Raw genomic sequence first — 82,392 nt, forward strand, 5'->3', positions numbered from 1 at the left:
CGGGCGATCTCACAAAACGCAAATTAATACCTGCGCTCTACTCGCTTTATTTACAGAACCTCTTGCCAGATAAATATATAATACTCGGTGCAGCTCGTAGTCGTCTTACTGACGACGATTTCAGAAATATTATGAGGGAATCGATCCAGAACTCAGAAGAAATAGAGGACAAATCATTAATCGATGATTTCCTAGTACATTTATTTTATATTAATTTAGATTACAATAACTATCAGGATTATATACGACTAAAAAGATACATAGAAGAACTACGTACAAGATACGAGATACCGGGGAATTCTATTTTCTATTTATCAACTCCACCATCGTTATACAGAATTATTCCAGTCAATTTGGCTGCCGCAGGACTAAATACTACAGATGACGGCTGGAAAAGATTGATCATAGAAAAACCATTTGGTTTCGACCTGGCATCTTCAATAGAATTAAAAGATATCTTGCTTAAGGATTGGAAAGAAGAACAAATATTCCGCATTGATCACTACCTTGGGAAAGAAACCGTTCAAAATGTACTTGTTACTCGCTTTTCTAATGGAATATTCGAACCTCTCTGGAACAGAAACTACATCCACCATATTGAAGTTACTGCTGCAGAAAATATCGGAATTGAAAATAGAGGCGGTTATTACGATACAATTGGTGCATTGAGAGACATGATTCAAAATCATTTACTACAGTTAGTCGGTTTAATTGCTATGGAACCCCCCTCCTCACTTGAACCGCTTTCTATAAGAAATGAAATCCTGAAAGTGTTCCAATCTTTGCGGCCAATAAGGAAAGAAGATATAACAAAATTTACTGTTAGAGGACAATATGTAACTTCCGTTATTAATAATGAGGTTGTTAAAGGTTACAGGGAAGAAAATAATATAAAACCTGATTCAAAAACAGAGACATTTGCAGCAATAAAGTTTTTTATTGATAACTGGCGCTGGGGTGGCGTTCCTTTTTATATCAGAACAGGGAAAAGGCTTCCTACGCGCGTAACAGAGGTGGTAATTCATTTCAAGCCGACACCACATTTTCTGTTCAAACGAAATAATATCCAGGAAGCTTGCAATAAATTAATATTGAGAATCCAGCCGGATGAAGGTATGCTACTCGAAATTGGGATCAAAACTTCCGGGGCCGGTTTCGAAGTACAAAATATCGATCTCGACTTCAGGTACTCTGAGCTGGCGCATCAGCGAATTCCGACTGCCTACGAAAGACTACTTTATGATACGATCAGAGGTGATAATACACTCTTTGCACGTACTGAAGAAGTAATTGAAGCGTGGAAATTTCTCACTCCTATACTGGAAGAATGGTCAAATAATCCAGACGTACCGCTCTACGGTTACCCCGCCGGTACATGGGGACCAAAGGAAGCTGATAATCTATTCGAAGACGAAAATCAAACGTGGCATTTCCCGTGCCGCAATTTAACAAACAGCAATCTCTATTGTGAATTATAATGAAAAATGAAAAACTGATCATTTTCACTGACATTGATGAAATAGCCCGATTGGCCGTTGATTATATTAATAGTCAAACAAAGAATTTTCAGCCTCAAGCTTATTTTACCATTGCACTTGCGGGTGGAAATACTCCAAAAAGGTTGTTCAAAAAAATTGCTGAAGACTATAGTAAAAATATTGCATGGGAAAGGATAAAATTATTCTGGGGTGACGAAAGATGCGTACCGCCTGATAACGACGAAAGCAATTTTAAAATGACTTACGATAATTTATTAAAATATATCGATATCCCTCATGAAAATATTTTTAGAATAAAAGGCGAAAATGATCCAGCCAAAGAAGCTGCAAATTATTCACAATTATTAAAACAAAACTTACGCTTTAATAACGGACTTCCCTCTTTCGATTTAATGATGTTAGGTCTGGGCGAAGACGGACATACAGCTTCAATTTTTCCCGATCAGTTAAATTTGCTTAATGCCGAAGATTTCTGTGCTGTAGCCGTTCATCCTGTAAGCGGTCAAAAAAGAATTACGGTCACAGGTAAAATTATAAATAATGCATCAAAAATTATTATTCTCGCAACCGGCATAAAAAAGGCAAAAGTGCTTGGTGAACTACTTCATCATAAACCTGGAGCTGAAAAATATCCTGCATACTTTATAAATCCCACAAACGGAAAATTAAGATGGATTGTGGACAAAGAAGCTGCTAGTGAATTATAATCAACTAATCCTACGATTTAAATCACTAGTAATATAAAATTGCTCCTGAATTTATATTCATTCTGTTGAATTAGATTTTAATGCAGATATTTGTGTTGTAGATATATTTAACTGCCACACACTATAAAATTTCATTCATTTATAAATTGAGTAATAACCTGAAATAATGTTTCCTGCATTATTATATTTGTAAGAAATAATATTTGAGAAAATGATATTTCCGGAATTTGTATATAAGAATATGTTTTCTGCGCTACAGGAAGCAGAAAAAGCATTTGAGGAAAATGAAGTACCTATTGGGGCGGTTGTTGTTTATCAAAACAAAATTATTGGGCGGGGCTACAATCAGACCGAGCGTCTCAAAGATCCTACCGCCCATGCAGAAATGATTGCAATTACTTCTGCCGCCAACTATTTAGGCGATTGGCGTTTGAATGAATGCGACATTTATATCACTGCCGAACCGTGTATAATGTGTACAGGGGCTTTACTCCTCTCGAGAATTAAAACAATCTATTTTGGTACATACGAACCTAAATTTGGTGCTTGCGGTTCCCTCCACAATTTAATCGAAACAGGAAATTATAACCACAAACCGAAAGTTTACTCAGGAATTTACGAGAATGAATCGAGGGCACTTCTGGAAGAATTTTTTAGAAGGAAACGAAGTCTGAAAAACTGAGATGTAATTTGTTAATTAGGACATTTATAACTAATTTTCGCAATCAAATTTTTTTATTCACAAATAAATATAGTTGCCATGCAGATAATAATATTCGGAGCCCCTGGCGTGGGGAAAGGAACTCAAGCTAAAATACTCGCTTCAAAACTCAACTTGGCTCATATTTCTACGGGCGACATCTTACGAGATGCAATCAAAAATGAAACCGAACTCGGCCTTAAAGCCAAGGAAATTGTTCAAAGCGGCGGACTGGTTCCCGACGAAATTGTAGGTGGTATTGTAAAAGAAACCCTTCAACAGGAAAAATGCAAAAACGGTTTTATTCTTGATGGATTTCCAAGAACACTCCCTCAGGCTGAGATACTCACCCGCATTCTATCTGAATTAAATAACGAAAAATTGTATCTCATCAAACTCGAAGCCGACGATAATGTAATTATCAGTCGACTATCGAATAGACTCGTTTGCAACAAGTGCGGCTTTATAATCAATAAGGACGCACTGAATGAAAACACTAAATGTCCTTCTTGTGGTGCCGAAGACAGCTTTGTTAAAAGAAAAGACGACGAAGAAGAGGTAATAAAAAACCGGCTTAAAGTCTACCACGAAACTACAGAACCTGTTTTCAAATACTACCATGACAAAGCGGAAATTATTGAAGTTGATGGAACAAAATCGATTGAAGAGGTAAGTAAGGCAATTCTCGAAAAATTAGGCCGCAACTAACATACCTGGCAGTCTCGTCTATAGATAAAATATTTAGTAAACAGGATTGAGACTGCCTTTTTAATTTTCTTTTTTCTTTAAAACAACTTTAACAGCTTTACCATTATCCAATTTCAATATTTTTGCATTGTAAGCGCGAATCAACTCGTAGTTATGTGTAGCAAAAATAACGGAAGTGCCGCGTGAATTGATTTTTTTTAATATGGAGAGTATTTCATCGGCAGTTTCAGGGTCGAGATTTCCGGTCGGCTCATCAGCCAATATTAAGAAAGGATCGTTTATAATGGCTCGAGCAATTGCAACTCTTTGTTTTTCACCTCCTGACAATTCATCAGGCATATTCTTCTGCTTATGAGTTAAGCCAACCTCAGAAAGAGCGTTCATTATTCGCCTTTTTATTTCCTTCCTATGAGTACCTGTAACCTCAAGCACAAAAGCAAGGTTATCGTAAACGTTCCGGTCGCTTAATAACTGAAAATCCTGAAAAATTACTCCAATTTTTCTTCGAAGATATGGAATATCCTTTGTTTTAATTGAATCGGACGAGTATTCACCAACCTGCACATAACCGGAATCCGGAAAACAATCCATATAAATTAATTTCAAAAGGGTTGATTTACCTATTCCGCTTTTTCCAATTAAAAAGACGAATTCGCCTTGTTCAACCTGTAAGTTTAGATCCTGAAATACAGGCTGATTCGAATATGAAAAATCTACATGGTTAAATATCAACATGACTTTTTCTTTAATATAAATTGTGCTCTTTCTGAATCCTTCTTTACATCGTTGAAGGTAAACGCATCAAAACAATTTACAACATATAGTCCGGTAGAGTCGATCAGTTCCAGATATTCTTCAATACTGTAAATCCTCTGCCGATGCTCTTCATAATATTTAGTTCCATCTTCCATTATTATTTCAAAATTGTTGTAATGAATTCTCTCTTTTTTATCGTAATAACTTTTTTGAGTATACTTTATCTTTCCGTATTTACCACTCCTGTTAAGATATTTTGCATTCTTAATACTGTTGAACTCCAAACTAACATCAAAAGTAAAAATGCCAGTGGTTTCCAGACACCTCTCAACTTCGGCAAAGAGCATTTTAAGCTTTTCTTTTTCTGTAAGATAATTAATGCTATCAAATGTTGAAAAAATAAGATTGAATTTATTTTTAAATGGTAATAATGTCATATCACAACAAACTAATTTAACCTGAGCATTGGCAATACTAAGCATGTCGTATGAACTATCGATTGCTACATAATCAGTGAATTTATTAGATAAAAGACGTGCTAGTTCACCTGTACCGGCAGCCAATTCGAGAACTTTACAATTTTGTGTATCGAGCCCTGCAGCAATATCCAATAAATATTTGGCCCAATCATTATAATCGATTGAACGCATCAGATGCCCATAAATTTTTGCCAGTGCAGAATATTGAGGCACCTTTCTACTCTTCATTCTTTTTTCTGTTTCGAATAATTTTTTCGGCCCATAAAATAGCTTCAACCATGCTCCTTTCCATTGCCACTCCTTTCCCGGCTATATCAAAAGCTGTACCGTGGTCGGGCGACGTTCTTACAATCGGTAAATTTGCCGTATAATTCACTCCAGTATTGAAGTATAGCATTTTGAATGGAATCAATACCTGGTCGTGATACATCCCAACTATTCCGTCATATTTCTTATATAACGCAGCACCAAAAAAAGCATCTGCGGGGAATGGACCATCAACAAAATTAAATAAATCCACCACGGGTTTAATAATCAATTTTTCTTCTTTACCAATGAGTGCATTTTCACCTGCATGAGGATTTAAACCAAGCACTGCAATCCTTGGATTTTTTAGACCAATATCATTTGAAAGAACTCGATAGAGTATTTCGATATTTTTTTTCAATACTCTTTTATTAATCATCTTCGGTACATTTTTAACGGGGACATGGATAGTCAACAAAGAGCAAATCATTTTTTCAGACAGGAAGACCATCGAATAATCTTTGGTAGCGGTTAGATGCGCTAACAGCTCCGTATGGCCGGGGAAATTGATTCCCGCCATCGAAAGTGCTTCTTTGGAAATGGGAGCAGTTACAATTCCGTCGCACAAATTATCTTCGACTGCCTTAACAGCTCTGAGAATCGCGTAGTATGAAATTTCACCGGATTCTTTAGAAGGCTTGCCTGCAGTCAAACGAGCTTTACCTAAATTACAAATATGAATATTAAATTTTCCATTCGCGTGTTCTTCGTTTTCTATTACGTCATACGCAATGTCGACATTCAATTTTTTTCTGTAATGCTCAAAAATATTGTGAGGAATGTAAATAAAAAAATTACGACGACGGGATGCTAATCGAAAAATCGCTTTCAATATTATTTCAGGACCAACTCCGTTAACATCGCCACATGTTATTGCAAATTTTGGCATTTATTTCTCTAATCTGTAATTACCCAATCCTTTTTCGTCGACAAATATAAATTGCTTGTCAATATTTTCATAATACCAGTATTCTTTCACTATGCTGTCGGAATAATCCCTTTCGATCCGATCAGGTTTACCAAATTTTATATAGACTATTCCACGGTCGGAAAGCGCTCCTTTCTTTTCTGTCATTGTGGAAAAGTTATTCTCGGCATAATCCGCTCGTCGGTAAAACTCATTCATCAGACCGTTATAAACTGATTCTCCTGAAGGATAATGTTTATTCCAATATTCGACAAGACTGTTGAACAGCGTTCCTAAAGAATTCTTCTTTATTTCAACTGCTGCATCTTTACCAAATACAGCTTCCATAATATCGACAGCGTAGCGGACGTCGTGCAATACAGTAGGTTTATCGATCCAGCATATTTCAAGAAATGTTTTGTACAACAACGAATCATTTTTATATATGCTTAATTTTGCTTTGCCTTCATAGAGGTGACTGCTTTTACTATTGATCAATACATAAGAACCGTTGCCACTTTTAGTCAGCAAATATAGATCGTTATTACATTTATTGATCGATAGAAATCCGTTATGAATTTTATCGATTAGAGTATCAGAAATGACTTTTTGATTTTGCTCAATTTTAATCCTTAAATTTTCTGAAGCAATATCATTACTCAAGGGTATTATCAAGCCGTAATTCCTTGATGAAAAAGGAATTTGATTTCCGTAATTAGCAATTAAATAACCCTCGCGTCCATCACAATCATACTCCCTTAAATCAATTATTACGGGATCAAAATATTTTTCATCAGTACGTATAAATATCGTATCAAGAATCTCGGTTTTATTACTGTTCAGATACGATACTGTAGGTATTAAATAATAGTCACCATTTTTTATCAAGAAATGTGTAAAAGCCTGCGAATAATCTGTATTGCTTTCCGTTTGTTCGTAAGATTTTGCAATTACTTCTTCGGTTATCGTTTTCCTCTCAACGAAGGGGTCTTTTTGAAACAGTTCGAGTGATAACGAATAACCTGACACATAGTTATTTTGCTTTTTTATAAAGACGAGTCTTTCGTAAGGAATTCTGATGGATATGTAAAGATAATTTGAGTCAGCAACACGCAGCAAATTTTTCTCGATAAATAGACCTGCGTGACACTGAGCTGAGGATTCACTCTTAATTAAAAACAAGAATATAATCGACAGTAGAAGTGTTAACCTGGTCATCTGGTTAACTATTCATGCTGGCTAAGAATTCTTTATTATTTCGTGTGCCTTTCATTTTATCCAGCAGAAATTCCATAGCTTCTGTAGGATCTAAGTCGGATAGAAGTTTACGAAGGATCCAGACTTTATTTAGTTCTTCTTCTGTCATGAGCAATTCCTCTTTACGCGTACCGGATTTATTAATATCGATAGCCGGGAATATTCTTTTATCGGATAATGTTCTGTCGAGAACTAATTCCATATTACCTGTGCCTTTGAATTCCTCAAAAATTACTTCGTCCATTCTGCTGCCGGTATCGATTAATGCAGTTGCAATAATTGTAAGGCTACCGCCGTCTTCTGTATTTCGAGCCGAGCCGAAAAATCTTTTTGGTTTATGGAGTGCATTTGCGTCGACGCCACCGGATAGGATTCTACCGCTATGTGGAATTACTGTATTGTGAGCGCGTGCCAGTCGCGTAATACTATCGAGCAAAATAACCACATCGTCTCCGGCTTCGACCATTCTTTTAGCTTTTTCGATTACCATATTGGCAACCTGAACGTGTCTTTCAGCTGGTTCGTCGAAAGTGGAACTTATAACTTCAGCCTGCACCGAACGTTGCATATCAGTAACTTCTTCGGGGCGTTCGTCAATTAAAAGCATTATTATCTTTACGTCAGGATGATTTCTGGTAATAGAATTTGCAATTTTTTGCAGCAGGATAGTTTTGCCAGCTTTGGGTGGCGACACAATCAATCCCCTCTGCCCTTTGCCAATAGGTGCAATCAGGTCGACAATTCTCATCGAGTATTCGCCTGGAGCAGATTCGAGTTTCAATCTCTTTGTTGGATAAATTGGAGTAAGATTATCGAACAGTGTGCGCTCTCTAATAGCTTCAGGATTCTTACCGTTTACAGCTTCAACCCTCAAAAGGGCAAAGAAACGTTCACCTTCTTTGGGTGGCCTTACCTGACCACTTACAAAATCTCCTGTTCTTAAACTAAATCTTTTTATTTGGGAAGGTGATACATAAATATCGTCGGGCGAGGGCAAATAATTGTAATCCGCAGAACGCAAGAAACCGTAACCGTCGGGCAACACTTCGAGTACACCCTTTGAAAAAGTTAATCCGTCCTTTTGAGATTGTGCTTCGAGAATTTTGAAAATTAATTCCTGTTTTCTCAAATCGCTGTATCCAGTAAGACCGAATTCTTTTGCTATTTTATAAAGGTCAACGATTTTTTTTGATTGCAATTCTGATATGTCCATTGGCATTTCTATTTTCCTGCAGATTGTGATTAATTTAAATGGTATTTTTTATGGGGTTTTCAGAGTCAATTCTTATATGGTTTAGTTGTAAATAACGCTGAAGTCGTCTGAGGTTCATTGGAAAATTAACTTAGTATTATTTCATAGTCAAGTAAATAGATTAATTTCCGATTTTAATTTGCCAAGTAAATAGATGCTTCCAAGAACCGCCAGACACTCGTTTTTTTTATTTAATATAAAATTTCTTACCAGTTCGGCTGGTTCATAAAGAGGAATAGCATTTATTCCTGCTTCTTCAGCAGCATTCCTTAAATCATCAATTGTTGCTGATCTATCAAGTCCAACTGTAGTTACATATAAAGTATCGAATTTCTTTCCTAATTTTTTAATCATTCCCTTTATTTCTTTATCCTTCATGGCTGCAAAGACAACGCTTCTTTTTTCATAGTTGTCAGATTCTTTTTCGAACTCTTGTAAAAACGTTTCTATCCCTTCGGGATTATGAGCTGCATCGAAGATAACCTTCGGATTTTTGTTGATAATTTCGTAGCGTCCCTGAATGTTTGTATTTTCAATAACTCTTTCAATACCGGAATCGATTACCAGACCATCATTAATATTGAGAGTTTCGTTCAAGGTTTTTAATGCAAGAGCACAATTAATTAGTTGATGGTAGCCGATTAACGGTGTTTTGTAAATATGAAATTGTTGGTTTTTCAATGACAAATTTACAAAATCTTTTTCTTTTTCTGCAAAATTATTTAATGAAAATAGTGGGGAATTTTTTTCCTGGGCAATTCTGCTCAATACTCCTGCTGCAGCTTCACTAACATTCCCTATAAAAACTGGTTTCCCCATTTTAATAATGCCCCCTTTTTCGAAAGCAATTTTTTCAATTGTTTCACCAAGTATGTGTGTATGCTCAAGACTGATCGATGTGATAACAGATGCTATCGGATCGACTAAATTTGTGGCATCGAGTCGCCCGCCCAGTCCGGTTTCAATTACCGCATAGTCCACATTCATCTTTGCAAAGTAATCGAACGCCATTGCAGTGGTAACTTCAAAAAAAGTAATCTCATTTTCCTTAATATAATTTTCGTGCTTGTGATAAAAATCTGCAATAGATTCATCATCTATAAAATTCCCGTTTATCTGAATACGTTCGTTAAAACGCACTAAGTGAGGAGAAGTATAGAGACCCGTTTTAAAACCCGCAGCCATTAAAATACTTGCAATGAACGAAGCAGTACTTCCTTTACCGTTACTGCCTGCGATGTGAAAGACTTTCAGTTTTTTGTGAGGGTTACCGAGAGCTTCAAGAAATTTTTCGATGCGTTCCAATCCCAGTTTAATATGAAATTGGCGCATTGAGTAGAGTTTTGTCAGTATTGAATCGATATCGTTTTCAGATTTCATACGAAGCAGTTAAATCGGATACTCGATTAATCGACATTTTTTTACAATATTCAATTAAACCATCTATAATTTCTTCGCCTGCTTTCGGATTGATAAAATTAACAGTCCCTATTTGAAATGCAGAAGCGCCTACAATCATGAATTCAACGGCATCTTTCCAATTCATAATTCCTCCAATTCCGATTATCGGAATTTCCACATTGCGACTGATCTCGAGTACTTTGGCTAATGCTACAGGCTTTATTGCTGGCCCTGATAATCCACCTGTTACGTTCTTAATCTTTGGTTTCCTCGTCCAGATGTCGAATGCGGTTCCGACTAATGTATTTATTGCCGATACGGCATCACCACCGTTATCCTTAACAATTTTTGCAAATTCAGAAATTCTCGAGACGTTTGGCGATAATTTAATTATTACTGGTTTATCGGTAACAGCTTTCACCTTTTCTGTAATTTTTGCTACTGCTTGCAGGTTGTTTCCAAATTCGAGTCCGCCTTCTTTAACATTGGGGCACGAAACGTTAATTTCAAAAGCTGCAATTGCGTCTTCTTCAGTTAATATCCGAGTGCATTCTACATATTCTTCGATTGAACTGGCAGCGATATTACAAATTATCGTTGTGTTTAATTTTTTAAGAAATGGAATCTTTTCTTTTATAAATACTTCAACGCCAACATTTGCAAGTCCAATAGCGTTCAACATACCAGAGGCAGTTTCACATATTCTCTGCGGGGGATTTCCAATTCTTGGTTTTAACGATAAGGATTTTGTTACAATCCCTCCTAATTTACTCAGGTCAGTAAACTCAGCAATTTCATTTCCATAACCAACAGTTCCTGAAGCCAGCAATACCGGATTTTTTAATTTGAGTCTGCCTATTTGTACGGATAAATCAATCATATTATTCAATAACTATTTGATCGGAATTAAACACAGGGCCGTCTTTACAGACAAGGTAATATCCTTCGCCTTCAGATTTTTTAACTGGGCATCCCTGACAAATGCCAAATCCGCACGCCATTGCAGATTCGATCGAAAGCTGACAATCGTATTTTTTTTCGGCAACTTTTTGTAATGCTCTTAGCATTGGGTTGGGTCCACATCCGAAAATTCTGATTTTTTTATTTTCTAATTTTTTTACTTCCGATTGAAAACAAGCAATTACATTTCCGTTGAAGCCTTCGGAACCGTCATCTGTTGCAACCAGAAGATTTCTCATTCCCCATTTTATCAATTGTTCAGAATTTCTCGCTCCTACAAAAGTTAGAATTTCTTTGTCTTCAAGATGTTTTATCAATAACGGGAAAGGAGCAACACCAATACCTCCACCAATTAATACTGCAACTTCGTAATCACCTGCGGTATTAAATCCATTGCCCAATGGCCCAAGAATATCAAGTTGATCGCCTGATTTTTTTTCAGCGAGCATTCTTGTACCTTCGCCGTGAATATCGAACATAAAATAAACTATATCCCCATCGGTATAGCAAACACTGAAAGGTCTGCGGAGTAAGGGATAATCTGTGTCTGAAACTTTGATATTACAAAATTGACCTGGCTTTATTGCAGTTGCTAGCTGTGGAGCTTTTACTTTTAACAGAAAGGTATTTTTATTTAATCTTTCCAGCGATTCTACAGTTGATAATACGGTAAACAAATTGAGGCTCTTTTTTTAGTGAGCAAATTTAACTATGTTAATTCGAAAAACAAAGAGCATTTACTTTTTCAGAATCGAATTTTCAATGGCGGTAATTTTATCCAGTCGCCTTTGATGCCGTTCTCCTAAGAATTCAGTTTCAAGCCAAACATTAATAATCGATTTTATTGTTTCTTCGCCGAGCGAGCTGGCACCTACTGCAATTATATTGGCGTTGTTATGTTCTCTGGAACTGCGCGCTGAAAATTCATTGTAACAAGTTGCAGCTCTTATGCCGGGAATTTTATTTGCAGTAATTGCAGAAGGGATACCAGTTGCATCAATTAAAATTCCGCAATCGGCTTCGCCAGATTTAACCTTATTGGCAACTTTCAAAGCTATATCAGGGTAATCGACAGCCTCATCACTAAATGTACCGACATCTTCAATTGAGTATTTATTTTTCAAATACTCCACAAGTAGCTTTTTTACCTTTACTCCCGTATGATCAGAACCGATGGCAATTTTTTCGAAGGATTTTTTGTCGGATGTAGTGTGATTTTGTGATGAGATAATTTCTATTTTTTTCTGCAGTATCAAATCTCTGGCTGCCGGAGTAATAAGAGAACTTTCGTGAACATATAAACTGTTTTTACCAGATTTTATTAAATCCAGAATTACTTTTTCGGTAATCAGTTGTTTCATAAAAGTTCTAACCTTTTATTCATTTTAAGGTAATCGACTACATCCCGTACATTCTGGGCTTTGTCCCTGCTGCATACGAGCAAAGCATCTTGTGTATTGATGACAATTAGATTTTCTGCGCCGATTATGGCGGTAAATTTTTTTGGAGAGAAAACATAAGAGTTGTAAGAAAATTCTGAAAAAACATCACCTATCAGAACATTGCCGTAATCATCTTTATCCGAAATTTCATAAACTGCTTCCCAGCTTCCAACGTCGTTCCAGTAAAATTCAGCTCTGGTAAGATAAACATTCCTCGATTTTTCCATTACGCCATAATCGATGGAAATGCTCTTCAGTTGACCATAGACATGGGTTAATTGTTTCTCGAAGTCGTCTGATCCGATTGCTTTTTCAATTTCGAGTAGACCCTCGTATAGATCCGGCAAATATAATTTTATTTCTTCGAGGATAGTATCAACGCGCCAGACAAATATTCCTGCATTCCATAAAAAGTCGCCACTCTCGATAAACCGTCTGGCAGTAGATAAATTGGGCTTTTCTGCGAAAGTCAATACCTTATAAATATTAGTACTTATTTCTTTTTCATCGAATTGAATATAACCGTAGCCGGTTTCCGGGCGTGTTGGTTTGATACCGATGGTTACAAGTCCTTTATTTTTGTATGCAAAATCTGCAGCATTCGAAAGGCAATTTCTGAAGGCCTGATCATCTTTAATAATATGGTCGGAGGGAAGAATTAATGTTACAGCCTCGGGATCTCTATGTTTAATCAGGATAGATGCCAGCCCGATACAGGCAGCGGTGTTTTTGCCGAATGGTTCATCGATAATATTTTCTTGAGGAATTTGCGGGAGTTGTTCAACAACTCTCATCTTCTGAATTTTGTTAGTAATGACATAGATATTTTCGTTTTGCACCAATCCATTTAGTCGACTTACGGTATCTTGAATCATTGTGTTATCACCAAAAATTCTCAACAATTGTTTTGGTTTTCTTTCTTTACTACGCGGCCAGAAACGTGAACCGACCCCGCCGGCCATAATAACAGCATATAAATTCATCAGAGCACCCTTTTTGTTTGTGAAATCAATTTACCAAAATTTTCTGCACGATTTAAATAATTTGTTATATCAACCTCCTTGCCTCTTACAACGGCAACAATAACTATAAGACAAGCTCTCAAAGCTTCGATTGCAGAACTACTTGGTGCAATTTTTTTATTATGGATTGCTTCGAGTCCCTGTACAAATATTGAATGCATATTGGAGATTATTTCAAATCCAATTTCTTGCGACAAGTTTCCATTTTCTTTCATTATACGAATATAACTATTGATTTCGTTTTCTGTATAATCATATCGAGAAACACGATTCAAAAAAGCATCAATCTCTTTAATCGGTCTTAATATCCTGGCTTCATATTTTTCAAAATTAAATTCCGCCTCGGCGTCGAGATCGTCGAATATAATTTCTTTCTTCAGATCATCGGTAGACGTACGCACTGGCATTTCCGATTCAATTTTAATCTTGGGTAATTCGGCTTGGCCGACAGATTTCCTTTTTGTTAAGTCGATCTCGAGGTTCTTATCGTTATCGCTACTTGCTTTTTGCAAAATTTCTTTCATTTGTTGGGGTGTAACGATATCGAGTAGATTACTTACATCGCCAATTAGATTGCTGCTCTGTTCTTTGAATCGATCCGATAATTTAAGAAAATCGATCTTCCCATTTATCGTAAAATTATAAATTTCCGTAAGTTTAATTCCAAGTTTAGACAACTGTGTAATCTTTTTAAATCGCTCGATTTCATCAGATATACTTTCGACTTTCGACAGATGCTCGCGGAGAATTGCAAGTGCTTCAATCTTTTCTGAACTTAGTCTGAGCTGATTGGCTGCCGTCATTATGCACTGGATAATATAATTTCTTGTAAAATCGAATTTCATCCTGCCCTACAACTCAATTTCCTGCATTAATATATGACAAATGTAATCAATTTTAATAATTCAGACACATAAATAATCGAATGAAGTTAGCAGTTGTTCTGTTAAATGATTATATTTATTCGTCAGTTAAGGAGTGAAAAAATGTTAATAACAACCACAAATACTATCGAAGGGAAAAAAATAGTTAAATACCTCGGCATAGTAAGCGGCGAAGCAATAATGGGTGCTAATATAATCAAAGATATTTTTGCAGGAATACGAGATATTGTGGGAGGTAGGTCTGCTACTTACGAAAAAGAATTGAGAAATGCGAAGGAACTCGCGCTAAATGAGATGACACAGGAAGCCGCAATGAGAGGTGCAAATGCGGTAATTGCAGTTGATCTCGACTATGAAACAGTAGGACAGGCTGGTAGCATGTTGATGGTTTCTGCGAGTGGCACAGCTGTTGTCATAGAAGACTAAAATATTAATGTAAACCAGATAATTCCAATTGCTACCGTTATAGTTGTTACTATAACTCCTGATTTCAAATACTCAAAGAAAGTAATTGTTATATTGTCTTTCTTTGCAGTCTCAGCGACAATGAGATTGGCCACAGAACCAATCAAAGTTAAATTACCCGCAAATGTTGATGCCATACCGAGTATTAGCCAGGACTGTTCCGCATTTGGCATAACCGAGATTACGGGTTTTAACAACAGCACAGCCGGTACATTTGAAATAAGATTGCTCAGGATTACAGTAGCAATCGAAAACGAAAAAACACTCCCTGTCAGGTATGGATTTACAGTCCTCGACAAATAATGGCTTAAGCCGGAAGTTTCTATTGATTTGGTTACAACAAAAAGCGCGGAGAAAAATACAAGTAATGACCAGTCAATTTCATTAAATACTCTTGCAGGCTTCAAACGCCTTGTAACCAGCAGAAGGGATGCGCAAGCAAAAGCCGCAATTGGTATTTCCATTCCCGTAAAAAGGAGTAAAATCATTAATAATGTAGCAATTGTACTTTTTATTAACAATGGTTTGTACGGCTTAACTTCTTCTGTCTTTATTCCTTCGAAAGAAGTTTTGTGAAATTCTTTTTTATATATCAATCTCATTAAAATCAGCGTGACAAATAAACCCGAAATTGAGGGGAAAATTTGATAAACTAAATAATCGACAAAAGAAATACCCGAAGCAATCCCAATTATCATATTTTGTGGATTTCCTATTATAGTCATAGCCGAGCCAATATTTGCAGATAATGCTACAGCTATTAAATATGGGACAGGATTTCTGTTAAGCGATTTTACAACTTCAATTATCAAAGGTGTATATACAATTACAACAGTGTCATTCAAGAAAAAAGCCGACAGTATCCCGGAGGAAAAAATAATTAAAGTTAGAAGCTGAAAAGGTGTTCGTGCAAAATTAACTATCTTCGAAGATAATACTTTAAAAAAACCGCTAAGTCTCAGATTCCCGTTAATAATCATCATTGAAAAGAGCAAGACAATCGTATCCATGTCGATTGCTCGATAAGCATCGGCGGAATCGATTGCACCTGAAAGAAGCAATGTAGCTGCTCCAACAAGCGCAATCGATGCTCTGTTCATTCTGAATTTAGGAATCCTCCCTACTGCAATTCCGTATAGTGTAATCAGAATTATAATTAGACTGAGGGTCTGAACACTACTCAAATTAGTCTATCCTTCATGCTTAACTTTAAAACCTTTCATCATCCATTTTTTAGCCAGAAAAAGTCCCAGAGGACTTATAATTGCAATCAGGCCATATATCAACCACATTGTTTCGGTGTTCATTTGAGAAGGTGGAGTATCGGCCGGACAATACTTCATAAGAAACCAGCCTGAATAGAGACTCGTTATAATCTTTGTAAGAAACCATGGGAATTGACCAATTCCCATATAGATGCCTGTCATATTCTTTGGGGCTATTTCTGCTACCCATTGTAGAAATCGAGGCTGCCACATAGCTTCGCCTATTGTCATAATAATTAAATAAGCCATCAGAGTGTTGATATTTGGACCTAGCGAAAGAATAAAAGTAGGTGTGGCCATTACAAAAGTACCAATAATCATCATGTTATAAGTATTCCTTTTTGTAGTCAACGCGGCAACCATCGGTGTAAGGATGAATATCAATATCGGATTTAGATTTACAAAAAATTCAAAATTGTCCTGTACGAATCCTTCGAATGCTCTGCTCGTATAAAGAGGTAATGTAAGCCAGTTATGTGCAAATAAGGTTTGAACGGGAATCAAAATGAAAATAAAATAGAGGAAGCGAAAATCTCGTAACGGAAAATTTTTAATATAAAATTGTACTTTTTCTTTGAAAGTCATGTTCTTCAATTCATCGTCGTCTTCTGCAACTTCGTTTTTATTTTTTGAAGCTTCTGCTACAGCTTTTTCGTACGCACTTTTCGTTATTATGAAATAAACAACAAATATTCCAACAACTGTAAGAAACACATAAACCCAGAACACACCGAGGATTCCGTAAGCTTTTCGAACTGGCGGCGAAATTAAACCGGGCAGGAAACCTCCCAGATTCATCAGGGCATAGAGCATTGCATAACCCATAGCAGCAGTTTTTTCATCAGTCAACTTTTTTACACCGGCATAACAAGCAGGTTGGTAAATTCCATAACCAATAATAATTCCAAGTATTCCAATCATAGACAAAATATGTGCGGAACCCCATAAGCCAGGCACCCCAACTGTAGGAGCTATAGTTAAAACTACTCTGCCAATTAACATTGCAGAAAGAGCAATCAATAGGGATTTTCTCAAACCGATCCAATCGACAGTTGCACCAAGAAATAACATACTCAGTGTAATGCCAGCAGTTAAAAATCCGACCATGTTCCCAGCTCTAATATCATCTAAATGGATATACTCATTAAAATAGATTGCCAGCAATCCTACTATTCCGAAATAAGTCAGTCCTTCTAACATATAAGACAAGTTCAAACCAAACAAAGCTCTTGATGTATGCAGAAGGTCTTTGAAAGGCTGAGTTATTTCTTTCAATATTCCGTTCAGTAAATTATTTTTCTGAGACATAGTTACCTCTTGATTTGTCTATATAATATTGACTTCGTATTCTAATTGAATTCCGAATTTTTCATTTACCCTGTTCCTTACCATTTCAGCAAAATCGATTATCTCTTTACCCGTAGCACCCCCATAATTTACGATTACAAGAGCTTGATTTTTATGTACGCCCACCTTACCGATGCGTTTTCCCTTAAGACCGGCTTTTTCGATAAGCCATGCCGCCGGCACTTTATAAATTGCTTCGCCTATTTTATGATACGGAATGTCTCTGTATAAGGATTGAAAAGAGAAGAGTGCATCTTCATCAATAACAGGATTTTTAAAGAAACTACCTGCGTTACCCAATTCTGACGGATTAGGGAGCTTCGACTGCCTGATTTCTATTATACCCTTGCGGACGTCGTTGATATCAACCTCTTCGATATTTCTACTCTGGAAATATTCTCTTAAGGCACGATAATCGAGATTTAATTTCTTCGCTTTGCTCAGTTTAATTACTATAGCTGTTATTAAAAATTGGTTTTTCAGCTTTTCCTTAAATATGCTTGTACGATAACCAAATTTACATTTTACAGCCGGAAGGATCTCTTTTTTTAGATCTAATAAACTCACACCTTCTACTTCAATTAAACAATCCTTTATCTCTACCCCATAAGCGCCAATATTTTGAACCGGAGCGGCGCCCACGGTACCTGGAATAAGAGATAAATTTTCAATTCCGTACCAATTATTTTGCACCGTAAATTCTACCAGCGCATCCCAATCTTCACCTGCATGAGCACGGAGAATTATTTCATGATTGTCTTCCGACAGTACTTCGATTCCCTTTCTATTGTAATGTATTATAGTTCCCTCAAAATCTTTTGTAAAGAGGATATTGCTGCCCCCACCTAATATTAATTTGTTTTCTGGAATGTTATTTCGAAAAAAATTTAACAATTCTTCTTCTTCATCGAACTCAATTAATTCTCGGGCTGCTGATTCTACTCCGAAGGTATTGTAATTCTTGAGCGAGAAATTAAAATGGCGTTTCATCCAATGATGTTTCCGTATTTAGAGGTTAACAAAATACTGTAATTTACATTCAAAATATAAGCCCACTTTCCAGTTTTTTCCAATCGATAACTTCAATATTTTCTCCATCACTCCTTATAAGGACGGCTCCTCGCAAATCCGTTCTAAGCACCTCTACATTCATTTTTTTTAATAGAGCAATCACCTGAGGTGAGGGGTGATTAAAATAATTACCTATTCCCGCTGAAATGAGCGCATAGGAGGGATTGACGAGTTTTAGAAATTTTTCGGATGTGCTCGTATTACTGCCATGATGTGCAACTTTTAAAACATCCGATTGGAGAAATTTACCATAACTTTTGATAAGATCGCTTTCGATTTTTTGGGATGCATCTCCTGTAAAAAGAAACGAAGTGTTTCCATAAACAATCTTTATTATTCCACTTCTATCGTTTGAATCCAAGATTGTATCATCGTTATTTTCATTCAAAATGTATAGGCGTACATTTGAAAACTTTATTATTTTCTTTTTATAATACTCAAAAGGAATCCCCTTTTGCCTCAATAGTTTTTCTAATTCGACATCCAATCTGTCACTTGAATCGACTGCAGGTTTGAAAATATAATTCACCCTTCCCACTTTAATGAGAGAAATAAATCCGCCGTAGTGGTCGTTGTCGATATGTGAAATCAAACCGTATTTTATTGAGTCAATACCCAGAAAATCCATTAGTGGGATGATGATTCGTTTTCCATTATCGAAATAATTAGTTGAGCTACCTGCGTCAATCAGCATATAATCGCCGTCAGGTAATCTAATGAGGAAGGCATCGCCCTGTCCCACGTCGATCGCCATTATGCTCAGTTTATTATCCGTAAAATACTTGTAGTTATCTAATTTCATAAATAATATCATTGTCGCAATAGAAAGAATTACAACTGCAGCACGGAAATATTTATTTTTATAATAGTTGAATAAGACGCCGACAAATATCATAGTAACATAAAACAAGGATAGATCATACCAGGAGAACTGGTTAATTCTCAAATAAGCAATTTCTATTGACCCGAAAAAGTTCGTTACATAAAACATCAGATGGGAAAATAAAATTGTAGCCGAAGCGTAGAACATACCAAGCGAAGGAAGGATAACAGAAAAAATTAATGTAACTATTCCTAAAGAAACCACAATACCCAGAAGTGGAATCACAATTAGATTAGCGAACAATGCAATAAGCGATATTTTGTGAAAATAAATAATCGTAAACGGTAGAGTACCAATTTGTGCAGTTAGGGATACAATCATAAACAACAATAGATTTCCCAGCCATTTTCTCTTTTTGAAAAATTCATGCTTAGCTATTGCGTTACTAATTGGTGGGGTTAACACTACGATTGAAAGCACAGCTGCAAAAGATAATTGAAAACCAGGTTCGAATAATTCAGCGGGTTTGAATACCAAAATAATAAAAGCAGCAATTGCGAGTGTATTTAATGGCGAAGTATCTCTGCCAAAATATTTAGCCATTATATATACAGACGCCATAATAACTGCCCGGGTAACTGACGGTGGCGCATAGGTAATTATAAGGTAAGCGATCAATCCGAAAATTGTCAGGATATACTTTAACGTAATATGAAATCTTTGAAACAATACAAAAAATATAAACGCAATAAATCCAACATGTAAACCTGATACAGCCAATATGTGAATAACTCCCGCATTTATAAATTTTTCTTTGATTTCATAGTCTATCATATTCCTATCGGCAAGAAGCAAGCCCCGCAGTAAAGATGCCGTAGTAAAATCGTGCCCCTTAAAGAGCAGATCGTCAATTGAACGGCGAATCTTAAATACCATATCCGGGAATAGGATTCTTTCTTCATTAGTCAAAATAATATTATCTGACTTATAAACATAAAACAGGGCGCTGATTCCCCTTCTAAAAAGATATGCCTGATAATCAAATTCACCGGGGTTTCTTTTGTCCCTGGCTTTCATTAAAGTACCTTTCAAACATACTCCATTACCAACTGCGATTTTATCATAAATATTACGCAAGTCGTTCATCGTCAAAAGTATAGCACAACTTACCTTTATATTCTTTTTCGAAACATTTTCGTTCCATCTAATGCTATCGACTTGCACTGTAAAATTCAATCTATCATTTTTAATCAAATCAATGCCGCAGATTTTACCGTACAATATTGCATTCCTGTATTTAGGTAGAGCAAAGGGGTAATCAACTTTTTCAGATGAAGAGAAAGCAAAATGCAGAGCGCCAACAAAAATGATTAATAGCACAACAAAAAAATTGCCGTAAATTGACCTCCGTTTAATATTCTGAATTAACACAACGATAAAAAGAAGTGAAATTGGTGGTATGATTATATTGATTGGAAGATTAATGATGGATTCGAGTATAATTCCGCAAATAAAAAATAGGGTAAATTTTATTAGCGGATATTTATTCACTCATATAACTCCATGATAGAATCTTTTATATCATACAACGATTTTATACGCGAAGCAAGCCTTTCTGCATATTTACCGAATGTTAATCCCAGAGCGGGATTAAGAGTGTGATTACGAGTTGTAAGGTCTTCAAAGTTTCCGTGGTCTGAACAGATAAGAAGTGTAATTTCATCAGGAAGTATCTTAACAACAAAGTGCAAGAATCTATCGAGCGTTTTAACAGTATGGTCGAACAATTCAAGGTTTCTACCGTGTCCGAGGTGGTCTGTATGAAAATATTCAAATAATGTAAAATGGTTGCGGGAAGCTACACGGATCAGTCTACGGGCGGCTAATTCTGGAGATATAACTTTTAATTTGTAATTCATTTTATGCACAAATCTGTAATTATCGATATCGGCACTCAATGCTCTCCCTTCGTGCAGATCTTTTATTTTATTCAATCTTACATCACTCAACAGGCAGGATAGTGTAGTGACACTCAGCATTCGTCTACCCTTCCTTACGTAATCAAAAAACTGTTTCGGATAGGCATTGACAAAAGCAACTTTTTTCTTTTTCCGTTTCAGTTCAATAAAAATGTTTTTTTCTTTTATAATCGGCACCAGAGTAGAATAAGGATATGGTCCGAAATGTTTTCCAATAATTTCAGGTGCATTGACCCCGCAAAAAATAGACGTTTGACCTGTGCCACTAAGTGGAATATCAGGTACACCCATAGTTGCATCAATTGGAAAAACAAAAGAGTTTTTCCCTTCCAGAAATGGATTATCGAGATGAGGGATTGTGCCGAAAAGCTCTCTGAAAATTTTAAAGTCGTATTTGAAGAAAGGATTATTTACGTAGTCTTTTTTGCCTATACCCACCCCATCGATAAATATCATCAGTAGAGATTTCACATAGTGCCTTTTTCTTTTGATTCTACAATCAGAGTAACAGGGCCGTCATTATAAATTTTAACGAGCATCATGGCTGCAAAAATACCGCTTTTAACTTTTGATTCGCCAAGATTGAATTTCATCCTTTCGATAAACTTTTTGTATAGATCATTTGCCGTTTCCGGTTTAGCAGCATCCGTAAAGCTTGGACGATTGCCCCGCCTGGTATCGCCGTATAATGTAAATTGAGAAATTATCAGTACTTCACCATCGATATCTTTGAGGGACAAATTCATTTTGCCATGTTCGTCTTCGAATATACGCAAATTGGAACATTTGTCGGCAACAAAATTTACATCTTCAATCGTGTCGCCTTCTTTAACACCGAGCAGAATAACCATCCCTTTACCAATTGAAGCATAATGCTCTGGCTCTTTAATTGTCACCGAACCTTCCGAAACTCTTTGTACCAAAGCTCTCATGATTTTTGCCCGAATATAATTCTATCGATTTTTTGGTAATCCTGGATTATCTCGATATTGATAAAGTCGTAATTCTTCATAATTGAAGCAACCTCAGCTGCATGTCCCTGTCCTAATTCAAAAAATAATCTGCCGCCAGTCGACAAATATTGGGTTGCCATCTCTGTAATTCTTCTATAAAAACTTAATCCATCTTTGAAATCTGTAACTGCCATATCGGGTTCATAGCGTGCAACTTCTTCCTGAAGTTTATTATATTCATTATAACTTACATACGGAGGATTGGAAACAATAATGTCAAATTGAAGTTCGTGGAAAAGGTATTCATCAAAAATATCTTTCCTTATAAATTCGATAGAACCGATAATGCCGTGCATCTCGGCATTATGCCGTGCCAGTTGAAGAGCTTCGTTCGATTTATCGATGGCTACAATTCTAACATCATTTAGATTCAAACCAAGAGTAACTGCAATGTTCCCGCTTCCAGTACCGACATCTAATATTTTAAGTGATTTCGAATCCTTATATAAATCGATGATTTTTTCCACGAGCAACTCGGTTTCTGGTCGGGGAATAAGCACGTATTGATTAATGTCGAATTTCAGACCATAAAATTCTGTATATCCTAATATGTACTGTAATGGTTCTCTTGCGCCTCTTCGTCGGATTAATTCTCGATACCGTTCGATTTCAACTTCTTTGAGAGGCTGGTCGAATTGCAAATAAAGGTCCATTCTTTTGCATTTAAGAACATCAGCCAGCAGCAATTCTGCATTCAAGCGTGGCGATTCGACGCCTTTTTTTTCGAGATATTCTGCGGATAATGTAATAGCTTTGAGAATGTTCAACATAGTATTATTCAACTTCTATAAAGTCGCGTATGTCGACGATCATCATGCCGGCTTTTTTAGCAGCTTCCACTCCAAAATCGCCATCTTCATATACAACGCAATATTCTGGTTCTGTTTTTAATTTCTCCGCTGCATAGAGGAACATATCCGGTGCGGGCTTGTGTTTGAGATTGTCGTCTGCAGTTACTATCAAATCGAAATATTTATCGAGTCCTGTAACTGCCAAAGATTGCATTACATTTTCTTTCGATCCGCCGGAAACGACTGCCATCGGAAGTTTATTGTAATATTCATACACAATCGATGCAACCGGTGCTATTGGTTTTATTGAGTCGGCATACCGTTTAAAGAATTCATTCTTCACGTTAACAATTTTTTCTGGATCGATGTCCGTTCCAAAATAATTGTTATATAACTTAATGATTTCCTCAGAAGGCATACCTCTTTTAGAGAAGAAAAAATTGTAGTCGAATTCATAGCCGAATAAATTTATTGCGTACTCCCACGCTTTCAAATGCAAAGGCATTGAATCCACCAGAGTCCCGTCGCAATCGAACAACAACGCTTTAGCTTTAGGATCGGGGTGCATATCTGTACTCCTTCCAGAAATTTTAAAATTTGGAAGTACAAATATACTTATTTCCCCGAATAATAGATTTCATTCCACTTCAATTGATTTTTGAATTGAATGATATCAGTGTTGTTGTCAATGAGCAAAAATTCAATACCAGCTATTTCAGCAAAGTCGTATAAATACTCTGATGTTATTGATTGACTGAAACAGGTGTGATGAGCACCACCTGCATAGATCCATGCTGTAGCCGCTGTATGGAGATTGGGTTCGGGTTTCCAAAGTGCTCTTGCAACAGGAAGTTTTGGAAGCGCATGTTCCGTTTTTACGACGTTGACATTATTGACAATTAATCTAAAGCGATTACCCATGTCGATCAGCGAAGCATTGAGAGCATTGCCTGGAGCAACATCGAAAACCAGACGTGGCGGATCGTCTTTCCCTCCAATAGATAAAGGATGTATTTCGAGTGTCGGTTTATCGGCAGCTATCGATTCACAGACTTCGAGCATATGAGCACCAAGCACCATCGGATTAAGCGGATCGAAATGATAAGTATAATCTTCCATAAACGACGTGCCTCCTTTCAATCCGACCGACATCACTTTAACCGCTCTTACCAAAGCTGCAGTTTTCCAATCGCCTTCTGCCCCGAAGCCGTATCCTTCTGCCATTAAACGTTGAACTGCAATTCCCGGAAGCTGGCTCAATCCGTGCAAGTCCTCAAATGTTGTAGTAAATCCGACAAAGTTTACTTCTTCTAAAAAACTTCTCAAACCAATTTCTATTTTTGCTGCTTCAAAGAGCCTTCGATAGTTATTATCACCTTCGCTTAGAGGTGCATTTATATTGTATGACCTTTTATAAACTTCGATTAATTCTTTAACAGCTTTTTCGTTAGTTTTATTGACATATTCAACCAGATCGCCGACACCAAAGCCGTAGACAGAATATCCAAGTTTTATTTGAGCTTCGACTTTATCGCCTTCGGTAACAGCCACATCTCTCATATTGTCACCAAAACGAGCAATTCGTGCTCCTTGAGAATCTGCCCATGCAATTGCAGCCCTTATCCAGATGGAAATTTTATCAATGACATTAGGATCCTGCCAGTGTCCCGTTACAACTTTTCTGTTCAATCCCATTCTCGTACAGATGAATCCAAACTCGCGGTCGCCGTGAGCAGCCTGATTAAGATTCATAAAATCCATGTCGATACTGTCCCACGGAATATCACGATTAAATTGCGTATGAAGGTGTAAAAATGGTTTATTCAGTAAATTCAAACCTCTAATCCACATCTTCGCCGGCGAGAATGTGTGCATCCAGAAAATAAGTCCAGCGCATCTGACGTTGCTATTCGCTTCAATTGTTAGGTTAGCAATTGCATCGGGAGTAGTTAAAACATCTTTAAAAACAATTTTGATCGGAATTTTTTTATCAGCATTTAATTCATTTACAATTTTTGTCGAATTCTCTTTTACCTTTGCAAGTGTTTCTTGACCATACAAATGTTGACTGCCAGTGGCAAACCATATTTCGTATTTATTAATATCAACCATAAATCCCCCCTTTTATTTCTTTTGTCCGTAGTAAGCCTTAGGACCATGTTTTCTTAAAAAATGTTTATCTAATATGTAATCGGGCAAATTTTTTATGTCTTTGTTCAATGAAAGAGTTTTAAAGGCAATTTCGGCAATTTTTTCGAGAATCAAATTTTTTTCTACAGAATCGGCAGCGGATTTTCCCCAGCAGAAAGGTCCATGCCCGGCAACCAAAATACCCGGTACCGATTCTATTTTCATATCTGCCAGTCTTTCGATTATTACCAGTCCTGTATTCTTTTCATAATTGTCTTTTACCTCATCTTCTGTTAAAAATCTCGTGAGTGGAACGGGACCATAAAAATTATCTGCGTGAGTAGTTCCCAGGCACGGTATTTCCATTAACGCCTGAGCGAATACAGTGGCATAAGTACTGTGCGAATGAGTTACGCCTTTAATTTCCGGGAAAGCCTTATAGAGCTCAAGGTGAGTGGGAGTATCGGAAGATGGTTTTAATTCGCCTTCAACAACATTACCATCCAGATCGACTACCACCATATCGTCCGCAGATAATTCATCGTAGTCGACGCCGCTTGGTTTTATAACGATCAGGTTATTATTTCTATCGATACCGCTTACATTTCCCCATGTTGAAATTACCAGATTATAATCGACCAGACGAAGATTGGCATCGAATACTTCTCTTTTTAGATTTTCGAGCATTATTCACCACTCCTCACTTTATCTCTAATTTTTAATAAATCTTTCATTACGTTATAAAGATTTTCTCTATAATCTTTAGTTCCGAAACTATCATGCAGCTGTGAATAAAGCCGATAGAGCTCTTTATATATTTCGTGATTTTCAGGATTCGGATTGTAAACCTTACTAATTCCTGTCATTGCATTTTGTGCATCGATAATGTAATCGTAACCGCCAGCTGACTTTCCTGCCGCCACGGCAGCAAAGATAGCGGCTCCGAGTGCGGGAGTCTGTTCGCTTCTCGAAACTTTCATTGTTCGATTGGTAATGTCGGCATATATTTGCATTAATAATTTATTTTTGACAGCGAGTCCTCCGCAATTAACAACCTCTTCAACGTGAACGCCATATTCTTCTAACCTGTCGATAATTTTCAAAGCGCCGAAGCCGGTAGCTTCTATTAATGCTCTATAAATTTCCGGCGCTGTTGTATGAAGCGTCTGACCGATTAAAAGTCCGGTTAACCGAACATCAACAAGAATTGTTCTATTGCCGTTATTCCAATCGAGAGCCAGTAAACCACTTTCACCTGGTTTTAATTTTTCAGCTTCTTCACCTAATATTTTAAATTTTTCGTCGAGTGTTTTGCCGAATTTATCGGGTACGAGGTTATTGACAAACCAGAGGAAAATATCACCCACGCCCGATTGACCAGCTTCGATTCCAAAATAGTCCTCCATAACCGAGCCATCAACAATTCCGCACACACCTTCAATATCGTTCAATTTTTCTTTACAAGGATGTATCATGATGTCGCAGGTACTCGTACCAATTATTTTCACCAACGTACCTTTTTTAATTCCTGCTCCGACAGCTCCCATGTGGGCGTCGAATGCACCTACGGCAATTGCAGTATTCCTGCTCAAGCCCAACTTCTCTGCCCATTCGGAAGAAAGACTTCCTATTTTCACGTTAGAAGGGTATGCCGTGTCGTAGAGTCTATCCCTTAAATTTTCCAGACCGGGTGACAACCTTTTCAAAAACTCTTTGTCGGGTAGACCTCCCCATAGTTTGCTGAACATTGCTTTATGACCTGCTGCACAAACGCTTCTTTTAATTTGTAACGGATTTGTATTTCCTGCAAGAGCAGCCGGAATCCAATCACAAATTTCCACCCAGCTGAAAGCTGCTTCGTAAACTTCGGGATCAATATTTTTACAATGAAGTATTTTACTCCAGAACCATTCCGAAGAATAAACTCCTCCAATTTTGGATAGATATTGAGGACGTATTTCCTGAGCAACTTTTGTGATGTAAGCTGCTTCTTCATAACTTGTGTGATCTTTCCAGAGCCAGACATATGCGTTAGGATTGTCCTTGAATTTTTCGTAGGTGCTCAATGGTCGTCCATTTTCATCTACGGGCATTGGACTGCTACCTGTGGTATCAACTCCAATTCCGATTACATCTTCATTTCTAAATTCAGGATTTTTTTCTTTTGCGATACGTAGAGCTTCTTTTATTGTAACTTCAATGCCCGTTAAATAATCGGCTGCGTTTTGTCTTGCCAGTTCGGGATTTTTGTGGTCTACAATCACTCCGTTTTCCCCTGTGGGGTACGGGAACACATAACTGGCTAATTCCGTACCGTTCCCTAATTCAACAATAAGGGAACGGCAGGAATTAGTACCAAAATCTAATCCTATTGTATATTTGGCCATAATTTTATCCGCTGAAATAGATATAGGCTCCCAGAATCATCAGTATAACAATAAGGGAAGCAATAACATCCATTGCGTTCCAGCTTGCACGCGATTCCTGTCTCTGTTCATCTGTAATAGTACCAAAAGTCAATCCTTTTATTCTTTCATATTCCGGTTCTTCTGTAGCATAACTTACCACATACATAACTACGAGACTAACCAGGAAGATCAAGAGGCTATAATATTGGAAGAAAATATTATTAACAATCCACAAGAATGAGCCCTGCTCGTAATGGAATCCGGAGACAAGTTTAACAGGAGTATCAATAGCAAGTCTGAATATACCGAGCGCAAAACCGCTGAATAATGCAGCCAGTGCACCTTTAGCATTAAGGCGTTTATTAAATATGCCTGCGAAGAATACAACAAATATCGGAGGTGCAAGATAAGCCTGAACACCCTGCAGATAGTCATACAAACCTTTGCCTCCACGAATTACAGGCAGCCATAACAATCCAATAATTACCATTACAGTCGTAGCAACTCTACCTACCCAGACAAGTTTTTCCTGAGTAACGTGAGGTTTTAATCTTGAGTAAAAGTCGATTGTAAAAAGAGTTGAACAAGCATTAAAAACGCCGGCCAAAGAACTCATTAATGCAGCCAGAAGACCTGCCACTACCAATCCTCTGACACCGATCGGTAAAATATTAGCAACCATCAGTGGGAATGCCTGTTGCGCATTGTCGCGAATAATCTTTCCGTCCGGACCGATTAATTGTTCTTGAAAAACAGGTACCTTCCCACTTACAGCCAGAGCATAAAAAATTATACCCGGGATAATGAAAATGAAAACAGGCAATAATTTAAAGAAAGCTGCAGCAATCGACCCTCTTCTGGCTTCTCGTTCGTTAGGTGCCGATAAAACGCGTTGAACGATGTATTGATCGGTCGTCCAGTACCAGAGCCCGATTATAGGAGCACAAAAGAGCATTCCAATCCAGGGATAATTATCGTTAAAATACCAGGCCATTTTGCCTGCTTCTTTTACAGGCGCCCATGTAGCTTCTACGCCAGCGGGTACAAGGGGTTTCCACAAGTTGAACATTTCCGAGCCAGCAATAGCTTTAAGCTCGCTCCAGCCACCCAGATAATGCAATCCAAATGCAGTAACAAGCAACGATCCGATGATAAGAATAATCGTTTGTAAAGCTTCTGTATAAGCTACCGCAGCCATTCCTCCCAAAACCGTATAGATACCAGTAATTACAATTACGAGTATCGAACCGATCCAGAAACTATCGAGTCCAAGAAAATTTATATCCGGAAGGAGTACAGAAAAAACAATGCCTCCTGCAAATACACCAACAGCAATTTTAGTTAAAACATAGGCTACCAATGAGATTCCTGAAAGGACTGTACGTGCAGTTGGAGAGAATCTACGTTCAAGAAACTCAGGCATTGTATAAACTCTGGAACGAAGATAGAAAGGCACCATTACCCAACCTAAAACAAGTAAACACCATGCGTGGAGTTCATAGTGAGCCATTGCAACTCCGTCGGTTGCACCTGAACCAGCCAACCCAACAATATGCTCCGACCCAATATTCGATGCAAAAATCGAAGCTCCTACAATAAACCATCCCAAATGCCTGCCCGCCAAAAAATAATCGTCGGTGGTCTTTTTCTGTTTCTTGATTACCCACCAGGCAAGGCCCAGTATGATAGCAAAATAAAGAAATATTATTATCCAGTCGAGTGTGTATAGTGCGCTCATAGCTGTACCATCCATTTTTTTTGTGAAATATTGGTTATTTCATAATATCGAAGTGATATACAGTTTTTTGGCGATAGATATCACCAGGTTTTAAAATAGGCGAAGCAAAGTTTTCTTTATTTGGAGAATCAGGGAAAAATTGTGGTTCTAAGCATAGAGCCGTACGGTATTTATATTTTATGCCGCCTTTACCAGCAATTGTGCCGTTCAAAAAATTACCTGAATAAAACTGTATACCAGGCTGGTCGGTATAAATTTCGAGTACTCTTCCACTTTGCGGATCGGTCAGCGTAACTGCTTTTCTCACTTTCCCATTATAATTATTTAAAGCCCAGTTGTGGTCATATCCTTTTCCATATTTCAGCTGAAGATAATCGTCGTTAATTTTCGAACCAATGGGTATTGGTTTTCTAAAATCCATCGGTGTATTTTCAACCGGTGCAATTTCGCCTGTTGGAATCAACTCCGAATCGATCGGCGTAAAATTATCAGCATTAATACTTAGAACATGATTTAATATTGTGTTTTCGAAATTACCCGATAAATTATAATAGGCATGATTGGTAAGGTTTAATATGGTAGGTTTATCTGTTGTACCTGTGTATTCAATAATCAAATCGTTATTATCTGTCAAAGAAAATTTTACTTCGACATTTACGTTACCAGGAAAACCTTCGTAACCGTCTGGACTTTGCAGTTTCATAACCACACACGAAAGGGTGTCGTTGGAGACAATTTCAGAATCCCATACCAATTTATGAAATCCTTTCATACCTCCGTGGAGATGGTTTTTGCCATCGTTAATTGTCAATTGGTATTCTCGATCATCGATTTTAAATTTTCCCCTGCCAATACGATTTGCATACCGTCCTACTGTAACACCGATAAAGGCATTATCATTAATATAGCCGCTCAATGAATCGAATCCAGCTATAACGTCGGCAAATTTTCCCTCTTTATCGGGCGTTACAATCGATACCAATGAAGCGCCGTAATTTGTAAGTTTGACCGTCATTCCATTCGAATTTTTCATTGTGTAGAGATAGACGGGAGAACCGTCAGGTGCAGAACCAAAATTTTCTTTGGTTATTTTGCTTTCATTTGCAGAAGTGCAAGCAACTACCATTGCAGCCAGCAGAATAATCATTATTTCCCCCATAATAATTCCTCATTAATTTAATAAAACAATTAAAGATTACTTAAAGAGTTAAAATAAATCGAAAATTTTGATATGAATAATAAAATTATAATTACTTTTTTCAAAATTATTTTTAGAAGCCAGGAATGATATGGGAGAACAAAAAGGTACTCTCGAATTATAAGAGTACCTAAGAAAATTTACTTTTTGTATGTACTCAACAAAAAGTCGGCTACAGCTTCTGCTTCCGCAGGCTTAAGTCCCTGATTTGGCATTGCGGGATAGTCGGGATTGATTTTTACTGGGTTCAAAATAAATTTTACCAACTCTTCTTTTTTGCCTTCGTATTTAGGAAGAGTTTCATTGTAAGGCGGTCCAACCAATTTTTTGTCGAACTGATGACATGCAATACATTTTCCATTGTAAATATCTGCACCGTTTATTACAACTTTCTTCAATCCATACTCCTCTTCCAATGAAGATTTATATTCTTCATAATTTGCGGCTAAAATTGCAAATTGTTTTTTTGTAGCCGTGTCCAGAGAAGAATATTCCTGCAGTACAATAAAGAATAGAGCGAGAACAAATAAATAGATCAAAGACGATGCGTATTTAATTTGTGCGTCACGAATCATTAAATAAAACATCAGACTGATAAACATTACAACAAAGAGCGCTAACAATGTATAAGCAAACAGATTGTATGACAATGCATAACTTGATTTAGCCAGAATCGAAAGAATAATAAATAACGGCAGAATAACAGAAATAACCAGACCGGTCTTCAATCCAATATTCTTAATAAAATTGTAATAACTTTCATCTGTCTTGAAGTTGTCGGAAGAATACAATTTATAAATGATAAAAGCGGCAGTTAATCCGAATGAGAACAAGACAATCTCAATGAATCCAATTATAGTCTGCAATGAAAAAATAATTTTAATAAAATGAGTTTCAGTATTCCAGTATTCCGGACTTGACGCCAGATGCAAAGAGGAAACAAACAGGTATACTGAAAAAAGCAGCAATGCTAATCCAACCACACCCGACTTTTTCAAAAGTTTATTTGCACGTACTAAATAAAAAGAAGATTCTTTTTTAATTTCTTCGTCAATATTGTTGCCTTGCGAAACTGCCCCAAGTATATCTTTAATATGGAAACTATATTTGTATGTATAGATAAATAAAAGCGCCAAAACATAAATTAATGAAGCAATCAGCAGGTAGCCGGCCGCAGGAACATTTGATAGATGCAAAAGCTGTGCTAAACTGAATGTTATACTCAAAAGAGGTATAAGTCCCAGACCGAAAGCAGAAACCTTATTGAAGGTTACCATATCAATCAGGAACTTTGAAAATTTATAATAAGTTTTACTATCGTTCTTAACACTTTTATTCTTAAAGAAAAGAGATAAAGTCATCGACCCAATCAGCAAACTGATGTATGGAATAAAAATCAGCAATGTTAGAACAAAAAGATATTTCAGTAGAACCAGATGGTGTGCAGACTGGGGTAAAACATATTTGTCTAAGAATTCCATATACGAACCATTATATTTCTGTTAGGAATAATTTACTTATAGAAATTATTACGGAGACCACAAGAACGAACAGGTTAATTTTTATAAACGCTTCTTTGAATAATACTTTTTTTGTGCCAATAGTTTTATTGTATAAGAAGGATTTAAGCATACATCTTGTATCGAAAATAAGCCAGCCACTGAGTAATAGAAAAGCTATAAAAGTGTAAATTCTGAAATTGACAGAATAGAAAGGAATAAATAAGCTGCTAACAGCAAGTGCTACAATCCAGACATAAGTTATTCTGCCTAACTGAGACTCGGAAAAGTTTGTCGTAAGTACAGGGAAACCTGCTTTTTCGTAATCTTTGCTATAAAGCAGTAATAGAAGCCAGAAATGTGGAATTTGCCAGATAAAGAAAAACAGAGCAAGCGACAAAATTTGCAAATCGATGGGGCTACCACCTGCGGCAGTATAACCAATAACAGGAGGGATTGCTCCTATAAGCGAACCTGGAATTATTGCCAGAGCATTTACCCGTTTCAAAGGTGTGTATATAATGTTATACCAAATCAACGCAATGAATGAAAAAATCAATGCGGTTAAGTTTGCGCTGTAAAAAATTATTATTCCAGCTGCGATTATCAAGAGGATTGCAATAGTACTGGCAGCTTGAACCGAAATTCTTCCTGAGGGCAGAGGTCTTCCTTTTGTCCTGTCCATCAATTTATCTTTTTCCCTCTCCTGAATTTCGTTAATAATCGATGAACCGCAAGCCATTAAAAATACACCGAATGTAACTATTAACATTTGCCAGCTAATTGTTTCAGCATAAAGGATATACCCGACTGAAGTGGACATCGCGACAAAAGCAGTTATCCTGACCTTTGCCAGTTCAAAAAATACTTCCCACATATTTTTCAAACTGGCAATTACTAATGTTTTCATATCAGTCAATCCGTAAGATAATCCTGCCATATACTACTTACTTTCTTCCGATGATTGATTATTGTACCACTTTTCAAAATTGGATTTTTCCATTGCAACAACTTTAGTATACATCATCGAATGGTTTAATCCGCAATACTCAGCGCATGCGACGTCGTAATTCCCTGGTTTTATTGCCGTAAAAGAGAGGTAGTTAATTTTATTTGGTATCGCATCTTCCTTGATTCGGAAAGCTGGAATATAAAATGAATGATTTACATCCATCGATTTTAATTTCAGAACAATTGGCTCGTTAACAGGTACATAGAGTGTATCTGACCGTAGTCCATTCTTATAATTAAATTCCCACGCCCACATTCTTGCCGTGACATCAACCTCAAAAGCATTTTCAGGTATTTTTCTAATTTCACTGAATCCAGTATATCCGTAATAGAACATCGACAGAACAATAATAGTAGGAATGGCAATCCAAACAATTTCAAGCCAGATGTTCCCGTGAATATCAACCGGCTTACTTCCTTTTTTTCTGTTATACTTGATAACAAAATAAATCATTGTAATTGTAATGCCGAGAAGAAGAACAACTGAAATCCCGACAATATATAACATTACAAAATCAACAGTTTCCGTATGTACTGACGGTACAGGCGACATGTTTTAACCTCAACGATAAATGAAATCGAAAAATGTTAACACAAAAATTACCAGTAATGTAAATCCACTAAGACCCAGAAATACCTTAAATATTGGTTCGTCGAATTTTATGTGCATAAAAATATTAATTACTAATGTCGATTTAATTGCAGCGATGAACATTGCAATCAGTAATGTATAATCACCTAAATGGATACCGGCAATTGATACAGTAATAGTAGTCAGAGCCAGCAGGGAAATCCATACTAAAATATAAGTGTTGTAACCAATTATATGTTTTTTGTTTTCCATTTCGATGCCTCACTGTATGAGATAAAAAAGCGGAAAAAGAAAAATCCAGATTAAGTCAACCAGATGCCAGTAAAGACCTGCATTTTCAAGTTTGTTATAATTTTCGTGGGTTATGTTATTTCTTATAAGAAAATAGAGCATAAACATCAAAACTACAACACCAATTATAACATGAAGCCCATGTAACCCAGTCATAACATAATAAAGACCGAAGAAGAGAATTTGACCGTTAGGTCTTCCCAACAATTCTTCGGAACCGGGGAAAATACCATGGTCTATTTTTGCCATCCACTCAAAATATTTATTTACCATAAACATTAATGCAAAGACAATTGTCATAGTTAACATCAGTATCGATAAGAATTTATTTTTTTTCTGAATAGCAGCAATTGAAAGCGCAACAGTAAGACTGCTGGTAAGTAGAATTACAGTATTGAGTGTACCTATACCAGTGTTAAGTTCCATAGCCGCCAAACGAAACTGTTCAGAATATTGATATCGATAGACTGCATAAGCTAGGAACATACCTCCAAATAAAAGTACCTCTGTAAAGAGAAAGAGCCACATGCCCATTTTAGCACCCACATCGTCACGGTGGACGTGCTCTACTGAATGGTTATATTCGTTGCCTACAATGGTGTTATGATTCATTCTTCATCTCCTTGAGCTGGCTGAAATCGTAAGGTTCATGTGTAATGGTTGGGATTTCCTTAAAATTTTCCAGTGGCGGAGGAGAAGGAATATGCCATTCAAGAGTAACACCGCCCCATGGATTTGCCGTAGCTTTTGGACCTTTTCGTAAAGAGTAGATTAAATTTCCAGCCATTAAAAAGATTGCAAGTGCAAGAATCCATGAACCGACAGTTGAGATTTCCTGTAAAGTAGCAAATTGCGGCAGATAATCGTAATATCTTCTTGGCATTCCCATATATCCCATAATAAATTTTGTAAAATAGAGCATGTTGAATCCAATAAAGAAAAGCAAGACAGCTATATTTGCGACTTTTTTGAAATACATTTTACCAAACATTTTTGGGAACCAGTAATGAAGGGCAGCAAAAAAGATTGTACCCGTTCCTCCGAACATTACATAGTGAAAATGAGCTACCACAAAATAAGTATCGTGTAAATGAACATCTGTTGCCAGAGAACCAAGAACCAAGCCAGTCAATCCTCCTATCGAGAAAAGAAAGATGAACGCCATGACCCACAGGAATGGAGTCTGAGGATCGATTGAACCTTTATACATTGTTGCAACCCAGTTAAAAACTTTTACACCGCTTGGAAGTGCTACAATAAAAGTAAGAAGAGAGAAGACCCAACGAGCCGTGTCGCTCATACCGCTTGTAAACATGTGGTGTGCCCAAACGAGATAACCGACAAATGCAATTGCCAGCGACGATATCGCTATTGCCTTGTAGCCAAAAATGGTACGCCGTGAAAATGTTGGAATTATTTCGGAAACCACACCCATTGCAGGCAGTATCATAATATAAACAGCCGGATGCGAATAAATCCAGAATAGATGCTGATATAATATCGGGTCACCACCCCGTGCCGGGTCGAATATTCCCACTCCAAATGTGCGTTCTATAATTACTAATAGTATTGTAATTCCGATGACTGGAGTTGCAATAATCTGTATCCACGCAGTTGCATATGTAGCCCATACAAAAAGTGGCATTTTGAAAAAAGTCATTCCAGGAGCTCTCAGACGATGAACAGTTGTAATAAAATTAATTCCTGTTAATATTGAAGAAAATCCCAGTACAAACGCAGCTAATATTGCCATCGAAACATTAGTTGAACTTCTGACACTATATGGAATGTAAAATGTCCACCCCGTATCAATCGGTCCTCCAGGTAAGAACAAAGAAATAAAGACAAGAATTGCGCCAACAACGTAGACATAATATGAAAGTAAATTCAATCGAGGGAATGCCACATCGCGTGCACCTATCTGGATAGGCAGGAAGAAGTTTCCAAATATGGCTGGTAAACCTGGAACAATAAAAAGAAAAATCATTATTACGCCGTGAAGAGTAAAGAGTGTATTATAAGTTTGTGCATCCACTATAGTCTTGCCAGGTGCAATCAGCTCCAGCCTCATCAATATTCCAATTATCACACCTACGAGAAAGAAAAACGAAATGGTGTATAAATACATCAAACCGATTCTTTTATGATCGGTTGTCAACAGCCAGGACAAAATTCCAGAATATCTATTTGTGCTCTGCTGATAAAAATTCTTCTCTTCTATTGCAATTACTCCGTTTGCCATGTTACTTTACTCCGTTGTCTTACTTCTTTTTTTAAATAATAGTATAACCGCAAATAGTCCTACTCCCAGCAGCATAACTGTACCGACAATTCTCGTTATGTTTAATGTATACGAGCGTCCTTCAGGGTCATAGCTATAACAGAACTGAAGTACTTTAGTTATAGTCGGATTGGCTTTGCCTGCTTTTGCTTCTAACATTGCCATTTTAACATCGAAAGGATTGAACGTAACTCCGAATAAATAACGTGTAATCTTCCCTTCAGGTGAAAGAGCAATAACAGTTGCAGGGTGAACATATTGATTATCTTTTGTAGGCTTATAGTAAAAACCTGCAGCATCTGTAACTTTTTTGATGTTAATGCTATCCCCCGTTAAAAAAATCCAATCTTCTGGTGCAATTTTCTTTTTAATCGAATTCAGGTAATTTACTTTCCACTTTGCTGCAACTGTAGGATTTTCTCGGTGGTCAAAACTGAGCGAAATTATTTTGTAATCTCTGCCAGGAATTAAGTCCATTTTATCGATTGTCCATGCTAATTCGTTAAGCATTGGACTACATATACCGGGACATTCATAATAGACTAATGCCAGAAGTACAGGTTTGTCAATCAGACTTTTTAGGTTGACACTATCTCCTTTCGATGTAACAAACCAGGTATCTTCTGGTATATATTTGCCGAGCTGTTCGTCAACTCCAATTTCCACATGCTTTTGTGCAGAAGCAGAACCGGCAACTAATACAATTGTGAAGAATATATTTAAAAGCAACTTTACCATTTTATCAACTCATCGATTTTAAGTAATCATAAATCTTTTTCAAGTCGTCTTCACCTACTTTCCCAATTCCGGGTTTTAATCCAATCGAGAGCGGGTAGTTATTTATAATTGTCTTGAATTTTTCATATGAAATATTCCTGTCCGATAAAAATAGATAAACCAGTTTATTCAGGTCAGATGCTTGTTCAACGATCATTTCAGCAATATAATTATTCGTTTTTGAGTCTTTTATTCTTTTTGCTAATTGCGTAGTTCTATCGACGAATGTTTGATTCTCTTTAGAGAGAATATCAATAGCTTTGCTTACAGGAATTTTATTCGGGATTTCGATGCCAGCTGTTACCTTATAAATGTTATCGATATTATTTAATTCTTCGTCTGTTACGGGTGGAAATTCTGAAAAAGTTCGGATATAATGGATAATTGCAAATCTATCTTCAGGCGGAAGGTATTCGTATGCTGCCATTCCGTTTTTAATTATCCCCTCCTGCAATGTCTTATACATCATATCGATTGTTCGGCCGTTTGTCCAGCCATCTTTCTGATGGAAATTACGAGGTTTCGGATTAAGGGCTACACCTGCTGGACCGTCACCACGACCTTCGGATCCGTGGCACGATTGACAATTAGCGTCATAAAGTTCTTTGCCACGCGCTATCAATTCATCCGAAGGCGATTTGACTTTGTTCAGATCGACTGCCGGCATTATTCCACCCTTTGTCTCAACAATCTCTTTTTTTACAATAGTGCTGTCTTTAAGTCCAGCTGGCATTTCGTTAAACGAAATATTTATTAGATTCTGACCGAAATAAATCCCACCGATTAAAAGAATCAATAAGAAATAAGGGAAGAACCAACCGAACAAACGCACAGGATTTTTCAGAAGTTCTCTGAATTTAAGTTCGTCTTCAAATTTTATCTTTTTTTCCATAACTATAATCTGAAATCTATTCCACGTTTTAATTTCGGGTCGCCTATTGCGACCATGTTGTGCTTATTTGCCATGAAACTGAAAATTGAAATTAACAGACCAGCTGCAAGTATTATAAATCCAATCTCTATCCAGCCAAAAACAAAACCGTGTTTTGAATATGTTGGCATAACCATCCAGTATAGATCGTAATAGTGTGCAAACAATATAATAAACGACATAATTACTAATCGTTTCGGATCTTTTTTAGAAGGCTGCGAAAGAAGACCAAAATAAGGTATTACAAACTTTATAAAAATCAGTCCTATACTAATAAACTTCCAGCTACCCTCCCATCTTGCCAGGAACCAAAAAGTTTCTTCAGGCAAATTTGCATACCAGATCAACAGGTACTGTGAAAAAGCAATATATGCCCAGAAGTTTGTAAAGGCAAATAGTAAAGCTCCCAAACTGTAATAATTATCCTTCGAAATGCCTTTTACCAGATAGCCTTTTTCAGATAATAATATTATTGCAATTGTAGCGGTTGCTAATCCTGCAAGGACAGAACCTGAGAAATAATAGACGCCGAAGATAGTCGAAAACCAGTGCGGTTCTAAGCTCATCAGCCAGTCAATTGCAGTAAACGTAATTGTAATTGCGAAGAATGGCATAAATGCAGCTGATAATCGTGTATTTGCTTTTGTTAATTTTTGATCTTTTGTCTGGTCCTGCTTTAAAGAATTTCGAGTAAAAAGAAAATAGAACAGCCACCAGATTGCAATAAAAGCAGCCACTCTTATAATAAAAAATTCAACATTGAGATATGGGGCTTTACTTTTCAAAAGTTCGTCCATTTTCACAACTTCTGGATGCATCCAGTGAAACAACTGTTCCATATTTGCAAGTACGGGCAAAGCAATAAATGGAACGAGCAGGATTGAAGCAGCCACAAACTCAACAATTCTTCTAAATGGTACGCTCCAAACTGCACCTGAAAGGTATTCTGTTCCAATAAAAAACAGAGCTCCCATACCTACACTTATAATGAATGTCAACAAGATAATATTATTAAATGCGCTTCTTTGCAGGTCAGTTAAATATCCGAAAAGAGAGAGTAGAATTCCTGCCACCAGCAGAATATATCCCGTTCTGGTAATCTTAGACGGTACATATTTTTTCTGATAAACTATATCCATAATTTTTCCGAATTTTTTACTCAATTTAGATCAGCATCTCTGGCATTCAAAGCTTTTTGCAACGCTCTGATATAATTTATAACCGCCCATCTTTCTTCTTCGTTCAATTGTGTTGAATAGGACGGCATAGCGTTTTGACCTTCTGTAATAACATGGAAAATTCTACCGTCACTCCAGTTCCTTACTTTTTCTGAATGAAGCGAAGGTGGATTAGGAAATTGACCTCGTAATCTGCTGTCTCCCTCTGCATGATAACCATGACAGGGACTACAATAAATGTCATACTTCTTTTCGCCGAGTTTAAGAACTTTCATCGACATAGGGAGAGGATTTATTAATTTTTCAGCTGCCTCTTCAGGCATATTTTTATAAGGATAAAATGCCTCGCCTCTTGCGACCACCCCTTCGACAGGGGTTCTCATTCCAAACCCGTCGGCGAAAATTGCACTCGTCGATTGAGGCGTTAATTTTTCCTGCTCCATCATCCAGTTAAATGGTACCATATACAATAATTTATTGAGCGTAAAATATGTTGCGCCCGATGTAATTATAGCGGTAGCAAACAAAAACATGATAAATTTGGGCTCAAACAATCTCGGTTTGTATGCAACTTCATTTTCGTCATAAAATATTGGAATGATTTCTTTTGCACCTATCGAAAGGAGGAAACTATTTACTTCCTCTTCATTAAATTTTTCATCCTCTGCTTGAATAAACAAACCATATTTATCGGATGAAACTTGCTTCATGTAGCTGGTGCCATGCAGTGGATGAGCATTGTTCGGAAGTTTGAAAAAGATAAAGAGCATTGTAAGCACTGTTGCAATTGAAGCCGAAAGGACAGTCACCTCGAAAATTACCGGCACGTATGCGGGAAAAGAAAAGAGCGGTTTCCCACCAATCATAATCGGATAGTCGACGGCGGAAATCCAGTACATCAATAGTAATGCTGTCAATGCTCCTGAAAGTCCAACGACAAGAGCAACATATCCAAGCTTCGACGGCGGCAATTTCATGGCTTCTGGCATTCCGTGAATTGGATACGGAGAATGAACGTCGTATTTTTTATAGCCTGTTTCGGCTGCCTTTTCTGCTGCATTAATTATATCATCAGGATTATCAAACAGTGCTGCATATCCGTATAAAATTTTATCTTTCATCTATCAATGCTCCTTATGAGAAGGTTGAGAACCATCGACAACCGCTTTTACTTCTGCGATTGAAACGACTGGCAGGGCTTTCGTAAAGAGTAATATCCAGGTAAAAAAGAATCCAAAGCTTCCAATTAAGATCATAAAGTCAACCAAACTCGGTGTAAAATACTGCCAGCTCGAAGGCAAATAATCTCTCGACAAAGATGTAACAACAATTACAAATCGCTCAAACCACATGCCGATATTTACAAAAACAGCTATAACAAACATCACTGGAATAGTTCTTCTTATTTTTTTGAACCAGAATAATTGAGGTGCCAGAACATTACATGATACCATAATCCAGTAAGCCCATGCGTAAGGTCCAAAAGCTCTATTTATAAACGTGAACTGTTCAGGCTGAACTCCGCTGTACCATGCAATAAAAAACTCCATCGAATATGCATACCCGACCATCGAACCTGTAAGCAAAATTATTTTATTCATTCTTTCGAGTGTATCAATTGTAATAATATGCTCGTAATTGAAAATTTTTCTGACGAAGATCAGAACGTTCTGAACCATAGCAAAACCAGAGAAAACCGCACCGGCTACGAAATATGGCGGGAATATTGTAGTATGCCAGCCGGGTAAAATCGATACCGCAAAGTCGAAACTTACGATCGTGTGAACAGAGAGGACAAGTGGCGTAGCAAATCCGGCTAAAATTAAATAAACCATTTCGTAATGCTGCCAATGCCGGTTTGAAAATCTCCAACCAAGACTAAATATTGAATAAACTATTTTTTTTATTTTATTCGAAGTCTTTTCTCTTAAAGTGGCAAAATCCGGGATTAAGCCTACGTACCAGAAAATTAAAGAGACAGTGAAATAAGTTGAGACTGCAAAGACATCCCAGAGGAGTGGTGAAGTAAAATTAACCCAGATTGAGTGTTGATTTGGATAAGGGAAGAGATACCCAGCCAGCCAGGGTCTTCCTGTATGGATAAGAGGAAAGATTCCTGCAGTCATTACGGCAAATATGGTCATCCCTTCTGCAAAGCGAGCAATTCCTGTACGCCATTTCTGCCTGAGCAAAAAAAGAATTGCCGAAATTAATGTGCCTGCATGACCAATACCAACCCAAAAAACGAAATTCACAATTCCAAATCCCCACGCTACTGGAATTTGATTGCCCCAGGTTCCAATACCGTAATAAAAAGTCATAAAGAGACCAATAACAAACAGTCCAAGCATCGACAGCGTAATTGAAAGAGCAATATAAAACTTTTTATCTGGTCTGGTCTCCAGCGGTTTTGAAATTAAGTCGTCAAGGGACCTGAGCGGCGGTCTTCCTTCTATAACCGAAACTTCATGCGTATAGTCGACTGAACTCACTGAATTTCCTCCGTATGGATATTCCTTATTTTTGCTAAATATGAAATATTCGGTTTGACATTCAATATTTCCAGCACATGGTATGCAAGTTCGTGCTTTCTTAATTTTGCGATTTCAGAATTCGGATCATTTACATTACCAAATACGATTGCCTCGGAAGGACATGCTTGTTGACAAGCTGTTTGAATATCCTTTCCGTAGAATTCCTCGCCTCTGGCTATTGCATCGGAACGCGCTTCCATTATTCTTTGAATACAGAAAGTACATTTTTCCATTACACCTCTGGAACGCACTGTTACTTCAGGATTATTGACCAGAGAAGTTAATTCGTTTTCGTAATATGAATCGGCGAAATGATCTCTGTAGTTATAAAAATTAAATCTTCTTACTTTATAAGGACAGTTATTTGAGCAATACCTTGTACCAACGCAACGATTGTATACCATCTGATTCAAGCCATCAGGGCTATGATTTGTTGCATTAACAGGACATACATTTTCGCACGGCGCATTGTCGCAATGTTGACATAACATAGGCTGATTACTTACAATTGGCTCATCTGGTGTTCCGGAATAGTACCTGTCAATTCGAATCCATTGCATTTCTCTCCCTTTTGCAACCTGATCTTTTCCAACAACAGGCACATTGTTCTCGACACTACACGATGCTACACATACATTACAACCTGTACATTTATTAAGATCGATTGCCATAGCCCATTTTACACCGTCGTATTTATACTCTTCGGTAATGTTAAAGAGTTCGTGTTTTTCTTCATGCAAGAAATGATGATTTTTTTGGTACTGAGGTAGCGTCCCTTCCTGAATAATTTTTCTGATACGATGAAAATCTTTTACAAATGTATCGTCAAGTGAATGATGTTCCTGAGTTGAAGCTAAAGTGTATTTACCTTCAGCTTTCTTAATACTCACCCCCGTCAGTATGAAAGGTGAATTGTTTGAATTTTTTGTAAGGAATACCAATGGATTAAACCCAATTCCTTCACCTACAACTCCCACACTTTTTCTGCCATAACCTGCTTCGATGTGAAAAGTATCGTCACTCATGCCAGGTTGAATAAATATTGGCAGCTTAAGGCTCGTACCATTGTACGCAACTTCTGCCATATCGTTCATATCAAGATTCATTTTCTTAGCTGTTGCAGGAGATATCGATAAATAATTGTCCCAGGTTACTTTTGTTACCGGATGAGGTAACTCCTGCAACCAGCCGTTGTTGGCATATCTTCCATCGCCTACGAAATAACTTTCGGTAATAATTAATGTGTATTCCCCCTCCAGAATTTTAGCCTTCATGAGCTCATCGAGAGAACGAGTGTTATATTCAGGTTTATCAAAAATTTCATTAAATTCGACAAATCCATCGTGGAGAGCTGCATACCAGAATGCTTTGAAATCTGATGCAGGTTTAATTTTGTTATAAATTTCTTCTCTGCACGTTTCAGCAATAAAATCGCGGTACCTGCTGTCATTAAATTTATCTTTTATTCCTTCCGTCCATCTTAAAAGGATAGCCTCCTTCTGGCGTGTATCAAATATTGGTGCAATAACTGGTTGTTGTAATCCATAAACACCCTTACGCACATAGAAATCGCCCCAGCTTTCGAATTGAGTACTTTCAGGTAGCACATAATTACTCAGATCTGCAGTTTCACTTTTTGTACTTGTAATTGTAATTACTGTCGGAACAGATTTCAGAGCTTCATAGTAACCATAATCTAAGGGCAGATGAAAAACAGGATTTGTATCTAAATGAATAACCACACCGACATTCCCTGCCTTCATTTTGTCACATAATTCCTGTATGTCATTCATTCCCGATAGAGGCAGTAAATTTACAAACGAATATTTAGAGTCATATAAATCTGTATTATCCAAAATTTCATTCAATAAATTCACAGCCAGATGGATTTCGACAGCTAAATTACTTCCTGCATAGACGATAGATTTACCTCTATTGCTGTCCAGATCATCGATCAGTAGTTTTACCTTCTCATTATTCTTAAACTCTGCGAGGTCAAATTTATTGAGATACGATTCGAAGTAGGGAGGTAATTTAATTTTACTCCCCTTTTTATAGAGATTATTTACCAATCCCATTAAAAATTTGAATTGTTTAGTTGGGCTCAATCTCAATCTGTAATCGGCCATCATTCCGGTTACACTCATTCTGCTTTCAGCTACATACAACCTGTTAAGTTTACCGGTATTAACGATATTTCTACCCTGCGAAAATTTTCTTGTATTCTCGATGTAATTACCTTCATTGCCCAAAAAGTCGCCTTCGATACTTAAAATCACATCTGCCTTTTCCCAGAGAATTGCTGGATATTCATTCGTGCCGTAAGTAATTTCCCATGCCTTTTGGCGTGTCGTTTCATTGAAAAGTTGATAAGAATAAATTTTAGTAACAGGATATCTATTTTTAAAATTTTCCAGAACTCTTAAAGTGGAAGGGGATTTAATACTTCCAACAAAAAGAGCAATTTCTTTATTTTCATCCGAAGCTTTTTTCAAAGCATCAACTATTTCCGAATCGACTCTATTCCAGCTCGATTTTTTTCTATTAATCAGTGGATACTGAAGTCTTTCGGGATCGTATAAATTGTAAATCGAAGCCTGACCTTTAGCACAAACTTTACCGCGATTAATTGGATGTTCTGGATTTCCGTCCACTTTTATTGGTCTTCCTTCTCTTGTCTTAATCAACAAGCCGCATGCATTTGAGCAGCCTGCGCAGGAAGACGCATAGTAGTTTGCCTTTCCGAGAAGAAGATATTCTGGCTTTTTGTTATAGGGAACAATTTCCCCTTTATCGCGATAATCCGTACACGCAGTTGTGCCTATAGCAGCCGTTGCAGAAACGAGTGCAAGAAATTTTCTGCGTGATAGTTTCGTTAATTTACTAAGTTCAAAATCGTCCGTAACTCCTTCCATAAATTCGTTCTCTTTAATCTTACGTATATCGTCACTATCGTTATAGTCTTTTAAGCTTTTCCAGAAATCTTTTTTGTTCATGATTGAAAACCTTATTTTACTCTTTTAACAGCGTCTTTATGAATACTTACTTCTATTTTATTTTTACGCATAAACTTTAATAACTTTTTAGGTAGCAGACCGGCAACTAATCCTGCCAACGACAAAATGCCGAACGTTTCAAAAAATTTTCTTCTTTTATAAATTTTTTCCATTTGCTCTCCATTTATCTATGACATGCATAGCAATTTTCCGGACCGTTGTTCACCACTTTAAGATATGGTAAATTTTCATGTGGATTTCGATGGCAATCAAGACAGGCCGCCATGGTAAACTGCCTTACCTGGGAAATTTTTTCCATCTGAGTAACATCTCCGTGACAGCTTTCGCATTGAATTCCTTTGTTAACATGTACGCTATGGTTGAAATAAGCGTAATCGGGTACTTTATGAATTCTTTTCCACGGAATTGGTTTGTTTTCTTCGTAGTATTTTGTGAGTTTAATTATTTCGGGACTATCCTTGCGGGCATAAGTGTGGCAATTCATACAAATATTGACCGAAGGAATAGAAGCATATCTTGATTTCTCGACGCTAATATGACAATACTGACAATCGATTGCCATATCGCCTGCGTGTAGTTTGTGCGAAAAGTTGATCGGTTGTTCGGGTTTGTACCCAAGTCCGTCCCGTTCAGGACGAGAAACGTAATAGGTAATGATAAATGTTGAAATAATTACAAATAATGTCAGAGGCAACCGAACTTTTAGAAGATAATCCAAATATTTTTTTTTCATCAATGTCTCTGAAAGTAATAAGATATTGAGTATATTTATCTGAATTCAAGATTCAAATATACACAACAACAAGATTCCAACAAAAATTCATTTAAAATTATTTTTTTCGTTCAACTACAAAATGAACGAGCCCTGAGAGAGAATGCTTGGCGTTTGAGTCCTCGAAAATATCGAGACAGCTCAATGCCTTACGCGCGTATTCATTAGCTTTTTCTTCTGCGTAATTAATACCGTCGTATTTTTTTACAAATTCTATTACAGTATCGACGTCTAAATTTTTGCCTCCGTTTTTAATTAAGTTCAAAACGGATTTAGATTCATCTTTGTCGGCTTTACTTAATGCATATATCAAAGGCAAAGTAAGCTTTCTTTCTCGAATGTCGCCTGCAAGTGGCTTCCCAAGTATACTCGATTTGCCGATAAAGTCGAGAATGTCGTCGCGTATTTGAAAAGCAATGCCGAGGTATTCACCAAATTCATGCATGGCTTTTATTTTATTTTCGTCCTTCGTAGCAGCCATAGCCCCTATTTCACAACACGTCGACAATAGAGAGGCCGTTTTATCAGATATAATCCTGAAATAAGTAGCCTCGTCGTTATTGAGTTTTCTTGTCTTCCTGATCTGGAGCAATTCACCTTCCGACATTCTTTTTACAGTATTGGTAATTACTTTTAGAAAATCGTGGTCTTCATACTCAACTGCTAACATTAGTCCCTTTGCCAGCAGATAGTCTCCCATTAAAACTGCAATTTTATTTTTCCATATAGCATTGATCGACGGGAAATTTCGTCTCGTATCGGCGTTATCCACAACATCATCGTGCACCAATGTAGCCGTATGCAGTAATTCAACAAGTCCGGCACCTCTGTAGCTTCGTTCTGTAATACCTCCAGATATTTTGCTGGAAAGTAATACCAGAAGGGGTCGAATTTTTTTGCCCTTTTGTTTAAGGATATATTTTGTTACAAGGTCTACAATGCCAACATTCGATTTTAATGACTTTTTAAATACGGCATTGAATTCTTTTAGTTCTTTATCGACGCTGTGTATTATATCGGAAAGCGTATTTATGCTCAATTTTTCTTTTGGAATATTTTTGAGACTAAAATACTTATTTCATATAAGAAAACCAATGGAACTGCCAGAATAATCTGAGATACGGGATCGGTACCAGGAGTTAAAACTGCTGCGAGTATTAAAATTGCTACTATTGAATGTCGACGATAACGTCTCATTATGCCTGGATTTAGTATGCCAATTTTGGTCAGGAAAAATGAAAGCATTGGAAGTTCGAAAACCAATCCGGCACCTATAATTACGCTCAGGATAATCGAGAAGTACTCGTCAATTGCAAAATTATTTTCAATCGCCTCGGAGCCAAATTCCGCTGCAAATTTCAGCGTCAATGGCAGCATTACAAAATATGCAAATACGACGCCCGCAAGAAAACAAAATGTGGTAAAGAGAACTATCGATGTAATATATCTTTTTTCATTTTCCTTTAATGCCGGAGCAATGAATTTCCAGAATTGGTAAACAACGTTCGGAAAACTGATTATCAAGCCAACGATTATCGCTACCTGAAAATATAAAAATAATTGTCCGAACGGTTTTAAATTCTGGAGTTTTATATTTGACTGACGCGCGGGCAACAAAAGAATGCCGTCAATAATAAAATCAATAAATACCCACGCGATTATTGTTCCAATTAATATTCCAATCAAAGAGTAAATTATTCTCCACCTCAATTCTTCGAGGTGTTCCAGAAAAGTCATTTCGACTTCGCCAGACGCGTATTCATCATTCCGGAGTTTTGTATCTTCTGCCACTTAACTAACCGTTTATTAATTCCGGATAGAGCGGAAATTTCGAGCAAAGTTCTTTAACTTCTGAGTTAATGCGATTTAATTCATCTTCGTTATCCGCATTTTTAATTGCCCTGTCGATAAACGAAGCAATCATCTTCATTTCATTTTCTTTCATACCTCGCGTAGTAACAGCTGGTGTGCCAATTCTAATTCCGCTGGTCACAAATGGACTTTTCGTATCGAAAGGAATCATATTTTTATTGACCGTCATGCCAGCTATTCCAAGGGCATTCTCAGCTTTTTTGCCGCTGATATTTTTACTGGATAGATCGATAAGCATCAGATGATTATCCGTTCCGCCCGATACAACTTCGTATCCTAAACTCTTTAATTCTGCGGCAAGAGTTTTTGCATTCGAGATTACCTGTCGAGCATAGATTCCAAACGAATCCTGAAGAGCCTCGCCAAATGCAACCGCTTTTGCCATAATAACGTGCATTAGAGGTCCGCCTTGAATGCCTGGCATCACCATACCGTCGAATATTTCGGACATCATTTTTAGCCGATCGCCTTTGAGAGTTTTAATACCCATTGGATTTTCTCTGTCTTTTCCGATCAGTATGACGCCACCGCGAGGCCCTCTTAAAGTCTTATGAGTAGTCGAAGTAACAACGTCGCAGTAAGGAAGTGGATTGTTGAGCAAACCCTTTGCAATAAGACCTGCCGGATGCGCCATGTCGCACATTAAAAATGCACCCACTTTATCTGCAATTTCCCGGAATTTTTTGTAGTCCCAATCCCGCGAGTAAGCACTTGCACCTGCAACAATCAATTTTGGTTTCTCTTTTTTTGCAATATCTTCAATAATGTTATAGTCGAGAAGTTTAGTTTCCTTACTTAAAGTATATGAAACAGCATTATAAATTTGTCCGGAAAAATTGACCGGGGATCCGTGCGTAAGATGCCCGCCCTGGTCGAGGCTTAAACCAAGAATTTTATCTCCAGGCTTAAGAAGAGCCATAAATACCGCCATATTTGCCTGAGAACCGCTATGAGGTTGAATGTTAACATATTCAGCACTGAACAACTTTTTCAACCTTTCACGCGCTAAGTCTTCTGCCATATCGACATATTCACAGCCACCGTAATATCTTTTACCGGGATAACCTTCTGCATATTTATTAGTCAGAACAGATCCCGTAGCTGCTAAAACTGCCAGACTGACAAAGTTTTCAGAGGCAATTAATTCGAGATTATTTACCTGTCTTCCAATTTCTAGATTTAATATTTTTGAAATCTCTGGGTCATTAGTAAGATAATTAAGCATAAATTTTTCCTAACTTTTTTTTAACACACAAATATAAAGCTTTCCTTTCGGTTAAACTAACATTAATTTGAACTGCGTTAGAAACAGTAGAATTGCTTAAGAATAAAAAAAATGCCGCCCCATTTTACGAGGCGGCAATTAATTTTTTAGTTTGTGAATATTTTACGGAACCTGAATTGACCTATCGATCCAAGCATAGCAGGGACCTTCAATTTTGATAACGTCGCCAGATTTAAGTTTTCTGAAGAAATAGTCCTCTTTTGTGGGGACTGAATTTTGTAAAGCTTTAATACGATCTACTGCTATGGTAGCGTATTGCCCGCCTAAAGAAGCTGCTTTTCTATAAGTATCGACTGCTAATTGATAAACACACTTAGCCATAAAATCGTAGTCGCATGAACGAGCAGCTTGTTCATACAATTGAGCTTCGATAAGATAAGGATAGTCCCATTGAGGATCGATTTTCAACGCTCTCTGCAGATAAGTTCTGGCTACAGAAAGCTGGTCCAATCTTTTATAAATCAAAGCAAGATTAACATAATTTTCTTTTCCGTCGGGTTGAAGTTCAATTACCTTTTTATAAGCGTTAATTGCTTTGTCGGTCTTATCGAGTTTATCATAAACGCTTGCAAGTTGTTTCCAGTAATTAATTACATCAGGAGATTTTTGTGTTAAAAATTCAAGCGGCTCAACAGCTTTTTCGTAATTCTGTGCTCTCATGCAGGTTGAAGCATATTTCCAGGCTTTTTCAAGATTTTCCTTGTCGAGTTCCCACGACTTTTTAGTAATTTCAACCAGTTCATCAATATTTTCAGCAATCGATTCTAATTTCTGTATCCAGACAGGATTATCAGGCTCAGCTTCAGAAAGTTTGGAATAAAGGTCTAATGCTTTCAACTTATATCCATTTTCATCAGTTGCATTTTTGATATAAAGTACTCCGAGTCGATCTTTATAAAACGCAGGTAATTCAGGGTCTTTAGCAATCGCTTCTTCGTAGATTGGGATAATCTTGTCGCTGGATTCGTTTGCCCATACTTCCATAACGTAAGCTTTACGGGCTAAATAATACCCTGCAAGATCCGTTTCATATTGAATAGCTTTATCGTAGAAGTAATAGATTGTGTCTGTAAGCGCTCTCTTTTCTTCATCGGTAGCATTTGTACTATCGTGCAAGTACCAGAGTGTTTCTTCCATTTTGGGAAATATTTTGTATTTAAGAAATTGCGTTGGGTCTTCATTGATCACCTTCCACCCGAAAGGTGCAGCGCTGACATAATCTTTATTCTTGTGGTATTCGTAGAATAAGGAAAAATTAGCCATCAATTGATTCTGGGCATATAATGAAGAAACGCCTAAAAGATAGGTCATTATCAGCAAATATTTTAAGTGTTTCAATTTGTAAATCCCCTAATTTGTTTTCTATTATCTATCTTGTCTAATAAACCAGATTTCTCCGATACTTAAACTTACTGAAAATTTATAAATATTTTCGAGTAATAAATTATTATCTTTAGTACCCCGTCGACCATACTGGAACGCAAAGTCAAGTCTGTTTGCTACATCCAGAGGGATCGAAAATCCAGTATAAATTGAAATCTGATTGATTCCTTCTCCGTTAATTTTATATTGAGATTGTTCGTAGCTTAAACCAAGACGGAGCATTACCAGTTCCCAGAAGCGGCTTGATCGAACGTCGGATTTTCTGTATTCAAATCCGAGACTGTATTTATTTATGTCCTGCATCACATCGGATCTGAGATTGTTATGCGTAAAATCGCTAAATGATTGATGAAAATAATCGACAAGTATACGGTAATCGTTTTTCAGTAAAAAAGAAATACCTGCGCCGTAACGGACGGGAAATTTTTCCGATATTGTTCCTTCAGAAGAAGTTACTGTCCCGATTACGGTAGTGGCACTATTGACACTATCAACTTTAACATTGACTGGACTGGAGTAAAAAGCTCCCAATCGCAGGTCGCTGAAAATATTCATTCCCAAAACTTTCGATAAATTTTGCGAAATTGCACCTATTGTTAATCCAGCTGCAATATAACTATACTCGTCCGAAAAAGAACCATTTATTAAGTCTTCGTTTGATGTAAAATCAATTGAAGTTGTTCTTGAGATCTTTCCATTATAATAATCGAGCGAAAAACCTAAGGCAGTTCCAGATGGAAGCTGATAAGTTCCGCCTATCATTACTTTCGAAATTCCGCCTTTGCCTTCATAATCGGTCGTATATCCGCCTACAATTGAAGAGTCGGTTACCACTCTAAGCTTGTAATCGACGTTCGAATACGGAACAATTCCAGCAACGAGGCTCATTCCATATTTCTGATAAACCGGGAATCCAAGCATGAATCCCGGAATGATTAAATCAGAGTGATAAACTGATGAACTATTCGAAGCAATATTGTTGCCGTGATAAACAACACCGGTTTCGAAGCGCGTAAATTTGAGGGCAGACCATCCTGCTGGATTTATAGAGCTGAGATAATCAATATCTTTCAGGGCTATTCCGAGTTCACCAATTGACATTCTACGTGCATCATAGCTAAAAAATAAATCACCTATTCCAAACCGTGAATAAACCGAACCACCTGATGCATGTGAAATAAACGGCAAAATTAATATTATAAAAAAGCCAATGAATATTCTTTTCATAAACTATCTACTCTTTAAATAAGTAATTTTTAGTTTCGGACGGGTGTCGGCATTCACTGAGTGGGTGCCATGAATCCAGATTGTTGCAAGCGATTCTTTTTCGTCCGCAAGATATAATTCGAGTCCCTGATTTGTGTAAGAAGTATCGGAAATCCATTTCTGAACAATCCAGGCAATATCTCCCGAGAATTTATTGCCACTCCTCGATAGAATTGTCGTGATTGTACTGTCGGATGTATAAGTTTTTTTAGTACTGTCCCCCAGCACTTTAACTATAATTGAATCGGAAGCCGGTTCGCCATCAAAAGTTTTTAATTCATCTACATATAACTCAAGTTCTGCTTTGTTAATAATTATATTCTTAGGCAATACAGCAAGGTCAAAATAGAGGAAGCCTCTATTGAACAAACCGCCCTGTAATACGATGTCGTTGTCCGACGTTTCCGGTTCGCCCTTAATGGCATGTAGATCCATAGATGGAAGCGTCGATAGAGTATCCGTTACTTCATTTCTACCATACATAATTGTCAAAGATGGCAGGTCGGAATCCGTAAAAAGTTGATATGCATTAAAACCTACAATCCTCTGAGTATCATGAGTGGGCTTTATCAGAATTCCATAATTAGGTTCGGCAGAGTTTGAATCCACACTGAACTTAATCCATTCGAGAACTACGGAAGGGTCAATTTTAAAGGCAATCGATGTATCGTCGATTGCTTTTTCGTATGCAATATCCCGGGATTCATACTGTAACAAGTTGAGACTGTCGGTATTAAAACTTGCAGTACTCCAGCTGCTGGTTATACGGTGAACAGTAAAGTTGAATGGCAGGGATTTACCGCCGAGATAATACTTCAACTTTACGTAAATTGAAGCTTCGGCGATGTTCAGATTATTCTCCTTTACCAAAGTAATAACGGAGTCGGGCAGTGAAAATTCATATCTCAGCAGTGCCTGAGCTTCATATTTATCGTTCTTACCCAAAAGTAATTTGCTGGCTACACCCAGCGACAAATTGCGCTGAAATGTATATGAATTCAGTCTCACATTAACGGAATCGGTGTCAAACTGGTGAAATGAAAGAGTGGCATCATCTTTTATTAAATCGTATCCCACGGAGGTCGGATCCTGATTACATGAAACCAACAAAAATCCGAAGATAACTGGAATAATCAGTTTAATTTTACTTAGCAATTATTATCCTCCTCAAAACTTTGGGTAATAAATTTGTTGATTTCATAAAAATCAGTGGCTACAAAATTGGGTTTTTTACCGTCATTAATCAAGTTTTCAATCTCCGTCTTACAGTTTTCATTTGCAATCAATATTGTTTTAATTTTGGCATTGATACCGGCTTCAATATCGCTTGCTCTGTCGCCAATCATAAAAGATTTCGAAAGATCAATATTATGATCTTTAGCAGCTTGTAAAATCATAAACGGAGAAGGTTTCCGACAATTTGATTTTTCTGGTGGGTCAAAATCGGGATGATAAGGACAATAGTAGATGGCATCAATAACCACACCGCATTGTTCGAGTAAATCTTTCACTCTTTTGTTAACCGCTTCGACCTCTTCAATGGTCATCAGTCCCTTTGCCACACCAGCTTGATTTGAAATTATAATCAGTTTGAAACCAAATCTCTCTTTGAGATTTTTCAGGTTCTCGGCAACACCTTCAATCAAACGGACTACATCCGGGTCGCGTATGTAACCCGGATCATGATTTATTGTTCCATCTCGATCCAGAAATAAAGCAGGTCGCATTAATCAATTAACTTTTTATAAAGTTCAACATATTTTTTAGCCGAACTCAGCCAGCTGTAATCCCCTCTCATCCCAATCTTCATCAATTCCGTCCACAATTCTTTGTTTTCATTATAAAGTTTAAGAGCTCTCTTTACGGCTCCGAGTAAATCGGTTACAGTATATTTTTCAAATACAAACCCGTTTCCGGTTTTTGTCTTTTCATCAAATTGAATAATTGTATCTGCCAGACCACCGGTTTTGTGCACAATCGGAACTGTGCCATACTTAAGACTATAAAGTTGATTGAGTCCACATGGCTCGATTTTCGACGGCATTAGGAACATATCGGCGCCAGCTTCGATTAAATGAGCAAGGTCTTCGTCGAATCCGACGAAACACGAAAATTTACCTCGGTATTTTGTCGCAACATCACTGAAAAATTTTGTATATTTTTTATCGCCTGTTCCCAGTAATACCATCTTAATATTTAGTTTCATCAATTGAGGAAGAGCTTTCTGAAGTAGATCCATTCCTTTTTCATCCGTCAGACGCGAGATTACTCCAATGATTGGAACGCTTTCTTCATATTCAAAGCCGAAATTTTCCGACAATATTCTTTTATTTTCTTTCTTATTGTCGAGTTTTTTGATAGAGTACTTCTGGGGTATTTTTGTGTCTTTTTCCGGGTCCCAGATCAATCTGTCGATACCATTTACGATTCCCAATAAATCTTTACTTCTTTTTTTAAGATAGTGATTCAAACCTGCACTGTTGATCTTTGACGTTGTCAATTCCCTGGCATAAGTTTCACTTACTGTATTTATTTTGTCTGCAAATAAGATACCGCCTTTTAGAAAATTAACTTTGTTATTGTGGAACAATCCCTCTTCGGAAGCCAATTTTTCAGGTAATCCTGTTTTTTCGAATGAGGAGAGAGGAAATTCCCCCTGCTGAAATATATTGTGGATTGTAAGTAAAGTTTTAGTAGATGAAAATTGCGGCTCGTCTTTATAAATTGTTTTCATATAAACAGGCACCAGACCACTCTGCCAGTCGTTACAATGGATCACGTCAGGAGTCCATCCGAGCTTGAGCATCAGTTCGAATACAGCTTTTGCAAATAATATAAAACGCTCGTCATTGTCAGGAAATTCTTCGCCGGTAATCGGATCGGCATAAAGACTGTGACGATTCCCGAAATATTCGGGATTATCAAGAAAATAAATTTGTACGCGTGCCTTTGGTCCCACTAAAAATGAAGATCTCAGCGAAAAAACGACATCTTTATCGGCAATCTTAACCGTAATATCCTTTAATCTAACCACCTCGTGAATCTTAAATTTTCGTTCGTCAATTGCACCGTATTTGGGCAATATAATACGAACGTCGTGACCCATTTCCTGTAAACGCTGGGGGAGCGCAGAAGATACATCGGCCACACCACCAGTTTTAACAAATGGGACTGCCTCAGGGGTTACAAAAAGGATTTTAAACGTTGAAGGCATTTTGGTAAGATCCTTTTTTTTATTTTCGAAAAATACGAAATATTATGCCCTTTAACAAAAATTAGAAATAGACGACTTTATTCTATATATTAATTCAAACAAAAATTAAGGTATTTTTTGGTGAATCTTTTAATCAAAAATCCAGATCAGATTGTTACTGTTAATACATCTGGACAAAACTCAAAATCGGGCAAGCGAATGAATGATCTGGATATTTTGACAGGACATTCGATTTATATTGAAGACGGATGGATAAAAGATATACTGCCGAACTCATCGCTCTCTCGAATTAATGCAGACGAAATAATCGACGCCGAAGGTTTATTGGTTTTGCCCGGTTTTGTTGAATGCCATACGCACAGCGCTTTTGCCGGAAATCGTTCAAAAGAATTCTTGATGCGATTATTGGGCAAATCCTATGAAATAATTGCCGAAGAAGGTGGAGGTATTATTTCAACTGTAAATTCAGTAAGACGGGCTTCGCACGATGAATTAATTCGACTCCTTTCTCCCCGAATAAAAAAATTTATTTCTCAGGGAATTACAACCCTCGAAATAAAAAGCGGATACGGCTTGAGCTATTACGACGAAATTAAACTTTTGCAGGTAATAAATTACTTCAAAAAAAATTCACAGATTGATATTATTCCCACATTTCTCGGAGCTCATACTTATCCACCTGAATACAAAAACGATCATTCGGCGTACTTGAAATTAATCACCGATGAACTTTTACCTTATATCAGCAAAAATGCTCTGGCGGATTTTACAGATGTATTTTGCGAAAAAACAGCTTTCAGTCCAGAAGAAACTGATTTAATTTTTAAAAAGGCAAAAGAGCTGGGATTTAAACTGAGACTTCATACCAATCAATTTCACAGCATAGGTGGAATCGAAGTGGCTCTTAAACATTCGGCCTATTCGGTTGATCATCTCGAAATAGTTGATGATAATGAGATCGATAAAATTGCAAATTCAGAATTAACGGCTGTTTTGCTGCCTGGAGTATCTTTTTTTCTTGACTATAATTACGCTCCCGCCAGGAAATTAATCGATCGTAACGCTACGGTTGCATTATCAACGGATTTTAATCCAGGCAGTTCGCATATTGCCGATTTTCATTTTATTATGAGTCTGGCGGCATTAAAAATGAAAATGTCAGTCGAAGAGATAATTTCTGCCACTACAATTAATGCAGCAAAAGCAATTGGAATGAACAACCTTCTCGGTAGTATTGAAATTGGAAAACAGGCTGACTTTGCCTTATTGAAAGCAAAAGAAATTTCTGAAATAATTTATAGTATCGGCAATAATCTAAACGTAATGACCATTAAGAAAGGGAAAATAATATATAAACGCGAAATGGAGTAATCATGAAAATTATTGAATGCGTTCCCAATTTCAGCGAAGGGAAAAACCAGATAACTTTTGAAGCAATAAAATCGGCAATCGATTCGACAAAAGGAGTAAAGTTATTGAATCTCGAGCCGGATGAAGATTATAATCGGGTAGTTGTAACCATGGCAGGCACAGACGAGGGAATTCTCGAAGGAGCAGTCAATGCGAGTATAGCTGCAGCAGAACATATTGATATGAGATATCACAAAGGCGAACATCCAAGAATCGGAGCTATCGATGTCGTGCCGTTTATTCCCATTTCCGACAGTACTATGGAAGAATGTGTAAAAATATCTGAAAAGTATGCTGAAATTATTTCAGAAAAACTAAACGTCCCGGTCTATCTCTACGAATATTCAGCACGCAAACCTGAAAGACAAAATCTTGCTAACATTCGAAAAGGTGAATATGAAGGACTCGAAGAAAAATTAAAAGACCCTGAATGGCAGCCTGACTACGGACCAGCAGTCTTTAATCCAAAATTGGGAGCAATTGTAACGGGTGCTCGCTTTTTCCTTATTGCTTATAATGTAAACATCGATTCCACTGATTTATCTTATGCAAAAGAAATAGCCGAAGTATTGAGAGAAAGCGGCTATCCAAAACGCGACAAAAATGGCAACATACTCAAAAAAGATGGCAAAACCATTAAAGTTCCTGGCAGATTAAAATCAGTTAAAGGGATGGGTGTTGCACTCGAAAAATTTAATTTGACTCAGGTTTCTATGAATCTTACTAATTACAAGGTTACCCCTCTCCATGTAGCTTTTGAAGAAGTTAAAAAGGAAGCAAACCGCTTAGGAGTCAAAGTAAAAGGGAGTGAAATTGTCGGTCTTGTTCCTAAAGAAGCTCTCTTAATGGCAGGAAAATTTTATACAAAGGACAAAACCAATAACGAAAGAGATCTAATCAATGCGGCAATTGAAAATCTCGGTCTGAATTATTTAGCCCCCTTCAAGCCCGAAGAAAAAATTATCGAATACATGATATAAAAAAAGGAAATTTTAATATGGATATTAAAAAAACAATTGAACAATACCTTGATGAAATTGCATCTTCATCTCCAACTCCTGGTGGAGGAAACGTAGCTGCATTTTGTGGAGCCCTCGCTTCGAGTCTCGGCATTATGGTTTGCAATTTAACAATCGGGAAGAAAAAATATGCCGACGTAGAGAAAGAAATCGAAGAGACAAAAGATAAGCTCAGCACTTACCAGAAAAACTTTTTAATTCTGGCTGAGAAGGACAACGAAGCATTTAACAAAGTTATGGAATCTTATAAACTTCCCAAAGAAAATGAAGAACAGGCTGAGACAAGAAAAAAAGAAATTCAGAATGCAACACTCGAAGCAGCTGCTATTCCGATGGAAGTTTTAAAAAACTGCTCAGCTGTTTTTATTCATATTAAGACCGTGGCCGAGAAAGGGAACCGGAATTCAATATCGGATGCGGGCGTTGCAGCTACACTTATAGGCGCAGCAGCCAATGGAGCTTATTTAAATATTTTGATCAATTTAGGCTCGCTCGATAATAAGACAATTGCACACGAAATTCTTAAAAGTGCCAATGCTTTACTCGACGATGTTAATCATAACGTAAGATTAATAACCAACATTATTAAAGACTCACTCACTCTATGAGAAAAATTTCTGTTTTACTCATAATACTATTTATAAACTATGGGTATACAGCTCAAACGGTTTTACCGGGAATCGATGTGTTGGTCAGAGACAATTTTCGCGAGCTATCGGGAAAACGCATCGGCCTGATTACTAATTCCACAGGAGTCAATAAAGACTTAATCTCTACTGTAGATATTTTTCTCAATACAGAAAAGATTAATCTAAAGGCAATTTTTACACCCGAACACGGACTACGTGGCAGTAAAAGTGCAGGGGAATATATCAGCTCGGAGGAGTATAAAAATATAAAAGTATTCTCGCTCTACGGCGAGACCAAAAAACCGACCAAAGAAATGATGGAAGAAATTGATATCCTTGTTTATGACATTCAGGATGTAGGTCTGCGTTCTTACACTTACATTACTACACTTGGAATGGCGATGGAAGCAGCGGCAGAAAATAATATCGAATTTGTAATTCTCGACCGCCCAAATCCGATTAATGGTCATAAAGTCGAAGGCCCACCGCTCGATACACTCTTCCAATCATTTGTTGGATATTTCCCGATACCCTATGTATACGGACTGACACCAGGTGAACTTGGGAGTTTTATAAACGAGGAAATCCTTAAACCGAAAGGTAAAAAATGCAATCTGAAAATAATTCCAATGGAAGGCTGGAAGCGAACAATGAATTATAACGAAACAGGATTATTATGGGTCCCCACTTCAAATCACGTCCCCGATTCCGATACCCCATTTTATATGGCTGCTTCAGGCATACTGGGAGAACTCAACGTAGTTTCGATCGGAGTTGGCTATACGCTCCCTTTCAGGACATTTGCAGCTGAATGGATTGATCCAGATCTACTCGCCGATAAGATGAATGCCCTCAACTTAAAGGGAGTTAAATTTCGGCCTATTTCTTACAAACCCTATTATGGTAAATGGAAAGATGTGGTACTCAACGGTGTACAATTTTATATTACTAATAAAGACGCAGCGAATTTATTGTTAGTCCAGTTCTATTTTATGCAAGTTCATAACGAACTGTATCCCGATAAAAATCTTTTCGCTCTCGCCGATTCTTCACGAATTAAAATGTTCGACCTGGTTATGGGTACCGACAAAATAAGAAAAGCATTTATAAAAAATTATAAGGTGGAAGACATTAAAGAGTTATTAACTGAAGGATTGGATAGATATAAGAGTGTAATTAAGAAATACTGGATTTATAAATAATTATTTACAATATAAATTAATACCTCCAACAGGCCAACGTGCTCTCAGATTTAATGTATCCGGATAATAACTGAATTTCTCAGCATATCTATACGGCTTAATACTTCCATAAGAATAGCTACCGTTACCGTCTGAATCGACAAAGTTCCACATTACGTATTTACCAGGTATTACTTTGTTTATTTCGAATTTATTAGCTACAGCTTTTTTAATATAATTTTTTCCCGTGTCGACACTTTTTAACACGATATAAATATTCGAACTGTCTCTATTAGATATGACGTTTCCAGATACAGCAGAAAATTCAAGTTCATTTGCCGTTGTAAAATTTACCGAGAGAACTGAATCGGCTTTATTTCCTTGCAGATCGGTTATTTTACTCAGATTGATTTTCAATTCATATTCGGATGCCTGACGAAGTCTCGATTTGAGGATTATATTGAAAGCCGCATCGTCTATTTTTTCGAGTCGATATGAGAAACTATTACCTTTTTTATCGGAGACAACAATAAAACTATCGGGGAAAGCAAAACCTTCGTCGAAAGTGCATCTAATTACAGGATTTTCATAATCGATTTTATTTTCCGGATAAACGCCTTCGATACCGATAAATGCGGGGGCTGAGGTATCTTCCTTAGAAATTGGCGTTATTGGAATAATATCACGTGTATTCAAATTGCCATTTAAATCGGGAATATTTTCCGCTACGAGAAAAGTTTTACCACTTTTAGGCAATGTGTCCTGCAAGGAAATATAAAATTGATTTTTCTTCCCTTTCCCTTTATAAAAGAAGCGCGGATCAAATCTCTTTTCTGTCAGCGAATCGACTAAATAAAAATTAGTGGAGTTTATCTTAGTGCTATCAACTGATTCGTTAAATTCTATTAAATACCGATAACTATCTATAGCTCTGGCATCGGATAATTTGGGAGGGATTGTGTCGCCCAAAGTTAACATAAAATCGAGATCGTTAATTTCCTTATTCCCCTCGTCGATTATAACTCTTTTAAATTGTACGCCGTAATAATCATCATTAATTTGATATTTCAGGTCGTTCAGTTTATCTTTAATCGCTATTACATCATATTCACCATTACTCAGTCCGAGTAGCATGTAACGCCCATTCTTGCCAACTTGAGAAATATAATCGGGTTCTTTCATAGAAAGATCTTCCGTCCCTGCGTTGTGTTTAAATGCTAAAATCATAACGCCGGAGGGATTGTCATCGTAGACTTTCCCGGCAACTTTTCCAACATCAATTGTATTGCCAGTTGAGAAAGCAAACGTATAAGGCTCGAGCATTTTATTTCGGCTATTATAGTCCTCAACTTCAGCTCCAATTGTAATCGTATAGGTCGTATTCCTCCTAAGTGTATCCCTCAATTCGAGTCGTAATGTTGTACCACTCCACCTGTATTTAATGGGATATTTCAGAGGTGGGGAAACAAAGATGGCATTACGCACAGAACTTTTATTAATGTATTCGCTAAAAGTAACCTCGATTGAATTTCCATTAAAATTTGTGGAGCCTGGTGGAGGATTGACTTCGACTACAGACGGCGGCATTGTGTCTTCGGGTCCACCTCCTGGAGGTAGTTGATTGGCGCAGCTTTGCAAGAAGATGAAGATCAGTAATACTATTAATTGTTCTGACTTCTTCGCCATTGTCTGTATTCCAGTACGTTTTGTTCGTGTTCACTTGGAGTGGAAGCAAATTTATGACCACCATTGCCATCTGCTACAAAATAATAATAATTATGCTTCTCCGGATAAAGTGCAGCCATTATTGCATCTTTGCCGGGATTATTAATGGGTCCTGGCGGTAAACCAGGATATTTATATGTGTTATATCTCGAATCGATTTCCAGATCTTTATAATAAACTTTTTTATTTTTTCTGTGGCGTATTAAAAATTGAACTGTCGGGTCGGCTTGCAGCAGCATTCCTCTTTTCAAACGGTTATGATAAACTCCCGAAATTGTTTTGAACTCTGAGAAATTATTAGACTCTGCATCGATTATCGAAGCGAGTGTAAGAATTTCATGTTTATTCATTCCTAATTCTTTCATCCGTTTTTGAACTTCAGGTTTATTGAACAAAGTGTCCATTTCCGATTTTAATTTTCTTAATATTTCTTCTGCCTCGCTCGCAGGATAAAAATAGTATGTTTCAGGTAAAAGATAACCCTGGAGAGAATTAATATTTTCATCAAGTCCAAGTGACCTCAAAAACGACCTGCTCCTGCTGAGTTCCATCACTTTTGCCGAATCAATATTCAATTCCTTTTGTAGAAGTGATGCCAGATCTTTCATCCATATTCCTTCTGGAATAGTAACCCTTATCTGCGTAGCTTGACTGGCATCGATAAAAAGTTCAATCAGGTCGAGATAACTTAACCCGTTGGGAATTTTATATTTACCGGCTTTAATTTTCTTATCGGCTCCATAAATAAATGCCGCCACTTTTATGTTGAATTTACCCTTAATAACTTTTTTTGAATAGAGCGAATCGATAACTTGATTAAGGGTAGCACCTCTGGGAATTATTAATTCTATAGGTTCATCTGATTCGTAATAATTTGGCGAAAAGAATGTGAAAATAAACACAGAGAGCACAAAAGCAAAAACGCCGGCGATAAGATAAATTTCATTGTTCGAAAAGTATTTATTCAGGTTTATTTTTTGCATTAATCTGCACTCTTGTATTCTTTAATGAAAGGATTTTCTTTTAAACCGGGATAAGCATTAAAGTCAAAGTTGAAACGGTAGCCACCTTCATAAAGCTTCATACCTCTGTAAGCAATCATGGCGGCGTTATCCCCACAAAAATCTATCGACGGAACAATAAATTTTTTATTGTATTTCTTAGCCATTTCATTCAATGTATTCCTCAAATGGATGTTTGCTGCAACACCTCCCACTAGTGAAAGTGATTTAGGATTAAATTCACTTATTGCCACTTCCGTCTTTTCTGCTAGTGCTCTAACTGCTGCACTCTGAAATGAAGCTGCAAGTAATGGTAACTCTTCAATCGGTACGCGCCCGACACCGCCGTATTGTTTTTCGATAAACCGTAATACAGCAGTTTTCAATCCACTAAACGAAAAATCGTATTTATTTTTACAGCGTGATACAGGGAAATCAATTAATTCGCCCTTATACATTTCCGCATACTTTTGAATCATTGGTCCTCCAGGATAACCAAGTCCCAGCATTTTCGATACTTTATCGAATGCTTCGCCTGCGGCATCATCAATTGTAGTGCCAAGTTTTATTATTTCATAATCGCTTTTAACTAGCAATAATAAAGTATGCCCACCCGAAACAACCAGACAAAGATACGGGAAGTCAGGTTTTTCCTCCATCAGGAATCCTGAAAAAATATGTCCTTCAATATGATTGACCGGAATAAAAGTTTTGCCCAGTGAATATGCCAGTCCTTTGCCAAAAGTAAGTCCCACCAATAGAGCTCCTATCAATCCAGGTCCCGCAGTTGCTGAGATAACATCCAGCTCATCGAGCTTCAAGCCTGTTTTATCGAGTGCTTTATTAATTAAAGGCATTAAAATTTGTAAGTGCGCGCGGCTCGACAGTTCAGGGACAACTCCACCGTAGTTAGTATGAAAATCTTGGGACGAAATTAAATTTGCCATTAGTCTCCCGTCGGAAATAACGGCAACCGATGTTTCGTCACAGGAAGTTTCGATTCCTAAGATATTCATCTTGATACCGTATTTGGCATAAAAATACTTTTTGTTATATACCAGGCAACCATCGGATTTTCCTGCAAACGTCTGATCGAATAGTTATACCAGTGTTTCCCGAACGGAACATATATTCTAATTGTGTCTCCATTGGAATTAATACGGTCTCTTAATTTTTCTTTAACTCCGTATAGCATCTGGAATTCATATTTTTCTTTTCCAATGTTTTTATTATTAATCATCTCATATGCTTTATTGACGAGGTAATCGTCGTGAGTAGCAATTCCTACATAATTTCCGTTGTCCAGTAAATATTCGAGTATTCTCAAATAATTATTGCGAATTTCTTCTTTGCCTTTATAAGCTATTTCATCCGGCTCGATATAAATTCCTTTACAAAGTCGATAATTAGCATCTTTCATCTCGGGTTGTTTGATATCATCCATTGTTCTTTTGAGATAAGCCTGGATAACAATACCAACATTGGAATATTTTTCTTTTAATTTTCTGTAGACATAAAAAGTATCGTCAGTAGTGGAAGAATCTTCCATATCGATTCTTAAAAAATTATTATAAAGTCGGGCTCTCTCGGCTAACTCGGCAATTTGTTCATAACAAAATTCCCTGTCGATATTGAGTCCCATCTGTGTCGGCTTAACTGATATATTCGATTTCAATTTGTGTTTTTCGATAGCATCCAGTACTTCGAGATATTCTTTTTTTGCCAGAATTGATTCTTCCTTGTTTGTAACCGATTCACCGAGTACGTCCATAGTTGCAACAATCCCTTTGGAGTTAAGTTCTTTAACGACTTTTACACCATCGACTAATGATTCGCCGGCGATATAGCGATTCGCAAATTTGCGTACTACTGCTTTTGGCAGCAGCTTTACAAATTCAACAATTGTACGATTAATGGGATTCACTTTTTCACCTTTATGATTGTGTCATTGAAATCAGTTTAAGAATAAAATTCAATTTCTCTTGTAAATCTTCAATCGTTGAATTGTTTTCAATCACAAAATCGGCTTTAGATTTTTTAATTTCGTCTTTCATTTGATAATTCATCCTTCTGATGATATCTTCTTTAGTCATTCCCTTTTGCATTGCCCTTTTTATTCTCAGTTTTTCTGGTGAATAAATAAGGATAACATAATCGAATAAATCCTCCATATTAGCTTCGTACAAAAGAGCAGATTCCACAAATACAATATCATGTTTATTAAAATATTTTTCAGCCAGATTTAAAGTTGCTTCGATGGTTGGTGGATGAACTATTGAGTTGACCTGGGACAGTAACTCATCTGAATTGAAGATTTTTTCAGCAAAAAATTTTGTATTTAATTCTCCATTTACATAAATATCGTTTCCCAACAGGCGTATTAATTTTTCTTTAATAGAGTGGTCATTTTTCATCAGGTCTTTGGCAAGTAAATCGGAGATAATAACGGGAAAGCCTTTCGATTCAAGAAATTTGCAGGCAACCGACTTGCCAGCTCCAAGTCCCCCGGTAATGCCAATCAGTAATTTATCTTTCACAAGAATTCCGGTGATAACTGTAACAATAAAGGCTGCATTATAATCCTCATACAAGGATTATAAAGCAGCCGTCTAATTTATTTAGCGTATGCAATTTTTCTTACTTCTCTTATAACAGTAACTTTAATTTGACCAGGATATTCCATTTCTTCTTGAATTTTTTGGGCAATTTCGTAAGAGAGCCGATCGGCAAGAGTATCGTCCACGTGGTCGGGTTCTACAACCACTCTTACCTCTCTGCCGGCTTGAATTGCATAAGTTTTGGCAACGCCTTCGAACGATTTAGCAAGTGCTTCGAGATTTTCGAGGCGTTTGACATAGCTTTCGAGAGGTTCGCGACGTGCACCCGGGCGTGCGCCGCTGATCGCATCGGCAGCCTGCACCAAAGCTGCAATCGGATGTTCCATTTCAATATCTTCATGATGACTGCCAACAGCATTTACAACGATTGGATGTTCGCGATATTTTTTTGTAAGTTCATAACCAAGCAGAGCATGAGGACCTTCAACGTCGCGATCGATTGTTTTTCCGATATCGTGAAGCAATCCAGCACGTTTAGCCAGATTAACATCGAACCCCAGTTCGGCAGCCATAATGCCCGTCAGATAAGCCACTTCGATGCTGTGCTGTAATAAATTCTGGCCATAGCTCGAACGATATTTCATTTTACCGATGTGTTTAACGAGTTCAGGATGGAAACCGTGCAATCCAAGCTGGATAATTGTATTTTCACCTTCTTTTTGGATTTCCTCTTCGAGTTCCTGTTCAACTTTTGCAACCACTTCTTCAATGCGAGCAGGATGAATTCGCCCGTCGGCAATTAAACGTTCGAGGGCAATACGGGCTACTTCTCGTCTGAATTGATCGAATGCAGACAATATTACCGCCTCTGGTGTATCATCGACAATTACATCGACGCCAGTTGCAGCTTCGAAGGAGCGAATGTTTCGTCCTTCACGACCTATAATACGACCTTTCATTTCGTCGTTCTGAATTTGAACGACCGAAACTGTCGATTCGACCGAGTGGTCGACTGCCGTCCTCTGGATAGCCTGAATAATTATTTTTTGAGCTTCTTTTTTAGCTTCAATTTTTGCCTGGTCTCTAATTTCTTTAATCATCTGAGAGGCGTCTGCTTTGGCTTTACTTATCATATTATCCATAAGCATTTTTTTAGCCTCTTCCGAAGTCAGACCGGCAATTTTTTCTAGTTTTGCATTCTGTTCTACGAGTAAACGCGAAAGCTCTTCCTGTTTCTTCTCAATTTCTTCTTTTTGAAGCTGAAGTTGTTTTTCTAAGTCCTTTAATGCTTTTTCTTTTTGATTAACGACGTCATATTTTTTTTCGAGATTTTCCTCTCGGGATTCGAGCTGCTTTTCGTAATTCTGAAGTTTCTGTTTTTTTGTGTTAACTTCGTTATCGAACTCTTGCTTTTTTTTAAGCCACTCGTCCTTAACCTCGAGAAGTTTTTCTCTTTTTATATGTTTGGCTTCTTTTTCAGCTTCTTCAACAATTTTTTGAGCTTTTTCTTTAGCAAGTGCAATATTATTCTTGCCGATTTTAGAATTAATAAACCAACCGAGCAAGAAAGCCAGCGCAAAGACTATTGCACCGATTAACACCAGATACAACTCCAATTGCATAATTCCTCCATAAATAAGAATATAATAATCCGCAGGAGCCGGAGTTGCTTTATAGGAAAAGAACCCTTTCCTAAGCAATGCGGGAAATTGCCCGACGCTTTTTACTTCCACTGTCCCGTCAAAAGACGAGATCCCGGTCGAAACCGGGCGAGGCCTGTAATACACGCCGTGAGTCAATAACCCTTTTAGTTATTATTTGTTAGTTCTTTTTTATAAATTCACCGGCTCTGCGGAAAAACCTTGGATTATGATGGTGAGGATATAAAACTGGACTCGTCTAAAAGAAGCTTTATTTTCTTTATTTTATCGGTAGCCTGGATACTAAATTCACGAAATTTATTCCTTTCAACGAATAAATCATATGCAATATTTAATGCTGCAATTATTGCTATCGTATCCTTCGGTTGATCGGGCAGCTCTTCCTGTGTCTCTTCCATCATTCTATTGACATACTCTGCCAGCTCAGCTGCTACTTCCTGATTTTCTACTAAAAGAGAATATTCTTTATCAAATATTTTTACTTTAAGCTTCTTTTTTTCGGCCATTTTATATCGTTTCCATCATCATACATTATTTTTAAGAACGCAAATGATAGTCAATCATTTCTATCAATTCGCTAATTTTACTTTTTAAAGCTTCCCTTTCCTCCTTATTTCCACTAACAATTAATTGAGTTCCACTTTCTGAAACTCTACTCAACCTGCTTTCAATATCGGAAATTTTTTTCTTTAATTCACTATTTTCTCTTTCGAGAAGATTTATTTTTTCGTTTAACAATCGATTTGCTTCTACGAGTTCCTGACCTTTTTGCAAAAAATAGTAGATTTCTTTTTCGAGCGAACCGAGCTCGTTGAGAAACATATCGTATTTGTTTAAGTCGGGCATCAAATGCCTCTTAATTTGGCATTAAATTTTTCTTCGACGGCTTTTATTGCTCGTCTGAATTCTTTGTCAACTTCTTCTTCTGTCAGTGTCCTATTTCGATCGTAATATTCGAGTCTAAATGCAAGACTCTTTTTATTCACCCCTAAACTTTCACTTTGAAAAATATCAAATAACTTAACATGATGCAACAAGTTACTGCTTTCATTCCTTATAACTTTAATTACTTCATCAGCTTCAATTTCGTTATCGAGAATAAATGCAAAATCCCTGAATACTTTGGGGAATTTCAATAATTCCTTGAATTCAGGAATTTTTTTCTCGATCGACTTAATTTTATCGAGATCAAAAACCGCTGCAAAAACATCCTGATCTATTTCAAAAGGTTTAAGTAATCGCTCCTCTAACTTACCACCCCAGGCAATCAACTGGCCAGATTGGAGTATTTGCATGCCGTATTGAAATTTGTCTGAATCGAGTCGTTTAAATTCAAATTCTGCGCCCGGCAAATATTTATTTAAAAATGTGGTTGTAAAACCCTTGAGATCATAAAAATCAAATTTCCTTTCTTTCTCGTACCACTCGTCCTCGACCGCATTTCCCGTCAAGCTGATGATCAGGTGCTCGTTCTCTTTAAAATCTTCAAATGTTTCAATTCGATCGTTGATTTTTTGGAATACCTTACCAATTTCAAAAAGCTGTAAATTTTTTTCATTTACCTTGATGTTATTCGAAATTGCCTGAAGCATACCCGGAATTAACGAGGGCCTCAAATGCGACATTTCTGCACTTTGTGGATTAAGCACTCCGAGTGGATTTCCATAATCACTTGCAATTTCTTCCTTGAGAAGTGAATTCGTTAAAATCTCGTAGAATCCGAGCGAGTTAAATATATTTCTGATACGGTCGTTATTTTCGGACTGATCAATTTTTTCTTCTAAAGTAACAGAAATTTTTTCTACCTCTGGAATTTTATCGTAACCATAAATTCTGGCAACTTCTTCAATTAGATCAATTTCCCTATCGATATCATGCCTGAAAGAGGGGATATCCAGCTTAAGTGATTTGTCCAGCTCTTTTAATCCGAAGCCGAGATTTGTAAATATTTTTTTCACTGTCTCTTTTTCGATGTCGTAACCAAGAATTTTTTTTATTCTTTCGTATCTCAATTCGACAGATTTTTTTTCGAATGGTCGGGGATAAATATCAATTTCGGATTTGCATACTTTTCCGCCAGCAGTCAGTGAAATCAACTGAGCTGCTCGTTTTGCTGCCCAGACGGTAATGTTGTAGTCAGCTCCGCGTTCGAAGCGATACGAAGCGTCTGTTTGAAGCCCCAACCTTTTAGCTGTTCTACGCACAGAAGACGGATTAAAGAATGCGCTTTCGATCAAGATGTTTTTAGTTTCATTTGTGACTTCTGAATTTTCACCACCCATAACGCCTGCGATTGCCACGGGTCTTTCGGCATCGCAAATCATTAAGTCGGACTCCGAAAGTATTCTATCCTTCGAATCGAGTGTCACAAATTTTTCGCCTTCACTTGCTTTTTTTACTATAATTTTTTTCCCCGCTAATTTATCAAGATCGAATGCGTGTAGAGGTTGACCAACTTCGTATAAAACAAAATTCGTTACATCAACAACGTTATTGATTGGACGTAAACCGATACTTTCGATTCTCTTTTTCAACCAGTCGGGTGACTCTTTAATTTCAACATTTAAGACAACTTTAGCAACGTAACGTGGACAATTTTCAGTGTCAATAATTTCGACAGAAGCATATTTAGCAGAATCCTCTTCAATTTCTTCAAGTTCAATCTGGGGCATTTTTAATTTTTTTTCAAACAATGCAGCTAAATCCCTGGCAATACCGATGTGACTTAGTGCATCTGCTCTGTTTGGAGTAATTGCAATATCGAGAATTACATCATCCAGATTCATTACTTTCGAGAAAGGTAAACCCGTCTCGAAAGACGAATCGAGCACCATTATACCCTCGTGATTGTCGCTTATGGAGAGTTCTTTTTCGGAACAAATCATTCCTTCCGACATTTCGCCGCGTAATTTAACTTTTTCAATTTTTAATCCGTTTGAAGGAATAACCGCTCCGATTTTTGCGAAAGGTACTTTTTGACCTTGCGCAACGTTTGGTGCGCCGCATATGACACTGTAGTCCCTGCTGCCGTCGTTTACAATACAAAGCGATAATTTGTCGGCATTGGGATGTTTTTTTCTTTCTTTAACATAACCAACCACAATATTTTCATACATTTTAGCCTGATCGATTACTTCTTCAATTTCCAATCCAGCGTATGTAAGCTTATCGACAATCTGTTCAATCGTAATGCCATCGAGGTCGATATAATCTTTGAGCCAGTTAAGAGAAACTTTCATTTAACCACCTTGATTAGAATTGATTTAAAAAGCGTAAATCGCTGTCGAATAAAATTCTGATATCGTCGATGCCGTATTTTCTCATTGCGGTTCTTTCGATGCCCATGCCGAAAGCATAACCAACAAATTCTTCCGGATCGATGCCGACATTTTTTAAAACATTCGGGTCGACCATACCGCAGCCGAGGACTTCGAGCCACCTCCCTTCTTTCCCTTTCGGTTGCCACCATACGTCCATTTCTGCACTCGGTTCTGTAAAGGGGAAGAAGCTGGTTCTAAAACGGTACCTTACGTCGTTGCCAAAGTATTGTTTTATAAACGATACCAGTGTTCCTTTCAATTCGGCAAAGGTTACATCTTTGTCAACATAGAGTCCTTCTACCTGATGAAAAAGGCAATAGCTTTTGGCGCTTATTGCTTCGTTACGAAATACTTTCCCGGGCATAATAGCTCTGATTGGCGGTTTCTTTTGACTCATCAATCTGATTTGTACGGGCGATGTATGAGTTCTAAGAAGAAACTTGTCGTTGATAAAGAAAGTATCTTGCATATCTCGTGCAGGATGGTCGTCTGGAAAATTCAGAGCTTCGAAGTTATTGTAATCCGATTCGAGCTCGGGCCCTTCGTAAACGGAAAAACCGAGTCCTTTAAAAATTGATTTAATTTCGTCGAGTGTTTGTGTTATCAAATGCTTGCTGCCGATTGGTCTTTTCCTGCCGGGCAATGTAATATCGACGAAGTTATCGGTCTTCTTTTTTTGAGATTCGAGTTTTTCTTTGAGTTCGTCGTAGACTGTCTGAGTGTAATTTTTCAGTTCGTTGAGAATTTTTCCGACGTTTCTTTTTTCATCGGGTGGAAGATTTTTGAATTCCTCGAAGAAATTCTGGATAATACCTTTTCGACTCAGGAATTTAAGGCGCAATTCTTCGAGGGTTTTAAGGTCGTGAACATTTGATACGAGCGAGTCGAATTCTTTTCTGGCTTCTGTAATTTTATCGATCATAGCCTTACCTGAGAATTTAAAAAAATCCCTTCTGAATCATTCTAATTCTGAAACAGAAGGGAGCGTAAAATTAATTAATCGCGAATTTAACTATTTCTGAAAAAGCTTGCGGATTTTCCACAGCCAGATTAGCTAATATTTTGCGATTGATAAGAATTCCTTTTTTGTTCAAAGCATCTATCAGTCTTGAATATGTAGTGCCGTTTTGACGGGCAGCTGCATTAATACGAATAATCCAGAGCGAACGGAATTCTCTTTTTTTGGCTTTACGATCTCTATAAGCATATTGCAGAGCTTTTTCGACATGGTGCTTTGCAACAGTATAAACTTTACTGCGGGCACCCCAATAACCTTTGGCTAACTTAAGAATCTTCTTACGTCTTTGTTTCGACGCAACGTGATTTACTGAGCGTGGCATTTCTTTTCCTCTCCTATTGTTGTATCAAAACTTTTATTCGTTTTGAATCGGCTTTAGAAACCAAAGTCGATTTACGCAAGTTTCTTTTTCTCTTTCTCGACTTTGTAGTTAGAATATGGGACTTGTAAGCTTTGTTACGTTTGATTTTACCGCTACCAGTAACTCTAAAAGTTTTAGCGGCTCCTCGATTACTTTTCATTTTTGGCATCTTGTCACCTATCTATTTTTTTCTTTTCCCTTTTTGCGGTGCTAATATGGCATGCATCGCTCTGCCTTCAAACTTTGGTTCTTGTTCAACTTTTGCCACATCTGACAATTTATCGATAAATTTCTTCAAGAGCTCTTCACCAATTTCAACATAAGCCAGTTCGCGACCTTTGAAAATTACCGATACCTTAACTTTGTTGCCATCTTCAATAAATTTTGTGGCATGTCGTGCCTTAAATTCAAAATCGTGAGTGTCCGTATTTGGATGTAATCGAATCTCTTTTAATACGCTAACTTGCTGTTTCTTCTTTTGCATTTTTTCCCGTTTCTGCTGCTCGTATACAAATTTACCGTAATCAATTATTTTGCAGACCGGCGGTTTAGCCTGCGGCGCTATTTCGACCAGATCCATTCCTACTTCACGAGCTCTGTTTAATGCTTCTTTGACAGAAACGATTCCTACTTGTTCACCTTTTTCGTCAATTAAACGAACTTCAGGTGCTCTGATTTCTTCGTTCACACGGTGTTGTACTTGTGCGATAATTACCTCTTTAATTGTGATTAATTCTGTTTTTTATTTCGTTTTGTAATTTTTCAATAAACTCATCCAATGATAGAGTGCCCAGGTCGCCCACTTTATGACGTCTTACAGAAATTAAACCGCTCTCTTTTTCTTTTTCACCTACTATTGCCATGTAAGGTACTTTATTAGTTTCCCAGTCTCGAATTTTGTAACCGATTTTTTCATTCCTCTCGTCGAGATGAGATATAATATCAGAATTGAGTAACTTTTTATGAACTTCAGCGGCATAGTCGAGATAATTCTGAGAAACAGGAATAACCGCAACCTGAATCGGAGCTAACCATGTTGGGAATGCACCTGCATAATGCTCAATCAAAATGCCCATAAATCTTTCGATTGAACCGAGCAATGCTCTGTGAACCATGAAAGGTCTATGTTCTTTTCCGTCTTCGCCGATATAACTCATATCGAAACGTTCAGGAAGGTTAAAATCGAACTGGACGGTGCTCAATTGCCACTGACGATTGAGAGCATCTTTAATTTTAATGTCGATCTTTGGTCCGTAAAATGCACCGCCGCCTTCGTCAATTTCGTAAGAAAGATTTTCTTTTTCGAGTGCATGTTTAAGAGAATTAGTTGCTTTTTCCCAGATTGCATCGTCTCCGATTGCGTCTTCGGGTTTTGTAGAAATGTAAAAATTCAGGTCATCAAATCCAAATGAACGCAACATATATATCGAGAAGCGAATAACCTCGATAATTTCATCTTCGATTTGTTCTTGAGTGCAAAAAATATGGGCGTCGTCTTGAGTAAATCCTCTGACGCGCAAAAGACCATGCAATACTCCACTCTTTTCATATCTGTAAACTGTACCGAGTTCTGCCCATCTAAGCGGCAGGTCCCTATAAGAACGGAGTTTCGACTTATAAATCATAATATGAAATGGGCAGTTCATCGGCTTAACATAATAATCCTGCTCATCAATACTCATCGGTGCGTACATATTCTCTTTGTAGAAAGAAAGATGACCACTGGTTTCCCAGAGCCATCCTTTACCCATGTGCGGGGTATATAATAAATCGTAACCGTTTTTAATATGCTCGGCACGCCAAAAAGTTTCGATTGTATTTCGTATGCGAGCACCTTTGGGATGCCAGTAAATTAATCCCGCTCCTGCTTCTTCATGAATACTAAAGAGGTCGAGTTGTTTGCCTAATTTTCTGTGATCTCTTTTTCTGGCTTCCTCGAGCAATGCAAGATGTTCTTCGAGCATTTTCTTTTTCGGAAACGAAATGCCGTAAATTCTCTGGAGTTGTTTGTTATTTTCGTCTCCGCGCCAGTAAGAGCCGGATACATTCAAAAGTTTGATATATTTTATTTTTCCAGTGCTCGGTAAATGTGGACCTGTACAGAGGTCGACGAAATCACCTTCTTTATAAATACTGATGACATCCTTCGAGTCGTCGAGCTCGCTTAATATTTCGAGTTTGTAATTGTCCCCTTTATTCTTAAAAAATTCTATAGCTTCATTTTTACTTAACTCGACTCTCTGAAATGGATTATCCTGTTTGGCGATTTCGAGCATTTTGCTTTCAATTTTTTCGAGGTCAGAATCGCTCAATTTCGAATTGATATCGATATCATAATAGAAGCCCGATTCAACAGCTGGGCCAACACCAAATTTGGCTTCTGGAAAAAGTAATTGAATGGCATGTGCCATCAAATGTGATGTAGAATGCCAGTATGTTTCCCGCCCTTCGGAGTCGTCAAAAGTCAATATCTGAACTTCGGCATCTTCGTATATAGGAGTCGATAAATCTTTTACGACACCATTAATTTTGGCTACGAGAGCTTCTTCTGCAAGACGTTTCGAGATACTCTCGGCAATCTGAATAGGTGTAATCCCCTTTGGGAATTCCTTGACCGAACCGTCGGGGAATTTAATATTGATTATTTCACTGTTCATAATTTTCCTAAATAAAAAAATCGGAGTCAACTCCGATACTTTATAGATCATACAAGGCTTAACCCGATGACCTTTTGCACGTCAATAATCGTTGTAAAGGTTTTTTATATTTTGCTATCTTAATTTACGATTATTTTTTACGATAAATGTTTTTTGTACTTTAGAAATTAATGTGCAAAAATAGCAAAAAATATTTCAATTTCATAAAAAACCCCGCTTTTGCGGGGATTTCTCCATCACACCCGCAAATATATATCCCCTGCTAATTTTTGTCAAGTTTTTAAATTCATTCTGTCGTAATAACATATAAATAGCAGTTTGCTGATTGCATCTTCAATGCACTTTGATTCTGAACTATTATTCTTAAAAATCAATCGCAAATATGAAGAATAATAACAACGCTTAAATTGTATTCATTATTTAACTCTAAAAGAATAATATTTTAGATCATAAGTGCTAATTCACAACGAAGAAAATTAAACCTGTCTGAATAAGCAAAGCCGAAGTTAAAGCCACTTTATTCAGTTAACATTACTCTCATCATAAAAATTATTAATTGTCCTCTTGACTTTACAGGGAAAAAGTTGAAAGTGAAAACTAATTCTATCAGAAGGTGCAACTGAAGTAATAGAAAATGCAAAGAAACATAATTTATGCTTATAAATTTGACAGAGGAGTTATAGATTAAAAAATCTTTTATCCTAATCGCCTACTGTTTTGTATTTCAAGAAAGTTATTCTATCTCCTTATTGGAACCTAAATTTGATATAAAAAAGAAATCACTGAGCACACATTCAAGAATTTACTCCTGCAAGTAGTACAGGGTTTATTAAAAGTTATAAGGCAATATCTAATGGATCTGATAATGAAATAAAATGATTGGACAAATATGGACATTCAGGTTGTTATTGTTTTAATAAGGTAGTTTCTATATATTTCAGCAACAATTTTAGAAAATTATGGACTTAAAAATTAAAGATATCGTCGAATTACTAAATGTTAACGAAAAAACTGTTTATAGATGGATAAAAGACAAAAAGATTCCCTGCTATAAGATCAATCATCAATATCGATTTAATCGGGCTGAAATAAATGAGTGGATTTTGCTCAATAAAATAGAAGTATCTTCTTCGCATTTTTTTGAAAATATAAGTAAAATCAGCATAGCACAATTAATTGAATCTAATGGAATTGTTGAAACAATTTCCGGTACGAATATAACGCAAGTATTAAAAAATGCTGTCGATAAAATTAAAACTCCCGAAGACTTATCAAAGGAGGAGATAACATCTGCGCTATTAAGTCGCGAAGAATTAATGCAAACTGCAATTGGAAGAGGGATAGCAATACCGCATCCGCGCAATCCGATAATAACAAATCCAAAATTTGCAAGCGTCTCAGTTTGTTATCTTGAAACGCCACTGGATTTTTCTGCTTTAGATAATCAAGATGTTCATACATTGTTTATCCTTCTTTCTGCGAGCCCCAAAATGCATCTTGAAATCTTATCCCGCATTTCATTCCTCTGTCAGAAAGACGAATTCTTGAATATGCTAAGAAACCGCGCATCCAAAGAAGAGGTTATCAAATTTATCGACACAGAAGAAAGCAAGTGGAATAAAAAGGAGAACAATTGATATGGATTTATTTCTCATTGGTTCTCTCTTTTTTCTACTTGGTGGGATCGCTGCCATATTAACTGGCGAAAACTACAAATCAAAAATTTATATTGTCTTTTCTGCTGCAGCAAATATTCTTGCACTGCCTGCTGTTTTTAACACGCTGCTTTCCGGAAACTCATATATCTGGAATTACACCTTTAGTTTCCCAATTGGCAAAGTGGATTTTGTACTGGATCCGCTTTCGGCATTTTTTGCATTGATAATTTTAATTGGTTCTTTTCTTGCGTCCTGCTATTCAGCTGGATATATGAAAATGTACATCGGGAAAAATTCACAACTTTCTGCATATCTTTTCTTCTTCGGTCTGATGAGTACCTCGATGATGTTAGTTATTGTAGTACAAAATGCTCTTATGTTTTTAATCAGCTGGGAATTGATGTCGATTGCTTCGTTCTTTCTTGTAACATTTGAACACGAAAAAAATGAAGTAAGGAAAGCCGGAATTTATTACTTCACGTCAATGCAAATTGGAGTTGCATTTTTAATTGCTGGATTCGCCTGGATATCTTCATTGTCCGGTTCGCTTGCTTTTAATTCCTTTCACGAAGTTTTTAGAAAGTATAATCACCTCACATTATTTTTCTTTTTGATGTTTTTTATTGGATTTGGAACAAAGGCAGGATATATACCGATGCACACATGGCTGCCACGTGCACACCCTGCAGCCCCTACAAGCATTTCGGCTCTAATGTCAGGCGTGATGATTAAAACAGGAATTTATGGAATCCTGAGAATTATTCTTCTGATGGACATTATACCGGTTTCACTTGCTTATTTTGTTCTCCTCATTGGATTGGTAACTGGAATTGTTGGTATTGCCAATGCAATTTCACAGCATGATTTCAAAAAACTTCTCGCCTACTCAAGTATAGAAAACATAGGAATTGTCGGGATAGCCATTGGTCTGGGAATGCTTGGAAGAGCTTATGGAAATGACTTGATTGCTGGTTTTGGTTTCCTCGGTGCTTTACTCCATACTTTTAATCATTTTACTTTCAAGAGCGTCTTGTTTTATGGTGCGGGTGTAGTTTATTCACAAACGCATACAAGAAATATTGATATGCTCGGCGGATTAGTAAAATATTTACCCAAAACAAGTATTATGTTTTTGTTTGCAACAGTTGCTATAAGTGGTTTTCCATTACTCAATGGATTCGTTGGGGAATTTTTTATATACACTGGTCTTGCAAAAAGTTTTTCAATACAAAATATTGGTGTTAGCATTGTTGCTGTGCTTGGCATTTCAGGGCTTGCATTTATTGGTTCTATGGCAATGATAACTTTTACTAAATTATTTGGGTTGACATTTTTGGGAATGAATCGCTCTGAATTTCATAATGCACCTCATGAAAAAAATTCCTTAATGCTTTTCCCCATGAGTGTTTTGACACTTCTAATGCTTGCAGTTGGACTTTTACCAATTACAATTATTTATTTACTGCTGAAAGTGCTGCCAATGTTTTCTAACCATTTCTCATTAAATGGTTATTTTGAATTGCTTTCATTAATAAATTCAATTTCAATATCGCTTGCAATTTTCTTACTGTTTATAGTTGTGATCTATAGTTTACGAAAGCTACTCATATCAAAAAGAAGTACTAAAAAGTTTAAGACATGGGATTGCGGTTATCAGGATGTAACGAGCAGAATGCAATATACAAGCGGCTCTTATGCACATCCTTTTATGCAGCTAATCTCAAAATTAGTTCCGATAGAAATTAATGTAGAAAAAGAAAGTGCACTTTTTCCAAAGGAAGCATCGTTAAAAAGCAGTTCGCGGGATGTGTCAGAAGGATTAATCATTCAACCAATAATTTCGGCGTTGAGAAAATTCATGGATCTTTTTTCATGGATACAAAGCGGAAGAATGCAGCAATATATCATCTATGGTTTGATTTTCTTACTTGCATTGCTGATCTGGATACTCGGAGTTGAATTATGATTAAAATAATGTTAACTCTTGTGGCAATTTTCTTTTCTCCTCTGTTTGTCGGCGTTATTAACAAAGTTAAAGCAATCTGGGCAGGAAGACACGGCGCTTCAGTATTTCAACCGTATTTTGATTTATTGAGATTGTTCCGCAAAGGCGAAGTAATCAGTACTACAACTTCATTCGTTTTTGAGATTGCACCTTCAATCAATCTGGCCGCTGTGATTTTTGCATTACTTTTTACTCCATTTCCTTATATCGGTTCAGTATTAAAGTTCAATGGTGACTTTGTGATTTTTGCATATTCACTTGGACTGGCTAAATTTTTTCTTGTAATTGCAGCGCTTGATACCGGCAGCAGTTTTGAAGGGATGGGTGCAAACCGCGAAGTTACTTTTTCAACCATTGTTGAAACTGCATTTTTCGTTCTGCTTGGAACGCTTGCATTTATAACAAACCAAACATCATTCGAGCAAATGTTTTTAATGCTGAATTCATCAGCCATTTATACATTGTTAATTAAATTATTATTCGTCGTCTCACTTTTTATTATGCTGCTTGCAGAAGGTAGCCGCGTCCCGATTGACGATCCGAATACTCACCTTGAATTAACTATGATTCACGAAGTAATGATCCTTGATTACTCGGGAGTGAATCTTGCATTCATGATTTTTGCATCTCAAATCAAAATGTTAGTGATTGCCCTTTTAATATCGAACTTTCTGATACCATTGAATTTCTCCATAGCCTTGACTCTATTATTTTGTTTAATGTCAATATTTCTAATTTATCTTTGTGTAGGATTGGTTGAATCGTTGATTGCGCGCTCAAGAATTTCACATGTGCCTCAGTTTTTGTTCCTGATGACGGCTTTAGCTCTTACCTCGTTTGCAATTGTTGCCTTCTTCACTCACGGAGGAATTAAATGAACGACATAATTATAATTTTATTAGGCACAACAATTCTTTATATCTTTCCGGTTAGCAGATTAGAAGCATATGTAAAGACTCTAGCTGTGCAGGGCATTTTGCTTTTCCTCCTTGTAATTATTGACATCAAAGAAATTAACTGGCTCAACATTCTTTTCCTCAGTTTTGAAACATTGATTCTCAAAGGAATCATTATCCCCTATTTTCTACTTTCAGTAATAAGAAAAAACGAAATCAGTCGTGAAATCGATCCTTATATTTCGCAATTCTATTCAATATTAATTGGAAGCCTAATTTTTATATTCGGATTTCTGGCCGCTTTCTGGGCGGCCCGCCTCGATGCTAATATCAAGCCACTTTATTTTGGAATTTCAATTGTCATGATAATTTCCAGCCTCTTTTTGATTATTAACAGAAAAAGAATTATCACACATATCCTCTGTTACATGATTCTGGAAAATGGAATTTTTCTACTGTCCTTATCTGTGGCTAATGAAATGCCGATGCTTGTTAATCTTGGTGTTCTACTCGATTTATTTGTCGGGATTTTTCTCTTCGCAATTTTCTTCAATAAAATTCAACAGATGTACGACGGAAACAAAATTGACATTTTGACGGAGCTAAAGGACTAATTATGATTGGATTAGTTTTAGTTTTTCCAGTTTTGTTAGCAATAATCGGATTAATCGTAAAAAATAAGTTGGTCAATAGAATCAATCTTGGACTGACTTCGGCTGCTTATCTATTTGTTTCCATTCAAAAGATAATTAACAACGAGTTTTATTTTCTCCCTGATTGGCTGCTGCAATATTTTGCGTTCGATGAAATTGGATTGTTTTTCCTCTTTGTAATGACCATCGTTTTTGGGGGAGTTAGTATATATCTTACTTTTTATTTCAAAGAACACAATCTAAGCGCTGCCAAAGAATCTGTGTTTGTTGCCGAACTTTTATTATTTCTTGCAGCAATGTCGGGTGTGATACTATCCACGCATTTAGCATTACTCTGGGTCTTTATTGAAGCAACTACATTGACAAGTGCATTGCTGATTTATTTTGAAAAGAAAAAATCTTCACTCGAAGCCACATGGAAATATATTTACATCTGTTCGATTGGAATTGCGCTTGCTTTCGTCGGAATTATTCTCTTAAGTATTGGCACCCGCCAGATTAATTCTCTTTATTTTGATGATTTATACAATAATGCAAATCTTATAAACATTTTCTGGCTCAAAATTGCTTTTGCATTTTTATTTGTAGGGCTCGGAACAAAAATCGGTATAGCACCCATACATGCCTGGCTACCAGATGCGCATTCAGAAGCTCCGTCACCCGTCTCGGCAATGCTGTCAGGAACATTATTGAATTCAGCATTCCTGGGATTGATTCGTGTTCATCAAATTTTTATTAAGACAAACTTAGAAGACTTTTCAAATTTCTTTTTTATGCTGACTGGATTTCTTTCTCTTTTCGTCAGCTCAGTTTTTATGCTCAGAACGAAAAACTATAAGCGTATGCTCGCTTATTCTTCGATCGAAAATATGGGAATTCTGTTTATCGGAATTTCAGCTGGTAAATATGGAATTTATGCGGCAATGCTTCATACATTGTCACATTCATTCGCCAAAGCTTCTTTGTTTCTTACTTCGGGAAACATTCTTTACTTATTCAAAAGTAAAAAAATTGACGACATAAAAGACTTAATTAAACTTGACCCCAAAACAGCCTGGCTCTGGATAATTTCTGCACTCGCTATTATTGGTCTGCCACCATTCCCGATTTTTATCAGCAAGTTTTTTATCATAAAAGCCTTGTGGGTACAGGGAGTCAGCTGGCTGGCAATCTTATTTTTCCTGTTTATAGTAATTATCGGCTTCGGTATTTTTTCTTCGATCTTCAATATGGCTTTCAGGAATGATGATTCAGCTTCATCTTATAAAAATTATAATCTCGGATGGCAAGCTTATACTCCACAGGTTGTTTTGCTAATAATACTATTTTTTATAGGCATCAATACTCCGGCATTTATCAACGAGTTAATTAACAATGCAGCGAACTTTTTAAGATGACAGGAGAAAATGTGAATTGGGTCGAAATTAAAAATCTGCAAACTCTGTCGTTAGATAAAATAAAGTGGGTTGATTTTTCTGAATTTCGTGAGAGTATAGTTATTAAAATTCATGAAGGGAAAAGACTGGTAAATTTATTTGGAATGCACGAGCAGGATCTTGTCAGAATCTTCTGCATTCTTGCCGATGACGAATTATCAAAGCTATTTGTTTTATCCTCTTCCCTTAGGTCGGGTGATGTTTATGACTCAATTACGAATGAAGTTCCTTCAGCTCATCTATTTGAAAGAGAACTCTGGGAGCAGTTTGGAGTTATTCCCAATGGACATCCGTGGCTAAAGCCAGTACGACACGGAATTGCAGGTGTTGATCAAACACAAAAACAATATGATTTCTTTAAAATGTCAGGCAGCGATGTCCATGAAGTAGCCGTCGGGCCTATTCATGCCGGGATTATCGAACCGGGGCATTTTCGATTTTCCGCTCACGGCGAAATAATTCATAATCTTGAAATTCAACTTGGATTCCAGCATCGTGGAGTTGAAAAACTTTTTTTACAGAATAGTAATTTGTTATATCAAACTAAACTTGCAGAGTCGATTGCCGGCGATTCAGTTATAGCTCATTCCGGCACATTTGTTCGAGCAGTTGAATCGTTGATGAATTTAAGCATTCCTAAGCGAGTTAAAATCATAAGATCAATCATGCTTGAATTGGAGAGAATTGCTGTACATCTTGGAGACTTAGCTGCAATATCTAATGACATTGCATATTTAACAGGTAATTCGATATTCGGTGCATTACGAACGTCAGTCATTAATACTACCATGTCGGTTTGCGGCAATCGATTCGGTAGAAACATGATGAAAATAGGTGGAGTAAATTTTGACATCGATTCCGCCAGAGCAAAAACTTTACTCGAAACAATCAACCGTGTTGAGAATGAAGCTACAACAGCGGCAGAAGCTATGTTTTCTTCGGCTTCAGTAATGGAACGACTTGAGAAAACAGGCATTGTATCGAAAGAAATTGCACAATCAATAGGAATGGTGGGAATGGCTGCACGTGCAAGTGGAGTTTCTTTAGATGCACGAGTTGATCATCCATTCGGTGCTTATGAATTTTTCCCAATTCATAAACTCACCTTAGATTCCGGTGATGTCTTTGCACGTGCATATATTCGTTTTATCGAAATTCAACAGTCAGTAAAAATTATAAATGACTTGATGGAAATTTATACTGATGGAAATTATGAAGAAAAAATCGGGGAGATGCAAAAAAATTCTTTCGTCGTTTCAATTACAGAAGGCTGGCGTGGTGAAATTGTTCATTGCATAATTACAGATGGAACCGGAAAAATTAAAAGGATAAAAATAAAAGACCCGTCGTTCAACAATTGGTTTGCACTTGCCCTTGCCGTAAGAGAGCAGGGAATTTCTGATTTCCCGCTATGCAACAAAAGTTTTAATCTTTCATATTGTGGTTTCGATTTATAAAGAGGAATTATGTTTGATTTAATCAAAGCACGAAAAAATCATGGCTATCAGGCAATAGAAAATATTACCGAAGCAAAAATATTGTCAACCCACAGAGGATTTCCAATTATTGATGAAACCAAATTTGCCGGTAATATCGACGACCTGATGCAAGCTTGCCCTGCAAAAGCTATTTCAAAAAATCCGCTTGCTATCAATCTTGGTAAATGTATTATTTGTGGTGAATGCGAAAAGATGTCAGGCGGTGCAATTAAGTTTTCAAGCAACTACAAAATTGGTTGTGATTCAGAGGCTAAGCTAATTATCAACTCAAAAGTCAGCTATGACGATTTCCAGAATTATGCTATTGAATATCGAAGAGAAATACATAAACTTTTTGGAAGGTCGTTGAAGTTGCGGCAGGTATCTGCAGGCGGTTGCAACGGATGCGAAATGGAATTGAATGCATGCGGTAATGTTAACTTTGACATGGGAAGATTTGGTATCGATTTCGTCGCTTCTCCGCGTCATGCAGATGGAATTGTGCTGACTGGCCCAATTACAAAAAATATGGCAAAAGCTCTCGAAGATGCTTATCAAAGCATTGGCGACCCAAAGATTGTGATCGCAACTGGCGCCTGTGCAATCAGTGGAGGAATTTTTGCTGACTCTACAGAAATCGATCGAACTTTCACTGAAAAAATAAAAATTGATTTGTTTATTCCAGGTTGCCCACCACATCCACTGGTGATTATTAACGCCATTCTGAAATTTTTAGGCAAAAAATAATTCGACGATTTCAATAAGATGTAAGATGCTATCAAAACTAAGATTCTTATAACGAGACTGGAAATTTTAACCTCAATTTGCCGCCCAAAACCTCAATTAACCAATTGAGAAAATTTTTGTGTTACAACTGAATATGTATAACTAATTTCTATTTGTACTGATGGTCTAAATAATATAATTAGTGGGAAGATTAAGTAAAATGAGCTTGATTAATAACTCGCAATTTTAGGATTAGAATAAATAATACAATGATTACTGTAGATGCATGCTTAAATATATTCGAAAACAAATTTTGAAATCGCTACTAAATAATTATTTCTTTTCGATTTTCAATAGTGTTTTTTTATCGGAGGTATTATTAGCGGATGGATTTGAATTATTGTGTGAGCCTTTGTGGGTTCTACAGGACTCGAACCTGTGACCTTCTGCACGTCAAGCAGACGCTCTAGCCAACTGAGCTAAGAACCCTTATTAAAAAATACCTATTTCAAAAACTTCGTTTAGAATTTCAAAATTAATTTGTTGTTGCCTTTTTATTCCGAACCTGTGACCTACCCGCCTCAGGCGG

The 82,392-nt window shown here is 37.0% G+C and carries 76 protein-coding genes and 1 tRNA gene (1 of these 77 cut by a window edge); 16 read left to right on the top strand and 61 right to left on the bottom strand.

Annotation, left to right across the window (positions count from 1 at the left end; genetic code table 11):
* From zwf to ACUN8G_RS11715, 4 genes are all read left to right on the top strand, one after another.
* Positions 1–1,478, top strand: the 3' portion of a protein-coding gene (gene zwf, locus ACUN8G_RS11700) for a glucose-6-phosphate dehydrogenase (protein WP_437347204.1). Its footprint begins 40 nt before the window's first position; only the last 1,478 of its 1,518 coding nucleotides appear in the window; its start codon lies beyond the left edge, outside the window; its stop codon occupies positions 1,476–1,478.
* Positions 1,478–2,206: a 6-phosphogluconolactonase gene (pgl, locus tag ACUN8G_RS11705; RefSeq protein WP_437347203.1), complete on the top strand. Its 729-nt coding sequence runs from the start codon at positions 1,478–1,480 to the stop codon at positions 2,204–2,206. Before zwf ends, pgl begins: the two co-directional genes overlap by 1 nt.
* A gap of 241 nt (positions 2,207–2,447) precedes the next feature.
* Positions 2,448–2,888 (top strand): nucleoside deaminase, encoded by a 441-nt coding sequence (locus tag ACUN8G_RS11710; protein ID WP_437347202.1) that lies wholly within the window; start codon positions 2,448–2,450, stop codon positions 2,886–2,888.
* A gap of 78 nt (positions 2,889–2,966) precedes the next feature.
* A complete protein-coding gene (locus tag ACUN8G_RS11715) occupies positions 2,967–3,614 on the top strand; it encodes an adenylate kinase (RefSeq protein WP_437347201.1) in 648 nt (215 codons plus the stop codon).
* 60 nt (positions 3,615–3,674) lie between these two features.
* Here the strand turns inward: ACUN8G_RS11715 and ftsE are convergent, their stop codons facing one another.
* The 11 genes from ftsE to ACUN8G_RS11770 form a co-directional block, all read right to left on the bottom strand.
* Positions 3,675–4,349 (bottom strand): cell division ATP-binding protein FtsE, encoded by a 675-nt coding sequence (gene ftsE, locus ACUN8G_RS11720; protein WP_437347200.1) that lies wholly within the window; start codon positions 4,347–4,349, stop codon positions 3,675–3,677.
* Positions 4,343–5,077, bottom strand: coding sequence for a class I SAM-dependent DNA methyltransferase (locus ACUN8G_RS11725; protein ID WP_437347199.1), 735 nt, complete (start codon positions 5,075–5,077; stop codon positions 4,343–4,345). Before ACUN8G_RS11725 ends, ftsE begins: the two co-directional genes overlap by 7 nt.
* On the bottom strand, positions 5,067–6,044 hold the full coding sequence (gene pdxA / locus ACUN8G_RS11730; RefSeq protein ID WP_437347198.1) for a 4-hydroxythreonine-4-phosphate dehydrogenase PdxA: 978 nt from the start codon (positions 6,042–6,044) through the stop codon (positions 5,067–5,069). The genes ACUN8G_RS11725 and pdxA overlap by 11 nt, the downstream gene beginning before the upstream one ends.
* On the bottom strand, positions 6,045–7,280 hold the full coding sequence (locus tag ACUN8G_RS11735) for a GWxTD domain-containing protein (RefSeq protein ID WP_437347197.1): 1,236 nt from the start codon (positions 7,278–7,280) through the stop codon (positions 6,045–6,047). It abuts the gene before it with no gap.
* A 4-nt stretch (positions 7,281–7,284) separates the two neighbouring features.
* Positions 7,285–8,532 carry a transcription termination factor Rho gene (gene rho / locus ACUN8G_RS11740; protein WP_437347196.1) on the bottom strand — a complete coding sequence of 416 codons (1,248 nt, stop codon included), beginning with the start codon at positions 8,530–8,532 and terminating at the stop codon, positions 7,285–7,287.
* A gap of 147 nt (positions 8,533–8,679) precedes the next feature.
* Positions 8,680–9,951, bottom strand: a complete 1,272-nt coding sequence (locus ACUN8G_RS11745; protein WP_437347195.1) for a bifunctional folylpolyglutamate synthase/dihydrofolate synthase — start codon at positions 9,949–9,951, stop codon at positions 8,680–8,682.
* Positions 9,941–10,852: a dihydroorotate dehydrogenase gene (locus ACUN8G_RS11750; RefSeq protein ID WP_437347194.1), complete on the bottom strand. Its 912-nt coding sequence runs from the start codon at positions 10,850–10,852 to the stop codon at positions 9,941–9,943. Before ACUN8G_RS11750 ends, ACUN8G_RS11745 begins: the two co-directional genes overlap by 11 nt.
* A gap of 1 nt (position 10,853) precedes the next feature.
* Entirely contained in the window at positions 10,854–11,609 is a 756-nt protein-coding gene (locus tag ACUN8G_RS11755; RefSeq protein WP_437347193.1) for a dihydroorotate dehydrogenase electron transfer subunit, read from the bottom strand.
* Between the two features lie 60 nt (positions 11,610–11,669).
* Positions 11,670–12,293: a ribose 5-phosphate isomerase B gene (gene rpiB, locus ACUN8G_RS11760; RefSeq protein WP_437347192.1), complete on the bottom strand. Its 624-nt coding sequence runs from the start codon at positions 12,291–12,293 to the stop codon at positions 11,670–11,672.
* Positions 12,290–13,357, bottom strand: coding sequence for a mannose-1-phosphate guanylyltransferase (locus ACUN8G_RS11765; protein ID WP_437347191.1), 1,068 nt, complete (start codon positions 13,355–13,357; stop codon positions 12,290–12,292). Before ACUN8G_RS11765 ends, rpiB begins: the two co-directional genes overlap by 4 nt.
* Positions 13,357–14,241: a hypothetical protein gene (locus ACUN8G_RS11770; protein ID WP_437347190.1), complete on the bottom strand. Its 885-nt coding sequence runs from the start codon at positions 14,239–14,241 to the stop codon at positions 13,357–13,359. Before ACUN8G_RS11770 ends, ACUN8G_RS11765 begins: the two co-directional genes overlap by 1 nt.
* A 141-nt stretch (positions 14,242–14,382) precedes the next feature.
* On the opposite strand from ACUN8G_RS11770, the gene ACUN8G_RS11775 reads away from it, so the two are divergent.
* Entirely contained in the window at positions 14,383–14,706 is a 324-nt protein-coding gene (locus tag ACUN8G_RS11775; protein ID WP_437347189.1) for a heavy metal-binding domain-containing protein, read from the top strand.
* On the opposite strand, the gene ACUN8G_RS11780 is transcribed toward ACUN8G_RS11775, so the two are convergent.
* The 35 genes from ACUN8G_RS11780 to glgA all read right to left on the bottom strand — a co-directional run bounded on the left by ACUN8G_RS11780 (position 14,703) and on the right by glgA (position 54,411).
* Entirely contained in the window at positions 14,703–15,929 is a 1,227-nt protein-coding gene (locus tag ACUN8G_RS11780; RefSeq protein WP_437347188.1) for an anion transporter, read from the bottom strand. The genes ACUN8G_RS11775 and ACUN8G_RS11780 overlap by 4 nt on opposite strands.
* Positions 15,930–15,935: 6 nt before the next feature.
* Positions 15,936–17,318 carry an MFS transporter gene (locus tag ACUN8G_RS11785; protein ID WP_437347187.1) on the bottom strand — a complete coding sequence of 461 codons (1,383 nt, stop codon included), beginning with the start codon at positions 17,316–17,318 and terminating at the stop codon, positions 15,936–15,938.
* Between the two features lie 18 nt (positions 17,319–17,336).
* Positions 17,337–18,347 carry a UDP-N-acetylmuramate dehydrogenase gene (gene murB, locus ACUN8G_RS11790; protein ID WP_437347186.1) on the bottom strand — a complete coding sequence of 337 codons (1,011 nt, stop codon included), beginning with the start codon at positions 18,345–18,347 and terminating at the stop codon, positions 17,337–17,339.
* Positions 18,348–18,396: 49 nt separating this feature from the next.
* Positions 18,397–20,802 (bottom strand): DNA internalization-related competence protein ComEC/Rec2, encoded by a 2,406-nt coding sequence (locus ACUN8G_RS11795; protein ID WP_437347185.1) that lies wholly within the window; start codon positions 20,800–20,802, stop codon positions 18,397–18,399.
* Positions 20,799–21,701, bottom strand: a complete 903-nt coding sequence (locus ACUN8G_RS11800) for an alkaline phosphatase family protein (protein ID WP_437347184.1) — start codon at positions 21,699–21,701, stop codon at positions 20,799–20,801. The genes ACUN8G_RS11795 and ACUN8G_RS11800 overlap by 4 nt, the downstream gene beginning before the upstream one ends.
* Positions 21,698–22,162 carry a D-aminoacyl-tRNA deacylase gene (gene dtd / locus ACUN8G_RS11805; RefSeq protein WP_437347183.1) on the bottom strand — a complete coding sequence of 155 codons (465 nt, stop codon included), beginning with the start codon at positions 22,160–22,162 and terminating at the stop codon, positions 21,698–21,700. The genes ACUN8G_RS11800 and dtd overlap by 4 nt, the downstream gene beginning before the upstream one ends.
* On the bottom strand, positions 22,159–23,013 hold the full coding sequence (gene prmC, locus ACUN8G_RS11810; RefSeq protein ID WP_437347182.1) for a peptide chain release factor N(5)-glutamine methyltransferase: 855 nt from the start codon (positions 23,011–23,013) through the stop codon (positions 22,159–22,161). The genes dtd and prmC overlap by 4 nt, the downstream gene beginning before the upstream one ends.
* A gap of 4 nt (positions 23,014–23,017) precedes the next feature.
* Positions 23,018–23,602: an HAD family hydrolase gene (locus ACUN8G_RS11815; RefSeq protein ID WP_437347181.1), complete on the bottom strand. Its 585-nt coding sequence runs from the start codon at positions 23,600–23,602 to the stop codon at positions 23,018–23,020.
* A gap of 47 nt (positions 23,603–23,649) precedes the next feature.
* Complete coding sequence (gene araA, locus ACUN8G_RS11820; RefSeq protein ID WP_437347180.1) at positions 23,650–25,146, bottom strand: L-arabinose isomerase; 1,497 nt, start codon at positions 25,144–25,146, stop codon at positions 23,650–23,652.
* 12 nt (positions 25,147–25,158) lie between these two features.
* Positions 25,159–25,851, bottom strand: a complete 693-nt coding sequence (locus tag ACUN8G_RS11825; protein WP_437347179.1) for an L-ribulose-5-phosphate 4-epimerase — start codon at positions 25,849–25,851, stop codon at positions 25,159–25,161.
* A complete protein-coding gene (locus tag ACUN8G_RS11830) occupies positions 25,851–27,551 on the bottom strand; it encodes a ribulokinase (RefSeq protein ID WP_437347178.1) in 1,701 nt (566 codons plus the stop codon). The genes ACUN8G_RS11825 and ACUN8G_RS11830 overlap by 1 nt, the downstream gene beginning before the upstream one ends.
* A gap of 4 nt (positions 27,552–27,555) precedes the next feature.
* Positions 27,556–29,310 (bottom strand): sodium:solute symporter, encoded by a 1,755-nt coding sequence (locus tag ACUN8G_RS11835; protein WP_445480943.1) that lies wholly within the window; start codon positions 29,308–29,310, stop codon positions 27,556–27,558.
* Between the two features lie 34 nt (positions 29,311–29,344).
* Positions 29,345–30,457, bottom strand: a complete 1,113-nt coding sequence (locus tag ACUN8G_RS11840; protein ID WP_437347176.1) for an aldose epimerase family protein — start codon at positions 30,455–30,457, stop codon at positions 29,345–29,347.
* A 191-nt stretch (positions 30,458–30,648) separates the two neighbouring features.
* On the bottom strand, positions 30,649–31,989 hold the full coding sequence (locus ACUN8G_RS11845) for a c-type cytochrome (protein ID WP_437347175.1): 1,341 nt from the start codon (positions 31,987–31,989) through the stop codon (positions 30,649–30,651).
* A 10-nt stretch (positions 31,990–31,999) separates the two neighbouring features.
* Positions 32,000–32,917 (bottom strand): protoheme IX farnesyltransferase, encoded by a 918-nt coding sequence (locus ACUN8G_RS11850; protein ID WP_445480944.1) that lies wholly within the window; start codon positions 32,915–32,917, stop codon positions 32,000–32,002.
* Between the two features lie 33 nt (positions 32,918–32,950).
* Positions 32,951–33,571 carry a cytochrome c oxidase subunit II gene (gene coxB / locus ACUN8G_RS11855; RefSeq protein WP_437347173.1) on the bottom strand — a complete coding sequence of 207 codons (621 nt, stop codon included), beginning with the start codon at positions 33,569–33,571 and terminating at the stop codon, positions 32,951–32,953.
* Between the two features lie 9 nt (positions 33,572–33,580).
* The gene (locus ACUN8G_RS11860) at positions 33,581–33,862 is read right to left on the bottom strand and encodes a cytochrome C oxidase subunit IV family protein (RefSeq protein WP_437347172.1); all 282 of its coding nucleotides are present in this window, start codon (positions 33,860–33,862) and stop codon (positions 33,581–33,583) included.
* Between the two features lie 9 nt (positions 33,863–33,871).
* Entirely contained in the window at positions 33,872–34,513 is a 642-nt protein-coding gene (locus tag ACUN8G_RS11865; protein WP_437347171.1) for a cytochrome c oxidase subunit 3 family protein, read from the bottom strand.
* Positions 34,503–36,143: a cytochrome c oxidase subunit I gene (gene ctaD / locus ACUN8G_RS11870; RefSeq protein ID WP_437347170.1), complete on the bottom strand. Its 1,641-nt coding sequence runs from the start codon at positions 36,141–36,143 to the stop codon at positions 34,503–34,505. The genes ACUN8G_RS11865 and ctaD overlap by 11 nt, the downstream gene beginning before the upstream one ends.
* Positions 36,144–36,149: 6 nt before the next feature.
* Positions 36,150–36,920: an SCO family protein gene (locus tag ACUN8G_RS11875; protein ID WP_437347169.1), complete on the bottom strand. Its 771-nt coding sequence runs from the start codon at positions 36,918–36,920 to the stop codon at positions 36,150–36,152.
* Positions 36,921–36,924: 4 nt separating this feature from the next.
* On the bottom strand, positions 36,925–37,851 hold the full coding sequence (locus ACUN8G_RS11880; RefSeq protein WP_437347168.1) for a c-type cytochrome: 927 nt from the start codon (positions 37,849–37,851) through the stop codon (positions 36,925–36,927).
* Between the two features lie 2 nt (positions 37,852–37,853).
* A complete protein-coding gene (locus tag ACUN8G_RS11885) occupies positions 37,854–39,029 on the bottom strand; it encodes a quinol:cytochrome C oxidoreductase (RefSeq protein WP_437347167.1) in 1,176 nt (391 codons plus the stop codon).
* A 20-nt stretch (positions 39,030–39,049) separates the two neighbouring features.
* Positions 39,050–40,189 (bottom strand): quinol:electron acceptor oxidoreductase subunit ActD, encoded by a 1,140-nt coding sequence (locus tag ACUN8G_RS11890; RefSeq protein ID WP_437347166.1) that lies wholly within the window; start codon positions 40,187–40,189, stop codon positions 39,050–39,052.
* 3 nt (positions 40,190–40,192) lie between these two features.
* Positions 40,193–41,560 (bottom strand): NrfD/PsrC family molybdoenzyme membrane anchor subunit, encoded by a 1,368-nt coding sequence (gene nrfD / locus ACUN8G_RS11895; protein WP_437347165.1) that lies wholly within the window; start codon positions 41,558–41,560, stop codon positions 40,193–40,195.
* Positions 41,557–44,598 (bottom strand): TAT-variant-translocated molybdopterin oxidoreductase, encoded by a 3,042-nt coding sequence (locus ACUN8G_RS11900; RefSeq protein WP_437347164.1) that lies wholly within the window; start codon positions 44,596–44,598, stop codon positions 41,557–41,559. Before ACUN8G_RS11900 ends, nrfD begins: the two co-directional genes overlap by 4 nt.
* Before the next feature lie 11 nt (positions 44,599–44,609).
* Complete coding sequence (locus tag ACUN8G_RS11905; RefSeq protein WP_437347163.1) at positions 44,610–44,771, bottom strand: hypothetical protein; 162 nt, start codon at positions 44,769–44,771, stop codon at positions 44,610–44,612.
* A gap of 11 nt (positions 44,772–44,782) precedes the next feature.
* Positions 44,783–45,352, bottom strand: a complete 570-nt coding sequence (locus ACUN8G_RS11910; RefSeq protein ID WP_437347162.1) for a cytochrome c3 family protein — start codon at positions 45,350–45,352, stop codon at positions 44,783–44,785.
* Positions 45,353–45,449: 97 nt separating this feature from the next.
* Entirely contained in the window at positions 45,450–46,430 is a 981-nt protein-coding gene (locus tag ACUN8G_RS11915) for a polyprenyl synthetase family protein (RefSeq protein WP_437347161.1), read from the bottom strand.
* Positions 46,427–47,182: a twin-arginine translocase subunit TatC gene (gene tatC, locus ACUN8G_RS11920; protein ID WP_437347160.1), complete on the bottom strand. Its 756-nt coding sequence runs from the start codon at positions 47,180–47,182 to the stop codon at positions 46,427–46,429. Before tatC ends, ACUN8G_RS11915 begins: the two co-directional genes overlap by 4 nt.
* 4 nt (positions 47,183–47,186) lie before the next feature.
* On the bottom strand, positions 47,187–48,488 hold the full coding sequence (glyA, locus tag ACUN8G_RS11925) for a serine hydroxymethyltransferase (protein WP_437347159.1): 1,302 nt from the start codon (positions 48,486–48,488) through the stop codon (positions 47,187–47,189).
* Positions 48,489–48,650: 162 nt separating this feature from the next.
* Positions 48,651–49,886, bottom strand: coding sequence for a tetratricopeptide repeat protein (locus tag ACUN8G_RS11930; protein WP_437347158.1), 1,236 nt, complete (start codon positions 49,884–49,886; stop codon positions 48,651–48,653).
* Positions 49,887–49,913: 27 nt separating this feature from the next.
* A complete protein-coding gene (locus ACUN8G_RS11935; RefSeq protein ID WP_437347157.1) occupies positions 49,914–51,158 on the bottom strand; it encodes a BamG-related protein in 1,245 nt (414 codons plus the stop codon).
* A 3-nt stretch (positions 51,159–51,161) separates the two neighbouring features.
* The gene (locus tag ACUN8G_RS11940; protein ID WP_437347156.1) at positions 51,162–52,352 is read right to left on the bottom strand and encodes a hypothetical protein; all 1,191 of its coding nucleotides are present in this window, start codon (positions 52,350–52,352) and stop codon (positions 51,162–51,164) included.
* Complete coding sequence (locus ACUN8G_RS11945) at positions 52,346–52,924, bottom strand: D-glycero-alpha-D-manno-heptose-1,7-bisphosphate 7-phosphatase (RefSeq protein WP_437347155.1); 579 nt, start codon at positions 52,922–52,924, stop codon at positions 52,346–52,348. Before ACUN8G_RS11945 ends, ACUN8G_RS11940 begins: the two co-directional genes overlap by 7 nt.
* Positions 52,924–54,411: a glycogen synthase GlgA gene (glgA, locus tag ACUN8G_RS11950; RefSeq protein WP_437347154.1), complete on the bottom strand. Its 1,488-nt coding sequence runs from the start codon at positions 54,409–54,411 to the stop codon at positions 52,924–52,926. Before glgA ends, ACUN8G_RS11945 begins: the two co-directional genes overlap by 1 nt.
* A 120-nt stretch (positions 54,412–54,531) precedes the next feature.
* Between glgA and hutI the strand changes: the two genes are divergently transcribed.
* From hutI to ACUN8G_RS11970, 4 genes are all read left to right on the top strand, one after another.
* Complete coding sequence (gene hutI / locus ACUN8G_RS11955) at positions 54,532–55,782, top strand: imidazolonepropionase (RefSeq protein WP_437347153.1); 1,251 nt, start codon at positions 54,532–54,534, stop codon at positions 55,780–55,782.
* 2 nt (positions 55,783–55,784) lie between these two features.
* Positions 55,785–56,801 carry a glutamate formimidoyltransferase gene (gene ftcD, locus ACUN8G_RS11960; protein ID WP_437347152.1) on the top strand — a complete coding sequence of 339 codons (1,017 nt, stop codon included), beginning with the start codon at positions 55,785–55,787 and terminating at the stop codon, positions 56,799–56,801.
* A gap of 17 nt (positions 56,802–56,818) precedes the next feature.
* Complete coding sequence (locus tag ACUN8G_RS11965) at positions 56,819–57,448, top strand: cyclodeaminase/cyclohydrolase family protein (protein ID WP_437347151.1); 630 nt, start codon at positions 56,819–56,821, stop codon at positions 57,446–57,448.
* 77 nt (positions 57,449–57,525) lie between these two features.
* Positions 57,526–58,671 carry an exo-beta-N-acetylmuramidase NamZ family protein gene (locus ACUN8G_RS11970; RefSeq protein WP_445480945.1) on the top strand — a complete coding sequence of 382 codons (1,146 nt, stop codon included), beginning with the start codon at positions 57,526–57,528 and terminating at the stop codon, positions 58,669–58,671.
* On the opposite strand, the gene ACUN8G_RS11975 is transcribed toward ACUN8G_RS11970, so the two are convergent.
* The 14 genes from ACUN8G_RS11975 to thrS form a co-directional block, all read right to left on the bottom strand.
* Positions 58,672–60,336, bottom strand: coding sequence for an Ig-like domain-containing domain (locus ACUN8G_RS11975; protein WP_437347149.1), 1,665 nt, complete (start codon positions 60,334–60,336; stop codon positions 58,672–58,674).
* The gene (gene mltG / locus ACUN8G_RS11980; protein WP_437347148.1) at positions 60,312–61,358 is read right to left on the bottom strand and encodes an endolytic transglycosylase MltG; all 1,047 of its coding nucleotides are present in this window, start codon (positions 61,356–61,358) and stop codon (positions 60,312–60,314) included. Before mltG ends, ACUN8G_RS11975 begins: the two co-directional genes overlap by 25 nt.
* On the bottom strand, positions 61,358–62,392 hold the full coding sequence (gene tsaD / locus ACUN8G_RS11985; RefSeq protein WP_437347147.1) for a tRNA (adenosine(37)-N6)-threonylcarbamoyltransferase complex transferase subunit TsaD: 1,035 nt from the start codon (positions 62,390–62,392) through the stop codon (positions 61,358–61,360). Before tsaD ends, mltG begins: the two co-directional genes overlap by 1 nt.
* Entirely contained in the window at positions 62,389–63,300 is a 912-nt protein-coding gene (locus ACUN8G_RS11990) for a proline dehydrogenase family protein (RefSeq protein WP_437347146.1), read from the bottom strand. The genes tsaD and ACUN8G_RS11990 overlap by 4 nt, the downstream gene beginning before the upstream one ends.
* Positions 63,301–63,310: 10 nt before the next feature.
* Positions 63,311–63,913 carry a dephospho-CoA kinase gene (gene coaE, locus ACUN8G_RS11995; protein WP_437347145.1) on the bottom strand — a complete coding sequence of 201 codons (603 nt, stop codon included), beginning with the start codon at positions 63,911–63,913 and terminating at the stop codon, positions 63,311–63,313.
* 77 nt (positions 63,914–63,990) lie between these two features.
* Positions 63,991–65,556, bottom strand: coding sequence for a ribonuclease Y (gene rny / locus ACUN8G_RS12000; RefSeq protein WP_437347144.1), 1,566 nt, complete (start codon positions 65,554–65,556; stop codon positions 63,991–63,993).
* A 245-nt stretch (positions 65,557–65,801) separates the two neighbouring features.
* Positions 65,802–66,101 carry a cell division protein ZapA gene (gene zapA / locus ACUN8G_RS12005; protein WP_437347143.1) on the bottom strand — a complete coding sequence of 100 codons (300 nt, stop codon included), beginning with the start codon at positions 66,099–66,101 and terminating at the stop codon, positions 65,802–65,804.
* Between the two features lie 31 nt (positions 66,102–66,132).
* Positions 66,133–66,441, bottom strand: a complete 309-nt coding sequence (locus ACUN8G_RS12010; RefSeq protein ID WP_437347142.1) for a hypothetical protein — start codon at positions 66,439–66,441, stop codon at positions 66,133–66,135.
* Entirely contained in the window at positions 66,441–68,834 is a 2,394-nt protein-coding gene (pheT, locus tag ACUN8G_RS12015; protein ID WP_437347141.1) for a phenylalanine--tRNA ligase subunit beta, read from the bottom strand. Before pheT ends, ACUN8G_RS12010 begins: the two co-directional genes overlap by 1 nt.
* A gap of 13 nt (positions 68,835–68,847) precedes the next feature.
* On the bottom strand, positions 68,848–69,837 hold the full coding sequence (gene pheS / locus ACUN8G_RS12020) for a phenylalanine--tRNA ligase subunit alpha (RefSeq protein WP_437347140.1): 990 nt from the start codon (positions 69,835–69,837) through the stop codon (positions 68,848–68,850).
* Between the two features lie 70 nt (positions 69,838–69,907).
* A complete protein-coding gene (gene rplT, locus ACUN8G_RS12025) occupies positions 69,908–70,255 on the bottom strand; it encodes a 50S ribosomal protein L20 (RefSeq protein WP_437347139.1) in 348 nt (115 codons plus the stop codon).
* Positions 70,256–70,268: 13 nt separating this feature from the next.
* A complete protein-coding gene (gene rpmI, locus ACUN8G_RS12030; protein ID WP_437347138.1) occupies positions 70,269–70,463 on the bottom strand; it encodes a 50S ribosomal protein L35 in 195 nt (64 codons plus the stop codon).
* 12 nt (positions 70,464–70,475) lie between these two features.
* Positions 70,476–70,982 carry a translation initiation factor IF-3 gene (gene infC, locus ACUN8G_RS12035; RefSeq protein WP_437347137.1) on the bottom strand — a complete coding sequence of 169 codons (507 nt, stop codon included), beginning with the start codon at positions 70,980–70,982 and terminating at the stop codon, positions 70,476–70,478.
* A 31-nt stretch (positions 70,983–71,013) separates the two neighbouring features.
* Positions 71,014–72,951: a threonine--tRNA ligase gene (gene thrS / locus ACUN8G_RS12040; RefSeq protein WP_437347136.1), complete on the bottom strand. Its 1,938-nt coding sequence runs from the start codon at positions 72,949–72,951 to the stop codon at positions 71,014–71,016.
* Between the two features lie 959 nt (positions 72,952–73,910).
* On the opposite strand from thrS, the gene ACUN8G_RS12045 reads away from it, so the two are divergent.
* Genes ACUN8G_RS12045 through ACUN8G_RS12075 form a run of 7 tightly spaced genes read left to right on the top strand, consistent with a single transcriptional unit; the run spans position 73,911 to position 81,824 of the window.
* Positions 73,911–74,588 (top strand): PTS sugar transporter subunit IIA, encoded by a 678-nt coding sequence (locus tag ACUN8G_RS12045; protein WP_437347135.1) that lies wholly within the window; start codon positions 73,911–73,913, stop codon positions 74,586–74,588.
* 1 nt (position 74,589) lies between these two features.
* Positions 74,590–76,575: a proton-conducting transporter transmembrane domain-containing protein gene (locus tag ACUN8G_RS12050; protein ID WP_437347134.1), complete on the top strand. Its 1,986-nt coding sequence runs from the start codon at positions 74,590–74,592 to the stop codon at positions 76,573–76,575.
* Entirely contained in the window at positions 76,572–77,492 is a 921-nt protein-coding gene (locus ACUN8G_RS12055; protein WP_437347133.1) for a respiratory chain complex I subunit 1 family protein, read from the top strand. The genes ACUN8G_RS12050 and ACUN8G_RS12055 overlap by 4 nt, the downstream gene beginning before the upstream one ends.
* Positions 77,489–78,124 carry a hypothetical protein gene (locus ACUN8G_RS12060; protein WP_437347132.1) on the top strand — a complete coding sequence of 212 codons (636 nt, stop codon included), beginning with the start codon at positions 77,489–77,491 and terminating at the stop codon, positions 78,122–78,124. The genes ACUN8G_RS12055 and ACUN8G_RS12060 overlap by 4 nt, the downstream gene beginning before the upstream one ends.
* A gap of 2 nt (positions 78,125–78,126) precedes the next feature.
* Positions 78,127–79,560, top strand: a complete 1,434-nt coding sequence (locus ACUN8G_RS12065; RefSeq protein ID WP_437347131.1) for a proton-conducting transporter transmembrane domain-containing protein — start codon at positions 78,127–78,129, stop codon at positions 79,558–79,560.
* A gap of 11 nt (positions 79,561–79,571) precedes the next feature.
* Positions 79,572–81,056, top strand: a complete 1,485-nt coding sequence (locus ACUN8G_RS12070; RefSeq protein ID WP_437347130.1) for a hydrogenase large subunit — start codon at positions 79,572–79,574, stop codon at positions 81,054–81,056.
* Between the two features lie 9 nt (positions 81,057–81,065).
* Positions 81,066–81,824: an NADH-quinone oxidoreductase subunit B family protein gene (locus ACUN8G_RS12075; RefSeq protein ID WP_437347129.1), complete on the top strand. Its 759-nt coding sequence runs from the start codon at positions 81,066–81,068 to the stop codon at positions 81,822–81,824.
* A gap of 394 nt (positions 81,825–82,218) precedes the next feature.
* Here the strand turns inward: ACUN8G_RS12075 and ACUN8G_RS12080 are convergent.
* Positions 82,219–82,292 (bottom strand) — tRNA-Val (locus ACUN8G_RS12080).
* Between the last annotated feature and the right edge of the window lie 100 nt (positions 82,293–82,392).

The sequence above is a fragment of the Melioribacter sulfuriphilus genome, from assembly GCF_052656625.1.

Excerpts from the sequence above, each read along its gene's own strand:
- ACUN8G_RS11825 (WP_437347179.1), bottom strand. The coding sequence starts at position 25,851 with ATGCTCGAAAATCTAAAAAGAGAAGTATTCGATGCCAATCTTCGTCTG.
- ACUN8G_RS12065 (WP_437347131.1), top strand. The coding sequence starts at position 78,127 with ATGATTGGATTAGTTTTAGTTTTTCCAGTTTTGTTAGCAATAATCGGA.
- ctaD (WP_437347170.1), bottom strand. The coding sequence starts at position 36,143 with ATGGCAAACGGAGTAATTGCAATAGAAGAGAAGAATTTTTATCAGCAG.
- rho (WP_437347196.1), bottom strand. The coding sequence starts at position 8,532 with ATGGACATATCAGAATTGCAATCAAAAAAAATCGTTGACCTTTATAAA.
- rplT (WP_437347139.1), bottom strand. The coding sequence starts at position 70,255 with ATGCCACGCTCAGTAAATCACGTTGCGTCGAAACAAAGACGTAAGAAG.
- tsaD (WP_437347147.1), bottom strand. The coding sequence starts at position 62,392 with ATGAATATCTTAGGAATCGAAACTTCCTGTGACGAAACATCGGTTGCC.
- glyA (WP_437347159.1), bottom strand. The coding sequence starts at position 48,488 with ATGCTTAATTATCTTACTAATGACCCAGAGATTTCAAAAATATTAAAT.
- ACUN8G_RS11850 (WP_445480944.1), bottom strand. The coding sequence starts at position 32,917 with ATGAAAACATTAGTAATTGCCAGTTTGAAAAATATGTGGGAAGTATTT.
- pheS (WP_437347140.1), bottom strand. The coding sequence starts at position 69,837 with ATGATCGATAAAATTACAGAAGCCAGAAAAGAATTCGACTCGCTCGTA.
- ACUN8G_RS11735 (WP_437347197.1), bottom strand. The coding sequence starts at position 7,280 with ATGACCAGGTTAACACTTCTACTGTCGATTATATTCTTGTTTTTAATT.
- ftsE (WP_437347200.1), bottom strand. The coding sequence starts at position 4,349 with ATGTTGATATTTAACCATGTAGATTTTTCATATTCGAATCAGCCTGTA.
- ACUN8G_RS11910 (WP_437347162.1), bottom strand. The coding sequence starts at position 45,352 with ATGAAAAAAAAATATTTGGATTATCTTCTAAAAGTTCGGTTGCCTCTG.
- ACUN8G_RS11835 (WP_445480943.1), bottom strand. The coding sequence starts at position 29,310 with ATGAGCGCACTATACACACTCGACTGGATAATAATATTTCTTTATTTT.
- ACUN8G_RS11785 (WP_437347187.1), bottom strand. The coding sequence starts at position 17,318 with ATGTCTCAGAAAAATAATTTACTGAACGGAATATTGAAAGAAATAACT.
- pdxA (WP_437347198.1), bottom strand. The coding sequence starts at position 6,044 with ATGCCAAAATTTGCAATAACATGTGGCGATGTTAACGGAGTTGGTCCT.
- ACUN8G_RS11840 (WP_437347176.1), bottom strand. The coding sequence starts at position 30,457 with ATGATTATTCTGCTGGCTGCAATGGTAGTTGCTTGCACTTCTGCAAAT.
- rny (WP_437347144.1), bottom strand. The coding sequence starts at position 65,556 with ATGCAATTGGAGTTGTATCTGGTGTTAATCGGTGCAATAGTCTTTGCG.
- ACUN8G_RS11890 (WP_437347166.1), bottom strand. The coding sequence starts at position 40,189 with ATGAAAGATAAAATTTTATACGGATATGCAGCACTGTTTGATAATCCT.
- ACUN8G_RS11770 (WP_437347190.1), bottom strand. The coding sequence starts at position 14,241 with ATGAAATTCGATTTTACAAGAAATTATATTATCCAGTGCATAATGACG.
- ACUN8G_RS12010 (WP_437347142.1), bottom strand. The coding sequence starts at position 66,441 with ATGCCCGACTTAAACAAATACGATATGTTTCTCAACGAGCTCGGTTCG.
- ACUN8G_RS12045 (WP_437347135.1), top strand. The coding sequence starts at position 73,911 with ATGGACTTAAAAATTAAAGATATCGTCGAATTACTAAATGTTAACGAA.
- ACUN8G_RS11710 (WP_437347202.1), top strand. The coding sequence starts at position 2,448 with ATGTTTTCTGCGCTACAGGAAGCAGAAAAAGCATTTGAGGAAAATGAA.
- zapA (WP_437347143.1), bottom strand. The coding sequence starts at position 66,101 with ATGGCCGAAAAAAAGAAGCTTAAAGTAAAAATATTTGATAAAGAATAT.
- ACUN8G_RS11775 (WP_437347189.1), top strand. The coding sequence starts at position 14,383 with ATGTTAATAACAACCACAAATACTATCGAAGGGAAAAAAATAGTTAAA.
- ACUN8G_RS11845 (WP_437347175.1), bottom strand. The coding sequence starts at position 31,989 with ATGGAATTCTTAGACAAATATGTTTTACCCCAGTCTGCACACCATCTG.
- dtd (WP_437347183.1), bottom strand. The coding sequence starts at position 22,162 with ATGAGAGCTTTGGTACAAAGAGTTTCGGAAGGTTCGGTGACAATTAAA.
- thrS (WP_437347136.1), bottom strand. The coding sequence starts at position 72,951 with ATGAACAGTGAAATAATCAATATTAAATTCCCCGACGGTTCGGTCAAG.
- ACUN8G_RS11860 (WP_437347172.1), bottom strand. The coding sequence starts at position 33,862 with ATGGAAAACAAAAAACATATAATTGGTTACAACACTTATATTTTAGTA.
- ACUN8G_RS11945 (WP_437347155.1), bottom strand. The coding sequence starts at position 52,924 with ATGCGACCTGCTTTATTTCTGGATCGAGATGGAACAATAAATCATGAT.
- ACUN8G_RS11830 (WP_437347178.1), bottom strand. The coding sequence starts at position 27,551 with ATGGCCAAATATACAATAGGATTAGATTTTGGTACTAATTCCTGCCGT.
- pheT (WP_437347141.1), bottom strand. The coding sequence starts at position 68,834 with ATGAAAGTTTCTCTTAACTGGCTCAAAGATTATATCGACCTCGATGGC.
- prmC (WP_437347182.1), bottom strand. The coding sequence starts at position 23,013 with ATGTTGAACATTCTCAAAGCTATTACATTATCCGCAGAATATCTCGAA.
- araA (WP_437347180.1), bottom strand. The coding sequence starts at position 25,146 with ATGGTTGATATTAATAAATACGAAATATGGTTTGCCACTGGCAGTCAA.
- ACUN8G_RS11765 (WP_437347191.1), bottom strand. The coding sequence starts at position 13,357 with ATGAATTTATATGCTGTTATTATGGCCGGCGGGGTCGGTTCACGTTTC.
- ACUN8G_RS12060 (WP_437347132.1), top strand. The coding sequence starts at position 77,489 with ATGAACGACATAATTATAATTTTATTAGGCACAACAATTCTTTATATC.
- ACUN8G_RS11745 (WP_437347195.1), bottom strand. The coding sequence starts at position 9,951 with ATGAAATCTGAAAACGATATCGATTCAATACTGACAAAACTCTACTCA.
- ACUN8G_RS11715 (WP_437347201.1), top strand. The coding sequence starts at position 2,967 with ATGCAGATAATAATATTCGGAGCCCCTGGCGTGGGGAAAGGAACTCAA.
- ACUN8G_RS11875 (WP_437347169.1), bottom strand. The coding sequence starts at position 36,920 with ATGGTAAAGTTGCTTTTAAATATATTCTTCACAATTGTATTAGTTGCC.
- ACUN8G_RS11725 (WP_437347199.1), bottom strand. The coding sequence starts at position 5,077 with ATGAAGAGTAGAAAGGTGCCTCAATATTCTGCACTGGCAAAAATTTAT.
- ACUN8G_RS11880 (WP_437347168.1), bottom strand. The coding sequence starts at position 37,851 with ATGGAAAAAAAGATAAAATTTGAAGACGAACTTAAATTCAGAGAACTT.
- ACUN8G_RS11900 (WP_437347164.1), bottom strand. The coding sequence starts at position 44,598 with ATGAACAAAAAAGATTTCTGGAAAAGCTTAAAAGACTATAACGATAGT.
- rpmI (WP_437347138.1), bottom strand. The coding sequence starts at position 70,463 with ATGCCAAAAATGAAAAGTAATCGAGGAGCCGCTAAAACTTTTAGAGTT.
- ftcD (WP_437347152.1), top strand. The coding sequence starts at position 55,785 with ATGAAAATTATTGAATGCGTTCCCAATTTCAGCGAAGGGAAAAACCAG.
- coxB (WP_437347173.1), bottom strand. The coding sequence starts at position 33,571 with ATGTCGCCTGTACCGTCAGTACATACGGAAACTGTTGATTTTGTAATG.
- pgl (WP_437347203.1), top strand. The coding sequence starts at position 1,478 with ATGAAAAATGAAAAACTGATCATTTTCACTGACATTGATGAAATAGCC.
- glgA (WP_437347154.1), bottom strand. The coding sequence starts at position 54,411 with ATGCCTTCAACGTTTAAAATCCTTTTTGTAACCCCTGAGGCAGTCCCA.
- ACUN8G_RS11975 (WP_437347149.1), bottom strand. The coding sequence starts at position 60,336 with ATGGCGAAGAAGTCAGAACAATTAATAGTATTACTGATCTTCATCTTC.
- ACUN8G_RS11815 (WP_437347181.1), bottom strand. The coding sequence starts at position 23,602 with ATGCACCCCGATCCTAAAGCTAAAGCGTTGTTGTTCGATTGCGACGGG.
- ACUN8G_RS12075 (WP_437347129.1), top strand. The coding sequence starts at position 81,066 with ATGTTTGATTTAATCAAAGCACGAAAAAATCATGGCTATCAGGCAATA.
- ACUN8G_RS11885 (WP_437347167.1), bottom strand. The coding sequence starts at position 39,029 with ATGGATATAGTTTATCAGAAAAAATATGTACCGTCTAAGATTACCAGA.
- ACUN8G_RS11965 (WP_437347151.1), top strand. The coding sequence starts at position 56,819 with ATGGATATTAAAAAAACAATTGAACAATACCTTGATGAAATTGCATCT.
- ACUN8G_RS11905 (WP_437347163.1), bottom strand. The coding sequence starts at position 44,771 with ATGGAAAAAATTTATAAAAGAAGAAAATTTTTTGAAACGTTCGGCATT.
- ACUN8G_RS11865 (WP_437347171.1), bottom strand. The coding sequence starts at position 34,513 with ATGAATCATAACACCATTGTAGGCAACGAATATAACCATTCAGTAGAG.
- ACUN8G_RS12055 (WP_437347133.1), top strand. The coding sequence starts at position 76,572 with ATGATTAAAATAATGTTAACTCTTGTGGCAATTTTCTTTTCTCCTCTG.
- murB (WP_437347186.1), bottom strand. The coding sequence starts at position 18,347 with ATGAAACGCCATTTTAATTTCTCGCTCAAGAATTACAATACCTTCGGA.
- ACUN8G_RS11935 (WP_437347157.1), bottom strand. The coding sequence starts at position 51,158 with ATGAAAAGAATATTCATTGGCTTTTTTATAATATTAATTTTGCCGTTT.
- ACUN8G_RS12050 (WP_437347134.1), top strand. The coding sequence starts at position 74,590 with ATGGATTTATTTCTCATTGGTTCTCTCTTTTTTCTACTTGGTGGGATC.
- mltG (WP_437347148.1), bottom strand. The coding sequence starts at position 61,358 with ATGCAAAAAATAAACCTGAATAAATACTTTTCGAACAATGAAATTTAT.
- ACUN8G_RS11750 (WP_437347194.1), bottom strand. The coding sequence starts at position 10,852 with ATGATTGATTTATCCGTACAAATAGGCAGACTCAAATTAAAAAATCCG.
- rpiB (WP_437347192.1), bottom strand. The coding sequence starts at position 12,293 with ATGAAACAACTGATTACCGAAAAAGTAATTCTGGATTTAATAAAATCT.